The following is a 112,500-nucleotide window of genomic DNA, read 5'->3' on the forward strand; positions in this document are numbered from 1 at the left end:
CGGGCTTCGAGCTGACCCTCGCGGCCGGGCGGCGCCGACAGGTCGCCGGCGCGATCCTGGCCTGCGGCAACCTGCGGGCACCGCGCGGGCCGCGCAGCCGCTACGCGGTCGATCCCTGGGGCGACGCGCCCCTCGACCACATGCGGCCCGACCTGCCGCTGCTCATCGTCGGCACCGGGTTGACCATGGTCGACGCGGTCGCGGCCCTGCGCCAGCGCGGTTTTCCCGGGCCGATCCTCGCGGTGTCCCGCCGCGGCCTGCTGCCCCAGGTCCACGCCGCGACCGCAACGTGGCCCGCGCCGAGCGTGCCGGACGCGGCGCGGCGCTCTCTGCCTGCGCTGCTGCGCGTCGTGCGCGACGAGGCACGCCGGGCCGCCGCGTGCGGGGCCGACTGGCGAAGCGTGATCGATTCCCTGCGGGGCGTCAGCATCGGGCTCTGGCGCGGCCTGCCTCCGGCCGAGCAGCGCCGCTTCCTGCGCCACGTCCGCGCGTTCTGGGACGTGCACCGGCACCGTATGGCGCCGCCGGCGGCCGAGATCATCGAGCGTGAGCGCGCGAGCGGCGGGCTGACGCTGATGCGGGCCCGCGTGATCGCGATCGAGGACCAGGCGGGCCACGCCCGCGTGAGCCTGCGCGAGCGCGGCGTCGAGGCGGAGCGGGTCGTCGACGTGCAGCGGATCATCGACGCCTCGGGCGTCGGGCGCGTCGCCGATACCGACGACCTGCTGCTGCGCCGCCTGATGGGCCGCGGGCTGATCCGCCCGGACGCGCTCGGCCTCGGGCTCGCCGTGGCCGACGACCTCGCGGTGCTCGACCAGCGCGGCGAGGCCGGCCGGCCGCTCTGGACGCTCGGGCCGCTCCTGCGCGGGACGCTGTGGGAATGCACGGCGGTGCCGGATATCCGCGGGCAGGCGGCGGAACTCGCCCGGACGGTGGCGGCGCGGCTGCAGGATGTAGCGACCGGGGCGGCGCGGGAGACGGCCTGAAACCGGACCGATCGAGAAGCCCCGACGCGTCAGGCGCTTGCTCGGACCGTGCCGGGCATCGCCTCAGGTTCCATAAGATACCTTATGCGAATCACGGGTGTAGGCGCAAAGTTAAAATGTCCCACCGGAGCCGAGCGGAACCGCACCGTTCCGCCCGGCGAACCGGAAGCCTCCCCGCTCGCGCCGTTCAGAGCGCCGCGACCAGAGCCTTCGCCTTGGCGGTGACCTGGTCGGGGGTGTCGCCGGGCTTGTAGAGCGACGAGCCGCAGCCGTAGCCGCTGGCGCCAGCCTCGCGCCAGGCCGGCAGGCTCCGTGCGTCGACGCCGCCGACCGGGAGCAGCGGCGTGCCCTTCGGCAGCACCGCGCGGAGCGCCTTCAGCATCGGCGGCCCGCCGGCCTCGGCCGGAAACAGCTTGAGGGCGTCGGCGCCGGCGTCGAGCAGGCCGAAGGCCTCGGCCGGGGTCAGGAAGCCCGGCATCGCCACCATGCCGCGGGCCTTGGCGGCGCGCACCAGGGCGGGATCGGCGTGGGGCGTGACGAGCAGGCGCCCGCCGGCTGCGGCCACCGCCTCGACCTCCGCCTCGCGGCGGAAGGTGCCGGCGCCGACGAGCGCCCGGTCGCCGAGGCGCGCCGCCAGGCGGCGCACGCTCTCGACCGGCTCGGGCGAGTTGAGCGGCACTTCGAGGATCACGATCCCGGCCGCCACCAGCGCCTCGCCGATCGCTTCGACCTCGTCCGGCCGCACGCCGCGCAGGATTGCCACCAGGGGGCAGCGCGCGAGCCAGCCCGTCACGTCCGACGGAATCATGCCCATTGGATCCTCTCCCCGATCAGCGCCAGGCCGCGGGCGGCGGCGTCCGGATCGCCTGCGATCGCCTCGCCGCCCGCGAGGGCGATCGCCCGGCCGTAGAGCGCCATCAGCGGGCCCGAGCCGACGAGCAACACCTGGGCGGGCTCCGCCAGGGCGGCCGCCACGTCGTGCCCGATCAGCAGGCCCGACAGGTAGCTCGCGGACTCCTCCGGCGCGAGCCGGCCGAACAGCCCGAGCGTGCGGGTGCCGAACAGGTGGTGGAGCAAGCCCCCGGCCTCCGCCGCGCGGGCGACGCCCGCCTCGAAGGCCGGGCCGACCTCCGCCCGCCCGGTCATCATCCGGCCGAGGATGGTGTGGTCCTTGAGCGCCGCGAAGGCCTCGCCGGTCATGCTGGTGGTGAAGCCCGCGATCCGGCCGCGGACGACCCGCACCCACTTGGCGTGGCTGCCGGGCAGGCACATCAGCCCGTCCTCGTCGGCATGGGCCAGCGCCCCGAGGATCTGGACCTCCTCGCCGCGCATCACCTCGGGTGTCCCGGCCGCGTCCTCGGCACTCAGGCCCGGCACCAGCCGCACGCTCGCGCCGTCGAAGGGCACCGGCACCACGGCGCCTGCCAGTTCCGAGAGTCCCGCCGGACAGCCGAGGTACGGCGCCTCCTGCCAGCCCTGCCGGCTGCCGACCATCCCGGAGAGCAGCACCCGGGTCTCGCCGGCCGCCAGCCAGTCGCCGACCATCTCGACGAGCGCCGCCGGAAAGCCACCCGCCGGCACCCGCAGGATGCCGTCCGCGCCCTCGCGCCGCGCCAGCACCGCCCCGTCCGGCGCGAGCCGGTAGGCCCGGGCGCTGCTCGTTCCCCAGTCCACTGCGATCATGCCCGACGCTGTGCCCCAGGGGCGGCGGGAGCGCAACCGTCCGGCCGCTTGACGCGTGTTGCGGCCGCTCCTATCCAGGGAAAAAGGTTGCAACTGAAACCAATCGACCGGGCAGGAAAGGGTCGCGCCATGAATGTCCAAGCGCAGAACGTTTCGGCGAAGAACGTTCCGGCACCGTCCGGGCCTCAGCCCGCCGCCAGCGTCTCTGGCCTCGCGCCGGGCTACATGTCGGGCTTCGGCAACGGCTTCGAGACCGAGGCCCTGCCGGGCGCGCTCCCGGTCGGCCGCAACTCGCCCCAGAAATGCCCCTACGGCCTCTACGCCGAGCAGATCTCGGGCTCGCCCTTCACCGCGCCGCGCACCACCAACGAGCGCTCCTGGCTCTACCGCATCCGGCCCACCGTGATGCACTGGGGCGCCTTCCGGAAGGTCGAGGCCGGCCTGTGGCGCACCGCGCCCGCCCCCGAGGTCGAGATGCCCCCCGCCCCCTTGCGCTGGGATCCCGTCCCGATCCCGGACGAGCCGCTCTCCTTCGTCGAGGGCGTGCGCACCATGACGACGGCGGGCGATGCGGGCGCGCAGGCCGGCATGGGCGCGCATCTCTACCTCGCCACCCGCTCGATGAGGGACGAGTACTTCTACAACGCCGACGGCGAGATGCTGGTGGTGCCCCAGGAGGGCGCGCTTCGCTTCCGCACCGAGTTCGGGATCATCGACGTCGCGCCCGGCGAGATCGTGGTGATCCCGCGCGGCGTGAAGATCGCGGTCGAGCTCCTTGGCGGCCCGGCCCGGGGCTACCTGTGCGAGAATTACGGCGGCGCCCTCACGCTGCCCGAGCGCGGGCCGATCGGCGCCAACTGCCTGGCCAATCCGCGCGATTTCCTCACCCCGGTCGCCGCCTACGAGGACCGCGACGCGCCAGGCACCATGCTGGTGAAGTGGGGCGGCGCCTTGTGGGCCGCCGAGATCGCCCACTCGCCCCTCGACGTCGTCGCCTGGCACGGCAACTACGCGCCCTACAAGTACGATCTCCGAAAATTCTCGCCGGTCGGCCCGATCCTGTTCGACCACGCCGACCCGTCGATCTTCACGGTGCTGACCTCGCCCTCCGAGACGCCCGGCACCGCCAACATCGACTTCGTGCTGTTCTCCGACCGCTGGCTGGTGGCGGAGAACACCTTCCGGCCGCCGTGGTACCACCTCAACGTGATGAGCGAGTTCATGGGGCTGGTCTACGGGGTCTACGACGCCAAGACCGGCGGCGGCTTCCGGCCGGGGGGCGCCTCGCTGCACAACACGCTGCTGCCGCACGGGCCGGACGTCGACGCGTTCGAGAAGGCGTCGAACGCCGAGCTCGCGCCGCACAAGCTCGAGGGCACGCTGGCCTTCATGTTCGAGACGCGGTTTCCCCAGAAGGTCAGCCGCTTCGCCGCCGAGACCCCGGCGTTGCAGCAGGATTACGGGTCCTACGGCCGCCGGCTGACGAAGCATTTCGACCCGAACCGGCCGGAGGCGCGGTGATGATCGACCATACCCACGATCCCGCCGCCCGCTCCTGCGTGCCCGGTGCCGACGGGCATCCCGACTTTCCGATCCAGAACCTGCCGCTCGGCGTGTTCTTCACCGACGGCGGTCCGAGGCGGGCCGGTGTCGCGATCGGCGAGCACGTCCTCGACCTCGCGGCGGCGCGGGCCGCGGGCCTCCTGACCGGCGAGGCGGCGCGGGCGGTCGCGGCGACCGAGGGCGGCGACCTTGCCGGGTTGCTGGCGCTCGGCGCCGGCCCGCGCCGGGCCCTGCGCCACGGGCTCTTCGCCCTCCTCTCGACCGACGGGCCGGACCGCGACCGGGTGCCGCCGCTCCTGCACGCCGCGTCGTCCTGCACGCTGCACCTGCCGGCGCGGATCGGCGACTACACCGATTTCTTCGTCGGCATCCACCACGCCACCAATACCGGCCGCCAGTTCCGGCCCGACCAGCCGCTTCTGCCCAACTACAAGCACGTGCCGGTCGGCTATCACGGCCGCGCCTCGTCGATCCGGCCCTCCGGCACCCCGGTGCGCCGGCCGCACGGCCAGGCGAAGCCGCCCCACCTCGACGCCCCGGTCTTCGGGCCGTCGCGCCGGCTCGACTACGAACTGGAACTCGGGGTGTGGATCGGACTCGGCAACGACCTCGGCACACCGGTGCTGGTGGCGGAGGCCGCCGGGCAGGTCGCGGGGTTCTGCCTGCTCAACGACTGGTCCGCCCGGGACATCCAGGGCTGGGAGTACCAGCCCCTCGGGCCGTTCCTGGCAAAGAGCTTCGCCACCACGATCTCGCCCTGGATCGTCACCCCGGAGGCGCTGGCGCCGTTCCGCATCCCGCAGCCGAGCCGGCCTCCGGGCGATCCCGCCCCCCTGCCCTACCTCCTCGATCCGGCCGACCAGGCCGGCGGCGCCCTCGATCTCGAGCTGGAGGTGCTCCTCTCGACCGAGGCGTCCCGCGCGGCCCGCCTCCCGCCGCACCGGGTCGCGCGCTCGAACGCGCGGCACATGTACTGGACGGTGGCGCAGATGATCGCGCACCACACCGGCGGCGGCTGCAACCTGCGGCCGGGCGACCTTCTCGGGACCGGCACGCTCTCGGGCCCGGATCCGGATTCCTGCGGCAGCCTGCTCGAGACCTCGCAGGGCGGCAAGGTGCCGATCCGCCTGGAAACCGGCGAGGAGCGCCGCTTCCTCGAGGACGGCGACGAGGTCACCCTGACCGCCCGCGGCGTGCGCGAGGGCTTCGCGCCGATCGGCTTCGGCGCCTGCCGCGCGATCGTGCTGCCGGCCCTGTGACCTGGTACCCGGTCGCCGACCTCGCGGATTTCGAGGGCAGGCCGGTCCTGGCCCGCGAGGCCGGCGGACAGGCCCTCGCGCTCTACCGCGTCGACGGCGCGGTCCACGCCACGCAGGGGCGCTGCACCCATGCGGGCGCCCTGCTGGCGGAGGGCGAGGTGGTCGAGGGCTACATCGAGTGCCCGGCCCATTACGGCCTGTTCGAGATCCCCACCGGCCGGGCGCAGGGCGGGCCGGTCTGCCGCGACCTCGCGGTCTACCCGGTGCGGGTGGAGGAAGGCCGGGTCTGGGTCGAGGTCGTTCCGCCCGGCGCCTGAGCGAGCCGGCCGCCCGTTATCCGGCAGCCGAATGGCGCTCACGGAATGATGAAGTGCCATTCCTCTCGAACAGACATAGATAAAGCAGCCGATCCGCATGCAATGCGGATGCTTCTCACCCGGAGGCATACATGAAACGGCTGTTTCTCGCCGGTGTCGCGGTGTTTCTGGTCCTGCCCGCTCAGGCGCAGACCGGAGCCAACCCTGCGGAAATCAGGGAGCCCGGTCCGCCGCGGCTCACGACTCCGTTCCAGGGCCAGGAGAACGTCTTCGAGGGCAGCCGGTCGCAGGTCGACAATTCGGGCCCGGGCTCGACCGGAACCCTCGCCCGCAGCGGCCTCGGCGCCGACAACTGGTCCAACGACACCGCCAACACCTCGAACGCCTCCAATCCCGAGCGCGGAATCCCGAATTCCGGAGGCAGCGGCGGAGATAGCGGTCAGTAGGCGTCCGTCTCGTCCCGAGCGCCCGTATCAGCAGCCCGGTCCGTCGACCACGGCGGCTCGGCGAGGTTCGACGAGAGACCGATGCGTCACGGACGAGGCATCGGGATCGATGCCGCGAGCACCGGCCGGTCGCGCGATCGGGCGATGCTCCGGCTACCGGAAGGCCGGCATGCGGTCGATGACGTCCGTCAGGGGACCGGGATCTCGATGGTCCCTCCCGTGCGGGCCGCCCGCGTGATGGCATCGACGACGCGCAGGTTCTGCAACCCGTCGCGGGCGCTCACCAGCGGCTTGGCCTCGCCCCGGATCACTTGAACGAAATGCGCGATCTGCTCCGCCAGCGGATCGGCGCGCGCCACCGCGAGCGTGTCGCAGAGGAAGGGCTCGAACCAGGATCGGTCCTCGGGCCTCGCGTAGCGCTTCAGCCGGAAGGTCGGCACCGCCAGCGAGCCCTCGGTGCCGAGGATCGTGTAGGCGTCCTCGTCCGGGTAGGTCGGATAGGCGGCGTTCTCGCGCGAGGTCTGCTCCCAGCTCCGCGCCGAGGCCGCGGTGTCGGAGAGGAGGAAGGTGCCGAGCGCGCCGTTCGCGAAGCGCAGGGTGATGGCGACCGTGTCCTCGACGGGAAATCCGCGCACGGCGCCGGAGGCGGCCGCCTGCACGGCGACGATCTCGCCCGCCATGGCGCGCAGGTTGCCGACCTCGTGGATCATGTTGATGAGGAGCGGTCCCCCGCCCGGCTCGCGCCGCCAGGCATTCGGGCCCTCGAAATAGCTGCCGGGCTTGAAGAAGGCCGCGCTGCCCATCACCCCGACGATCCGGCCGAGGAGCCCGGACCGGACCGCCTCGACCGCCCGACGCAGGATCGGGCTGTGCTGCCGGTGGTGGCCGACGAGCACCCGGGCCCCGGCCGCCTCGGCCGCCGCGACCAGGCGCTCGCCCTCCTCGAGGTCGTGCGCGAGCGGCTTCTCGATCAGCACCGGGATACCGGCCGCGATGCAGGCGAGCCCCTGCGGGACGTGCAGCCGGTTCGGCGTCGCCAGCACCACGCCGTCCGGACGGTCGGCGGCAAAGCACGCCTCCAGGGTGGCGTAGAGCGGGACGCCCTCCCGCCCGGCGATCGCCGCGGCGTCCGGCCCCGGATCGACGATGGCCGAGAGCCGCGCGCCGGGATTCGCGGCGATCTCCTCGATGTGCCGCCGCCCGATCAGCCCCGCGCCCGCGACCGCGATCCTGACCTCGTCCCAGCCGCCCACTCGGTCCAACTCGTCCTCCCGGTCGCATCGTTGCGGCAGCGATGGGGAGGAGTTGACGCAGGTTCGCCGCCCGGCACAAGGCGTCGGTCCGGCCCGGCGGCCGAAAACCAGCGCGGCGCCCGATCACGTTGCAATCGGGTGCTGCACTGGTTCTCTGATCTTAATGCATTTTCCTCAACGAACCGCGATCCGCTCCGCCGGAGAACGCGCTAGAGCACTTCACGATCGCGTCGCAATCGCGAAGCTCTCCAAGTCTTTAGTTTTGCCGCATTTTCTTCGACGAACCGGTATCCACTTCGTCGGAAAATGCTCTAGCGGTCCCCCGCCAGCCCCTGGCCGCTCGCGGCGCCCGCGAGGGCCAGGATCGCCCGGTTGAGCGGCACGTCGATGCCGTGGCGCTCGGCCGCCGCCACGACGGCGCCGGTGAGGTGGGCGTGTTCGAGGGGCCGGCCGGCGAGGCGGTCGTAGAGCATCGAGCTGCCGCCGTCGCCGGTCATGCGCCGATAGCCCTCGAGGATGCGGGTGACGTCCCCGTCGGTCAGCCGGGCGCCCTCGGCGTTGGCGACCCGGATCACCTCGCCCATCAGGCCGCGGGCGAGCTCCTCGATCGCCGGGTCGTTGAAGACCACGATGCGGCGCAAGGTGAGCGCGGTGATCGGGTTGACTACGGCGTTGCTGAGGAGCTTGCGCCACGCGACCGTGACGAAATCCTGTTCCTGCGTGATCTCGAACGGCGTGCCGGCGAAAAGCTCCGCGAAGGCGGCGCCGTCGGCGCCCGCCGGCACGCTCATCTTGGTCGAGCCGTGATGGGTGATGCGGCCCGGCGCCGTGCGCTCGACCGAGCAGTAGATGATCGCCGGCAGCACCGCCACGCCCTCGGCCAGATGCGGCCGCGCCCGCTCCGCCTGCCCGACGCCGTTCTGCACCACCACGACCCGGGTCCCGGGCCCGACGAGGGTGCGGAACCACGGTTCGGCGCTCGCGGTGTCCTGCGCCTTCGTCGTCACCAGCACCCAGTCTGCGGCGCCCACCTCGTTCGGGTCCGCGACGATGCGCACCGGCACCTCGCGCTCGCCCGACGCGTCGGTGACGACGAGGTGGTCGAACGGCGTTCGCACGCACAGCGTCACGTCGCGTCCCGCCCGCTCCAGCGCCCCCGCCAGGTAGCCGCCGATCCCGCCGCTCCCGATCACCGCGACGCTGCCTGCCTGCCTGGTGCCGTCCGCCATCGTCCCGCTCGCTCTCGAAGATCTCTCGAGGTCCGACCTTAGGCCGGCCCCGGTGCCCCGGGAAGGCGGGACGGATGCAGGGTGGCCGTGCATCCCCCGCGCGCCGCCGCGGGGGCGCGTCCCTTGTCCGCTGCGCTGCGGGATCTAGCTTCCGACACGGAAGCGTCGCTGCGTCGCGCCCGTCGGCCAAGGAGACCCCCATGACGTCGCACGTCCCGGTGGAAGGGCATGCCGCCTCCGGCAGCAAGCCGGCCCCGCCCTGCACCATCGTGATCTTCGGCGCCGGGGGCGACCTGACGAAGCGCCTGCTGATGCCGGCGCTCTACAACCTCGCCGGCAGCCACCTCCTCGACGAGAAGACCACCATCTGGGGCGTCGACCACACCGACGGCTCGGACGACAGCTGGCGCCAGAATCTCTCCGACACGATGGAGTCCTTCACCAGGGACGAGACGGCGGAGTTCCACGCCAAGCACATCGACCCCACGGCCTGGGGCTTCGTGCGCGACCGGCTGCACTACCTCAAGGGCGACTTCCTGGCGCCCGAGACCTACGAGCAGATCGGCGGCAAGATTCCCGGCAACGCGGTGTTCTACCTCGCGGTGGCGGCGCGCTTCTTCGCGCCGATCGTCGAGCATCTGGGCCGGGCCGGACTCCTGAAGCAGGGCGACGACGCATTCCGCCGGGTGGTGATCGAGAAGCCGTTCGGCAGCGACCTCGCCTCGGCGCAGGATCTGAACAAGCGGCTGCTCGCCGTGGCCGACGAATCGCAGCTCTACCGGATCGACCACTTCCTCGGAAAGGAGACGGTGCAGAGCATCATGGCGATCCGCTTCGCCAACGGGATGTTCGAGCCGATCTGGCGCCGCGATTTCGTCGACCACGTCCAGATCACCGCCGCCGAGACCATCGGCGTCGAGGAGCGCGGCGCCTTCTACGAGCCGACCGGGGCCTTGCGCGACATGGTGCCCAACCACCTGTTCCAGCTCCTGTGCATGACCGCCATGGAGCCGCCGGTCTCCTTCGACGCCGAGGCCGTGCGCACCGAGAAGGCGAAGCTCGTCCAGGCGGTGCAGCCGGTCCAGCCCGGCGACGCGGTGCGCGGCCAGTACCGGGCCGGCACCGAGCAGGGCCACGCGGTGCCGGGCTACCGCGACGAGCCGCACGTGGCGGGCGACAGCCGCACCGAGACCTACGCGGCGTTGAAGCTCACCATCGACAACTGGCGCTGGGGCGGGGTGCCGTTCTACCTGCGCACCGGCAAGCGGATGACCGGCCGGCGCACCGAGATCGCGGTGCACTTCAAGCCCGCGCCCTACCGGCTCTTCCGCGATACGCCCGTTGACCAGGTCGCGCCGAACATCCTGCGGATCATGGTCGATCCGGTCCAGGGCATGACGACCGAGTTCAACGCCAAGGTGCCAGGCCCGTCGATGCGGCTCGGCGCCGTGCGCTCGACCTTCCGGGAGGGCGACTTCTTCCCGCAGGAGCCGAATGTCGGCTACGAGACCCTGCTCTACGACTGCCTGTGCGGCGACGCGACCCTGTTCCAGCGCGCCGACAACATCGAGGCGTCCTGGGCCGCAGTCGATCCGCTGGTGAAGGCCTGGGGCGCCGACGGCGAGCCCGAGCCGTACGAAGCCGGCAGCGCCGGCCCGAAGGCGGCGGACGAGCTTCTGGCCCGCGACGGCCGTCGCTGGCTGCCCCTGGATGGCGACCGGTCGGGCGACTAGCTCGTGGCCGACGCGCGCGAGTGGCTGGAGGCCGACGGGCTCGGGGGCTTCGCCTCCGGCCCCGTCGCCGGCCCGCGCACCCGGCGCTACCACGCCCTGCTCCTCACCGCGACGACCCCGCCGACCGGCCGCGTGGTGCTGGTCAACGGGTTCGAGGCCGAGGTCGCGACGACGGGTGGAACCGTGCCGCTCTCGACGCAGGCCTACGCGCCGGACGTGGTCCATCCGGATGGCTGGCTCCACGTCGCGGCGTTCTCGCCCCGGCCCTGGCCGAGCTGGACCTACCGGCTGCCCGACGGCACGGCGCTCCGGCACGAGGTGCTGGTCGAGCCGGATTCCTGCGAGACGCTGCTGCGCTGGCAGCGCCTGGACGGGAACGGCCCGTGCGCCCTCACCGTGCGCCCGCTCCTCTCGGGCCGCGACTACCACGCCCTCCACCACGAGAACCCGGCCTTCGCCTTCGCGGCGACGGTCCGGGGCGGCAACGTCGTTTGGCGGCCCTACCCGGACCTGCCGGCGGTCGCGGCGCTGACCAACGGGACTTACGCCCACGCGCCCGACTGGTACCGGAATTTCCTCTACGCGGCCGAACGCGCGCGCGGCCTCGACGACCTGGAGGACCTGGCGAGCCCGGGCGCCTTCACCTTCGACATCGCCGCCGGCCCCGCCGTGATGATCCTGCGCAGCGGCGACGGCCTCTCCGTCCGGGCCGGCTCCCATGCCGAGCGGCTGACGGCGGCCGAGCGGGCGCGGCGCGAGGCGCTGACGCCGCTGGCGCTCGCGGCCGGCGCCTACCTGGTCGACCGGCCGGGCGGGCGCACCCTCGTGGCGGGCTTCCCGTGGTTCACCGATTGGGGTCGCGACACCTTCATCGCGCTGCGCGGCCTCCTCGTCGCCACCGGCGCGCTCGCGCAGGCGCGCGCGATCCTCGTCGCCTGGGCCGGCGCGGTGAGCGAGGGCATGATGCCGAACCGCTTCCCCGACCGGGGCGAGGCGCCGGACTACAACGCCGTCGATGCCTCGCTCTGGTACGTGATCGCGGTCCACGACGTGCTCGCCGCGCACGAGGCCGCCGGCCTCGCCGTGCCGGAGGCGGAGGCCGCCCGGCTGACGCGAGCCTGCGCGGCGATCCTCGACGGCTACGCCGCCGGCACCCGGTACGGCATCGCGGCCGATGCGGACGGGCTCCTGCGCGCCGGCGTGCCGGGGGTGCAGCTGACCTGGATGGACGCCAAGGTCGGCGACCGGGTGATCACGCCCCGCATCGGCAAGCCGGTCGAGGTCCAGGCGCTGTGGATCAACGCGCTGCGGATCGGCGCGGCGCGCTGGTCGCCGCGCTGGGGCGACCTCGAGCGGCGCGCCTCCGGCAGCTTCGCACGCTTCGTCTCGCCGTCGGGCGCCCTCTACGATGTGATCGATGCCGACCACGTCCCGGGTGCGGTCGATACCAAGTTGCGGCCGAACCAGATCCTGGCGGTGGGCGGCCTGCCCCACCGGCTCCTCAACGGCGACGCCGCGCGCGCGGTGGTCGAGGCGGTGGAGGCGCGGCTCCTCACGCCGCTCGGCCTGCGCTCCCTCGACCCCGCCGACCCGGACTATCGCGGCACCTATGCGGGCGGTCCCGCGGAGCGCGACGGCGCCTACCACCAGGGCACGGTCTGGCCCTGGCTGATCGGTCCCTTCGTCGATGCCTGGCTCGGCCAGCGCGACCGCACGCCCGAGGCCAAGGCCGAGGCGCGGGCCCGCTTCCTGCCGCCGCTCTCGGCCCACCTCGACGAGGCCGGCCTCGGCCACGTCTGCGAGGTCGCCGACGGCGACCCGCCGCACCGCCCCGGCGGCTGCCCGTTCCAGGCCTGGTCCCTCGGCGAACTGATCCGCGTGCGGCGGATGCTCGACCTCGATCCGGTGTGACCTCCATGGAGAGTCCCGCGATGCCCGCCTCCCCCGCCTCCTGCCTCACCGACACCGCGGAGGGCCGCCGCCTCGCCGCCGTCGAGACCGAGGGCTGGCACCGCTGGGGGCCGTACGTGAGCGAGCGGCAATGGGGCACGGTGCGGGAGGATTACAGCGAGGGCGGCACCGCCTGGGACTACCTGCCCCACGATCACGCCCGCTCCCGCGCCTATCGCTGGGGCGAGGACGGCATCGCGGGCTTCAGCGACGACCGCCAGCTCTGGTGCCTGGGTCTCGCCCTGTGGAACGGCCGCGACCCGATCCTGAAGGAGCGGATGTTCGGGCTCACCAACAGCGAGGGCAATCACGGCGAGGACGTCAAGGAGCTGTGGTGGTACCTCGATGCCACCCCGACCCATTCCTACATGCGGATGCTCTACAAGTATCCGCAAGGCCCCTTTCCCTACGCCGACCTCGTGGCCGAGAACGGCCGGCGCAAGGGGCGGAACCTGCCTGAATACGAGCTGGCCGATACCGGCATCTTCGAAGGCGGGCGCTATCACGACGTGACCGTGGACTACGCCAAGGCCGCGCCCGACGACGTGCTGATGCGGGTCACGATCGTCAATCGCGGGCCCGACGCCGCAGACCTCCACGTCCTGCCGCACCTCGTCGCCCGCAACACCTGGTCGTGGGGGCGGGAGGCCTGGGAACCGGCGCAGCCGCGCCCGCTCCTGCGCCTGACCGAGACCGGCGCCGTCGAGGCGACGCGCGGGCGCTCGCCGGCTTTGCGGCTCACGGCCCTGCAGCCGGCCGAGTTCCTGTTCTGCGAGAACGAGACCAATGCCCGGCGGCTCTTCGGCACGCCCGGCCCGGCCCACCCGAAGGACGCGATCAACGACCGCGTCGTCGAGGGCCGGCAGGATGCCGTGAGCCCGCTCGCCGAGGGCACCAAATGCGCCGCCTGGACGCGCGTGACCGTGCCGGCCGGCGGGGTCGTCACCTTGCGCTTCCGCCTTAGCCCCGCAGCGAGCCCGGACGAGCGCGACGTCGCCGCCTTCGACGCCGTGATGGCGCGCCGCGTCGCCGAGGCCGACGAATTCTACGGCGCGCTGCAGCGCGACATCGCCGACCCGGACGCCCGCCTGGTGCAGCGCCAGGCGCTCGCCGGCATGCTGTGGTCGAAGCAGTTCTACCATTTCGACGTCCGGCGCTGGCTTGCCGGCGACCCGGCCCAGCCGGCGCCGCCGGAGGCGCGCCGCCACGGCCGCGACAGCGACTGGACGCACCTCAACAACGCCGACATCGTCTCGATGCCGGACAAGTGGGAGTACCCCTGGTACGCGGCCTGGGACCTCGCCTTCCACTGCGTGACCTTCGCGCTGATCGACCCGGCCTTCGCCAAGGGCCAGCTGATCCTGCTCACCCGCGAATGGTACATGCACCCGAACGGGCAGTTGCCGGCCTACGAATGGGCCTTCGGCGACGTGAACCCGCCGGTCCATGCCTGGGCGGCGCTCCGGGTCTACCGCATGGACCAGGCGATGACGGGCAGGCCCGACCGCGCCTTCCTCGAGCGCGTCTTCCACAAGCTGATGCTGAACTTCACCTGGTGGGTGAACCGCAAGGATGCCGGCGACCGCAACGTGTTCCAGGGCGGCTTCCTCGGGCTCGACAACATCGGCATCTTCGACCGCTCGGCGACGCTTCCCACCGGCGGCACCCTCGACCAGGCCGACGGCACCGCCTGGATGGCGATGTACAGCCTCAACCTGATGCGCATCGCCCTCGAACTCGCGGTCGAGGACCCGGTCTACGAGGACATCGCCACCAAGTTCTTCGAGCACTTCCTGACCATCGCCGAGGCGATGACCCATGTCGGCGGTGACAGTTCCGGCCTGTGGGACGAGGCGGACGAGTTCTACTACGACGTGCTCAGCCTCCCCGACGGTCGCCAAGTGCCGCTGCGGGTGCGATCCCTCGTCGGGCTGATCCCGCTCTGCGCCGTCGAGGTGCTGGACGACGATCTGGCCGAGCGCTTTCCCGCCTTCGCCCGCCGCGCCCGCTGGCTCCTCACCCACCGCCCCGACCTCGCCGCCCAGGTCTCGCGCTGGGAGGAGCCGGGCCGCGGCAACCGGGTGCTGCTCTCGCTGCTGCGTCGCCACCGCATGAAGGCGCTCCTGCGCCGGATGCTCGACGAGACGGAGTTCCTGTCCCCCCACGGCGTCCGCTCGGTCTCGAAGGCGCACGAGGCGGCGCCGTTCCGCTTTCCCTGGGACGGCCAGACCTTCGCGGTCGATTACGAGCCGGCGGAATCGACCACCGCCGTGTTCGGCGGCAACTCGAACTGGCGCGGCCCGATCTGGCTGCCGATCAACTTCTTGCTTGTCGAGGCGCTGACCGAGTTCGGCCGCTTCTACGGTCCGGACTTCACGATCGAGTGCCCGGCGGGCTCGGGGCATTACCTCACCCTGCCGCAGATCGCCGACGAACTGTCCGCACGGCTCACCCGCCTCGTCCTGCGCGGCCCCGACGGCCGCCGCCCGGTGCTGGGCGACAATCCCTTGTTCCAGGACGATCCGCACTTTCGCGATCACATCCCGTTCCACGAGTACTTCCATGGGGACACCGGCGCGGGATTGGGCGCGGCGCATCAGACCGGGTGGACGGGCCTGCTGGCGCTGTTGCTCCAGCCGCGGCGGGTGGTGGCCGGCGGTCATGTGCCGGCGGCGCCGGAGGCTTGAGGCGTCATCGCTGATCGGCTTGACCTGGGGACGGGTTGAGGCCGGTCCAACTCGGACTTCTAATCGGAGGTCATAGGGTAGGCTGTCATCCGAAGCCGCGCACCGATCGCACTCATAGCCGAGAGGGAGGCGCTGGAAAGCTCGGCTATGGTACAGTGGAGGCCGACTCCTGCATCATACCCCACGTCAAAGCAACAATCGGTCGCGTTGTGCCATGCCTCCGCTAAATCTGGCAGAAGAAATTTTATTATTCGAATCAATTATGCAATGCAGGCATCGGCATTATCGTATTGCTCTAGCGCACAGAATGAAAATCCATCCTCTTCATCACGGCGTAGAATGGTATGTTCTCGAAAATGCCTAATGATTTCATGGCTATTCTCCCCATGACCCAATACATCGACATCGATATTCCGAAATCACAATCCGCGGTCCATGAGAGAAGTCCGATATAGGCAAAAATTGTTCGTCAAAAACTCAGACAAAACTGGCAGGTCCGCTAGCTAACACTCAGCAGCCCTCTGCCGCGCGCTCAATGGCGACATCCAGCGTGGTCCAGTTGGACAGAGGGGTAGCGGCGATCGAAGATCGCGCAGGGTGACACGCTTCCGTGCAAAGCTCTGAGCGTCGTGCTGACTGCGCAACGCTTAGCGGTTTACTCGGAAGCGTGTCACCCTCACGCGGGATCTTCGATCCCCAGGCCCCTCTCCCATACTGGAGAGGGGAGAAACGCTACACCTTTATTGGACAGATCAAGCGGAAGCCGTATCACGGAAGGCCATGACGCTGAGTTTCGCCTTCCATGCAGTAACACCTTTCGCGCGATCAAGCCGATCGGGTTCTGACCCTCATGCCTCACCGCTTCTTCCCCGGCCGCCGGAACACCCCGACGATTTCGACATGCGGCGAGTGCCGGAACTGGTCGACCGGCGTCACCGCCTCCAGCCGGTAGCCGCCGCGCACGAGGAGCGCCGCGTCGCGGGCGAAGCTGCCGGCGTCGCAGGACACGCCGACCACCACCGGCACCTTCGATTCGGCGATTCTCGCGCTCTGCGACTCGGCGCCGGCCCGGGGCGGGTCGAACACGATGGCGTCGTGGCGGTCGAGTTCGGGGGCCAGCAGCGGGCGGCGGAAGAGGTCGCGGCGCTCGGTCGTGACGGTGCGCAGGCCCGGCGTCTCGCGGAAGGCGCGGTCGAGGGCCTTGAGCGCCCCGTCCTCACCCTCGACGGCGTGGACGGTGTGGCCCTCGGCGAGCGACAGCGAGAAGGCGCCGGCGCCGGAGAACAGGTCGACCACCCGCTTGGCCTTCGCCACCCCCTCGACGACGAGGCGGGCGAGCGTCGCCTCGCCCTCGGCCGTCGCCTGGAGGAAGCCGCCGGCGGGAGGCACCAGCCGGGAGCGGCCGACGGGAATCTCGGGCGGGCGGCGCACGATCAGCACCTCGCCATGGAGCGAGAGCCGGGCGAGATCGAGTTCGCCCGCGAGCAGCACCAGGGCCTGGCGCGCCCGGTCGGAGGCCGGGCCGTGGCCGCGGATGTCGACGTCGAGGCCGTTCGCCGTCGCGGTCACCTGGACGTCGAGGGGCTTTCCGCCGCCGCCGCCGAGAGGACGGCTGACCGCCCGGGCGACCTCGGGCGCGCGGTGCAGGGCGGGTTCCGTGATCGGGCAATGGTCGATCGCGACCAGCGCGTGGCTGCGCGCCGCCATGAAGCCGGCCTGCGGCCCGCCCTTCGGCGGGTGCCCGCCTTCGCCCGCGCGCACGTGCAGGGTGATGCGGCGGCGGCCCGCGCCGTGGGCATCGAGGAGCGGCGCCACCGGCGCCTCGATCCCGGCTCGCGCCAGGGCGCCGACGACGAGGTCGCGCTTCCACTCGGCATAGGGCGCGGGTGCGAGGTGCTGGATGGCGCAGCCGCCGCAGGTGCCAAAATACGGGCAGAACGGCGCGATCCGGTCCGGCGAGGCGGCGAGCACCGCGTCGAGCCGGGCGCGGGGCGGGCGGGTGCCCTCCTCCGGTACGGCCCGCACGGTCTCGCCCGGAAGGGCGCCCGGTACCACGACGCCGTTCAGGCTCACCCCGTCGCCGCGCAGGCCGAGGCGGGCGATCTCGCAGGTCGTCATCTCCGCACCGTCACTCATCGTCCGGCCTCCCGCACCGCGCCGATCAGGAATTCCCGGTTGCCGTCGCCGCCGTCGATCGGCGACGGGATCAGGCCGCGCACCGTGAAGGCCAGCGACGCGACGAGATCGCGGATGCGCGCGCAGACCGTCTCCAGCACCGCCTCGTCCCGCACCAGCCCGCCGCGGCCGACATGCTCGCGCCCGGCCTCGAATTGCGGCTTGATCAAAGCCACCAAGGCAGCGTCCTGCGCCAGGAGCGGGATGATAGGCGGCAGGACCAGCCGCAGGGAGATGAAGCTCACGTCGATCACCAGGAGGGAGGGCGGCTCGGGGAAGGGAGTCAGGGAGCGGGCGTCGGTCGCCTCGAGCGCCGCTACGCGCGGGTCGGCGGCGAGGCTCGGATGGAGCTGGAAGCGGCCGACGTCGACGGCGTGGACGAGGGCGGCGCCGCGGCGCAGCAGCACGTCGGTGAAGCCGCCGGTGGAGGCGCCGATATCGAGGCAGGTCCGCCCCGCCGGGTCGATCCCGAAGGCGTCGAGGGCGGCGGCGAGCTTGAGGCCGCCGCGGGAGACGTAGGGGTGCGGCGCCTCGGCGACGATGGCAGCGCTCCGGGGGATCAGGTCGGACGGCTTGCGCACGACGACGCCGTCCGCCCGCACCAGGCCGGCCTCGATCGCACCCTGCGCCCGTGCCCGGCTCTCGAAATGGCCCGCCTCCACCAGGAGGCGGTCGGCCCGCAGCCGCTCGCCCGTCGTCATCGCCCTCGATCCTTGGTCGTGTATGACCGTATCCGTCGCTGCTTCCGCCCTTGCCGGGGCGTCCCCGCCGGCGCCGGATGCCCTAGCTATACGGCGACACACGAGGAGAGTGTTCGAGATGAGAAACATCGTGCTCGCGAGCGCCTTCGGCCTCGCCCTCGCCGCCCCCGCGCTGGCGCAGGACAAGCCCGCGGCGGACAAGCCGGCGGCGCCGACGACCTACGACGCGCCGATCGTCAACAACAAGGGGGAGACGATCGGCAAGATCGCGCTCAGGGACGGCGCCAACACGCTGGTGATGCGGGTGACGATCCAGCCCGGCGGCCTGCCGCCCGGCTGGCACGGCATCCACTTCCACGCCGTGGGGAGTTGCGCCGACACCGACAAGTTCCAGGAGTCCAAGGCGCACGTCAATCACGACAACGCCAAGCACGGCCTGCTGAACGCGGAGGGCCCGGACGAGGGCGACCTGCCGAACGTCTACGCCAATGCCGACGGCTCGGTGAATGCCGAGGTGTCGAGCGACACGCCGCTGACCGGCGAGGGCGGCCTGAAGGACAATGACGGCTCGGCCCTGATCATCCACGCCAACGAGGACGATCACGCCACGCAGCCGATCGGCAATGCGGGCGCCCGCATCGCCTGCTCGGTCATCAAGTAGCCCCGACCGGGCCGCGTCCGCCGGACGCGGCCCGGTTCCGGCTTCAGCGCTGCCGCCGGGCGACGCTGACGACGTTGCTCGCCGTGACGTTGCCGGACGATTTGGCCTCCGGACGCGCCGGCAGGATCGCCTCGACGACCGTGACGATCGACGCCGCGTCGAGCCCGGCTTCCGCGTACATCCGATCCGGCGTGTCGTGCTCCTGGTAGCTGTCCGGCAAGGTCAGCGTCCGCACCCGCACCTTGCCGTCGTCCAGCGCCCCGCGCGACGACAACAGGTGCAGCACCATCGCCCCGAAGCCCCCGACCGACCCCTCTTCCAGCGTCACCAGGACCTCGTGGCTGCCCGCCAGGTCCAGGATCAGCGCCTCGTCCAGCGGCTTGGCGAACCGCGCATCCGCCACCGTCACGCCGATGCCCGACGCCTCCAGACGCTCCGCCGCCTTCACGGCTTCCGCCAGGCGCGTGCCGAGGCTCAGAAGCGCCACCCGCGCGCCCTCCGGACGCCGGATCACCCGGCCCTTGCCGATCGCCAGCGCCTCGCCCCGCTCCGGCAGCTCGACGCCCACGCCCTCGCCCCGCGGATAGCGGAACGCGATCGGGCCGGTGTCGTGCGCGTGCGCGGTTGCCACCATGTGCACCAGCTCGGCCTCGTCGGCCGCCGCCATCACCGTCATGTTCGGCAGGCAGCACAGATACGCCAGGTCGAACGCGCCCGCATGCGTCGCGCCGTCCGCACCCACCAGGCCGGCCCGGTCGAGGGCGAAGCGAACGGGCAGGTTCTGCAGCGCCACGTCGTGCACCAGCTGGTCGTAGCCGCGCTGCAGGAACGTCGAGTAGATCGCGCAGAACGGCTTGAACCCCTCCGTCGCCAGGCCCGCCGCGAAGGTCACCGCGTGCTGCTCGGCGATGCCGACGTCGAAGGTCCGCTCCGGATGCGCCTTCGAGAACAGGTCGACGCCCGTCCCCGACGGCATCGCGGCGGTGATCGCCACCACCTTGTCGTCGGCGTCCGCCGCCTTGATCAGGCTCTCGCCGAACACGCGGGTATAGGCCGGGGCGTTGGGCTTGGCCTTGGTCTGCTTGCCCGACACCACGTCGAACTTCACCACCGCGTGGCCGCGGTCGGCGGCGGCCTCGGCCGGCGCGTAGCCCTTGCCCTTCTGGGTCACGACGTGGACCAGCACCGGGCCGTCGGGCGCGTCGCGCACGTTCTTGAGGACGGGGAGCAGGTGGTCGAGGTTGTGGCCGTCGATCGGGCCGACGTAGTGGAAGCCGAGTTCCTCGAACATCGTGCCGCCGCCGGCCAGGATGCCGCGCGCGTACTCTTCCGCCCGCGCGGCGGTGTCGTAGATCGCCTTCGGCAGGAGGCGGCCGAACTGCTTGGCGGTGTCGCGCAAGCTCCGGTAGGTGTCGCCCGAGACGAGCCGCGCGAGGTAGGACGACATGGCGCCGACCGGGGGCGCGATCGACATGTCGTTGTCGTTGAGGATGACGACGAGGCGCGACTTCAACGCGCCGGCATTGTTCATCGCCTCGTAGGCCATGCCGGCCGAGATCGAGCCGTCGCCGATGACGGCCACGACGTTGCGGCGCGGCGGCGTCTCGCCGCGGGCCTTCGCGGCGGCGTCCGCGAGGTCGCGGCCGATGGCCATGCCGAGGCCCGCGGAGATGGAGGTGGAGGAATGCGCCGCGCCGAAGGGGTCGTAGGGGCTCTCGGAGCGCTTGGTGAAGCCCGAGAGGCCGCCGCCCTGGCGCAGCGTCCGGATGCGGTCGCGCCGTCCGGTGAGGATCTTGTGGGGGTAGGCCTGGTGGCCGACGTCCCAGATGATGCGGTCGTCGGGGGTGTTGAAGACGTAGTGGAGGGCGACGGTGAGCTCGATGACGCCGAGGCCCGCGCCGAGATGGCCGCCGGTGACCGAGACGGCGTCGATGGTCTCGGCGCGCAGCTCCGCGGCGAGCTGCGTCAGGTCGCTCTCGGGCAGCTGGCGCAGGTCCGCGGGGACGCGGACGCGGTCGAGGAGGGGAAGGTTGAGCGGTGACACCGGAGCCATCCTCACGTCCGGAAGGAGAAGACCCGCCGCCGGCGCGCGGGGCGGGATGAATGGGAGCGATCAGGCGACATCGAGCGGCGCCGTCCCGGCGGCGCGTCCGTCCGCCCCGAGGGTGATGCGCTGGATGCGCGCCTCGGCGCGCTGCAGCAGCGTCTCGCAGTGGCGCTTGAGGGCCTCGCCGCGCTCGTAGATCGCGACGGACTCGTCGAGCGGCACGTTGCCCTGTTCCAGGCGCTGGACGATGCCCTCGAGTTCCTCGAGGGCTTTCTCGAACGGCAGGTCCGCGGTTCCGGTCGGGCCGGCGGGTACGGAGACGGCCGCGCGGCTGGCATCGGACCGGGCTGCGGACATGCGCTACTCTACTCCCATGATGAGCGTTGGGTTATGGCGATGAGGATCGCGCGAAACAACCCTTCGGCGGTGCCACGGGGTGGAGACCGGGCCGCTCATGCCTGTTTGCGCGCCAGGGCTGCGTTTCGGCCACAGTGGAATCACTCGACGGTGAGGCTGAAGGGTTCGCCCTCGAAAGCGTCCTCGCCGCGACCGATCGCCGCGATCGCCGCCACCATCCGCCCGTCCCGCCCGAGCATCGCGTCCGCGACCGCGACGAGGCGGCGATTCGGGGTCGCCGAGGGCGAGGCCCGGCGCAGGTCGCGGGCGATCTCGGCCTCGTCCCGGTCGGGCCGCAGGGCGCAGGTCGCGATGAAGGCGGCGGCCGTCGAGCGGCTGATGCCGGCGTAGCAGTGGATCACCAGGGGCTGGGCCCGGTCCCAGGCGCGCACGAAATCGAGGAGCCGGCGCACATGGGCCTCGTCCGGCAGGACGTGGCCGTCGAGGGCGTCGGTGATGTCGCTGATGCCGACGAACAGGTGGTCGGCTTCGGCGATGGTGGGCGGTCGCGTCACCGGCGTGCCGACATTGATGAGGGTCACGACCTGGCGCGCGCCGGTCGCCGCGACGGTCTCGGGCAGGCGGGACAGGGCGCACACGTGCAGGGTCGGCATGGCGGCGGATGATCCTTGTCTACGAGGCCGTGGCCGGCTGCATCGCCGCGGCGAGGGCGTGGAAGCGGGCGAGGAAGGCCCCTTGCGCCTCGGCGGTCGGCCAGGGCTCCAGCAGGGCGTCGAGGGAGGCGTCGACCCGGTCGGGCTTGCCGAACACCCGCACGGCCTCGATCTGCGAGAAGCCGGCGAGCCGCGTCGCCTCGAGATAGGCGCTCAGCCGGTCGGCCCGCTTGATCAGGTGCTGCATCGCGGCCGTCGGCGCCGGCGAGAGGCCGAAGCGCAGGCGGATCGCCGCCAGCAGCCGGTTCTCCACCGCCTTGTAGGAATGGCCGATCGCCGCCTTGAACGGCGAGATGATGTCGCCGATCACGTATTCGGGTGCGTCGTGCAGGAGCAGCTCCAGCCGCCCGGCGGCGGGGATGCCGGGCTCGTAGGCGCCGCCGATCGCCTCGACGAGCAGCGCGTGCTGCGCCACCGAGAAGACGTGCGGGCCGGCGGTCTGCCCGTTCCAGCGCGCCACGCGGGCGAGGCCGTGGGCGATGTCGGCGATCTCGACGTCGAGGGGCGACGGGTCGAGGAGGTCGAGGCGCCGCCCCGACAGCATCCGCTGCCACGCCCGGGGCTGGCCGCTCACGCCGTTCCCCCGAGGCCACCTGGCCCCGGCAGGGCAGCGCAGGGGGCATGGCGGCAGCAGCCGACGAGGTGGTCGTTGATCATGCCGACCGCCTGCATGAAGGCGTAGACGATGGTCGGGCCGCAGAAGCCGAAGCCCTCCGCCCTGAGCGCCTTCGAGACCGCCCGCGAGACCGCGCTCTCGGTCGGGATGTCGGCGCGGGTCTCCGGGCGCGGCTGGAGCGGGCGCCCGTCGACGAAGTCCCACAGGAAGGCCGAGAAGCCGGGGCCGCGCTCCTGGATCGCCAGGTAGGATCGCGCGCTGCGGATCGTCGCCTCGATCTTGGCGCGGTTGCGGATGATGCCGGTATCCTGCATCAGCGCCTCGACCTCCGCCGGACCGAACCGCGCGATCGCCTCGGGCGCGAAGCCCGCGAAGGCACTCCGGAAACCGTCGCGCCGGCGCAGGATGGTGATCCAGGACAGGCCGGCCTGGAACCCGTCGAGGATCAGCTTCTCGTAGAGGGCGCGGTCGTCGTGCTCCGGCACGCCCCACTCGGTGTCGTGGTAGGCGACGTAGAGCGGGTCGGTGCCCGGCCACCAGCAGCGCTGGCAGCCGTCGGGATGCGGGATCAATCCGGTCGACATCCGGTGTCGTGTAGCGGGGGCTGACCGGAACGCAACCTACTCGACGAACTCGGCGGCCGCGAAACCCTGCAGGTAGAGGAGCCCCGTGAGGTCGCCGTGGTCGATGCGCGCATGCGCGGCGGCGGCGACCGCGGGCTTGGCGCGGAACGCCACGCCGAGACCCGCCTCCTCCAGCATCGCCAGGTCGTTGGCGCCGTCGCCGACCGCGAGCGTCTCGGCCGGGTCGAGGGCGAAGCGGGTGCGCAGCTCGATCAGCGCGGCGCGCTTGGCGTCGCGCCCGACGATCGGCTCCGCGACAGTGCCGGCGAGCGTTCCGCCCTCGGTCTCGAGCCGGTTCGAGCGGTGCTCGTCGAACCCGATCCTCGCCGCCACCGGCCCGGTGAACAGGGTGAAGCCGCCCGAGACCAGGGCCGTGTAGGCGCCGTGCGCCTTGAGCGTGCGGACCAGGGTGCGCCCGCCCGGCGTCAGGGTGATGCGCCCGGCGATCACCTCGTCGATGGCGCCGAGCGGCAGCCCTTTCAGCAGGGCGACGCGCTCGCGCAACGCCGGCTCGAAGGCGATCTCGCCCCGCATCGCCCGCTCGGTGATCGCCGCGACGTGGTCCTTGAGGCCGACCTGGTCGGCGAGCTCGTCGATGCATTCCTGGCCGATCATGGTGGAATCCATGTCGGCGAGGAACAGGCGCTTGCGCCGGTGGGGGCCTGCGACCTGGACCGCCACGTCGATCGGCTCGCCGCCGAGCGCCGCGCGCAGGCGCCCGGCGAGGCCTGGAGCCGCCTCGGGCGCGCCCTCGACCAGGATCTCGGCGGCGACCTCGCCGTGCAGGATGCGCGGCTGGTGCTCGGTCGCCAGCACCCGCCGGGCTTCGGCCAGCACCGCGTCGGTGATGGCGGGGCGCTCCGGGTTTGCTATCAGGGTGGCGACCAGGGTCATCGGGGATCTCGGGCTCGTCTTCTCGCGGCGCGTCCCGCCCGCGCGCGAGGAAGGGGCAGGCATGGACGGGCGGGTTCGGGCGATCCTCATCGCAGGGCCGACCGCCTCGGGCAAGTCGGCGCTCGCGCTGGCGCTCGCCCGCCGGCACGGCGGCACGGTGATCAACGCCGATTCGATGCAGGTCTACCGCGATCTGCGCCTCCTGACCGCCCGGCCCGCGCCCGACGAGGAGGCGCGGGCGCCCCACCGCCTCTACGGCACGGTCGACGGCGCGGTGAACTTCTCCGTCGGCCACTATCTGGCGGAGGCTGGCGCGGCCCTGCGCGAGGCCTGGGCGGCGGGCAGCCTGCCGATCGTGGTCGGGGGCACCGGGCTCTACTTCACCGGGTTGACCGAGGGCCTGTCGGAGATCCCGCCGGTCTCGGAAGCGGTGCGGGCGGAGGTGCGGGCGGAGGCCGAGGGGCGCGCGACGCCGGACCTGCACGCCGCCCTCGCCGGTCGCGATCCGGAGGGCGCCGCCCGCCTCGACCCGAACGACCGCCTGCGGGTGCTGCGGGCGCTCGAGGTGCTGGCCGCAACCGGCCGGCCGATCGCCGCCTTCCACGCCGCGCGCCGGCCGGGCCCGCTCACCGGCTTGCCCTGCACAAGGCTCTTCCTCACCCCGGACCGCGAGACCTTGCGGGCACGGATTGACGCCCGCTTCCTCGCCATGATGGCGGCCGGCGCCCTCGACGAAGTCCGGGCGCTCGCCGCCCGCGGCCTCGACCCGATGCTGCCGGTGATGCGCGCCCACGGCGTGCCGGGGCTGATCGCCCACCTGCGCGGGGCACTCTCCGGCGACGAGGCCGTGGCGCGGGGCCAGGCGGATACGCGGCGCTACGCCAAGCGGCAGGTGACGTGGTTCCGCCACCAGGCCGGACCGGACTGGACGTGGGTGACGCCGGAGGCGGCGATGGCGGGGGTGGCGGCGGGACTATGGGACCGGCCGCGCTGACGCAAGGCCTGGAGGGCCTGCCGGTCCGGGCATCCGGTCGCCGCACATCGGTGCCCGGGGTACTATCGGACTTTCTTGAACGCTCTCAGTGATTTATCGGACGATCCTGAGAACGCGACAGAGCTGGCCGCGCCGTGAGGCACGACGACCGGAGAGGATGAGCAGATCCGGGCAAGTGGCTGCGGATATGAACTGTTTCCCGCTCAGGCTCGCCTGCGCCGCCCCTCCAGCAGCCACATCGCCAGGACGGCCGCCGCCAGGGCCGCCAGCGCCGCGAGGCCGAGGCCGAGGGGGTAGACCGAGACGCCGCGCACCGCCGCGCTGTCGCTCGGGCGGAAGCCGATCCAGTCCGAGCCGGCGAGCCGCCCCGAGCGGGCGATCTGCAGGCGCGGGATGGCGATCCCGCCCCCGGCCTCGGCGAGGCGGCGCACCGAGCCGCCGGTGGCCTCGGCGAGCCCGCGCAGGCGCTCGGTGTCGCTGAACACGTCGACGAGTTCGCGCGGATTCGCGGGCCCGACGCTCACGAAGGCGACGAGGGCGCCCGCCCGCAGGGTGTGCAGCCCGAGTTCGTCGGCCTCGAAGGCGGCGGCGAACAGGCCCGGCTTGTCGGGATTGAGCGTCAGGGTGCGGGCCTTGCCGCTCGGCGCCGTCACGGTGACGGGCTCGGCGGTGTCGCCCATGGTCTGGCGCTCGACCCGGACCTCGCGGCCGTGGCCGGTGGCGGTCGCCCGCAGGGCCTCCTCCTCGAGGGCCGGCTCCTTCATCAGCCAGTGGCCGAGGCGGCGCAGCAGGTCGAGATGCGGCCCGCCGCCCTCGTAGCCCCGGGCCCAGAGCCAGGCATGGTCGGAGAGGAGCAGCGCCACCCGGCCCTTGTCCTCGCGGGAGAGCGCGAGCAGCGGCAGCGAATCGGCGCCGGCCATGATCGGGGTGACGCCGGGGCGGACCTCGGCGCCGATCAGGCGCAGCCAGTCGCCCCAGGCCGGGGGCGAGGCGTCGGAGCCCGGCAGGTCGCGGGTGACCGGGTGGCGCTGGCCGCTGCCCGTCAGCGCCGCCTTGTAGGGCCGCTCGACCACGCGGCCATTGGGCTCGCCCGGCAGGATCGCGGCGAGTCGCGTGCGGGCGAGGCTGGCGGCGGAGGCGAATTCCGGCCCGGCGGCGATCAGGAGCGCCCCGCCCTCGCGCACGTAGCGGACGATGTTGTCGAAGTAGCTCGACGGCAGCACGCTCTGGTTGGCGTAGCGGTCGAAGATGATGAGATCGAAATCCTTGATCTTCTGCTGGAACAGCTCGCGGGTCGGGAAGGCGATCAGCGAGAGCTCCGAGATCGGGGTGCCGTCCTGCTTCTCCGGCGGGCGCAGGATGGTGAAGTGGACGAGGTCGACGTTGGCGTCGGACTTCAGCAGGTTGCGCCAGGTCCGCTCGCCGGCATGGGGCTCGCCGGAGACGAGCAGCACGCGCAGCTTCTCGCGGATGCCCTCGATCGGCAGCACCGCGCGGTTGTTGGCGGTGGTGAGCTCGCCCGGCAGCGCCTCGGCCTCGATCTCGACCACGTTGGGGCCCCCGTGCTCGACCCGCAGGGTCAGGTTGAAGGGCTGGCCGGTGCGCACGGACTGGCGCACCACCTCCTCGCCGTCGCGGCGCACCGTCACCACCGCCGCGCCGGTGCCGCCGCGCTCCATCACCTCGGCCCGGATGGTCTGGTCGCGCCCGACGATGCCGAAGCGCGGCGCCTCGATCAGGCGGATCTGCCGGTCGCGCTCGTCGGGCCGGCCGGTGACCAGAACGTGGAGCGGCGCCTTGAAGCTTGCGGATGCGAGGTTCGCCGGGATGTCGTGGACGACGCCGTCGGTGAGCATCACGACGCCGGCGAGCCGGTCCGGCGGCACGTCGGCGAGCGCGCTCGACAGGGCGGTGAACAGCCGCGTGCCCTCGTCGCCGCCGGCCTCCGGCACGTCGACGAAGCGCGGCTCGATCTCGGCGAGCGTGCCGAGGCGCCGCTGCAGCTCGGCGCGGACCCGGTCGGTCATCGCCGGCCGGTCGCCGAGCCCCTGCGAGCCCGACCGGTCGACCACGACCGCGACCACGTCCCTGACCGGCTCGCGCTCCTCCTGGACCAGCGAGGGATTGGCGAGCGCCAGCAGCACCAGGGCGAGGACGAGGACGCGCAGCAGCGCCACCGACCCGCGGGCGAGGACCGCGACCACGGCGAGGAGCGCGGCGAGCCCGGCCAGGGCCCAGAGGACCGGGACGGGGATGAGGGGGGCGAGGCTGAGGCTCAGCATGAGAATGTCTCTGGGCTGCGGTTTCGCCCGTGGGGCGGCCGCAGGTCGTGAGGGTCGTGCGCAGCGGTCGGCGCTTGCGGGGCCCCCTCATTTGTCGGGGAAGCCGCATCAGCGATCCGGTGCAGCACGGCGTCGAGATCGGACAGTACGTCCTCGTTCTTGAATCGCAGCAGGCAGAAGCCCAGGCGTTCGATCTCCTCGGTTCGCTTGGCGTCGTAGTCACGGTGCCACTCGTGCTGGCGACCGTCGAGTTCGACGATCAGTTTGCGCTCAAGGCAGAGAAAGTCGACCGTATAGAGCAGGAGGGGCACCTGTCGCTTGAACTTGAGCCCATGAAGCCGGCGCCCACGGAGCGCCGTCCAGAGACGATCCTCGGCGGAGGTCGCCTGCTGACGTAAAATCCTGGCAAACTGCCTGGGTTCTCGTGCCATGCTCTGTGCTGTCCCACGAAGACTATGAGAGCGCGGGATCCCCTCTCCCGTGTGGGAGAGGGGTTAGGGGTGAGGGTGCTACGGTTCTAAGGCCGGCTCGTCCGTCGCGCTGCCAGCACCACGCTCAGCGATTTACACTGAGGCGTGTCACCCTCACCCCTACCCCTCTCCCACACGGGAGAGGGGATCCCGCGCGAATCTCGTTTAGTTCTGCATCCAACAAGCTGCTCTTTACTGCCCCAATCTCTCCAATAACGCCGGCACGTGGACCTGGTCGGCCTTGTAGTTGCCGGTGAGCGCGTACATCACCAGGTTGACGCCGCCGCGGAACGCCATCTCGCGCTGGCGCGGATCGCCGCCGACGAGGGGATAGAGCGCCTCGCCCCGGCGGCCGATGGCCCAGGCCGAGGCGAGGTCGTTGCCCGTGATGACGATCGGCGAGACGCCGTCGCCGGCCCGGGCCGGCCGGCGCTCCGCCCCGTCGCCCGCCGGCGGCAGCGCCTCGACCCAGGTCTGGCCGGTGGCGTAGCGGCCCGGGAAGCCGTCGACGAGGTAGAACGCCTTGGTGAGCACGTGGTCGCGGGGGACCGGCTCGAGTTCCGGTACCTCGAGCGTCGCGAGCATGCGCTGAAGGTAGGCGGCTTCGGGCGTCGGCGGGCCGCCGGGGCGGGCGGTCATCGCGTCGCGGGTGTCGAAGATCACCGTGCCGCCGTTCTTCATGAAGGCGTCGATGCGCCGGATCGCGTCCGGGCTCGGCAGCGGCCGGTTCGGGACGATCGGCCAGTAGATCAGGGGATAGAAGGCGAGTTCGTCCCGGGCCGGGTCGATGCCGGCGGGCTCGCCCGGTTCGAGCGCGGTGCGGCTCGCCAGCATCTGGGTCAGGCCGGCGAGGCCCGCCCGGCTGGTTTCGTCGACGGTCGCGTCGCCCGTCACCACGTAGGCGATGCGGGTGACGAGCGCCGATTCGATGCCGTTCGGCCGGTTGGCCGCCGGCTCCACCGCCCGCGCGGCGTCGGGTGCGGCACCCAGCACCAGGATCCCGAGGACGAGCGCCGCGGCGGCCGGCCGGCGGCGCAGGCGCGTCGCCATCCGCCCGAGGAAGCCGCCGAGCCACAGGCTCGCCAGTGTGTCGAGGGCGAGGCACAGCAGCGCCGCGAGGAAGAACGGTCCGCGCAGGTCGCGGGTGCGGGCTTCCTCCAGGCCGCCGAAGCGGGCGCCGGACAGGGCCGCGAGGTCGAGGGGCTTCAGGCGGTCCTCCACGGTGAGGGCGTTGACCGCGAGGCCGCCATCGACCGGGCCGTAATAGCCCGGCGGGTGCTCCGGCGTCGCCCGCTCGGTCCAGGTCGCGGGCACCGCCCGTGCGGTGGCCGGAGGGGATTTCAGGGCGCCGAACCCGTCGAGGGTCAGGCGCGGGGCGAGCACCGGCGGGGGTGTGCCCGCACCGGTGCCTGTCGTCGGCGGGGTGGTGCCGGCGAGCGCCACGACCCGGCGCAGCATGGTCACGAACAGGCCCGACAGCGGCAGGTTCGACCAGGTGGTGTCGGCGGTGACGTGGACCAGGACCACCATGCCCTCCCCGCGCTTCGCGGCGGTGACGATCGGGGTGCCGTCCTGCAGGGCGGCCCAGGTGCGCCGGGCGAGCTCGCCGTCCGGCTCGGCGAGGATCTGGCGCCGCACGCCGATATCGGCCGGCGGCGTCAGGCCCGCGAAGGGGCTCTCGGGCGCGAACGGCGCCAGCGTGCGCGGGCTGTCCCAGGACAGGGTGCCGCCGAGGTTGCGCCCGCCCCGGCGCAGGCGCACCGGCACGAGGTCGTCGCTGCCGGCGGCGAGGCGCGGGCCGGCGAAGCGCAGGAGCAGCCCTCCCTTCTCGACGAAGGCCGAGACCCGCTCCTGGATCGCGGGGTCGAGGGCGCCGACATCGGCGAGGACCAGCACCGAGACCTGCGAATCGAGCATCTGGCCGATCGACTCGGCGACGCCGCGCCCGGCCCGTGGCTCCTGCACGTCGGCGAAGGGGGTGAGCGCGCGGGAGAGGTAGTAGGTCGGCGAGAGCAGGGGCTGGGCCTGGTCGGCCGTGCCGCCGAAGACGAGGCCGACCCGGCGGCGGCGGCCGCGCTCGTCGGCGAGCACCACGGCGCCGGCCGAATGCTCGCCCGCGACCTCGAACCGGGCGATGGTGTTGCGCAGCTCCATCGGCAGGTCGAAGCGCACCGCGGTCGCGGTCGCGTCGCCCGCGAAGGCGAAGTTCGTCTCGGCGAGCGGCAGGCCCTTGGCGTCGAGGGCCCGGACCGTGCCGGCATCGCGGCCGTTGGCGGCGGCCCGCACCACGCTGACGCCGAGCTGTCCGCCCGAGGCGTCGGGGCCGGCGAGCGCCAGGGCCGGCGGGCGCTCGGCCTTGAGCACGGTGACGTCGGCACGGCCGCGCGCGGCCGCGGCGGCGAGGCCCGCCGGGAAGGCGTCGCCCTCCGGCCCGGCGACGCCGTCGCTGACCCAGACCGCGGCGCTTCCGGGATTCCGCTCAAGGAAGGCCGCGAGCGCCGGCAGCTGCGCCGACCGGTCGGCGAGGTGCGGCAGCGGCTCGATGGCGCGCAGGCGCTCCAGGGCCGGGCCCGGACCGGTGGCCTCGAGGCCCGCCGGGGTCGAGGCGGTCGCCATGAGCGCCACCGGCCGTCCGGCCCTGGCCGCCGCCTCGACCTCGGCGGTGGCGACGCGGACCCGGTCGCGCCAGTCCTGCGCGGCGGTGAATCCGTTGTCGAGGACGAGGACGAGGGGGGTGCGCCCGTCGCCCGCCGCCTGCGGGGTCGGGTTCCAGACCGGCCCCGACACCGCCAGGATCAGGCAGGCGGCGGCGAGCAGGCGGAGCGCGAGCAGCCAGGGCGGGGTGCGGGCCGGCGTCTCGCGCTCCGGCAGGAGGTCGGCGAGGATGCGCAGGGGCGGGAAGTCGATCCGGCGCGGCCGCGGCGGCGTCACCCGCAGGAGGTACCACAGCGCCGGCAGGGCGATCAGCGCCGCGAGGGCGGCGGGGGCGGCGAAGCTGAGGGGCAGTCCGAACATCGAAGGCGTCCTCAGCCCGCGCTGCGGGCGGCGGCGACCAGGGTGACGAGGCGCAACGCCGCCTCGCTCGCCGGACGGTCGGTGCGGTGCAGCGTCAGCGTCCAGCCCTGCGCGCGGGCGATCTCCGCCAACGCGTCGCGATGGGCGCGGATCCGGCGCCGATAGGCCTCGCCCCAGGCCGCCGCGTCGCCGACGCGGAGCGACAGGCCGGCCTCGAGGTCGTGCAGCTCGGCCTGGCCGGAGAACGGAAAGCTCTCTTCGACCGGATCGACCACCATGACGAGGTGGCCGCGGCTGCCCGCCGCTGCGATCGCGGCGACCGAGGCCCGCACCTGCTCAGGGGGAGAGAGGAAGTCGCCGATCAGCACCACCTCGTCGAAGCGCCCGACGGGCGCGCGGGGCGGCAGGTCCTCGTCGAGGCCCGACGCGTCGGCGACCAGCGTCTCGGCCATCCGCTCGACGATGGTGCGGGTGGCCTGGGGCCGCGACAGGCCCAGCAACCCGACCCGCTCGCCGGCCTCCACGAAGGTGTCGCCGAGCGCGAGCGCCAGCACCAGGGCGCGCTCGATCTTCGGCGCCTGGGCGAGGTCGGAGCCGAAGCCCATCGAGGCGGAACGGTCGATCCAGAGCCAGACCGTGTGGGCCGCCTCCCACTCGCGCTCGCGGACGTAGAGCCGGTCGTCCCGACCCGAGCGGCGCCAGTCGATCCGGCTCGCCGCCTCGCCGGCGACGAAGGGGCGGAACTGCCAGAAGCTCTCGCCCGGCCCGGCCCGGCGGCGGCCATGCAGGCCGTGCGCCAGGGTGGCGGCGACCCGGCGGGCCTCCAGGATCAGGCGCGGCATCCGCTCGGCGAGCGAGAGCGCGGTCTCGGTCTCCCGCCGGCCGGGGGCGCGGAGGCCTGCGTCGAGGACGCGGGTCGAGGCCACCGGGTCAGAGCCGCCCGACGAGGCGGCCGATCAGGCCGGGGACCGTCTCGCCGTCGGCGCGCGCCGCGAAGGTGAGCGCCATGCGGTGCTTGAGCACCGGCTCGGCGAGCGCCGCGACGTCGTCGACCGAGGGTGCGACCCGGCCCTCGATCAGCGCGCGGGCGCGGACCGCCAGCATCAGGGCCTGGCTGGCGCGGGGGCCCGGCCCCCAGAGCAGCTTGTCGGCGATCGCCGCATCGCCCCCGACCGGGCGCGCCGCCCGCACGAGGTCGAGGATCGCGTCGACCACCGCCTCGCCGACGGGCAGGCGCCGCACCAGGCGCTGGGCCGAGAGCAGGGCTTCGGTGTCCATCACCGCCTGCGGCCGGTGCTCCTCGGCGCCGGTGGTCTCGAGCAGGATGCGGCGCTCGGCGGCGCGGTCGGGATAGCCGACGTCGATCTCGAGCAGGAACCGGTCGAGCTGGGCCTCCGGCAGCGGGTAGGTGCCCTCCTGCTCGATCGGGTTCTGGGTCGCCAGCACGTGGAACGGCCGCGGCAGGTCGTGGCGCGCGCCGGCGACCGAGATGAACTGCTCCTGCATCGCCTGCAGCAGCGCCGACTGGGTGCGGGGGCTGGCGCGGTTGATCTCGTCGGCCATCAGCAGCTGGGTGAAGATCGGCCCGCGCACGAAGCGGAACGAGCGGTGCCGGTCCTGGTCCTCGTCGAGGATCTCGCTGCCGAGGATGTCGGAGGGCATCAGGTCGGGGGTGAACTGCACCCGGCGCGCATCGAGCCCGAGCACCGTGCCGAGCGTCTCGACGAGCTTGGTCTTTGCGAGACCAGGCAGGCCGACGAGCAGCCCGTGGCCGCCCGCCAGCACCGTGACCAGCGCGAGGTCGACCACCTGCTCCTGCCCGAAGATGACCCCGTGGATCGCCTCGCGGGCGCGCCCAACGCTCGCGAGGCAGGCCTCCGCGGCGGCGACGATGCCGTCATCCATCGGGGTCGCGGCCGGCGCGCTGGCTTCCATCATGCGGTGTCCTCGTCCTCGTCCGGGGCGCCAGGTCCGGGGTTCCACGAGCGCCGTCCGGGAACCGCGAGTGTGGATCCCTTCCGCACCGCAAGGCAAGGTCGGCGCGACGACGCAGGGCGGCGGGGCCGAGGCGGCGGGACCGAGGCGGATTGCGCGCGGCGTACGCCTCATCCTCCGCGCTCCGCAGACATGGAGGCGTTCATGAAGGGAAGCGCACGGGTTCTCCCCTCTGCCCGCCCGCGGGGAGAGGAGGAAACCGTGCCTCCTCGTCGCGCAGGATTGATCGACGGATGGACGCGCCTCACGGCTCCCGGCAGGTGAAGCTCTCGGCCTTGTCCGCCTCGCCGCCCTGGTAGCGCGCCTCCTGCGGGAACGGGCAGAGCGGCCGCGTGCGGCCCGGGAAGGCGGTGCCGCGGGCGATGAGCCGGTCGGGCGCCTCGCCGCGCTCGACCCAGCCCTCGATCGCGGCGAGCGGGTCGAAGTCGTCGAGGGCGGGACCGCCGCCGCAATGGGTCATGCCGGGCACCAGGAACAGGCGCGCCCGCTCCGAGAGGGCCGCCGCGCCGCCGTTGTGGCGGGCGAGGTCCCGCCAGTGCTCGACGAGGTCGCGGGCGGAGAAGACCGGATCGGCGACGCCCTGGTACACGAGCAGCCGACCGCCGCGGGCGGCGAAGGTCGACAGGAAGGTGCCGGTCGGGTCGTTGATCGCGGCGGTCTCGGCGGTGCGCGGGGTGTCGCGGTCGAAATCGAAGCGCAGCGCGTCGAAGCCCGGATCCGGCGGGGTGAGGAAGTAGTTCGCGATCGCCGCCGGCCCGAGCGTCGCGTTGCGGGCGTTCGGCGTCGCGGTCCTCGAGGTGCCGAGCTTCCAGGCCCGCCAGCCCGGCGCGGCGAGGCCCGGATCCCAGGGCCAGGAGGCGTAGATCGGGGTTCCTTGCGAATCCCGGGCGCCGCCGAAGGCCCGCCGCAGCGCCTCGACCTGACGGTCGGCGAGGCAGGTCGCGGTCTTGTCGCCCGGGCAGGCGAGGCTCGCGGGATCGAACCGGCAGGAGGAGACCGCCTCGACCGCGCCGTCGGCGAGCCCGTCGGCGGCGTCGCAGGTCTTGAGCACCGCATCGGCGACGAGGCCGAGGTCCGCCTCGCTGAAGGCCTCGGCGAGGATCGGCTTGCCTTCCGGATCGTTCGGCGCGGCGTCGAGGAAGGCCCTGGTGTCCCAGATCTGGCCGAGCGCCGCCCGGGTGAGCCGGAAGGCCGGGGCGCCGGCGACGATGCCGTCGAAGGCGGTGGGGTAGCGCGTCGCCGCCATCAGGGCGGAGCGGCCGCCGTTGGAGCAGCCCATGAAGTAGGCCTTCGCCGGGGCGCGGCCGTAGCGGGCCGCGATGAGCGCCCTCGCCTCCCGCGCGACGGTGCCGATCGCCCCGTAGGCGAAGTCGATCCGGGCCTGCTGGTCGAGGCCGAAGGCGGCGTCGGCATTGTCGCGGCCGCGATGGCCGGAATCCGTCGAGGCGACGGCGTAGCCCCGCAGCAGGGCCGGCGGCGCCGTCGCCCCCGAGACCGGGATCGCGCCGAGCGCCTCGCCGACCACGCCGTCGAGCCCGCCCCCGCCCTGGAACAGGAAGCGGCCGTTCCACGCCTCCGGCAGGCGCAGCTGGAAGCCGGTGCCGTAAGCCACGCCCCCCGCTCCGACCCGCGGGTCGATCGTGCCCTCGACGAGGCAGTGGGCCGGCAGCGCCGCCCTCGCGCGGGCGGCCCCGGTGAGCGCGGCGCGGCCCGGATTGTCGGCCGGCAGGGTGCCGGCGGGCACCGCCTCGGCCCGGGCGATGCGCAGGTCCGGCCGGGCGAGCCGGGTGAGGTCGCCGCAGGCGAGCGCGTCGGCGAGGGCGGGGTGGGCGAGCGCCGTCAAGAGGAGGCCGGCGAGAGTCAGGGCGGCCGGCAGGACGCGCCCTGCCCTTCCCGTCTCGATCCTTCGGGTCGTGCCGCGCATCATGATGGCCCCTCCCCCAGGGTTTCCCCGCCACTCGGCACCGACCGGCGCGGCCCGTCAAGCGACGGGAGGGGATTCGACCTGCGGAACGCTGCGGCAGTGCGTCCTCTCCCCTGTCGCCGCGTCTCGCCCAGACGCATGATCGCCCGAAGCCCGCAGACAAGGGAGGATTCCGATGACCGACCGCGACGCCCCGCCCGCCACCCGCCGCGCCCTGCTCCTCGCCGGCGCCGGCCTCGCCCTCGCGGGGCCGGCCCTCGCCGAGGAGGCGCGCACTCCCCTCGCCGACGTGCCGATGGTGTCGCCGCGGACCGAGTTCGTCTACGAGGCGGTGGTCGAGATCGCCCCGCTGGTGTCGCTGGGCGATTCGCCGCTCGGCGAGCGCCGCATCGTGCCGATCACCGGCGGGCGCTTCCAGGGTCCGCGGCTCGGCGGCACGGTCCTGCCCGGCGGCGCCGACCGGCAGCTCGTGCGCAAGGACGGCGTCCGGCGCCTCGACGCCCTCTACGAGATGAGGACCGACGACGGGGTAATCCTGACCGTGCGCAACCAGGTGCTGATCGATCCCGGACGCGACGGCGCGCCGGATTACCGCTTCTCGACGATCGACGTCACGGCGCCCGAGGGTCCGCACGCCTGGCTCAACCGGCTGGTCCTCGTCGGCACCCTCGCGAGCCTGCGGCCGTCCCGCGACGCGGTGCTGGTGCGGGCGTTCCGGCTGGCATGACGTGTGGTACGATCAACCCGGACAATCGGGAGCGCCCGCCATGCGCGCCGCCGAGACACGCGACCCTCCGATGAGCCTCGACGGCTTCCTGGCCTTCCTGGAGGGCAGGCCGAGGTGGGAGCGTTGGGAACTGGATGACGGGGTGCCGCTGACGGGCCCGCAGCCGACGCGGCGGCACGACTGGATTCAGGTCAATATCCTGGAAGCGTTGCGGCAGCACCGCCGCCGTCATACCAGTCCCTGGCGCCCCTCCGGCCCGAGCCAGGTTCCGGTGCCGGGCGCAGCGCGAACCGTGGCGCCTGACATCCTCGTGGCGATCGACGACGGCCACCACGACCTCTGCATCACGCCCGCACCGCTCGTGGTGTTCGAGGTTCTCTCGCCCAGCGACAGGCCCCGGCGCCAGGCGTCCAAGCTGGCGGCCTACGCCGCCGTCCCGTCGATCCAGAGCGTCGTGCTGGTGCGCCAGGACCGGCAATCGGTGACGGTGCATCGCCGGAACGCCGAAGGTGGCCTCTCCGCCTTCGTCTGCACCGAGACGGTCGGTCTGCCGGAGATCGGCATCACGCTGGCGTTCGGGACGATCTACGACGACATGCCACTTCTATAGAGTGGAATGCCGGTCACGGTTCGACGAGGACCGCGAGCCGTCGCGCCGATCGTACCAGCCGCGGGCCGATGGTCGCGCGTCGGGCATGCGAGGTGGCACCGCCTCACCCCAGCTCGGCCACCAGAAACTCCCGCACCGCCCCCGCCTCGATCCCGGGCGCGATAAAGCTCTTCCCGATCCCGCGGGCCAGGATGAAGGTGAGCGCGCCGTCGCGGACCTTCTTGTCCTGGCGCATGGCGTCGAGGAGCTGGTCGGCGGTCCCGCAGCCGCCCGGCACCTGGGCGAGCGTCGTCGGCAGGCCGGCGAGCGCCAGGTGGTTGGCGACGCGGCCGGCATCCTGGCCCGGGCACAGGCCGAGCCGGGCCGAGAACCGGAAGGCGAGGCAGAGGCCGATCGCCACCGCCTCGCCGTGGACGAGGCGGGCGGACTGGTAGCCGGTCAGGCGCTCGAGGGCGTGCGCGAAGGTGTGGCCGAGGTTGAGCAGCGCCCGCTCGCCGTCCTCGCGCTCGTCGCGCACCACGACGCCGGCCTTGGCGCGGCAGCAGGCCGCCACGGCGGATTCGCGGGCCGGCCCGCCGGCGTAGATCTCGGCGAGGTTGGCCTCGCACCAGGCGAAGAAGTCGGGGTCGTCGATCAGCCCGTACTTCGCCACCTCGGCGTAGCCGGCGCGCATCTCGCGCAGGGACAGCGTGTCGAGGGAGGCGGTGTCGGCGATGACCAGGCTCGGCTGGTGGAAGGCACCGACGAGGTTCTTGCCGTGGGGAGAGTTGATGCCGGTCTTGCCGCCGACCGAGGAATCCACCTGGGCGAGCAGCGTGGTCGGTGCCTGGACGAATCGCACGCCGCGGCGGAGCGAGGCGGCGGCGAAGCCCGCCAGGTCCCCGACGACGCCGCCGCCGAGCGCGAGCACGAGGTCGCCGCGCTCGATCCGGTGGGCGATCAGCCCGTCGCAGACCTGGGCGAAGCCCGCGTAGCTCTTCGAGGCCTCCCCCGGCGCCACCGCGATCAGCCCGGTGCGCAGGCCCGCCCGCGCCAGCGAGGCAAGGACGGCCTCGCCGTACTCCGCCGCCACGGTCTCGTCGCTCACCACGCCGACGGCCCGGGCCTCGAGCGCCGCGACCCGGGGGCCGATCTCGGCGAGCAATCCCCGTCCGACCAGGATGTCGTAGGCCCGGCCGCCGTCGAGGGGCACGTGAACGGTCTGGGTCTGCACGGGTCTCACATCCGATCGTGGGGCGCTGCTCGATGGGGGTCGGCTACTGCGCGGCGAAGCCCTGGCTGGCGAGTTCCGGCGCACCGGATTCCGGCCCCTCGCCCGGCACCTCGCCGGACAGGCTTCCCGGCAGGTCGCCCGCCGGAGAGCCCGCCATGTAGGCGTCGAGGGCTTCCAGCACGTCCTGCACCACCCGGTCGTGGGAGACGTCGCGCGACAGCACCATCACGTCGGCCCCGCCGTAGACGGGGTAGCGCACGTCCATCAGCCGGCGCATCGTCCCCTCGGGATCCTCGTTCTGGAGCAGCGGCCGGCCGGGGCGCTTGCGCACCCGGCGCATTAGCACGTCAAGATCGGCCTTGAGCCAGACCGAGACGCCGGCCTCGGCGATGCGGGCCTGGGTCTCGGGCCGCATGAAGGCGCCGCCGCCGGTGGCGAGCACCATCGGGCCCTCGCGCAGGAGGCGGGTGATCACCCGCTCCTCGCCGTCGCGAAAGCTCGGCTCGCCGTAGATGGCGAAGATGTCCGGGATGGTCAGGCCGGCCGCCGCCTCGATCTCGTGGTCGGCATCCTTGAAGATCAGGCCGAGGCGTCCCGCCAGGCGCTTGCCGACGGTGCTCTTGCCCGCGCCCATGAGCCCGACCAGCACGATCGAGCGCAGGCCGAGGCCCCGGCGCACGCGCGCCTCGATCGACTGTTCATGAGGGGGACGCTGGTTCATGCGGCGTTCTTTAGCCTGTTTTTCGCGCAGGGCGAAACGGCGGATGCGGGGAAATCCCGCACCGTTCGCCGACAGGTTTCGTCACCGCCCGCCTCGGCGCCCGCGCAACAGCCTCCCGCATTCCGCGGGCGCCGCCGCGGCCGGCCTTGCCTCGCGGGGCAACCCGTGGTCGAACCGACGGCCAAGGTGGCCGGCGCGAGGGCGTCCGCGCCGCTCGTTGTCACGCGTAGTCCCGGGGCCCCTCCGACGTGCCGACCCTCTTCCGCTTCCTGGCCGTGGTGGCGATCCTGGGCGGGCTCGCCTTCGCGGCGATGTTCGCCCTCGCCACCTTCGTCGAGCCGACCCCGCGCGAGATCTCCGTCACCATCCCGAACGCGAAGCTGCAGCCGAAATGAGCGCTCCGGGTCCGCAGGGCCTGATGCACGCCTATCTCGACATGCTGGCGGCCGAGCGGGGGGCCGCCGCCAACACGCTGGCGGCCTACCGGCGCGACCTCGACGACTACCTCGCCTACCTCCAGGGCCAGCGCCTCGCGCCCGGCGAGGTCGAGGCGGCGGGGATCCGCACCTACCTCGCCGAGCTCGAGGCGCGGGGCCTCAAGAGCACCTCGGCGGCCCGCCGGCTCTCCTGCGTGCGCGGCTTCCACCGCTTCCTCTACGCGGAAGGGCTCGTCGAGAGCGATCCCACCGCCCCGGTCTCCGGGCCGAAGCGCGGGCGCGGCCTGCCCAAGGTGCTCTCCGTGGCGGAGGTCGACCGGCTGCTCACGGTCGCCAAGGAGGCGGCCGTCACGGCGCCGAACCCCGCCGAGGCGGCGCGGGCGGGGCGGATGCACTGCCTGATCGAGCTCCTCTACGCCACGGGCCTGCGCGTCTCCGAGCTCGTCGCCCTGCCGCGCGCCGCCGGCGCCACCAAGGAGCGGTTCCTGGTGGTGCGCGGCAAGGGCGGGCGCGAGCGGCTGGTGCCGCTGACCGAGGTCGCCCGCAGCGCCATGGCGGCCCACCTCGCGACGCTCGCCGCGCCCGGCCCCTGGCTGTTTCCCGCCGACAGCGAGACCGGCCACCTCACCCGCCAGGCCTTCGCCCGCGACCTCAAGGCGGTGGCCGCCGCGGCCGGCATCCGCACCGACCGGATCAGCCCGCACGTCCTGCGCCACGCCTTCGCCAGCCACCTGCTGCAGAACGGCGCCGACCTCAGGGTGGTGCAGGAGCTGCTCGGCCACGCCGACATCTCGACGACGCAGATCTACACCCACGTCCTCGACGAGCGGTTGAAGCAGATGGTGCGCGACCTCCACCCCCTGGCGAACGCCTGACGCCTGCGTCCTCGAGTGACGCAGGGGCGATGACGACCTATCTGCCCCTCGACAAGCGGCGCGAGGCCGCGCGGGGGAACGCAGCACGTGCCGGTCTCGACCCTGTCCATCGTCGCGCAGGCCCTGGCGGGGCTCCTCATCGCCGCGACCCTGCTGCCGTTCTGGCGCAGCCGCGCCGGGCTGGTGCGCACCTTCGACTTCCCGCGCTTCCAGATCGCGAGCGCGATCCCGCCGGTCCTGGTGCTCCTGGTGGCGGCCGGGCACGATCCGCTCTCCCTCGCCCTCGGGGCCGGGCTGCTGGCCGCCCTCGGGCTGCAGCTGCGGCGCATCCTTCCCTTCACCCGCCTGGCGCGGCCGACGGCCGCCGCGGCGCCGGCGGGTGCGGATCCGGCGCGGTGCGTCTCGATCCTGATCGTCAACGTGCTGCAGTCGAACCGGGCCTACGACCGGCTGCTGCGGGTGGTGGAGGGATGCGACCCCGACCTGATCCTGGCGCTGGAGACCGACGCCGGCTGGCGCGACGCCCTCCAGCCCCTGCGGGCGCGCTACCCCCACGGGGTCGACCAGGCGCAGGACAACACCTACGGGCTGATCCTCTACTCGCGCCTTCCCCTCGACGACCTCCGGGTCCGCTTCCTCGTCGAGGACGACGTGCCCTCGGTGCGCGCCGGCGTCACGCTGCCCTGCGGCGAGCGCTTCACCTTCCACGGCGTGCATCCGCGCCCGCCGCATCCGGGCCAGAGCAGCGCGACGCGGGACGGCGAGCTGGTGCTCGTCGCCCGCGAGGTCGCGCGGGAGGGCGGACCGGCGGTGGTGGCGGGCGACCTCAACGACGTCGCCTGGTCGCGCACCACGCGCCTGTTCCAGGCGATCGGCGGGCTCCTCGACCCGCGGATCGGGCGCGGCGCCTACCCGACCTTCCACGCGAACTGGCCGATCCTGCGCTGGCCCCTCGACCACGTGTTCTTCTCCGAGCATTTCCTGCTCGCCCGGCTCGAGCGGCTCGGCCATGTCGGCTCCGACCACTTCCCGATCCTGATCACCCTGTGCCGCCACGACTCGGCCGAGGAGGTGCAGGAGCCGCCCGCGGCCGATGCCGAGGACCGGCGCGAGGGCGCCGAGGCGGTGGCGGAGGCGCGGGAGGAAGCCGCGTCGTGAAAAGTCAAACAGTATGACTATTCAGCCGGGCGCCGCCGTGATGTAAGGGGCCGGCCGGCGCCGCTTTGGCGCCTCCCCGTCGGCGGACCGTCTCGATCCATGCGCGCGCCTTTCTCCCCCTTCCGGGCCGCCGATCCCGCACCGCCCGGCACCGGCCTGGTGGTGATTCCGACCGGGCGAGCGCGCTCGAACCACGCCGAGGTGGCGCGCAGCCTCGGCACCGCGATCATCGCCGGCCGCTTCGCCGCCGGCGCCAAGCTGCCGGGCGACGGCGACCTGCTGGCGACGTACCGGGTGTCGCGGCCGGTCCTGCGCGAGAGCGTCAAGACGCTGGTGGCCAAGGGGCTCCTGACCACCAAGGCCCGGGTCGGTACCGTGGTGCGCGAGCGCGCGGCCTGGAACATGTTCGACGCCGACGTGCTCGCCTGGCACCTCGAGGCCGGCATCGACCGGCGCTTCCTGCGCGACCTCGCCGAGATCCGCCTCGCCGTCGAGCCCGCGGCGGCGGCCCTCGCCGCCGAGCGCCGGACCCCCGACGACCTCGCCGCCCTAGAGGCGGGGCTGGCGCGGATGCGGGCCGCGCCGTCCGATTCCGAGGGGTTCTCCGAGGGCGACCTCGCGCTCCACGTCGCGGTGGCCGTCGCCTCCGGCAACCCCTTCATGCGCTCGATCGGCGGGGTGATCGAGGTCGCCCTGCGGGCCTCGTTCCAATTGAGCGCCCCGGTCGAGCCGGCGGAGCGCGAGACGACCCTCGCCGCCCACGCCCGGATCGTCGCGGCGATCGCGGCTCGCGACCCGGCAGCCGCCGCCGCCGCCATCACCGAGGTCATCCATAACGGCCTGCGCCGGCACGGCGCCGCGGCCTGACACCCCAAGGAGGACACCGCCATGACCATCGACATCAAGACGGCTTCCCGCCCCTATCGCGGCGTCTTCCCCGTCGCCCCGACGATTTTTCACGAGAACGGCACCCTCGACCTCGACGGCCAGCGCCGGGCGATCGACTTCATGATCGAGGCGGGCTCGCACGGCCTGTGCATCCTCGCCAACTTCTCCGAGCAGTTCGTCCTCACCGATGCCGAGCGCGACGAGGTGATGACGGCCGTGCTGGAGCACGTCGCGGGCCGGGTACCGGTGATCGTCACCACCACCCACTTCGCCACCCACATCTGCGCCGAGCGCTCGCGCCGCGCGCAGGAACTCGGCGCCGCCATGGTGATGATCATGCCGCCCTATCACGGGGCGACGATCCGGGTGACCGAGGCCGGCATCGAGCGGTTCTTCCAGGCCGTCTCCGACGCGATCTCGATCCCGATCATGATCCAGGACGCGCCGGTCTCCGGCACCACGCTCTCGGCCGCCTTCCTGGCGCGGCTCGCCCGCGGGGTCGCGAACGTCTCCTACTTCAAGATCGAGACGGCCCAGGCCGCGGCCAAGCTCCGCACGCTGCTCGAACTCGGCGGCGACGCGATCGAGGGCCCGTGGGACGGCGAGGAGGCGATCACGCTGCTCGCCGACCTCGATGCCGGCGCCACCGGCGCGATGACCGGCGGCGGCTACCCGGACGGCATCCGCCGGATCCTCGACCCCTACCTCGCCGGGCGCCGCGACGAGGCGGTGCAGGCCTACGGCCGCTGGCTGCCGCTGATCAACTACGAGAACCGCCAGACCGGGCTGGCGGCCGCCAAGATCCTGATGAAGGAGGGCGGCGTCATCCGCTCGGATGCCGTGCGCGCCCCCCTGGAACTGCCGCACCCGGCGACCCGGGCCGGTCTGATCGAGATCGCGCGCAGCCTCGATGCGGCGGTGCTGCGCTGGGGGCGGTGACGGCCGTGACGGATGCGAGGAGCGGGTGTCAGCCCGCTCTCTCTTTCGCCTGCATGGAGTGGCGCAGCACGGCATTGATGCGTATCTGGTAGCCGCGACCTTCCTGGCGGAAGAAGCTCAGCACGTCGCGATCGAGCTTGATCGAGATCGCCTCCTTGCCGGGCGCCGGATCGTCGAGGCCGTCCCAGAACGCATCGTCGAGACCAGGGTGATCCGGATCCGCGGCTGCCATCTCCTCGATCTCCCTCTCGCTCCAGGCCGCGAGGCGGGTATGATCCGTTTCCGATGCGATCGGCCGGAACGCTCCGTCGGCATCGCGCCGCAGCAGCGTGCCGTCCGCCAAGCGGGTGAAGACGATGGGATCAGCGTTCGCCATAGCGTGCGCGCTCCTTTCGATTGGCGGGCCAAGCCGTGATCAGCCACGTCGTTGGTCCACGCATGGTGTACACGACAGTAAAATTCTGCCTAATGCTGCTCCTATCGTGACACGACGCACTTCGCCAAAATCGAAGCGTAGATCGGCAGCATCGAGGCGCCTGCCAGCCGCGAAAACCTCTGCCATATCCAGCAGGTCGAAGCCGCGCTCCTGCTGCAACCAAGCACGCTTACCGGGGCAGCATCCGAACAGGCGTTCCATGGGAGACGAGTATATTGTAATATATACTTTTGCAATGGGAAGTGGACGGACGCGCGTGTGGTCAGTTCGTGCGTCCGCTAGTTGGGCGGCGTTGCGGGGCGAGGAGGCGAAGGTGGACGGTATCGATTGCGGCGTCACCGTCCGCGCCTCACGCGACCGCGGTCCTGGGTATTTTCATAGCCGCGCCCTCACCTCCTCCACCACCCGCTCCGGCGTGAAGCCGAAATGGCGGGCGAGGTCGGCCTCCGCCCCCGAGGCGCCGAAGCCGCTCATGCCGACGAAGCCGCCCTCCTCGCCGAGGTAGCGGTCCCAGCCGAGGCGCACCGCCGCCTCGATCCCGACCCGGACGGTGCCGGGCCCCAGCGTCTCGCGGCGATAGGCGGCGTCCTGGCGCTCGAACAGCTCCCAGGACGGCATCGAGACGACCGCCGTCGGAATGCCCTCGGCCTCCAGCCGGCGGCGGGCCTCGACGGCGAGCGCCACTTCCGAGCCGGTGGCGAGGAGCGTGACCCGGCGGGGGCCGGACGCCTCCTCCAGCACGTAGGCGCCCCGGGCCGAGCGGTTCTCGCCCGCGCCGTCGCGGCGCAGGGCCGGCAGGGCCTGGCGGGCGAAGATCAGCGAGGACGGTCCGGTGCGGGTCTCGAGCGCGATCTCCCAGCATTCCGCCGCCTCGACGGCGTCGGCCGGGCGCAGGACCAGCATGTTGGGAATGGCCCGTAGGGAGGCCAGGTACTCGACCGGCTGGTGGGTCGGCCCGTTGCGGCCGATGCCGATCGAATCGTGGCTGAACACGAACGGCACCGGCAGGCCCATCATGGCGGCGAGGCGCAAGACCGGGCGCAGGTAATCCGAGAAGACCAGGTAGGTGACGCCGACCGGCACGACGCCGCCATGGGCGGCCATGCCGTTCATCATCGCCCCCATGGCGTGCTCGCGGATGCCGTAATGGACGTAGCGCCCGCCCTGGTCCTCGGCCGTGAAGGATCTGAGGCTGCGCTTGTGCTGGGTCGCACCCTCGAGGTCCGGCGCGCCGGAGAGGAGTTCGGGGATGGCCTCCGCGAGGCGGTCGACCAGCGCACCCGAGAGCGCGATGCCGGACTGCGCCCCGCCCGAGCGGGCGGCCTCGTCGCGAAAAGCGCGCAGCGGCGCCTCCCAGCCCTCCGGCAGCTTGCCCTCGCGCAGGCGATCCAGCAGGCGCCGGCGCTCGGGTGGAAGCGCGGCGACGCGGCGGGTCCAGGACTCGAATTCCGGGGCGTTCCGCTCGCCGGCCCGGCGCCAGGCGGCGCGGATCTCGTCCGGGATCTCGAAGGCGGGATGGGGCCAGTTCAGGGCCTTGCGGGCGGCTTCGCTCAAGCTCGCCGGGATGCGGGCCGAATGCGCCGCCCGGGTGCCCTCGACGCCGGGCAGGCCGCGGCCGATCACCGTGGTGCAGCGGATCATCGAGGGGCGCGGATCGACCTTGGCGAGAAGGAGCGCCGCCGAGACCGCCTCGATGTCGTGGCCGTCGACCTCCTGCACGTGCCAGTGGCTGAGCCGGAAGCGCGCCGCCATGTCGTCGCTCAGCGCGAGGTCGATCGCGCCGTCGTCGGTCATCTGGTTGTCGTCCCAGAGGAAGGTCAGCTTTCCGAGGCGCAGGTGGCCGGCGAGCGAGATCACCTCCTGGCCGACCCCCTCCTGCAGGCAGCCGTCGCCGACGAGCGCGTAGGTGCGGTGGTCGATGATGTCGGGCCCGAGCCAGCGATTCAGGTAGGCCTCCGCCAGCGCCATGCCGGCGGCGTTGGCGATGCCCTGGCCGAGCGGCCCGGTGGTGGTCTCGATGCCGTGGGCGGGCGCGTATTCCGGGTGGCCCTCGCAGGGAGAGCCGAGCTCGCGGAAGCGCTTGATGTCGTCGAGCCCGATCCCCTCGTAGCCCGAGAGGTGGAGAAGCGAGTAGAGCAGCATCGAGCCGTGGCCGTTCGACTCGACGAAGCGGTCGCGGTCGAACCACAGCGGCTCGCGGGCCAGGAACTTGAGGTGGCGGGTGAAGAGCGCCGTCACCGTGTCGGCGGCGCCGAGCGGCGTGCCGGGATGCCCCTCGCCCACCCGCTCGATCGCGTCGATGGACAGGAAGCGGATCGCATCCGCGAGCGCGCGCGGCTCGGTGCCGGTCATCTGGGTTCCCTCCCGGGGATCGTCGGGTGCTCTTGAGGCACGATCACCCAACCGCCCCCCGGGGCGGAACTCAAACGAGTTTTATCCCCGCGGAGATGAGCGGGATTCATCTCCCGCTCGTCTCCGCGTCAGGCGGCGATCAGCCCGCCCATCCGGGCGACCCGGCCGAGATGGTGGTCGGCGTCGCCGAACAGCTGGTCGATCATCGTGACCCGCTTGAAGTAGTGGCCGACGCTGTACTCCATGGTGACGCCGACGCCGCCGTGGAGCTGAACCGCGCCCTGGCCGACGATGCGGCCGGAGCGGCCGATCTGCACCTTGGCCCCGGCGATGGCGCGGGCGCGCTCGTCCGCGTCGTCCTCGCTCGCCATCATGGTGGCGAGGAAGGCCATCGAGCGCGCCTGCTCCAGGGCGACGAACATGTCGGCGGCGCGGTGCTGCAGCACCTGGAACGAGCCGATCGTCACCCCGAACTGCTTGCGGGTCTTCAGGTACTCGACCGTCAGCCGGTGCATCCGGTCCATCGCGCCGACCGCCTCGGCGCAGAGCGCCGCGATCGCCTCGTCGGTGACCCGCTCGATCACCGGCAGCGCGTTCGCGGGGTCGCCGATCACCGCGTCGGCCCCGACCCGGACCGAGGACAGGGACACCTCGGCCGCCCGCATCCCGTCCTGGGTCGGGTAGCCGCGGCGCGAGACGCCCTCGGCATTGGCCTCGACCAGGAACAGGCCGATGCCGTCGCGGTCGCGGCGCGAGCCACTGGTCCGGGCCGAGACGATCAGCCGGTCGGCGCTGTCGCCGTGCAGGACGAGGGACTTCTCCCCCTCCAGCACCCAGGCGTCGCCGTCGCGGCGCGCGGTGACGCCGACATCGTGGAGGTCGTAGCGGGCCTGGCGCTCGGTATGCGCGAGGGCGTAGCGGGTCTCGCCGGCGATGAGGCCCGGCAGCCACCCGGCGCGCTGCTCGGGGCTCGCGGCGTGGCGCAGCACGCCGCCGGCGAGCACGACCGTGGCGAGGTAGGGCTCGAGCGCCAGCGCGCCGCCGAACGCCTCCATGACGATCATGGTCTCGACCGGCCCGCCGCCGATGCCGCCATCCTCTTCCGAGAACGGCACCGCGAGCAGGCCCTGCTCGGCGTAAGATGCCCACATCGCCTTGGCGAAGCCCTCGGGCTCCTGGCCGTGGCGCTTGCGGGCCTCGAAGTCGTAGCGGTCGGCCAGCAGCCGCTCGACGCTGTCCTTGAGGAGGCGCTGCTCCTCGCTCAGATCGAAATCCATCGGGTCGTTTCCGTTCTCGCCAGCGCCTCGGCGCGGCTGCGTTTCTTCATCCCGTCCGCGACCTCATCGTGAGGTGCGAGCGACAGCGAGCCTCGAAGGAGGGCTCCAGGGATCGCGGCTCCTCCCGGAGCCCTCCTTCGAGGTCGGTCCATCGACGATGGACCGACACCTCAGGAGGAGGTCGAGGGTCGGAGGGGCCGGTCGTCCCGCCGCCATCCTCAGAGCCCCAGGATCGCCTTCGCGATGATGTTCTTCTGGATCTCGTTCGAGCCGCCGTAGATCGAGATCTTGCGCCAGTTGAAGTAGGTCGGCGCGGCGGGACCGGCCCAGTCGGGGCCGACCGGCGGCTCGTTGCTCAAGTGCTCGTCGCCCTCGTCCTCCGGCACGTAGGGCAGCGCGTAGGGGCCGACGACCTCGAGCAGGAGCTCGGTCGTGGCCTGCTGGATCTCCGAGCCCTTGATCTTGAGGATCGAGGAGGCCGGGTCCGGCTTGCCCTTCTCGCGGGTGCGCTCGGCGGCCACGACCCGCAGCTGCGTCATCTCGAGCGCCTTCAGCTCGATCTCGAGCGCCGCCAGCTTCTCGCGGAAGCGCGGGTTCTCCAGGATCGGCGTGTCGCCGACGCGCTCGATCGCCGCCAGTTCCTTCAGGCGCCGGATGCGCTGCTTCGAGACGCCGACGCGGGCGATGTTGGTGCGCTCATTGCCGAGCAGGAACTTGGCGTAGTCCCAGCCCTTGTTCTCCTGGCCGACCAGGTTCTCGACCGGCACCTTGACGTCGTCGAAGAAGACCTCGTTGACCTCGTGCCCGCCATCGATGGTCTGGATCGGCCGCACGGTGATGCCCGGCGTCCTCATGTCGATGAGGAGGAAGCTGATGCCCTCCTGCTTCTTCACGGTCGCGTCGGTGCGCACCAGGCAGAAGATCCAGTCGGCGTACTGGCCGAGCGTTGTCCAGGTCTTCTGGCCGTTGACGACGTAGTGGTCGCCCTCGCGCACCGCCTTGGTCTTGAGCGAGGCGAGGTCGGAGCCGGAGCCGGGCTCGGAGAAGCCCTGGCACCACCAATCGTCGATGTTGGCGATGCGGGGCAGGAAGTGCTTCTTCTGCGCCTCGTTGCCGAACTGGGCGATCACCGGGCCGACCATGTAGACGCCGAATTGCAGCGGCGACGGGGCCGGGAAGCTCTGGAGCTCGTCGAGGAAGATGTACTGGCGCACCGGATCCCAGCCGGTGCCGCCCCACTCGACGGGCCAGTTCGGCACCGCCCAGCCCTTCTTGTTGAGGATCTTCTGCCAGGTGACGATGTCGTCCTTCGACGGGTGACGGCCGTCGATCAGCTTCTGGCGGATCTCCTGCGGCAGGTTTTCCTGGAAGAAGGTGCGGACTTCCTGGCGGAAGGCGCGCTCCTCGGGGGTGAAGCGAAGGTCCATGGGGTGCCTCCTGAACGATTGATTATCTTGAATCTATTCGCTCGACGTCCAAACCCTCCCCTGCAAAGGGCAGGGCTGTCCGGGGAAAAGAGTCGCGCGCCTCCCCTCTCCCGTGTGGGAGAGGGGTCGGGGGTGAGGGTGGCTCGGCTTCCGCAACGACCCTGAACCATCGAGCTGCCAGCACCACGTTCAGCGACTTATGCGGAAACGTGTCACCCTCACCCCTACCCCTCTCCCACCCGGGAGAGGGCATCCCGCGCTTGATTCTAAAAAGGATTTTCCCCGGACAGCCCTGAGCAGAGGGGGGAGGGTTGATCTGCGCTACAGGTCCTTGAAGCCCTTGCCCTCGGCCGCCAGCCTTTCCAGCAGCGCCGACGGCTTGAACTCGTCGCCGTACTCGGCCTGGTAGGCGCGCAGGCGCTCCAGCACCTTGGGCAGCCCGATCGTGTCGGCCCAGAACATCGGGCCGCCGCGATAGACCGGCCAGCCGTAGCCGTTGATCCACACGATATCGATGTCGGAGGCCCGGATCGCCTTGCCCTCCTCGAGGATCTTCGCGCCCTCGTTGACCATCGGGTAGAGGGTGCGCTCCAGGATCTCCTGGTCGGTCGCGTCCCGGCGCGTCACGCCCTGGCGCTCGGCGACGCGCGCGATGATCTCCTCGGTCACCTTCGAGGGCGTCGCCTTGCGCTTGGCGTCGTAGTCGTAGAAGCCGGCGCCGGTCTTCTGGCCGCGGCGGTCCTGCTCGCAGAGGAGGTCGCGCACGCTCTCCGACTTGTTGGTCTCAGCGCTCCAGCCGATGTCGAGGCCGGCGAGGTCGCTCATCGTGAACGGGCCCATCGGCAGGCCGAACTCGTAGACCACCCGGTCGACGTCCCAGGGGGTGACGCCCTCGAGGATCAGGCGGTTCGCCTCGCGCTGGCGCTGCGCCAGCATCCGGTTGCCGACGAAGCCGTGGCACACCCCGACCAGCACCGGGATCTTGCCGACCTTGCGGCCGATCTGCATCGCGGTGGCGATGACGTCCTTGGCGGTCTTCTCGCCGCGCACGACCTCCAGCAGGCGCATGACGTTGGCCGGCGAGAAGAAGTGCATGCCGATCACGTCGGCCGGGCGGCTGGTCATCGCCGCAATGGCATCGACGTCGAGGTAGGAGGTGTTGGAGGCCAGGATCGCGCCGGGCTTGGCGATCGTGTCGAGCTTCGAGAAGATCTCCTTCTTGATCCCCATATCCTCGAACACGGCCTCGATGATGAGGTCGCACTCGGCGAGCTTCTCCAGCTCCAGGGTGTCGGACAGGAGGCCCATCCGGGTCTCGACGTCCTCGGGGCGCAGCCGGCCCTTCTTCGCGGTGTTCTCGTAGTTGGTGCGGATGGTCTTGAGGCCGCGGTCGAGCGCTTCGCGCTTCGTCTCGACGATCGTCACCGGGATGCCGGCGTTGAGGAAGTTCATCGAGATGCCGCCGCCCATCGTGCCGGCGCCGATGACGCCGACCCGGGCGATCGGGCGGGCGGGCGTGTCGTCGGGCACGTCCGGGATCTTGGCGGCCTGGCGCTCGGCGAAGAACACGTAGCGCTGCGCCGCCGACTGGGTGCCGGAGACGAGTTTCTGGAACTCCGTGCGTTCGAAGGCCAGCCCCTCGTCGAAGGGCAGGCGGCAGGCCGCCTCGACGCAGGCGATGCAGGCCTCCGGCGCCTCGAAGCCGCGGGTCTTGCGGGCGTTCTCCTCGCGGAACGCCGAGAACAGGCCCGGATTCTCGCGGCCTTCGGCGATCTTGTCGTCGCGGTCGCGGATCTTCAGGAGCGGACGACCTTCCGCCACGACGCGCTCGGCGAAGGCGATTGCGTGGGCGCGAAGCCCGTCCTCCGGCGCCAGCTCGTCGATCAGCCCCATCGCGGCCGCCGCCTTGGCGCCGATCGGGGAGCCGCCGACGATGACCTCGAGGGCCTTTCGCGGCCCAACCACCCGCGGCAGGCGCTGGGTGCCGCCCGCACCCGGCAGGATGCCGAGCTTGACCTCCGGCAGGCCGACCTTGGCGGACGGCACCGCCACCCGGTAGTGGCAGGCGAGCGCGGTCTCGAGGCCGCCGCCGAGGGCGTTGCCGTGGATCGCCGCGACGACGGGCTTTCCGGCCGCCTCGATGCGGTTGAGCAGGTCGGGCAGGCCGATGCCGCTCTGCGGCTTGCCGAACTCGGTGATGTCGGCCCCGGCCGAGAACATCCGGCCGCCGCCGATCAGCACGATCGCCCGGACGGCCGGGTCGGCCTCCGCGGCCTCGAGGGCCGCCAGGATGCCCTGGCGGAGCGCGGTGCCCAGCGCGTTCACCGGGCCGGATTGCAGCGTCAGCACCGCGACCGCGCCCTCGCGGGCGGTCGAGACCGGGGTTTGAGCGGGCGTATCTTGCGCCATATCCGAAAAAATCCCTCTGCCGGCGTCCTCCGGGCGCCTCTTGCCGGGCGCCGTCACGAGCCGGAATATGTGGCAGGTTCAGTAGATCTCGAACAGGCCCGCGGCCCCCATGCCGCCGCCGACGCACATCGTGACCACGCCGTACTTGGCGCCGCGGCGGCGGCCTTCCAGGAGGATGTGCCCGGTCATCCGCGCGCCCGACATGCCGTAGGGGTGGCCGATCGAGATCGCGCCGCCATCGACGTTCAGGCGCTCGTCCGGGATGCCGAGCGTGTCGCGGCAGTAGAGGACCTGGCTGGCGAAGGCCTCGTTCAGCTCCCACAGGTCGATGTCCTCGACCCTGAGGCCATGCTGCTTGAGCAGCTTCGGCACCGCGAAGACCGGGCCGATGCCCATCTCGTCCGGGTTGCAGCCGGCCACCGCCATGCCGCGATAGGCGCCGAGCGGCTGCAAGCCCCGGCGCTCGGCTTCGCGCGCCTCCATCAGCACCACGGCCGCCGCGCCGTCGGAGAGCTGGCTCGCGTTGCCGGCGGTGATGAACCGGCCTTCCTTGATCCGCTGGCCGTCCTTGAAGACGGGCTTCAGGCCCTGCAGGTCCTCGAGCTTGGTCTGGGGCCGGTTGCCCTCGTCCTGGGCGAGCGTGATCTCCTTGTGCGAGACCGCGCCGGTCGCCTTGTCGACGACGGCCATGCGGGCCGCCATCGGCACGATCTCGTCGGCGAAGCGGTTCTCGGCCTGCGCCTTGGCGGTGCGCTGCTGCGACTGCAGGGCGTAGGCGTCCTGCGCCTCGCGGCTGATCTTGTAGCGCTCCGCGACGTTCTCGGCGGTCTCGATCATCGTCATGTAGATCGCCGGCACGTGCTCGACGAGCCACGGGTCCTGGCCCCGGAAGCGGTTGGCCTTGTCGTTCTGGACGAGCGAGATCGATTCGAGGCCGCCGCCCACCGCGACGTCGAGACCGTCGGTGACGATCTCCTTCGCGGCCGTCGCGATCGCCATCAGGCCCGAGGCGCATTGCCGGTCGAGGCTCATGCCGGCGACCGTCTCGGGCAGGCCGGCCCGCAGCGCCGCCTGGCGGGCGATGTTGCCGCCGGTCGAGCCCTGCTGGAGGGCCGCGCCCATCACCACGTCACCGATCTCGGCCGGGTCGATGCCGGCGCGCGAAACGGCGTGCGCGATGGCGTGGCCGCCGAGCGCCTGGGCCTGCGTGTCGTTGAACGCGCCCCGGTAGGCCTTGCCGATGGGGGTGCGCGCGGTGGCGACGATGACGGCTTCCCGCATCTTTCGGTTTCCTCCGACGACCCCGTCCGCCGCTCTCGGGCGGGGCGGGGTTCTGCCTCATTATCGTGGATTGGGTATGGAGCCGCAAGGCCTCCGAAACCCGAGGTCGAGCGAGGGACAACACCCCCGGTCCGACCACCCCACGGCCGCGTTTTCGAAAACACGGCTTGCTTAATCGCCATACAGGGCTAAGGTCGCCTCAAAAGCAAGGCCTGTTTTGGCAAGGGCCTGCGGGAGGACGCCCCATGCAGTCGCCGCTCTTCGACCTCTCCGGCCGCGTCGCCATCGTCACCGGCTCGTCGCGCGGCATCGGCCGGGCCATCGCCGAGCGCCTGGCCGAGCACGGGGCGAAGGTCGTCATCTCCTCGCGCAAGGCGGAGGCCTGCGCGCCCGTGGCCGAGGCGATCAACGCGCGCCACGGCGAGGAGCGGGCCCACGTGATCCCGGCCAGCATCTCGTCGAAGACCGATCTGGAGCGGCTCGCGAAGGGCACCGAGGACCGCTTCGGGCGCATCGACACGGTCGTCTGCAACGCCGCCTCGAACCCGTATTACGGGCCGATGAGCGGCATCTCGGACGACCAGTTCCGCAAGATCCTCGACAACAACGTCGTCGCCAGCCACTGGCTGATCGGCTTCTGCGCGCCCGGCATGATCGCCCGCAAGGACGGGTCGATCATCCTGGTCTCGTCGGTGGGCGGCCTGAAGGGCTCCGGGGTCATCGGCGCCTACAACGTCTCGAAGGCGGCGGACTTCCAGCTCGCCCGCAACCTCGCGGTCGAGCTCGGGCCCCACAACGTGCGGGTCAACTGCATCGCGCCGGGCCTGATCCAGACCGACTTCGCCCGCGCGCTGTGGGAGGACCCGAAGTCCCGCGCCGCCTACACGGCGCGCACGCCGCTCGCCCGCATCGGCCAGCCGGACGAGATCGCCGGCGCGGCGGTGTTCCTGGCGAGCCCGGCCGGCGCCTTCATGACCGGCCAGAGCATCGTGATCGACGGCGGCCAGACCATCACGTGAGCCCGACCGTCGTCCCGTCGACCGCAGAGAGCCCATCATCACGAGCCCGCCGATGACCGAGCCGACGACCGTGCCGACGACCGTGCCGTCCTGGCCCGCCCTCTCCCTCGCCGAGGCGACCGCGCGCCTGACCGCGCCGGGGGCGCCCTTCGCCATCGCGGAAATCCCGATCCGCGGCGTGCCGAATCGGATCTGGGTCAACGCGCCGCTCACCCTGCGCGACATCTTCGTGGCCGGACGGGCGCACGGGGACAAGACCTTCCTGGTCTACGAGGACGACCGGGCGAGCTTCGAGGCGTTCGGTCGCGCCACGCTGGCGCTGGCCGCGGACCTGGTGCGCGGCGGCGTCCGCCCGGGGGACCGGGTGGTGATCGCGATGCGCAACCTGCCGGAATGGCCGGTGGCGTTCTTCGCCGCGATCCTCGCCGGCGCGATCGCGACGCCGCTGAACGCCTGGTGGACCGGCCCGGAGCTCGACCACGGCTTCACCGATTCCGGTGCCCGCGTCGCCATCGTCGACGAGGAGCGCTGGGCCCGCATCGCCGACCGGCGCGCGGGCTATCCGGCCCTCGAGCGGGTGCTGATCGCCCGCGCGCCGGCGGCCCCCGGCACCGAGAGCCTGACCGACCTCATCGGCCCGGTCCCGGCCTGGGGCGGGTTGCCGGAGGGGAGGCTGCCGGACGTGGCGATCGGCCCGGAGGATGCCGCCACCCTGTTCTACACCTCGGGCACCACCGGCCGCTCGAAGGGGGCGGTCAGCACGCAGCGCGCGGGGGCGAGCGGGGTAATGGCGCATCCCTTCTCGGCGGCGCGCGCCTTCCTGCGCCGGGGCGAGCCGGTGCCGGCGCCGGATCCGACGGCGCCCCAGAAGGCGGCGCTGCTGTCGATCCCGCTGTTCCACGTCACCGGCTGCTTCGCGACCCTGGTGACCAACCTCCATCGCGGCGGGCGCCTGGTGATGATGCGGCGCTGGGACCTCGCCCGCGCCATGGCGCTGATCGAGCGCGAGCGCTGCACCAGCGCCGGCGGCGTGCCGACGATCGCGTTCCAGCTCCTGGACGGGATGGCGGCCGGCACCCACGACCTCTCCTCCCTGGAGACGATCAGCTACGGCGGCGCCCCGGCCCCGGCCGAGCTGGTGCGGCGCCTGAGGACCGCCTTCCCCGCGGCGCAGCCCGCCACCGGCTGGGGCATGACCGAGACCACCGCCACCTTCACCCACCACCAGGGCGAGGACTACGTCCACCGCCCCGACAGCTGCGGGCCGCCGCTGCCGATCTGCGAGGCGAAGGTGATGGATCCCGAGGAGACGCCCCTTCCCCCGGGCGAGGTCGGCGAGCTGTGGGTCAAGGGACCGATCGTGATCGCCGGCTACTGGAACCGGCCCGATGCCGACGCGACGGTGTTTCGCGGCGGCTGGCTGCGCACCGGCGACCTGGCGCGGATCGACGAGGAGGGCTTCATCACCATCGTCGACCGGGCCAAGGACATGCTGATCCGCGGCGGCGAGAACATCTATTGCGGCGAGGTCGAGAGCGTCCTCTACGAGCACCCGGCGGTGGTCGACGCCGCCGTCGTCGGCATCCCGCACCCGACGCTCGGCGAGGAGCCCGGCGCCGTGGTGGCGATCGCCCGCGGGGCGGAAGCCGGCGAGGAAGCGTTGCGCGCCTTCGTGGCCGGGCGCCTCGCGGCCTTCAAGGTGCCGGTGCGCATCCTGCTCCACGACGAGATCCTGCCGCGCAACCCGAACGGCAAGATCCTGAAGAGCGAGCTGAAGAAGCTGTTCTGAGGGGCGCCGGGGATCCCCCAGGGCGTTCCGGGGCCGCGGGAGCGGAGCCCGGATGCACGGGTGGTGCAGGATACGGCGGAGCAGTCAACAGCGTTTCCCTCGAGGAATGCCGTTCGGAATCTCAGTTTGCTTCGACCGATCCGACGCAGCGACGATCCCGCGTCAACCGACGTAGACCCCCGCCCCCTCGAAGGTCACCCCCGCGAAGTCGCCCCGGCGCCAGCGCAGGCGCACCGCGACCGTGCGCAGGTCGTCGGCGGCGATGACGAGGGCGAACGCCTCCGGCAGCGCGATGCGGGCGGGCACGCGCAGGCGCGCCCCGGCGGTCGAGACGTCGGTGACCTCGCAGGCGACGAGGCGGTCGGGGCCGAGGACGAGCCGGCCCTGCTGGAACACGCGGCGGCGCCGGCCCGCGCGCGGGATCGGGTCGGCGCTCCGGCCGTCCCCGTCCCCGGCGCCATCGCTCTCCCGCCGATCGGTCATGGAATCCCCGCACCGGGCCCTGGCGCCCGTCCGGCGACGCTTACGCCATTTCCGGGCGGGGCGGAAACCCGGCCTGCGGCCCGGACGGCCCCGTTAACCACTCGTCAAGCCTGTTCCTTCATCTCTCGTTAGCCATCAACGTCGCGACCGATCCCCGGCCATGTCCGCAAACCCGGCCCAACCCGGCTTCGAGGCCAAATCCGGCCTCAAGGCCAAATCCAAGCGCCCCTCCCTGCCGCCGGAGAGCCCGATCGCCGGCCTGATCGCCCGCCGGCGGGCCCGGGAGGCGGCGGCCGAGCGGGGCGTGTTCGGGGCGGCCATCCTGCTGGCGCTCATCGCCACGGGGTTTGCCGGCTACACCCTGTCCCGGCCGGTCCGGCCCTACGACGTGCAGGCGGTGCTGCCGGCCACGACCGGGCCCTTCGCCTGGAAGCGGAGCGTGGCGGAGACGCGCCCGCCCGAGACCGATCTCGATCCTCTGATCACCGGCTCGCTGCCGGACGCCCCGCCGGCGCCCGGAGCGATCCGGGCCGAGGCCCTGCCGGAGCGGATGGCCCCGCCGCCCTCGGGCTACGCCCTGCGCCGCGTCTCCGCCGGTCAGGCCGTGATCGAGGGGCGCGACGGCCTGCACCAGGTCGGGATCGGCTCCACCCTGCCGGGCGCCGGCCGGGTGCTGTCGATCCGCTCCACCGGCGCCGGCTGGATCGTGATCACCACCGAGACCATCATCGGACCGACCGCGCTGTGAGCCGGGCACGGCAAGCTCCGAGCAAGCGTGGCTGCCTAGAGCGGGGGCCAGAGCGGGGCCTCGCGCGGCGCCGTCCCGCCGCCCCGGGCCGACGGGCCGGAGACCTGAACCCGTGACCAGCACCCTGACGAGCTACCTGCTCGTATCCCGCAACCTCGCGACCTCGATGCAGCGCAAGGGCGCCGAGCCGACCGTCGCCCGCGAGACCGCCTACTACCAGGCCAATATCGGCAAGGTGAAGTCGGTCGACGACTTCATGGCCGACCAGCGCCTCTACAGCTACGCGGTCAAGGCCTTCGGCCTCGAGGACATGGGCTACGCCAAGGCGTTCATGCGCAAGGTCCTGACCGAGGGCACGAGCGACCCGGCCGCCTTCGCCAACCGGCTCGCCGACGACCGCTACGTCGCCTTCGCCAAGGCCTTCGACTTCACGCAGGGCGCCTCCGCGACCGGCACCGACGCGGTCCTGACCGACACGGGCCAGGTCCCGGCGGTCGGCGCGCGGCTCTCGCTGGCAGGCGCGCTCGACGAGACCTACGACTTCTCCGGCACCGGCGAGGCGCGCTTCACGCTCTCCTCGCAGGTCGACGCGGGCACGACGAAGACGGCGACCATCGTCCTCAACCGGGCGAGCCTGACCGGCAAGGTCGCGGACCTGAGCCAGGTCACCCAGACCGAGATCGGCCAGGCGATCAGCGCCCAGATCGGCGCCTCGGGCGCCGACGGGCTGAGGGGCCTGGTGCAGGTCGGCATCGGCGTCAACGGCACCCTGTTCTTCGAGACCACCGGCATCACCGATTACGGCTTCGACGGCGCGCCGGGCGGCGAGGGCGTGAATGCCGACACGGTCACCCTCGCGGGCGGCAAGGTCCGCACGGTGAGCGTCAGCAACGCCGCCCTGTCCGCGCCCGGCCAGACGGCCGTCGACATCGGCAACGGCACGGACGTCCCTCCTGACGCCAACGTCCAGGGCGTGGTCGACGCCTACCTGCGCCAGAGCCTGGAATCGGATGCCGGCGCCGAGGATACCGGGGTGCGCCTCGCCCTCTACTTCGCCCGCAAGGCGCCGACGCTCGGCAGCGGCTACGACATCCTGAGCGACGCCGCCCTGACCCAGGTCGTCAACACGGTGATCGGCCTGCCGGCGACGAGCAGCGCCACGACCAGCGAGGCGCTCGCCGCCCGCGCGACCCTGATCTCGTCCAAGGTCGACTTCGCGAGCTTCCGGGACCCGGCCAAGGTCGAGGCCTTCGCCCGGCGCTTCGCGGCGATCTGGGACGCGCAGAACAACACCGCCACGGATCCGATCCTGGCGCTGTTCAGCAACGGCCAGGCGTGAGGCGACGATGCAGAACAGCCTCTACGTCAACCTCTCGGCCCAGGTCGCCCTCGACAAGCGCCTGACGACCACCGCCAACAACGTCGCCAACATGGCGACCGCGGGCTTCCGCGCCGAGGAGACCAAGTTCTCCGCCCTGCTCGCCCAGGCGACCAAGGGCGCGGTGGCCTTCGTGGGTTCGGGCGACACGTACCTGTCGCGGGCCTCCGGCCAGGTCTCCCGGACGGATTCGCCCCTCGACGTCGCCGTGCAGGGCGATGCCTGGCTGGCGATCCGGGGTACCTCGGGCCCGGCCTATACCCGCGACGGGCGCCTGACCATGGACGCCACCGGCCAGCTGCGCACCCTGACCGGGCAGCCGGTGCTCGATCCGGGCGGCGCGCCGCTCCTCCTCGATCCGCAACAGGGACCGCCGACCATCGGGCGCGACGGCAGCATCTACCAGGGCACCAACCAGGTCGGCGCGCTCGGCGTCTACACGATCGACAAGGCGGCGACGCTCACCCGCGCGCCGGGCAACGCCGTCACGCCGAGCCTGCCGGCCAAGCCCGTTCAGGACTTCACCGGGATCGGCATCGTCCAGGGCTACGTCGAGGGCTCGAACGTCAACCCGATCATGGAGATGACGAAGCTCATCTCGATCCAGCGCGCCTTCGAGAGCGCCGCCACGGCGACCGCGGAAGCCGAATCCTCGCTCCAGAGCGCCGTGAAGTCGCTCTCGCCGCAGGGCAGCTGAGATGAACGCCGACCCGATCGCGCGCCTCGCCGAGGCGATGGCCGCCGCGCGGCAGGACGGGGCCCTGGTGCGGGTCGGCGGGCCGGTCCGCGAGGTGACGGCGAGCGCCTGCCGCATCGGCGGCGTCGCGCCCTTCGTGCGCCTGGGCGACCGGATGGCGTTCTCAGCCAACGGCCGCGAGCAGGTCGGCGAGATCGTGCGGGTCGATGCCGAGGGCGCGACCCTCAAGGCCTACGAGAGCCGGGTCGAGGCCGGGATCGGCACCATCGCCCGCCGGCTCGGCCCGGCGGAGCTGCGGCCCGATCCGAGCTGGAAGGGCCGGGTCGTCGACGCCCTCGGGCGCCCGGTGGACGGGGCCGGACCCCTGGCGGTCGGCGCGCGCGCCACCCCGCTCGACGCCGATCCGCCGGCGGCCCTCGGCCGCGCCCGGGTGCGCGCGTCCCTGCGCACCGGCGTGCGGGCGCTCGACCTGTTCACCCCGCTCTGCGCCGGCCAGCGCATCGGCATTTTCGCGGGCTCCGGCGTCGGCAAGTCGACGCTGCTCGCCATGCTGGCCGGCGCGGAAGGCTTCGACAGCGTCGTGGTCGCCCTGGTGGGCGAGCGCGGGCGCGAGGTGCGCGAGTTCCTGGAGGGCGCGCTGGCACCGAGCCGCGCGCGCGCCGTGGTGGTGGTCTCGACCGGCGACGAGAGCCCGATGATGCGCCGCCAGGCGCCCCGGGCGGCGCTTGCGATCGCCGAGGCCTTCCGCGATCGCGGCGAATCGGTGCTGCTCATCGTCGATTCGGTGACCCGCTACGCCCACGCCGCCCGGGACGTCGCGCTGGCGGCGGGCGAGCCGGCGGTGGCCCGCGGCTACCCGCCGAGCGTCTTCTCCGACCTGCCGCGCCTGCTCGAGCGGGCAGGCCCGGGCCTGGAAGGGACCGGCACCATCACGGGCGTGTTCTCGGTCCTCGTCGACGGCGACGACCACAACGACCCCGTCGCCGACAGCATCCGGGGCACCCTCGACGGCCACGTCGTCCTCGACCGCGCCATCGCCGAGCAGGGGCGCTACCCGGCGGTCGACCTCCTCGGCTCGATCTCGCGGCTCGCCACCGAGGTCTGGACCCCCGAGCAGCGCGACCTGATCCGCAAGCTCCGGGCGATGATGGCCCGGTACGAGGAGACCCGGGACCTGCGCCTGATGGGCGGCTACCGGGCCGGGACCGAGCCTGAGCTCGACCAGGCCATCGGCCTGGTGCCGCGGATCTACGACGCCCTGCACCAGGATCCGGGCCAGCCGCCGAGCCGGGACGCGTTCCTCGAGCTCGCCCAGAGCCTGCGGGGCTGAACGCCATGGTCCTCCGGCGCTCCCACCCGCCCATGGTGCCCTCCAAGCTCCGCGCAAGCCTGCGCGGGTCTATTCCCGCCCGAGGCTCGGCCGCGCAGGTCCCGGCCTGCCTGCGCCCCACCACACGCATCCTGACGAACGAGGTCCCGCAATGAGTCTCATCGGCGTGCTCCGCACCGGCGTCTCGGGCATGAACGCCCAGTCGAACCGCATCTCGACCGTCGCGGAGAACATCCAGAACTCCGGCACGACGGGCTACAAGCGCAGCTCGACGGAGTTCTCCTCGCTGCTGATCGCCGACACCGCGGGCAGCAACTACAATTCGGGCTCGGTCGAGACGACGGTGCGCCGGGCGGTGTCCGAGGGCGGCACCATCAGCGCCACGACCTCGAAGTCCGACCTCGCCATCGACGGCAACGGCTTCTTCGTGGTCAAGGACCCGGCGGGCGCGCCCCTCCTGACCCGCGCCGGCAACTTCAAGATCGACGCCACGTCCAATACCTTCACCAACGCGGCCGGCATGACCCTGATGGGCTACAGCCTGCTCGACGGCGCCGAGCCGACCACGACGCTCAACAGCGTCGCCGACATGGTGCCGATCAGCCTCGCCTCGGTGAGCAGCCGGGCGACCCCGACCACCGAAGCCTCCGTGTCGGGCAACCTGCCTGCCGATGCGACCGCGGCGGCGTCCGGCCAGTACTCGAAGAAGTACTCGCTCGTGACCTACAACCAGCTCGGCAAGGCGCAGACCCTCGACATCTACCTGGCGAAGAACGCCGACAGCTCGTGGACGGCGTCCCTCTACGACGCCGCCGCCAACCCGACCCCGGCGGGCAGCACCCCGGCCCTGCCGAGCGGCTCTCCGCTCGCGGCGGTCACGGTCGGCTTCAACGCCCAGGGCAATGTCACCGGCACCCAGGTCGCAGGCCCTCCGGTCACCTACACGGGCCCGAAGTCGTTCGACCTGACCATCCCGGGTGCCAGCGGCGGTTCGGTCACGGTCAATCTCGCCAGCCTGACGCAGCTCGCGGGGGATTACAGCGTGGAGGGCCAAGCCAACGGCAAGGCGCCGGCGGCCGTGACCGGCACGTCCTTCGACGCCGACGGCACCGTCTACGCCACCTTCGACGACGGCTCGCGCCTGGCGGCCTTCCGGGTGCCGATCGCCACCGTGCCGAGCGCGGACAACCTCGAGCCGCGCTCCGGCAACGTCTACCGGCCGACGGTCGAGTCCGGCGACATCCAGGTCGGCTTCGCCAACCAGGGCGGGCGCGGCACGATCAAGTCGGGCGCCCTCGAGCAATCGAACGTCGACGTCAGCACCGAGCTCACGGCGATGATCGAGTCGCAGTCGGTCTACACCGCCAACTCGAAGGTGTTCACCACCGGCAACGAGATGCTCGACACCCTGATGAGCCTGAAGCGGTAACGGTCGACCGGCCACCAGGAGCTGACAGATGGGCCTCTCGCTCGCGCTCAACACGGCACGCTCGGCGCTCCTGGCGACGTCGAGCCAGATCGCGACCTCCGCGCGCAACACCGCGGGGGCGAACGATCCCGGCTACTCGCGCAAGGTCGTCAGCCTGGTCGGCGGCGGGACCGGGACCACGGTGGTCGTGTCCCGCGCGAGCGACGCGGCCCTGTTCATCCGCAAGCTCTCCGCGACCTCCGCGTCGGCGGAAGGACAGGCGCTCCTCGACGGGCTCACCAGCCTGTCGCGGACGGTCGGCGACACCAGCGAGGCGGGCTCGCCCGCCGCGCGCCTCGGCGCCCTCAACGCGTCGCTCCAGGCCGCCGCCAACAACCCGGGCGACACCGGCCTCGCCCGGGCCGCGGTCGAGAGCGCCCGGGACCTCGCCACCAGTCTCAACGCCGCGGCCGGCGCCGTGCAGGACGTGCGCGAGCAGGCCGACCGGGGCATGGCGGACTCGGTCGCGACGATCAACGATCTCCTCGGCCGGTTCGACCGCGCCAACCGGGCGGTGATGCGGGGCACCGCCGCGGGCCAGGACGTCAGCGACGCCCTCGACGACCGCGACCGGATCCTGTCGCAGCTCTCCGCCGAGATCGGCATCACCGTCAGCGACCGCCCCGGCGGCGACATGGCGGTCGCGACCGACAGCGGCGTACTGCTCTACGACCGGGGCGCCCGGGCCGTGAGCCTCACCCCGACGATCGCCTTCGCGGCGGGAACCCGGGGCGCCGCCGTGACGGTCGACGGCGTACCGGTGACCGGCAGCGCGTCGCCGATGCGGCTGTCGAGCGGCCGGCTCGCCGGCCTCGCCACCCTGCGGGACGAGACCTCGGTCGCCTACGAGAACCAGCTCGACGCGATCGCCGGCGCCCTCGTCGACACCTTCCGGGAGACCGATACCCGCCTCCCCTCCGACCCGCTCTACGTCGGGGCGAAGGCCGGCCTGTTCACGGCGGGTGCGAGCGGCGCCCTGCCGGGCTCGACGACCGGTCTCGCCGGCCGGATCGCGCTCAACGCGGCCGTCGACCCGACCCGCGGCGGCGACCTGGGGCTCCTGCGCGACGGCGGCATGAACGGCGCTGCTTACCGGGCGAATCCGGGAACGGACGCGGCCTATGCCGGCCGCCTGCGCGAGCTGACCGGCAGGCTCGGGACCGCCCGCAGCTTCGCGCCGGGCCCGCCGCTGGACGAGACCGCGACGCTCACGGGCTTCGCCGCCGATTCCGCCGGCTGGCTCGAGGCGACCCGCAAGGCCGCCTCCGGCGACGCCGACTACCAGAAGACGCTGCTCGGCCGGGCCACCGACGCCCTGTCGAACGCCGTCGGCGTGAACGGCGACGACGAGATCGCCCTGACCCTCCAGCTCGAACGCTCCTACACCGCCTCGGCCAAGATCCTGACCATGGTGGACGACCTGCTGACGACCCTCCTGAACGCGATCCGCTGAGGCGTCGCGGCGGCGACCCCGGAAGACAGAGCCCTGCCAGCCATGATGACCACGAGCTACATCTCCAGCCTCAGCCTGTGGAACGCGCCCCGCAGCGGGGCGGCGAAGCTCCAGTCCGAGATCGCCGACGCGACCCGGGAGATCGCCGAGGGGCGCTACGCCGATGTCGGGCTGGCGCTCGGCGGCCAGGTGAGCCGCAGCCTCTCCTTGCGCCAGAGCGCGGCGGAGATCGCCGTCCTCAAGGACGGCAACGGCGTCACGGCGCTCCGCCTCGGCGCGAGCCAGGGCACCCTGCAGCAGATGCAGAAATCCGCCGACGCGACCTTCGCAAGCCTGACCGGGCTGACGGCGGACAAGCGCGTCGCCGCCATGGCGGCCTCGGCCGACGACACCCTCGCGTCGCTCACCGCCCTCCTCAACACCAAGGCCACCGGGCAGGCCCTGTTCGCCGGCACCAATACCGGCACCGGCCCGATCCGGGACGACGCCGCGGCGAACGCCAAGGCGAATGCCGCGGCGGCCTTCAAGCTCGCCTTCGGCTTCCCGCCCGGCGATGCGCGGTCCGCCACCCTGACGGCGTCCCAGATCCAGAACTTCCTGGAGGGCACGGTCGCGGCCCAGTTCGCCGACCCGAACTGGGGCACCACCTGGTCGCAGGCCTCGGGAACCGCCGTCACCAGCCGGATCTCGCTCAGCGAGACCGTGACCACCTCGGTCACCGCCGATGCCGCGCCGTTCCGTCAGCTCGCCCAGGCCGCCGTCGTGGCGGGGCTCGGCCTCACCGGCCTGTCGGCGGAGGCGCAGGACGTCGTCTCCGGCCGGGTGATGGGCCTTCTCAGCAAAGGCAGCGCCGGGCTCGTCTCGCTGCAGGCCGATCTCGGCCGCAGCCAGTCGCGCCTCGCCGACGCCAACACCCGGCTCGACGCGCAGGCCGACCTCATCACCAAGGAGATCGCCCGCCTCGAGGCGGTCGATCCGGCCGAGGCCAAGACCCGGCTCAACGCCGCGACGACGCAGCTCCAGATGTCCTACTCGCTGACCGCGCAGCTCCAGGAGCTGTCGCTCCTGAAATACGTCGCGTAACGGGCCTCGCGCAGCACGCGATCCGTCCCGGCACGGCAAGACTCAGCAAGACACCAGACCGACGAGGCATCGGCCCGATGTACCGCTTTTCCTATTCCGAGATCCTGGAGGACGCCCCGGAGGTCGGCCGCGAGCGCGAGCGCGCCGCCTTCGACCGGGCGCTCACCCTCCTGCGCGACGTCGAGGCCCGCGGCCTCGCCGGCCCGGAGCGGACGGCCGCCATCGGCTTCCTGCAGAGCCTCTGGAACGTGCTGATCGCCGACCTCCTGGCGCCCGAGAACGCCCTGCCCGCCTCCTTGCGCGACGACCTGATGTCGATCGGCGCCTGGACCATGCAGGAGGCGGGCGCGGTCCTGCGCTCGCCCGAGCGCAGCCTCGCCGCGCTGATCGAGGTGAACGCCTCGATCCGCGACGGGCTGCGGTGAGCGCCGCCATGCGCCTGTCGCTGCGTGCCGGCGAGCGGATCTACATCAACGGCGCCGTCCTGCGGGTCGACCGCAAGGTGGCGATCGAGCTCATGAACGACGCGACCTTCCTGCTCGAGAGCCACGTGCTCCAGGCCGAGGAGGCGACGACGCCGTTGCGCCAGCTCTACTTCGCGGCCCAGACCATGCTGATCGACCCCGGCCGGGCCGAGGTGGCCCGGGGACTCTACGATGGCATCCGGGCCGGCCTGCTGGCGACGACTGGCGAGGCGGTGCTGCGCGACGGGCTCGAGGCCGCCCATTCCTTCGTCGAGGCCGGCCGCCTGTACGAGGCCCTGAAGCTGATCCGAGGGCTCTACCCCCTCGAGGCCGCCCTGATGGCGCAGGGCGAGGTACCCCTCGCGCCGGTCCCGGCGCTCGGCACCCTCGCGCGGCGCGCCCGCGGGCCCGAGCGCTCCCGGGAGCGGGCGCCGGCGCGGCCCCAGGTTCCCGTCCCTGCCTCCGTGCCCGGCCGCCGCGCCGCCTCCCCCTCCCTGCCCGCCCTCGATCCGGAGGCCTGAATGACCGTCGACAGCACCGCCAGCGCCACCGCGGGCGGCACCTCCACCACGGCCGCCGCCGCCAAGGCCGGCAGCTCGGTCGCCGCCTCGATGAACTCGGACACCTTCCTGACGCTGCTGATGGCGCAGCTCAAGAACCAGGATCCGACCAAGCCGATGGACTCGACCCAGTATGTCGGCGAGCTCGCGACCTTCTCGCAGGTCGAGCAGGCGACGAAGACCAACCAGAAGCTCGACTCGCTGCTCTCCTCGAGCTTCCTCGACCAGGCCGACACGGTCATCGGCCGCACCCTCACCTCCGCCGACGGCACGATGACCGGCACCGTCCAGTCGGTGCGGGTGACGAGCGACGGGGCGCTGGCGCGGCTGACCAACGGCCAGGACGTGCTGCTGACCTCCGGCGTCACCATCCAGTAAGGTGCTCGCGCCCAGCACCTGGCGCTTCGGAGATTCCTCATGAACGAGGTCGACGCCCTCGAACTCGTCCGCGCGGCGATCTGGACCGTGATCGTCGCGGCGGGCCCTGCGGTCGGCGCCGCGATGCTCGTCGGCATCGCGGTGGCGCTCCTGCAGGCGCTCACCCAGATCCAGGAGGTCACCCTGACCTTCGTGCCGAAGATCGTGGTGATCCTGCTGGTGCTCCTCGTCACCGGCACCTTCGTCGGCGGGCAGATCCACGCCTTCGCGGAAGCCGCCTACGGGCGGATCGCGACGGGGTTCTGAGGGAGCCCAACCCCCGCGCAAGCTAGCCGTGGCACACCCCCTCGCGACAATCCTGCGCGGAGGGTGGTGAGGTCATGGCGGTGGGCGTGGCGCCGGCGGTCGAGCGCAAGTCGCGGCGGGATTTCGGCTTCGCGGCCGGCATCGTGGCGATCCTGGCGGTGCTGTTCCTGCCGGTGCCGGCTTTGCTCATCGATGTCGGGCTCGCCTTCTCGATCGCCCTGTCGGTGCTGATCCTGATGGTGGCGCTCTGGATCCAGAAGCCGCTCGAATTCTCGGCCTTCCCGACCGTGCTGCTGATCGCCACCCTCCTTCGGCTGGCGCTCGGCATCGCTACGACCCGGCTGATCCTGGCCAACGGCCAGAAGGGCGTGGACGCCGCCGGCCACGTCATCCAGGGCTTCTCGCAATTCGTGATGAGCGGCGACTTCGTGATCGGGATCGTGGTGTTCCTGATCCTGATCACGGTCAACTTCCTCGTCATCACCAAGGGCGCGACCCGCATCGCGGAAGTGGGCGCCCGCTTCACCCTCGACGCGATCCCCGGCAAGCAGATGGCGATCGACGCCGATCTCAATGCCGGGCTGATCGACGACAAGGAGGCGCAGCGCCGGCGCCGGGAGCTGGAGGAGGAGAGCGCCTTCTTCGGCTCGATGGACGGCGCCTCGAAGTTCGTGCGCGGCGAGGCGGTGGCCTCGCTCATCATCATCGCGGTCAACGTCTTCGGCGGCATCATCATCGGCACGACGCGGCACGGCCTGCCGCTCGGCACCGCCGCCGACATCTTTACCAAGCTCTCGGTCGGCGACGGCCTGGTCTCGCAGATCCCGGCGCTCATCGTCTCGCTCGCCGCCGGCCTCCTCGTCTCGAAGGGCGGCACGCGGGGCACCGCCGAGCAGGCGGTGATCGGCCAGCTCGGCGCCTATCCCCGCGCGCTGCTCGTCGCGGCGGCCATGATGGGGGTGTTCGCCCTCGTGCCGGGCCTGCCCTTCCTGCCCTTCACGGCCTTGAGCGGCCTCCTGTTCTTCATCGCCCGCACCATCCCCCGCCGGCTCCAGGCCCAGGCCGAGGCGGCGACCGCCAGGGCCAAGGCCGAGGAGGCGGTGAAGCAGGCCGAGGCCAAGGAGAAGGATTCGGTCAAGGACTCGCTCAAGACCCCGGAGATCGAGCTCTGCCTCGGCCGCCAGGCCGCCTCGCAGATCCAGGCTAGCCAAGCCGAGCTCGGCCACCGGGTCGCCAAGATGCGGCGCAAGTTCGCGCGCCAGTACGGCTTCGTGGTGCCGGACATCAAGGTCACGGACAACCTCGCGCTGCCGCCCAAGAGCTACCAGATCATGATCCACGGCACCGTGGCGGCCGCCCAGGAGATCCGCCCCGGCGAGATGCTGGTGGTGGTCGGCGACGGGCCGAAGCCCGACGTGCCGAGCGACGAGGTGCGCGAGCCGGCCTTCGGCCTCAGGGCGCTGTGGGTGATGGATTCCTACGCGGCGGAGGTGCGCCGCGGCGGGTTCGAGCCGATCGACGGCGCCTCGGTGCTGCTCACCCACCTCTCCGAGGTGATCCGCAACAACCTGCCGCAATTCCTGTCCTACAAGGACATGCGCGGCCTGCTCGACCGGCTCGACCCCGAATACAAGCGCCTGCTCGACGAGATCTGCCCGTCGCAGATCTCGTATTCGGGCCTGCAGGCGGTCCTGAAGCTGCTGCTCGCCGAGCGGGTCTCGATCCGCAACCTGCACCTGATCCTGGAGGCGGTGGCCGAGATCACCCCCCACGCGCGCCGGGCCGAGCAGATCGCCGAGCACGTGCGGATGCGCATGGCGCAGCAGATCTGCGGCGACCTCGCCGAGAACGGCGTGCTCAACGTGCTCCGGCTCGGCGCCAGCTGGGACCTGTCGTTCCACCAGAGCCTGAAGCGCGACGCCAAGGGCGAGGTGGTGGAGTTCGACATCGACCCGCGGCTCGTCGAGCAGTTCGGCACCGAGGCCTCGGAGGCGATCCGCACGCGGATGCGGGAGGTGCACGGCTTCGCCCTCGTCACCGCGCCGGACGCCCGGCCCTACGTGCGGATGATCATCGAGCGGATCTTCCCCACCCTGCCGGTGCTCTCGCACCTCGAGATCGCGCGGGGCGTCGAGATCAAGTCGCTGGGCACGGTCTCGTGACGGGGATCGGGCCGGACAGCTTCCTCGCGGTCTTCCTGATCTTCTGCCGGGTCGGCGGCTGCCTCCTCGTGGTGCCGGGCTTCTCCAGCCCGCGGGTGCCGCAGCAGGTCCGCCTCCTCATCGCCGGCGCGGTCTCGCTCGCCATCGCGCCGCTGATCGTGCCGCAATTCGAGCCGCGGCTCGCCGGCCAGGCCCCGACCCAGACGCTCGCCTGGATCGCCAGCGAGACCCTGACCGGGCTGATGATCGGCTTTCTCGGCCGGATCTTCATCCTGGTCCTCGAGACCGTGATGAACGCGACCTCGACCATGGTGGGCTTCGGCAGCATGCCGGGCTCGCCGATCGAGGGCAGCGACCCGGTGCCGGCGGTCGAGGCGCTGATCCTGCTCACCGCGACCGCGATCCTGTTCGCCGCCGACCTGCACTGGGAGCTGTTTCGCGGCCTCGTCGAATCCTACGCCCGCATCCCGCCCGGCGAGGGCGTCGGCTCCCAGGTGATCCTGACCCGGATCGTCGACCAGGTCGCCGCAGCCTTCATGCTGGGATTGCGCATCACCGCGCCGTTCATCATCTACGCGATCCTGGTCAACCTGGCGGCGGGCTTCGTCAACAAGCTCACGCCGACGATTCCGGTCTACTTCGTCGCCACGCCGTTCGTGATGTTCGGCGGCCTCCTGATGCTCTACTATCTCGCGGGCGAGTTCATGACGCAGTTCCTCCTCGGCTACGCGGCCTGGCTGCAGCGCGGCTGATGGCGCAGGGCACCGGCGACCGCCTCAAGCGCGCCCAGCGCCTCGTCGCCGTGCAGGAGCAGATGCGGCGCGCGGCCGAGGTCGAGCTCGCCGGCATCCGCGAGCGCGCGGCCGGGATCGAGGCCGACCGGGCGCGGCTGCTCGCGGCGCTCGCCTCCTCCGATCACGGCCCGATGCTGCTGGAGGTGACCTCAAGGCGCCTGCGCAGCCTCGCGGCGCAGGCCACCGCGCTGGAGGCCGAGGCCGCGGCGCAGGCCGAGGCGGTGCGCGAGCGCGGCCTCGCGAAGAAGCGGGCCGAGGCCCTGTCCGAGCGCCGGGCCGACGACCACCGCCGCGAGGCGGACAAGCGCGACGACCTCGAGCGCCTCGACGGGCTCGCCGCCCGCATCGGGCGTCGCGACGCAAGCCTCCCGTAAGCCAGGGCGGGTAAGGCTTCGTTCACCACGAGAATCCGGACGTCAAGCCGATGAGCATCTCCCCGCCCTCCGACATCGTGCTCGACGTCGCCCGGGCCGCCGATCCGGCGCGCTACCAGGAGGCCGCGGCCAAGCTGTCGCAGCCCGGCAGCGCCGGCGCCACCGCCTTCGCGGATGCGGCCCGCGACGTCGGCCTCTCGACCCACATGCCGCTCGATGCCCGCGGCACCCTCACCGGCCTGCAGAACCAGACCAGCCTGTCGGGCGCCGGCAGCGATCCCTACAAGAAGTTCGAGGGGCTGGTGCTCCAGCAATTCGTCGAGGCGATGATGCCGGAGAAGTCCGAGACCGTGTACGGCAAGGGCAATGCCGGCGGGATCTGGAAGTCGATGCTGTCCGAGCAGATCGGCACCCAGATCGCCAAGGCCGGCGGCATCGGCATCGCCAGGATGCTGACGACCGCCCACCCGGCCGCTCCCGCTCCCGCGCCGGCGGAGGCCGCGAACCCCGCGGCCAAGGTCTGACCGCCATGCTGCTCGCCTGCGTCAAGCGGCTGGAGGCCGTGGTCGAGGAGGAGACCGAGGCCCTGGAGGCCCGCCTTCCCGTCGACCTCGCCGACCTCAACCGCCGCAAGAGCCAGGGGCTCCTGGAGCTCACCCGCCTCACCCGCGGCCTCGACACCGCGACGCTCGACGCCACGGTGGCGATCCACCTCGCGCGCCTGCGCGACAAGCTCGCCCGCAACCAGGAAGTCGTCGCCCTGCACCTGCGGGCGCTGGAGGAGATCGACGACACCCTGGCCCGGGCGGCGCTCGCCGCCGAGTCGGACGGCACCTACACCGCGCGGGCGAGCCTGCGGTCATGAAGATCCTGATCACCGGCCTGTGGATCTGCGCCGTCACCATCGCGTCCTGCTACGGCGCGGTGACCTTCGGCGGCGGCATCTTCTCGAAGAAGACCGAGCCGTACCTGGAGGGACTCCAGTACCAGAAGCTCGCGCCAATCAACATCCCGATGATCGCCGACGGCCGCGTCCAGGGCTACGTCATCGCCGTCCTCGTCTTCACGGCGGATGCCAAGCTGATGCACACCCTGCCGGTGCCGCCGAATGCCTTCGTGGTCGACGAGGCCTTCCGCCAGATCTACGCCGACCCGGCCCTCGATTTCCGCCGCCTGGCGAAATACGACATCACCAAGCGGCTGGCCGAGGTGCGCGCCAAGGTCAACGAGCGCTTAGGGGGCGACGTGGTCAAGGACGTGCTGGTGGACGAGATCAACTTCGTCGCCAAGCGCGAGGTGCGGTCGTAGGGCGTCCCGCATATCGAGCGTCGGAACGGCGAGCGGACGGGGATCGCCCCCGCCCGTCGCGTCGTCGCGTTCAGCGGGTCCGGTTGGCCGGGCTCGTCGCCGCGGCGTTGCCGCCGCTGTGGCTCGGCAGGTCGTCGGTGCGGGCGGCCGAACCCGGCGCCACGGGCGCCACGGTGCCGGTGGTGGCCGGCATGTCGCGACCGGGCATGCCCTTCTCGGCGTTGCTCTTCACGCTGCCGGGATTGTTCATGTTGTTCTCGGCCGAGCCGGGAACGCCGGCCTGCGCCAGGGCGGCCCCCGTGAGGGCGACGGTGGCGGCGAGGGCGAGCAGGGTCGAACGCATGGGCTTTTCCTCCGAGGTGGTGTGGGGCGGCAACGCGCGGTAGCGCGGCCAAGCTCCCGAGTTCCGAATTCCCGAATCTCGGCCTCCCGGTTTTCCCCAGGGCGGCCGGCTTGTCGTCGTCGATGCGAGTTCCTATTTTGTTCTCGTCGAGGACGACGAGGAACGGAGACGCGCGATGCAGCCCTCACCCGATCGCGACGAGGACACGGCCGAGACCGCGCGCATCGAGCAGGCGGCCTGGACCGCCGCGATGATCGAGGCCGAGCGCGAGCGCGCCCTCGACGCCTGGCTCGCCCGCGAGGCCGGCCTCTAGAACCGGGCAGCCCGCATGGCTGCCCGTTCGCGCGACAGACGCCGCCCGGATTTTCCGCAGACTTGACCCTTGCGTCCCGGCACGAGCCAAGTATCGTGGCCCGCATATCGTTCGTAGACGAACGAAAAGACCTTCCGGCGGCTCCTGGTCGCGCCGGAACCGGACGGAGGTTCTCGCCATGTCGCCCCCGGACAAGATGTCGACCCGCGACGAGATGGTGCTGCCTCTGTCCCGCCGCACGGTCCTCGGCGGCCTCGCCGCCGCCCCGCTGAGCCTCGCGGCGTCCCGGGGGGCGCTGGCGCAGGGATCCGGGCCGATCCGGATCGGCGAGCTGAATTCCTACGGCCGCATGGCCGCCTTCGCGGTGCCCTACCGCAATGCCATGCAGCTTGCCCAGGACGCCGTCAACAAGGCCGGCGGCATCAAGGCGCTCGGCGGCCGCCCGATCGAGATCGTGTTCCGCGACGACGGCTCGACGCCCGGCGACGCGACCCGGGTCGCCGAGGAGCTTTTGACCCGCGAGAACGTCGCCTTCCTGTGCGGCACCTTCCTGTCCAACGTCGGCCTGGCCGTCGCGGATTTCGCCAACCAGCGCAAGGCCCTGTTCCTCGCCACCGAGCCGCTCACCGACGCCCTCACCATGGGCAGCGGCAACCGCTACACCTTCCGGGTGCGGCCCAACACCTACATGCAGACCCGGATGCTGGTGGAGGCGGTCAAGGACCGCGGCATCAAGCGCTGGGCGATCGTGGCGCCGAACTACGAGTACGGCCAGTCGGCGGCGGCCAACTTCAAGAAGCTGATGAGCGCCGCGGTGCCGGGCTTCGAGGTGGTCGGCGAGCAGTTCCCGGCGCTCGGCAAGGTCGATGCCGGCGCCACCGTCGGCGCCCTGTCGCAGATGAAGGCCGACGGGCTGTTCAACGTGCTGTTCGGCGCCGACCTCACCGCCTTCGTGCGCGAGGGCAACACCCGCGGTCTGTTCGAGAAGCGCACCGTCGCGAGCCTGCTCACCGGCGAGCCGGAATACATGATCCCGCTCGGCGACGAGACGCCCGAGGGCTGGGTCACCACCGGCTATCCGTGGGAGACGATCGAGGGCAACGGCCACAAGGAGTTCGTGGCCGCCTACCGGGCCCGGTTCAACGACACGCCGCGCCTCGGCTCGCTCCTCGGCTACGTCGTCGTCGGCATGATCCGCGACATGCTGGAGAAGGCCGGCTCGACGGAGACCGAGGCGATGATCGCGGCGCTCGAGGGCCTGACCTCCCAGACCATCGCCGGCCCGGTGACGATGCGGGCGCTCGACCACCAGTCGACGCTCGGCGCCTGGATCGGCGAGACGGCGCTGAACGGGCGTCAGGGCACGATGAAGAAGATCCGCTACGCCGACGGGGCGAACTACATGTTCCCCGAGGCCGAGGTGAAGGCGGCCCGCAAGGCCTGACCCCCGAGACGCGCGCCGGAGCGGCAAGCCCCATGGACCCGTCCTTCCTCGTCCTCCAGGCGCTCTCCGGGTTCGCCAGCGCCTCCTCGCTGTTCATCATCGCCTCCGGGCTGACGATCGTGTTCGGCGTCACCCGGATCGTGAACTTCGCCCACGGCTCGTTCTACATGCTGGGGGCGTACATCGCGGTCACGCTGGTGCCGCGGCTCCTCGATCTCTCCTACTCGCCCGCCGCGTTCTTCCTTGGGGTCCTGCTCTCCGCCCTCCTCGTCGGGCTGATCGGCGTCGCGGTCGAGGTGGTGCTGCTCCGCCGCATCTACCGGGTGCCCGAACTCTTTCAGTTGCTCGCCACCTTCGGCGTCGTGCTGATCGTCGAGGACCTAGTGCTCAAGGTCTGGGGCCCGGTCGACATCGCGGGTCCCCGCGCGCCGTCGCTGCGCCACGGCGTCGAGATCCTGGGCCAGCGCTTTCCCGCCTACGAACTGGTGCTGATCGCGGTCGGTCCCCTGGTGCTCGGCCTCCTCTGGCTCCTCATGCACCGCACCCGCTTCGGCGTGCTGATCCGGGCCGCGACCCAGGACCGCGAGATGGTCGGCGCCCTCGGCGTCAACCAGGCCCGGCTCTTCACCCTGACGCTGTTCCTCGGCGCGAGCCTCGCGGGCCTGGGCGGCGCGCTCCAGATCCCGCGCATCCCCGCCAACGCCCACATGGACCTCTCGGTCATCACCGACGCCTTCGTGGTCACGGTGATCGGCGGCATGGGCTCGGTGCCGGGCGCCTTCGTGGCCGCGCTGCTCATCGGCCAGCTCCAGGCCTTCGGCATCCTGATCTTCCCGAAGGTGACGCTGGTCCTGGTCTTCGCCCTGATGGCGGTGGTGCTGGTGGTCAAGCCCTGGGGCCTGTTCGGCCGGCCCGAGGTCGCGTCCGGCCGGGTGATGCCGCCGGAGGGCATCCCGTCCCTGCGCCGCTTCCGCCGGGCGGAAGGCGCGCTCGCCGGCCTCGCGGTCGTCGCCCTGCTGGCAGTGCCGCTCGTCGGCGACGCCTACAAGGTCAAGGTCGCGACCGAGATCCTGGTCTTCGCGCTCGCCGCCTTCTCGCTGCAATTCCTCGTCGGCGTCGGCGGGCTCGTCTCGTTCGGTCACGCGGCGTATTTCGGCCTCGGCGCCTACGCGGCCGGGCTCCTCGTGACCGGCCCGTTCAAGGCGCCGATGGAGCTGGCGCTCGTCGTAGCGCCCCTCGCGGCGGGCCTCGGCGCGGCCCTGTTCGGCTTCTTCATCGTGCGGCTGTCGGGCATCTACCTCGCGATGCTGACGCTGGCCTTCGGGCAGATCGTCTACGCGGTCTGCTTCCAGTGGGTCGAGGTGACGGGGGGCGACAACGGCGTCGTCGGGGTCTGGCCGTCGGCCTGGGCGTCGGGCCGCACCACCTACTTCTACCTCGTCGCCCTCCTGTCGCTCACCGCGATCGTCCTGTTGCGCCGGGTGATCTACGCGCCCTTCGGCTACGGCTTGCGGGCGGCGCGCGATTCTGCCACCCGCGCCGAGGCGATCGGCCTCGACGTGCGCACCCATCGCTGGCTCGGCTTCACCCTGGCCGGCGCCGCGGCCGGGCTCGCCGGCGGGCTCTACGCCTTCATGAAGGGCTCGATCGACCCGACGCTCACCGGCATCCCGCTCTCGATCGACTTCCTGGTGATGGTGCTGGTCGGCGGCATCCAGACCGTGATGGGCCCGCTCGTCGGCGCCGCCTTCTTCCACGCGCTGAAGGACGCGGTGATGCCGCTGACCGAGTTCTGGCGCCTGCTCCTGGGGCTGGCCATCATCGCGACCGTGCTCGCCTTCCCGCGCGGGCTCGCGGGCGCCGCCGAGGCCCTGCGGGGCCGCCGGGCGGCCGCGCCGAAACCGGTGGAGGCCTCGGCATGACGCTCCTCGTCGTCGCCGGCCTGACCAAGCGCTTCGGCGGCGTCGCCGCGGCGAAGGACGTGTCGTTCACGCTTGAAGCCGGCGAGATGCTGGCGATCATCGGGCCGAACGGGGCCGGGAAGTCCACCACCTTCAACATGGTGGGCGGCCAGCTTCGCCCGGATGCCGGCACCATCGCCCTCGACGGCCGCTCGATCGCCGGCCTGCCGGCGCGGGCGATCTGGAAGGCGGGCGTCGGGCGCACCTTCCAGGTCGCCCAGACCTTCGTGTCGATGACGGTGGCCGAGAACGTCCAGATGGCGCTCCTCTCGCATCACGGCCGCACCCGCAGCCTGTTCCGGGATGCCCGCGCCCTCTACCGCGACGAGGCGCTCGCCCTGCTCGCCGGGGTGGGCATGCGGGCCGACGGCGACCGTCCGGTCTCGGAGCTCGCCTACGGCGACGTGAAGCGGGTGGAACTCGCGGTGGCGCTCGCCTCGCGCCCGAAGCTCCTGCTGATGGACGAGCCCACCGCCGGCATGGCGCCGCGGGAGCGCTCGGGGCTGATGGCGCTCACCGCCGAGGTGGCGCGCACGAACCGCATCGGGGTCCTCTACACCGAGCACGACATGGAGGCGGTCTTCGCCCATGCCGACCGGGTGCTGGTGCTGGTGCGCGGCGAGATCATCGCCGCCGGCACGCCGGAGGAGATCCGCGCCAACCCGCGGGTCAAGCAGGTCTATCTCGGCGAGGCCGGCACCGAGGCGGCGATGCGCGCGCGCCGGAAGGCGGTGGCGTGATGCCGAGATCCCGCGAGACCCCCCTCCTCGACGTGTCGGGCCTCACCGCCGCCTACGGCCGCGCCCAGGTGCTGTTCGGCGTCACCCTGCGGCTTCGGCCCGGCGAGGTCGTGGCGCTGATGGGCCGCAACGGCGCCGGCAAGTCGACGACGCTGAAGGCCGTCATGGGCGTGCTGCCGCCGACCGGCGGCACGGTCTGGTTCGAGGGCCAGGCGGTCACCGGCTGGGAGCCGTTCCGCGTCGCCCGCCGCGGCCTCGGCTACGTGCCGGAGGACCGGCGCATCTTCACCGACCTGACCGTGATGGAGAACCTGGAGGTCGGCCGCAAGGTGCCGGCCGACGGGCGCGCGGCCTGGACGCCGGACAAGCTGTTCTCGATCTTCCCCAACCTCGCCGAGATGCGCACCCGCCGCGCCGCCGCGATGTCGGGCGGCGAGCAGCAGATGCTCACCATCGCCCGCACGCTGATGGGCAACCCCCACGCGGTGCTCCTCGACGAGCCCTCGGAGGGCCTCGCCCCCGTCATCGTCGAGCAGATGGCCGACGCGGTCCTGCGGATGAAGCGCGAGGGCATCGCGGTCCTGCTCTCCGAACAGAACCTCAGCTTCGCCGGCGCGGTCTCGGACCGGGCCTACGTGATCGAGAAGGGCGCGATCCACTTCGAGGGCACGATGGCGGCGCTGGAGGCGGACGAGGCGGTGCGGGAGGCGTACCTGACGGTGTGAGGTGCGAGACCGGGTATGGCGCGGGATCCCCTCTCCCGAGTGGGAGAGGGGTAGGGGTGAGGGTGACACGCTTCCGCAATGACCCTGAACCGTCGAGCTACCAGCACGACGTGCAGAGCTTTACACGGACGCATGTCACCCTCACCCCCGGCCCCTCTCCCACACGGGAGAGGGGAGACGTGCGAACCTCCCCAGCATGGGGAGACAGATGACGGACACGGCCGGCCCCCCGCCGGCCCCCCAACGAGACCGTTCGTAGGCGAATGATCGAGGTGTGACGTGAGACGCGTGGCAGGCATCGATGTCGGCGGCACCTTCACCGACCTTCTCCTGACGGAGGCGGATCGATCGGGCGTGCGGGTGCGCCTCGCCAAGGTGCCGACGACGATCCGCAACCAGGCCGAGGGCGTGATCGCGGCGATCCGGGCCGCCGAGGTGACCCCGGCCGACCTCGACCTCGTCATCCACGGCACCACCGCCACCACGAACGCGGTGCTGGAGCGCAAGACCGCGAAGGTCGGGCTGATCACCACCGAAGGGTTCCGCGACGTCCTCGAGCTCGGGCGCCGCACCCGGCCCAAGCCCTACGGGCTGTTTGGCACCTTCGAGCCGCTGATCCCGCGCGAGTGGCGCCGCGAGGTGCCCGAGCGCGTCATGGCCGACGGCGCGGTCCGCACCCCCCTCGACGAGACGGCGGTCGCCGAGGCCGTGCGCGACCTGCTGGCCGAGGGCTGCGAGGCCCTGGTGATCCACTTCCTGCACGCCTACGCCAACCCGGAGCACGAGCTGCGCGCCGGGGCCATCGCCCGCGCGATCTGGCCGAACCCCTACGTCACCCTCGGCCACGCGCTCCTGTCGGAGTTCCGCGAGTACGAGCGCGGCACCACCGCGTCGGTCAACGCCGCGGTGCAGCCGATCCTCGACCGCTACGTCCGCCGTCTCCAGGACGAGCTGCGGGCGAAGGGATTTGCCCGCGACCTCCTGGTGATGAACGGCAACGGCGGCACCGTGCCGGCGGGCCTCGTGGTCGAGGCGGCGGCGAAGACCGTGATGTCGGGCCCGGCCTCGGGCGTGATGGCCGCCGCCGCGACCCTCGCCCAGTCGGGGCTGACGAACGCCATCACCTACGACATGGGCGGCACCTCGACCGACGTGGCGCTGATCGCCGGCGGCGTGCCGGAGGTCTCTGCGGAACTCACCATCGATTACGGGCTGCCGATCCACCTGCCGATGGTCGACGTCCACACGGTCGGGGCCGGCGGCGGCTCGATCGCCTCCGTCGACCGCGCCGGGATGCTCCGGGTCGGGCCCGAGAGCGCCGGCTCCGAGCCGGGCCCGATCGGCTACGGCCGCGGCGGCACCCGGCCGACCATCACCGACGCGAACCTCGTCCTCGGGCGGCTCGATCCGGGCCGGCTCACCGCCGTGCGGGCGGGCGTGTCCCTCGACGCGATCCGCGAGGCCTTCGCCCGCGACCTCGCCGGCCCGCTCGGCATGAGCGTCGAGGAGGCCGCCGAGGCGGTGATCCGGCTCGGCAACGTCCACATGACAGGGGCGATCCGCATGGTGTCCCTGTCGCGCGGCTACGACCCGCGCGACTTCGTGCTCTTCGCCTTCGGGGGCGCCGGCCCGCTCCACGCCGTGGCGCTCGCCCGCGAGCTCGGCATCCCGGAGGTGCTGGTGCCGGCGCGCCCCGGGCTCACCAACGCCCTCGGCTGCCTCGTCGCCGACCTGCGCCAGGACCGCGTGCGTACCCTCAACCGGCCGCTCGACGGGCTCGACATGGCGGATCTGCGCACCGTGCTCGAGGAGCAGGCGGCGGACGCGCTGGCGATGGTGGCCGAGGAGCAGGCGGAGATCGAGGAGACCACGGTCACCTACGGGGCCGACATGCAGTTCCGCGGCCAGACCCACCTGATCCGCGTCGCCCTGCCCTCCCCGGAGATCGACCGCGCGACGCTGCAGGAATTGTTCGAGGCGGCCTATTTCCGCCGCTTCCAGGTCCGGCTGCCGGAGATCCGGGCGGTGCTCGTCAACCTCGTCACCTCGGTGATCGGCCGGCGCAAGCCCTTCCCGCTCGCCGCGCTCATCGATGCGCGCGGGCGCACCGACCTCGCCGGCGCCCGCCTCGGCACGAGGCCGGTCTACGCGGGAGGCGCCTGGCACGAGGCGGCGATCTACGCCCGCGAGGCCCTGCCGCTCGGGGCCGAGATCCCCGGCCCCGCGGTGATCCAGCAGCTGGATGCCACCACGGTGATCGAGCCCGGCGCCGCGGCCCGGGTCGACGCCATCGGCAACTTGAGGATTCGCGTATGAGCCAGCTCGACGCCCTCACCCTCGCGGTGATCCAGGCCGGGTTGCAGCAGGTCTGCAACGAGATGGACATCGCCTTCTCGCGCTCGGCCTTCTCGCCGGTGATCGCCGAGGCCGACGACCGCTCGGACGGCATCTACGACCGCGACACCGGCGCGCTGATCTCGCAGGGCGAGTTCGGCCTGCCGGTCTTCGTCGGCACGATGCAGTACTCGACGGGCGAGCTGATCCGGCTGATCCGCGAGGGTCGGGTCGGGGCACCGGAGCCCGGCGACATCTACATCGTCAACGACCCCTATCTCGGCGGCACGCACCTGATGGACGTGCGCTTCGTCAAGCCCGTCTTCGTCGAGGGCGCGCTGTTCTGCTGGCTGCAGAATACCGGCCACTGGCCCGATATCGGCGGCATGGTGCCGGGCGGCTTCTCGGCCCACGCGACGGAAGTCGAGCAGGAGGGATTGCGCCTGCCGCCGGTCAAGCTGTTCAAGCGCGGCACGATGGATCCGGAGATCGTCGCGATCATCTCCTCGAACATCCGCGTCGCCGACCAGCGCATCGGCGACATCAAGGCGCAGGCCGCCGCCCTGATGGTCGGCGAGAGCCGGCTCGCCGACCTCCTGGCGAAGGTCGGCCGCGAGACCCTGGACGCCGCGATCCGGGAAATCCGCGCCCGCTCGGCCGAGCGGATGCGGGCCGAGATCCGCCAGATCCCGGACGGCACCTACACCTCGGAGGCCTTCGTCGATTCCGACGGAGTCGTGAACGAGCCCCTGCGCATCGCCCTGACGATGACCAAGGCCGGCGACGGGCTGACCTTCGACTTCTCGGACTCCTCGCCGCCCTGCCGCGGCCCGATGAACTCGGTCGTGGCGACGACCTATTCCTCGGTCTACCTCGCCGTGAAGCACGTCTTCCCGGACGTGCCGATCAATGCCGGCACCTTCGAGCCGCTGACGATCCACAGGCCCGAGGGCACCTTCCTCGACGCGCGCTATCCGCGGCCGGTCTCGGGCTGCGCGGCCGAGGTGAGCCAGCGCATCGCCGAGGCCGTGTTCCTCGCCCTCGTCCAGGCGATCCCCGAGAAGGTGACGGCGGCGCCCGCCGGCACCTCGGGCAACTTCGCGCTCGGCGGCTTCGACCCGGGCAAGAACACGCCTTACGTGATGTACCAGATCACCGGGGGCGGCTACGGCGGCAATGCCGGGCATGACGGGCTGTCGAACGGCTGCTCGACCATCGGCATCTCGAAGACCGCGCCGGTCGAGGTGATGGAGCAGTATTATCCCGTCCTCTTCCGCCGCTTCGCCCTGCGCGAGGGATCGGGCGGCGCCGGCGCCCATCGCGGCGGATTCGGCGTCCACTACGAGGTCGAGCTGCTGCGCGGCGAGGCCCGGGCGTCGTTCGTGATGGATCACGGCCGGTTCGGCCCGCCGGGCGTGCTGGGCGGGGGCGACGGGGCCCCGAACGTGGTGCGCATCCACCGCGACGGGGAGACGGTCACGCCGCTGCACCTGTCGAAGGACCAGAACATCGCGATCCGGGCCGGCGACCGGGTCGAGGTGATGACGCCGGGCGGCGGCGGCTACGGCGCGCCGGGCGAGCGCGACCCCGCCCTCGTCGCCCGCGACCTGCGCCGGGGCTACTACCGGGCGGACGAGGCCGACACCTTGTGGGGCAAGGAAACCTTGCGGGGCGACGAATCCCTCGGGGGGACCCAGCCATGAGCGCCGAGAGCCTGAGCACGGAAGCGCGCTCCAAGAAGTTCGGCGCGCAGGAGGCCGACGGCATCGTGCGCTGCGATGCCTGCCCGGTCCTGTGCCGGATCCGGCCCGGCCGCTCCGGCGCCTGCTCGCGCTACGCCAACGCGGACGGCCACCTGGTGCGCACCGACCCCGTCGTGCTGCTGCACGACGCGGCGGAAGCGGGCGCGAGGCTGGTGCCGTTCGGCGCCGCGGAGTGGGACGGGCGGGTGCTCGATCCCTCGCGCACCTTCGTCACCGGCATCGGCGCCGGCACGACCTACCCGGACTACAAGCCCGCCCCCTTCATCGTGGCGAGCGAGCACGAGGGGGTCGAGACGGTCACCGTCGTGACCGAGGGCATCTTCAGCTATTGCGGCGTGAAGGTGAAGATCGACACCGACCGCCATCTCGGCCCCGAGCGGGCGGCGATCCGGGTCAACGGCGAGGAGGTCGGCCACGTCACCACGGCCGAGTACGGCTCGCAGATGCTCTCGGTCGGCGGCGTGCGCCACCTGACCGGCGGATCGAAGAAGGAGGGCAACGTCACCTGCGAGATGCTGCTCCGCCTCTGCTCGGGCGACCCCGTCACGATGACGATCGACGACGGCCACGAGGTCGTGGTCCAGGCCGGCCGCGCGCCGATCGTCGACGGCATCCCCGAGCGGCGGATGCGCGTCGGCTGCGGTTCGGCGACGGTCGGCATCTTCGCCCGCCAGTGGCTCGGGCACGCCGACGAGGTGATCGTCGTCGACGACCACATCACCGGCGTGCTGACCGAGCACCAGGCCGGCAAGGTGCTGGGCATGCGCCCGGCCGGCATCCGGGTGAAGGGCCGGCGCTCGACCCCGGGGCGCTACTTCCAGGTCGCCAATCCCGGGATCGGCTGGGGCGGCACCGACATCGCCGACCCGCTCGGCATCATCCAGGCGATCGACCCCGCCACCGCCTGGCCGGGCCTGCGCCTCCTCATGACCTCGACCACCGGCGAGCACGCGCTCTGGCTCGTCCTCGACGACGACCTCAGGCCCGTGCCGGCCGAGATGCCGGCGCCCGTCCGGCAGGTGGTCGAACGCATCGGCGAGAATTGCGAGCCCTCGCTCTGCACCGTGCTGTTCATGGCCGGCGCCGGCGGCTCCCTGCGGGCCGGCGTCACCGAGAACCCGGTGCTGCTCACCCGCTCGGTCGCCTCCGGCGAGACGACGGTGACGATGGGCGGCGCACCGGTCACCGTCTGGCCCGGCGGCGGCATCACGGTGATGGCCGACGTGACGCGGCTGCCGAAGAACGCCTTCGGGTCGGTGCCGACCCCGGCGATCGTGGCGCCGATCGAGTTCACCCTGCCGCGCGACCTCTATGCCCGCCTGGGGGGACATGCCGGCGACGTCGTCGCGATGACGGACGTCCTGCGCGAGGTCGGACCGGCCGCGCGAATCGATGCCTGGAATCCGGACCATCCCTGGCCGGCGGGGGAGGTTGCATGAACGCACCGCACGCGAAGCCTGCGCCCCTGCCCGACCCCGACCCGGAGGCCGACGCCGAGGCGTTCCGCACCTACCGGGTCGAGGATCAGATCGGCTACCTGATCCGGCGGGCGCACCAGCGCGCCTCCGCGATCTTCGAGGGGGTGATGCGGGATTTCTCCGTCACGCCGGTGCAGTTCGCCGTCATGTGCAAGCTCCACGACCTCGGGGCAACCTCGCAGAACCAGGTCGGGCGCCTCGTCGGGGTCGATCCGGCGACGATGTTCGGCGTCGCCCGCCGGCTCGCCGCCCGCGGCTTCGTGAGGACGACCGCGGACGCGGCCGATGCCCGGCTCGTGCTGCTGGCGCTGACCGACGAGGGGTTCCGGGTGATCGAGGCGATGAAGGGCCGTGGGCCCGAGGTGACCGCCCGCACGCTCGCGCCCCTCTCGCCAGCGGAGGCCGACGAGCTGGTCCGCCTCATCGCCCGGCTCGGCTGAGCCCCGTGGACCGCCCGGCGCATCAGGTCCTGGCTGACGGCCGGCTGCACCTGCAGCACGGTCCGATCGACCTCGTGCTGCGCGCCTACGGCGCCGGAAGCGCCGTGGCGGAGGCGCACGCGGCCGCCATCGACCGCTTCGCCACGATCCTGGGCGAGCTCGTCGGCGAGCTTCCGGAGTTGCGACGGCCGGTGAGCGAACGCCCCCGGGTCGACGGTGCCATCGCCCGCCGGATGGTCGCGGCGTGCCGGCCGCACAAGGAGTTCCTCACCCCGATGGCCGCGGTGGCGGGCGCGGTGGCGGACGAGATCCTGGCGGCGATGCGCGAGGCCGCTCCCCTCGACAAGGCCTTCGTCAACGACGGCGGCGACATCGCCGTGCATCTGACCGAGGGCGAGACCCTGGCGGTCGGGGTGGCGGCGGATTTCTCCCGCGGCCCGGTGCCGGCGCTGAACGGCCGGGTGACCCTGCGCCACGGCGACGGGATCGGCGGCGTCGCCACGTCCGGGCGGCAGGGTCGCTCGTTCTCCCTCGGGCTCGCCGATTCCGTGACGGTGCTCGCCCGCGACGCCGCCGCGGCCGACGCCGCCGCGACGCTGATCGCCAACGCGGTCGACCTGCCCGGTCATCCGGGCGTGGGGCGCGCGCCCGCGACCGACCTCGACCCCGATTCCGACCTGGGATCCCGCCTCGTCACCGTCGCGGTGCCGGCGCTCTCCGCCGAGGAGATCGCCGCCGCCCTCGAGGCCGGGCGGAGGCGGGCGGCGGGATTGCGCGCGGCCGGCCTGATCCGCGCCGCCGCCCTGATGCTCCAGGGCCGGTCCGTCATCCTCGAAGAGCCAGGCATCCTCGAAGCGAGCATCCTCGAAGCGAGCATTCACGAACACGGAAGGGAGATCCGCCCATGATCGAGGTCCGCAAGATCGTCGTCACCGTCGAGGAGGTCCGCCACGACGGCGGTCCCGCGCTCGGCGCCCCCGTCCTCAAGGGCTCGGTCGCCTGCGTGCTGAAGAACCCCTTCGCCGGGCGCTACGAGGCCGAGATCACCCCGATGATGGACGCGCTGAAGCCGCTCGGCGTCGAGTGCGCCCGCAAGCTCCTCGACGCGCTCGGCGGCGATCCCGGCCGGATCGAGGCCTACGGCAAGGGCTCGCTGGTGGGAGCCTCCGGCGAACTGGAGCACGGCGCGCTGTGGCACGTGCCCGGCGGCTACGCGATGCGCGAACTCCTCGGCCAGGCGCTCGCCATCGTGCCGTCGATGACCAAGGTCGGACCGATGGGCGCTACCCTCGACGTGCCGATCCACCACAAGGACGCGGCCTATGTCCGCTCGCATTTCGACGGGATCACCGTGGCGGTGGCGGATGCTCCCCGCGCCGACGAGATCCTGTTCGCTCTGGCGATGACCACCGGCGGCCGGCCGCATGCCCGGGTCGGGGGGCTCGCCAAGGACGCGATCGCCAAGTGGGACGGGCAGCGGTGAGCTCGAAGGCTTCGCGCGGTGTCGTCGAGAGCCTGCGTGATGCGGCAGGCCGAACTCATGTCCGCCATCGTCGTCCCGGGGCCGCGAAAGCGGAACCCGGGATCCATGAGCACTGATACCGCAGCACCTTGGAACGGATCCGTTCCAAGGTGCTGGCTAAGCCCGAATGGGCGTCGGCGCTGATGCGCCGGACGCCTTGACATCGACGTGTCGATGCCAAGGCGCGAGGGTATGAAAGCCTGTTTGATCTGCTCGGCGTCTTTATCCTGCCCTCAGCTTCATCCTGAGGTTGAACCTGAGATGGAATAGGCACAGACACTGCCATTCCCGGCAATCAGACAGGCTCTCGAAGTGAGAGTGAGGATGGGATAGGGCCTCCGGCCCGATCCCGCTTCAGATCGTGGAAGCCCGCGATGTGCCCGGCGATGGCGCTTGCCGCCACCGTGGCGGGGCTGGCGAGCCAGACCTGTCCGGGTCCCGAGCGGCCCGGGAAGTTGCGGTTGATGGCCGAGATCGTGACCTGGTCGCGGGTCTCGGAGGCGCCCGGGCCGCAATTGGCGCAGGCGCCGCAGGCGGGCTGCATGATCTCGGCGCCGACCGCCGCGAAGGCGTCGAGGTAGCCTCTCGCCTCGCAGTAGCGGCGCACGTCGAGGGTACCGAACTGCAGGATCAGCCGCACGCCCGGCGCGACCGCGAGGCCGCGCGCCGCCGCCCAGGACAGCACCTCGTGGTAGCGGTCGAAATCCTCCCGCTTGCCCGCCGTGCACGAGCCGCCATACGCGATGTCGATCGGCACCGGCTCCTCGAGGGCGTCGAGCGGGATGCCGTTGCCGGGATCGCCCGGGCGCGCCAGCATCGGCGACAGGGCGCCGACATCGACCGTGATCTCGGCCGCGTACGCGGCGCCCGGGTCGCTGCACATCCAATCCTCCAGATCCCAGCCCTCCAGGTCCGGCGCCGCGCCGCGGCGCTCGGCGAGGAAGCGCAGGGTCTCGGCATCCGGGGCGACGAGGCCGGTGAAGCCGCCGAGCTCGGCCGTCATGTTGGTGAGCGTCGCGCGCTCGTCGGTGGAGAGCGCCGCGACCGCCTCGCCCGTGAACTCGAACACCCGGCCGACCCCGAGCCCGGCGCGGATCTCAGGGTACGCCAGGAGATGCAGCACCACGTCCTTGGCGCCGACGCCCTCGGGCAGCGCGCCCGCGAGCTCGACCCGGATGCTCTCGGGCATCGCGAACCGCACCGCCCCGGTGACGAAGGCGTTGGCGATGTCGGTCGTGCCGACCCCGAAGGCGACGCAGCCGAGGGCGCCCGCATGGGGGGTGTGCGAATCGGTGCCGACGACGAGCTGGCCCGGGAGCGCGTAACGCTCGGCCACCAGGGCGTGCGAGATGCCCTCCGAGCCCGGCCCGTCCGGGAGGTAGCCGTGATGGGCGAGGCCGTGCTCGGCCACGAAGGCGCGGTGGGCCCGCGACGCCGCGGCGACGTGGGGCATCAGGTCCCGGTGGGCGCGGCTGAGATGGGTGTAGGAGTAGTGGTCCTCGAAGGCGAGGATCGAGGCGGGCTCGTGCAGGGCGAGGTCGGCCCCGAACGCCTCGGCCAGCAGGTGGCGGGCCATGCCGGTATAGATGTCGTGGATGAAGCGCCGGTCCGCGCGCACGAAGCCGCTCATCCCCGCCTCCCCCACCGGCGGGCAGGACGGCGTTTCCAGCGCGTGGCGCCGCACGATCTTCTCGAAGTAGGTCCGCGGCTGGCCGTCGTCGGGGAGCGCCGCGGGCCGGGCGCCCGCGAGCCGCGCCCGGCCGTAGGCGAGGAGCCCGCCGGCGCGCAGGATTGCGGCGGCGAGGGGGTCGCGCCCGGCGACGAGCTCGTCCACCGTCACCGGCTCGCCGGCCCGGATCCGCGCGACGAGGCCCAGGTCGGTCGAGGTGAACAGGCCGAGATTGTCGGCGTTCTGGCGGTAGATGCGCTCGAAGCTCTCGGCGATCACGAGGCGGATGCCGGCGAGCCGCTCGGCGAGCGGCGCGTGCTCGCGCGAGGAGCCCTTGCCGTAGCGCGCGCCTCCGACCAGCACCGAGAATGTGCCGGCCGCGAGCGCCCCCGGCCCGATCGGGGTCTCGGTCCCGGCCCGGAAGCCGAGATGGGCGTGGTCGGCGAGCCTCGCGTCGAAATGGACCAGCGAGGGCACCGGGGTGATCTCGTCGGTCGAGATCTCGGCCCGCAGGGGACGGGCGTCGGCGAGGGCGAGGTCCTCGCCGGCGAGCTGGCGGCGGACAAGGGCCGGATCCGCCGCCAGGAACAGCACGCGCCCGGGCAGCGCGACGACGTCGGGTCTGGTCAATGCGAGATCTTCTCGAGTTCGAGCCCGGTGGTGCGCGGCCCCATCAGGCCGATCGTCAGCATCACCACGCTCATCGCGCCGGCGATGAACACGAACACCCCGGTGACCCCGAAATGCTCGAGCATGAAGGCGATCAGGAAGGCGGTCCAGATCGCCGAGAACCGGCTCCAGGAATACACGAAGCCGACCGCCCGGGTGCGGATGCCGGTCGGGAACAGCTCCTGCTGGTAGGTGTGGTAGCTGTACGAGATGATGTTGCCGGCGAGCGTCAGCATGACCCCGAGGGTGACGATCGCGACCGCGCTCGACGCCTGACTGAAGAGGAGCCCGCAGACGATGTTGAGGCCCGCCATCGCCACGATGACGTGCTTGCGCTCGAACCGGTCAGCGATGAGGAGGCCGATGAGCGGCCCGACCGGGGCGGCGAGCGCGATCAGCGTGGTGTAGCCGAGGCTCGTCGTCACGGTGATGCCCTGCTTGATCAGCAGCGTCGGCACCCAGTTGGCGAAGCCGTAGTAGCCGATCGTCTGGAAGATGTTGAACAGGATCATCATCGCGGCGCGCCGGCCGTAGGGAGGGGCCCACATCTCGGCGAACCGGGTGTGGTGCACCACCGTCTCGGCCGGGCCCGGCGGCGGCAGGGGGCGGCCCATGTCGCGCTCGACGGCGCGCTCGAGCCCGGTCATCACCCGGTCGGCCTCGTCGAGCCGGCCCTTCATGGCGAGCCAGCGCGGGCTCTCCGGCAGTTCGCGGCGGATCCACCAGACGAAGACCGCGCCGACGCAGCCGATCAGCACCACCCAGCGCCAGCCGTCGAGGCCGAGCGGCGCGTGCGGCACCAGCAGGTAGGCGAGGAAGGCGACGATCGGCACCGCCGAGAAGCCGAAGGCCTGGCAGAGCGCGTTGGCGCGCCCGCGCAGGTGCTTGGGCACCAGCTCCGACACGTAGGTGCCGATGGTGACGATCTCGACGCCGATGCCGAGCCCGGCGACGAAGCGCCAGAGGTTGACACCGAACGCCGTGTCCTGGAACGCCATCACGGCGTTGGCGGCGCAGTACCACAGGAGCGACCAGGTGAAGATGGCGCGCCGCCCGAAGCGGTCCGACAGGAAGCCGCAGGCGATGGTGCCGAGGAACAGCCCCGAGAACAGGGCGGCGACGAAGCTCGCGACGCCGGTGGTGCCGAACAGGCCGTGGGTCGTTGGCGTCAGGATGCCGGACTTCACCAGGCCCGGCGCGACGACGCCGGTGAACAGGAGGTCGTAGAGCTCGAAGAAGAAGCCGAGGCCGAGCAGCATCACCAGCCGCCACACGGTGCGGGTGGCGGGCAGCCGGTCGAGGCGGGCCGAGATCGTGCCCGCGCCCGCGACCACGGGGGCCTCGGCGGCCGCGATCGGCACGGCCTGCGCGACGGTGAGGGTCATGGGTGTCCTCCTGGCGGTTTCCTCGGGGGACCCGCCGGCGTCTGGCGCGCCGTGCGGGGACGTGAAGTCAGGTCATGCGGCGCCCGCGAGGATGCCGGTCTCGGCGAGGCGCCGGATCTCGTCCTCGGCAAGGCCGGCCTCGCGCAGCACCTCGGCTCCGTGCTCGCCGACGCGCGGCGGCTGGCGGCGCAGGCCGGGCCGGCCGCTCGCCAGCGCGACCGGCAGGGCCGGCAGCCCGGCGCTCGCGGCCCGGGGCTCGCGCGCGCCCTCGGCGCCGGCGAGATCGACCGGCAGCAGCCCGCCCGAGGCGAGGAGATGGGGGTCGGCGAAGAGGTCGCTCGGCTTCGCGATCGGCGCGAAGGGCACGCCCAGGGCCTCGAGCCGCGCCATCAGCTCGGCCTTGGGTAGACCGGCGAAGACCTGGGCCACGCGGGGCAGGATGCGCGGCCGCGCCTCGGCAAGCTGGCCCATCGTGGCGAGGCCGGGATCGTCGCGCAGGTCGTCGAGGCCGAAGGCGCCGCAGAAGGCCCGCCACTGCCCCTCGCCGACGACGCCGACGAAGACCTGCTCGTCGGGCTCGGCGGCGGCGAACACGTCGTAGACCGGCCAGGGCTTGCGCATCGCGGGGTCGCCGAACGGCTCCGGGTCCTCGCCCTCGATCGCCGCGCGGGCCATGTGCTGGGCCATCAGCACCATGTTGGTCTCGAACAGGCCGGACTGGACGAGGCCGCCGCGGCCCGTGGCCTCGCGCTCGCGCAGGGCCGCGAGGATCGCGATGGCGCCGAACATCCCCCCCATGATGTCGTTGACCGACGAGCCGGCCCGCAGGGGCCGCCCCGGGGGACCGGTCATGTAGGCCAGCCCGCCCATCATCTGCACCACCTCGTCGAGGGCGGTGCGGTGCTCGTAGGGGCCGGGCAGGAAGCCCTTGCACGAGCAGTAGACGAGGCGGGGGTTGAGGCGCGAAAGCGCGGCGTAGCCGAAGCCGAGCGCCTCCATCGCGCCGGGCCGGAAGTTCTCCAGCACCACGTCGGCCCCGGCGACGAGCCGGCGCGCCGCAGCCGCGCCCTCCGGCCGCTTCAGGTCGAGGCAGAGCGAGCGCTTGTTGCGGTTGAAGGTCGGGAAGAAGCCGAGCGCCGCGCCGGTGAGCCGGCGGGTGTTGTCGCCCCGCGGCCCCGGCTCGACCTTGATCACGTCGGCGCCGAGGTCGGCCAGGATCATGCCGCAGCTCGGCCCCATCACCATGTGGCTGAACTCGACCACCCGGATGCCGGCGAGCGGTCCTGCGGGCTTGGCGTCCGGCACCGGCCCGGCGGCGGGACGGAAGGTCGGCGGCAGGCCGGCGGCGGCGACGCGGCCCTGCAGCGGCTCGGAGGGCAGGCCGGCGCGCAGGACCTCCCGGGCGGCGATCAGGCGGGGAAGGTCGATGCCGGTCCGCACGCCCTCCGCCTCGAGCAGGTGGACGAGGTCTTCCGTCGCGACGTTGCCGACCGAGCCCGGCGCGAACGGGCAGCCGCCGAGCCCGCCGAGCGCCCCGTCGAAGCCGCGCACGCCTTCCTCCAGCCCCGCCATCGCGTTGGCGAGCGCGGTGCCGAGCGTGTCGTGGAGGTGGAGGTTGCCGAGCCGGTCGGGCCCGATCTCGGCCCGCACCGCCCGCACCAGGCGGCGGAGGTGCGAGGGCGTGGCGTAGCCGAGCGTATCGGCGAGCGCCACCACGTCGGCGCCGGCCTCCGCGAGGGCGCGGGCGAGCGCCACCACGTCGCGCTCCGGCACGGCGCCCTGGAGCGAGCAGCCGAAGGCGGTCGAGATGCCGGCCTCGATCACCGGCCGGCCGGCGCCGAGATCGCGCGCCCATTCGACGACGCGGCGGACCTCGGCGACCTGCTCGTCCCGGGCGCGCCGCACGTTGGCGCGGCTATGCGCCTCGCTGGCCGAGACCGGGATGACGATCGCCTGCGCGCCCGCCGCCGCGGCGTTCATCGCACCCCGCAGGTTGGGCGCCAGCGCCACCGCGCGCAGGCCCGGGTGGCGCGCCCGGACCGCCCGGGTCACCTCGGCGGCGTCGGCCATCTGCGGCATCGCGGAAGGCGGCACGAAGCTTGCGACCTCCATCTCGGCGAGGCCGGCCGCCGCCATGGCGGCGATCCAGGCGAGCTTGTCCGCGCTCGCCATCACGGCCTTCGCGTTCTGCAGGCCGTCGCGCGGGCCGACCTCGCGGATCACCACGCCGGGCGCAGCCGGGACCTCGGCCATGGCGCTCTCTCCCTGCTCTCGTTGCGATTGGTCTTCGCGCGAGAGTGCGCCCCCGCATTCGGGCCCGGAAGCGCTGATTGGGGAAGGGAGCGTTCGCAGGCCGCGAAGGCCGGGGCCTCAACCCGCCGCGTCGTCGCGCTCCAGAAGAACGCCGAGCAGGCGTCGGGCGGCGGCGGGGAGTTCCGGGCCCGGCCGGCTGACGAGGCGGATCGTGCGGTGGGCCCAGGGCTCGTCGAGGGGGATCCCGACGAGGCCGAGATGATCGGCGTAGACCCGCATCACCCCGTCCGGCATCACCGTGATCCCGTGCCCGCCCGCGACCAGGCGCACCGCGGCGTCCGGGCTCGCGGTGGTGAAGCGGTAGCGCAGGGCGCGCCCGAGGCGCTCGGCCGCCTCGTCGAGGAGCGCCGCGAGGGCGCCGCCGGCGACGAGGCCGACCAGCGGCTCCTCGATCAGGGCCGCGAAGGGCAGGCGCTCCGGCAGGCGGTCGCGCCAGGCGGCGGGCGCGACGGCGAGCAGGCGGTCCTCGCGCCAGTCCCGCACCTCGATCTCCGGCGGCACGACCTTGGCGGTGGTGATGAAGCCGAGATCGGCCCGGCCTTCGCCGACGTTGCGCAGGGCGGCGGCGCTGGTGACCTCGTTGAGGTCGACCGCGATGCCGGGATAGCGCGCCCGCAGCACCCCGAGGCGCTCGGGCAGCGGATGGCCGACGATGACCGAGGCGGTGGCGTCGAGGCGCACCCGCCCGATCTCGCCCGCCGCCATCGCCCGCAGGTCGTCGCCGAGCCGCTGCTCCATCGCGAGGAGCGCGCGGGCATGGGCCGCCAGCACCTCGCCGGCGGCGGTCGGGCGCACGCCCCGGGCCGAGCGCGCGAGGAGCTGCACGCCGTGGGCGGCCTCGAGGTCCTGGATCCTCCGCGCCGCCGCCGAGACCGCGATCCCGCAGCGGGCCGCCGCACCGGTCAGGCTGCCGAGTTCGAGCGCGGCGAGGAAGATGCGCAGCGTCGTCCAGTCCGGCGCCACGGCGCGGTCAGTCCGCGGGAATCGCGGGCGGCGCCAGCGTCTGCTCGGAGCCGGCCGGCGGCTGCACCCTGGCGACGTTCAGGGTCATGCAGACGAGGTCGTAGTAGCCGTTGACCGCGATGAGATCCATCGCACCCTGCTCGCCGAAGCGGTCCACCACGCCCTTGTAGACGCGGTCCGACACCTGCCTGTCGCGGTGGAGCTGGGTCGAGAAGTCGTAGATCAGCGCCTCGTCCGCGCTCATGCCGGCCGGGCGGCGGCCGGCCTTCAGGTCGGCCGCGATCTCCGGCTTGAGGCCGGCCTTGATGGCGAGCGGGTAATGCGCGAACCACTCGTAGCCGGAACTCCAGTGCTGGCCCGTGATGAGGATCGCGAACTCGTTCAGGTCGCGCGGCAGGCTGGAATTGAAGCGCAGGTACTCGCCGACCTTCTGCAGGCGGTCGCCGAGCTCGGGCGAGCGCAGCCAGGCGTTGAACGGCCCGTCGAGGGACTTGCGCGGCCCGGACAGGATCGCGTCGGCGGCGCTCTTCTGGGCGGGCGACATCGTCTCGGGCCGGAGCGGCGGGAAGCGGTCCACGCCTTGCGCCGCGGCGGCGCCGAGGCTGAGTGCGAGACTGGCGATGGTGAGGCCTGCGCGGCGCATGGGCATCCCTCCTCGGTCCGGCCGTTCGCCGCCGGCTCCGCGAAATCCTGGGGCCCGGTTCGTCCCTTGTCCACCGGCTTTCGTCCGTCCCCCGTTCCATCGAAGACGCGCGCCGTCCCGTGACGGCCGCGGAGCCGACGCTCGCCCAACTGCCGGTCGATGGAGCGCGACAGGGCTGGCGCGGTCGCGTAGCAACGGGCGCCGGGTGGCCTCAGGCCCGGCGGAGCGCCGCACGATGCCACCACTCGTGATGATCCCCCTCCCATGACCCTCCTCCTCGACACGACCCTGCCGCGCAGCCTCGACGCGCTCCTCGCCCGGCCCTGGCCTGCGGGCGCGACGGTCGAGGCCTGGCTGTTCGAGGACGCGGAGAGCCGCCGCGCGGCCGAGCGCGCGCTCGCCGCCCGGGGCGTCGCGGCGCGGCTGCGCAGCGCCTACAAGCCGCTGCTCCACGCCTTCCTGGAGGAGATCGACCTGTCCGGCGTCGCCGCGATCGCGGTCGCCTATCCGGTGCACCCGGCCGCGGCGCCGCAGCGCTTCCTCACCGAGGCCTATCCGCTGGCCGCGCTCGTCGGCGCGGTCCCGCTCCGCTTCACCGCCCAGGAGCCGCGGGAGACCGACCTGCCGGCCTACGAGGTCCGGCTGACGCTGGCGAAGGGCGGGACCCGGGAGTTCGGCGTCCCGGCGCCGAACCGGCGCCACGCCGACGCCTTCGGCCGGGCGCTCCTGTCGCCGACCGGCTGGCTCGGCGACGGCGGGACGGGCGGGCGCCTCGAGACCGACTACGAGGCCGCCTTCGCGCAGGCCATGGCGGCGGTGACGGCCCACCCGTGGGGCGAGGCCGAGCCGTTCTTCGAGGAGCTGTCCGTCCGGATCGGGATCCCGGCCCGCGACCGGGCGCTGGCTTGCGGCGAGGAGGCCGTCAGCCTCGCCGAGGCCCTGCACGAGGATCTCTACTTCTCGCTCCTCGAGCATTTTCAAGCCCGCACCGGCCGCCCGCCGGGCGACCGGCACCTGCGCCCGGGCCAGATCGTGCCCGAGATCACGATCCGCGACGGTGCCGTGACCGTCACGGTCGAGACCCGCCCGCTCTGCGGCCCCGCCGACCCGCTGCCGGCGGCCGGCGCCGGGATCCTGGCCGCCGAGGACCTGCCGGCCCTCCTCGCCGCCCTCGGCGGCACCGCGCTCACGGCGACGGCGCGGTCGGGCCGCCCGGTGCTCGGCCGGTATGTCGGAGGAGACGCGCCGCGCGAACGGGCGGTGACGATCGGCTCGGGCCAGCATCCCAACGAGGTGACGGGCCCCGCCGGGGCGCTCGCCGCGGCCCGGGTGCTGGCCGCCCGCGACGGCGCGCACTTCACCGTCTCGCCGCTCGAGAACCCGGACGGCGCGGCGCTCCAGCGCCGCCTCGCGGCCGGGAACCCGCGCCACATGCACCATGCGGCGCGCTACACCGCGCTCGGCGACGACCTGGAATACCGGATTACCCCGCCCTTCCACGAGACCGCGATCCGGCACGAGGCGGAGCGGTGCAGCGGAGCCCTGCTCCACGTCAACCTGCACGGCTACCCGGCCCACGAATGGACCCGCCCGCTCTCCGGCTACCTGCCCTCGGGCTTCGAGACCTGGTCGCTGCCCCGGGGCTTCTTCCTGATCCTGCGCCACTGGCGCGGCTGGGCTCCGAGCGCGGAGGCGCTGGCCCTCGCCGTCACGGCGCGGCTCGCCGAGGATGCAGGCCTGATGGCGCTGACCCGGGCCCAGCTCGCTCTTAGCGCCCGGCACGCCCCCCTGCCGGAGCTGCGGACGATCAACGGGATCCCGTGCCTGATCGCCGAGGATGCGCGCCACCGCGTGCCCCTCACGCTGATCACCGAGTACCCGGACGAGACCATCGCGGGCGAGGCGCTGGCGGCCGGGATCCGGGTCCAGGCGCGCACGGTGCTGGCCGCCTACGACGCCTTCCAGGCGCTGGCGCTGCCGGAGGCGTGAGACCGGGGGGCGGACGCCGTGCGGGCACGGGGGGCGGGCTCTCTCCGCTCCCCGCGGGCGGTGGTCGCATCCACGCCTCGCCCCCCCGAGAGCGTCCGCCCTCTCGGATCGCGCGCGCCTCTCGTCCCCCTTGTGGCAGGACTGTCCGGGCAAGGAGGAGGCGCGGGTTTCCCCTCTCCCCGCGGGCGGGGAGAGGCTTGAGCACCCCTTGTCGGGTGCTCAAGGAGCCCGCAGGGCGAGGGTGAGGGGGTGGCTCCGGAGAAGCCTCATCCGGCACCACCCCCTCACCCTCGCTCCGGCTCCGCCTGCGCTCCTTTCGCCCCCGGCAAGAGGGGCGAAAGCCTCTCCCCGCCCGCGGGGAGAGGAGAGAACCCGCGCCATCCCCTTCCGCCGGACCGCGTCACCGCGCCCGGCCGGTCCTACGCCGACGGCCCGCCGACCTTGTCCTGCGTCTTCGTCTCGAAGTCGCTCGCGTCGTGGCGCTCGTGGAGCTGGTCGGCCGGCTCGCCGGTCAGGCGGTTGACCTTGCGCCCGCGCTGCACCGCCGGCCGGGCGAGGAGCTGGTCGGCCCAGCGCAGGACGTTCCGGTAATCCTGGACCGCCAGGAACTCGGCCGCGTCGTAGAGCCAGCCCTTCACCAGGCCGCCGTACCAGGGCCAGATCGCCATGTCGGCGATCGTGTAGGCGTCGCCAGCCACGAACTCGGTCTCGGCCAGCCGCCGGTCGAGCACGTCGAGCTGGCGCTTGGCCTCCATGGCGTAGCGGTTGATCGGGTACTCGAACTTCGTCGGCGCGTAGGCGTAGAAATGCCCGAAGCCGCCGCCGACGAACGGCGCCGAGCCCATCTGCCAGAACAGCCAGGACAGCGTCTCGGCCCGCGCGGCCGGCTCGGTCGGCAGGAAGGCGCCGAACTTCTCGGCGAGGTAGGTCAGGATCGCGCCCGATTCGAAGACCCGCACCGGCGCCGCGCCGCTGCGGTCGACGAGGGCCGGGATCTTCGAGTTCGGGTTGGCCTCGACGAACCCCGAGCCGAACTGGTCGCCGTCGCCGATGCGGATGAGCCAGGCGTCGTACTCGGCGCCGGCATGGCCGAGCGCCAGCAGCTCCTCGAGCAGGATCGTGACCTTCTGCCCGTTCGGCGTGCCGAGGGAGTAGAGCTGGAGCGGGTGCCGGCCGACGGGCAGCGGCTTCTCGTGCGTCGCCCCCGCGACCGGACGGTTGATGCTGGCGAAGCGGCCGCCGCTCGCCTTGTCCCAGCTCCAGACCTTGGGCGGGACGTAATCGGCTGAATCGGTCATGGGTCGCTCTCCGGGATCGTGTCGATGCGGCGGGTCGATGGACGCGGGACGCCGCCGTCCCGCATGTGGAGCGGTCCGACGCGGTGGGGTAGGTCGATCCGGGCCACGATCGCGTGGGCGCGGCGGGGCCATGCGGATCCCGCATGAGGGACGCCGCCGGTGCCGTCGCCCGGCCTCCCGCGAACCGGGCCCGCCCGTCAGGGCGCGGCCGATGCGTGGGGCGGGAGATGGAGGAGCACGGCCTCGACCTCCGGCGAGGGATGACGCGGATAGCGGGCCATCACGAGCGGGTCGTGGCCCGGAACGATCCGCTCGGGGTCGCCGGCGAGCCGCGCGAGGCTGCGCCAGCTCTCCATCATGGCGGCGATGTCGACGACGATCGGGAACGGATTCCGCTGGTCGAGGTTCGCGTAGAAATGCGCCGCGTCGGAGGCGAGGACGACCGGGCCGCGGGCGGTCTCGACCCGCACGCATTGCAGCCCGCGCGTGTGTCCCGGCACGGGATGGACCGTGACGCCCGGGGCGATCTCGCCCGCGCCGTCCGCGAAGGCGACCCGCCCCTCGTAGACGCGCCGCACCATGGCGCAGACATCCTCGACCGAGAAGGCGCCGCGCAGGCGCGCGTGGCACATGCAGCGCCCCGTCGCGTAGGCCATCTCGGCATCCTGGAGGTGGAAGGTCGCGTTCGGGAACGCCGCAAGGTTGCCCGCGTGGTCGTAGTGGAGATGGGTGACGACCACGTCGCGGATGTCGGCCGGTTCGACGCCGAGGCTGCGCAATCCCTCCACGGGGTGGCGCAGCATGGTCCGGCCGTATTCCCGGCAGGCGGGCCAGTCGAAGCCGGTATCGACGACGATCGTCCGGGCCTCGTCGCGGATCACCCAGACGAAGTAGTCGATCGGCATCGGCGCGTCGTGCGGGTCCCCGCCGGGCCCGGGCGGGTAGAGGAGGTTCGCCGAGGCCGGCCGGTCGTGGGTGGCGTAGCGCAGGGCGATCACCTCGTAGGCCGGCATCGCAAGCCCCCTCATTCGCCGGCCGGGCCGGGCCGGACCGCGAGGAACAGGTCGATCGCGGTGTGGTCCGCCCCCTCCCCGAGATCCGCCAGGGCGTCCTGCCACAGGGCGGCGACCGCCCGCGACAGGGGCGCCGGCACGCCCTCGTGGCGCGCGAGGTCGTCCGCCGTGCGCAGGTCCTTGGCCATCAGCGCCATGGAGAAGCCCGACGCGTAGGTCTTCGCGATCACGTAGGGCTTGAGCTTGACCTCGGTCGAGTTGTTGCGGCCCGTCGAGACGTTCAGGATGTCCGTCATCAGCCCGGGATCGAGGCCGAAGCTGGCGCCGATGCGCAGCGCCTCGCAGGCCGCGGTGAGGCCGGCGGCGGACACGTAGTTGTTCAGGGCCTTCATGGCGTGGCCGGAGCCGATCGGACCGGTCTCGAAGATCGCGCTACCCAGGCACTCGAGGAGCGGCCTCACCGCCGCGGCGGCGTCCGCGTCGCCGCCCACCATGATGGCGAGCGTGCCGTCGACGGCGCGCTTCACCCCGCCCGAGACCGGAGCGTCGATGAGCCGGATGCCCGCGCGCGCGAGGTCGTGGGCGAGGTCGCGCGTGCCGACCGGCGCCGACGAGCTCATGTCGATCGCGATCGCGCCCGGGGCGAGGCCGCCCGCGACGCCGTCCGGCCCGGCGAGGACGGCGCGCACCGCCTCCCCGTTGGGCAGCATCGTCACGACGACGCCCGCCCCTTCCGCCGCCTGCCGCGCCGAGGCCGCGACCGCGCCGCCCGCCGCCGCGAAGGCGTCCGCGGCGGCCGGCGAGGGATCGAACCCGGCGACATTCCAGCCCGCGGCGACGAGCCGGCTCGCCATCGGCAGCCCCATCTTGCCGAGGCCCAGGAAGGCGATGCGGGCGGAGGAGAGGTCGATGCTCATCGTGTTCGGTCCGATCCTGTCCGTCCTTCGTCCCCGGGGCGAATTGCCGGCGCCTCCCGCCGTCACGCCTTGTCGGGCACCGCCCCCTCGGCCTTCAGCACCTCGTGGGCGGCCTTGAACGCGTCGAGGCCGGCCGGGATGCCGCAATAGACGGTGGCGTGCAGGAGGATCTCCTTGATCTCGTCGACGCTGACGCCGTTGGCGAGCGCGCCCTTGACGTGCAGCTTGAGCTCGGCCGGCTTCGACAGGGCCGTCAGCATCACGAGGTTGAGCATCGAGCGCGTCCTGCGGTCGAGCCCGTCCCGGGTCCAGGCGTAGCCCCAGCACCATTCGGTCGTGATGCGCTGGAACGCCATCATGAAGTCGTCGGCCTTGGCGAGGCTGCCGTCGACGTACTCGGCGCCGAGCACCGCGCGGCGGACCTCCAGCCCCTTCTCGAACTGCTCGCTCTCGGCCATCGTCGCCTCCCGGATCGACCCGTTTTGGCGAGGCTATCAGGCAACGGGACCGATATCGACCGCGGCGCGCGGCGAAAATCGCCTCACGCGCCCGTCCCCTCCTCGCGCAGGAACCGCGCGAAGCGCGGGTCGCCCAGATACGCGACGTTGACCCGCATCATCGGCGGGCCGGCCGGCCCCTCGGGCAGGAACAGGCCGCCCGGCGCGATCAGGATGCTGCGCGACGCGGCCCGGCGCGACAGGGCGTCGAGGTCGCAGGTCTCCGGCAGGCCGCACCAGAGATAGTAGCCGCCCCGCGGCTCGCCGAAGACCGGCAGGCCGAGATCCTGGAGCACCGCCCGGCCCTGGAGCGCTGCCGCCTCGATCCGGCCGCCGAGGCGGCGCAGGTGGCGGCGGTAGCGCCCGCTCTCGATCAGGCCGTGGACGATCCCCTCGACGAAGCCCGAGCTGTTGACGCTCGTCACCATCTTGAGGTCGCGCAGGGCCTCCCGCACGTCGGGCCGCGCCGCGACGTAGCCGCAGCGCAGGCTGGCGGACAGGGTCTTGGCGAAGGTGCCGACGTAGATCACCCGCTCGAGCTGGTCGAGGGCGGCGAGCCGGGCCTGCCCCGCCGGCAGCACGTCGGCGAAGGGGTCGCTCTCGACGATCCGGAGGTCGAGGGCGGCGGCGCGCTGGAGCAGCCGGTGGGCGACCGGCAGGGTGAGCGAGCAGCCGGTCGGGTTGTGGGCGAGCGAGTGGGTGAAGAACAGCCGCGCCCCGCTCCCCCGCGCCATCGCCTCGAGATGGGCGACGTCCGGCCCGTCCGGGTTGCGCCGCACGCCGACGATTCGCGCCTTGGCGAGCCGCAGCTTGCCGAATAGCGGGTAGTAGCCGGGGCTATCCACCAGGACCGGCTCGCCCGGTGCCACGAACTGGCGGATGATCAGGTCGAGGGCGTGGTTGGCGCCTGCCGTCAGCAGCACCCCGTCCGGTCCGGCATGGATCGATCGCTCGGCGAGGAGCAGCGCCAGGCTCCGGCGCAGGGGCAGGTAGCCGTCCGGGCTGCCGTAGCTCTCGCTCGCCGCGGCGACCGAGGGCCTCGGGTGACGGCCGACCTCCGCGCTCTCCATCCAGGCCGGCGGCGGGCGCCCGTCGCCGACGCGCACGTCGTAGTGCCGGTTCAGCTGCTCGCGCAGCAGCCAGACGCTGTCGACCGCCTCGAGCGCCACGGGGCCGGGCGCCGCCGCCGGAGGCAGGGCCGGCCCTTGTGCCGAGACGTAGAAGCCCGAGCCCGGCCGGCTCGCGACCCGGCCCGAGGCGACGAGGCGCTCGTAGGCGTTGACGACGGTGTTCTTCGACACCGCGAAGGCGGAGGCCGCCGCCCGGATCGAGGGTAGGCGCTCGCCGGGGCGCAGGAGCCCGCGATCGATCCGCTCCGTCAGCCCGGCGACCACCTGCTCGACCCGGGTGCGGGGTTCGGGGGGCACGACCGTATCCATGCGGACGAGGGTACGGTCACTCCGGATAAGGTGCAAAGCGTTCCTTGTGGGCCGGATACGGATGGGTACGGTGGGGACAACGGGCAGGATCTAACGCGCCCGGACGAGGGAGAGAGCCGGTCCGGCCCGCCGCCAGGCGGGGCCGCCTCCTCGTCCGGCGCCGGCGGACCCGCCCGATCGCGACGCTGATCGGCGAGAGACCCATGCAGAGCACGACCCGGGCGAACCGCACCTCGCGCATCGCCGGCTTCCACAAGAAGACCCCGCGCGAGCGCCTCGACCTCGTCGCCGCCCATGCCGACCTCACCGCGTCCGAGGTCGCCCACCTCGCCGAGTTCGGCAACCTCAGCCCCGACCTCGCCGACCGGCTGATCGAGAACGTCGTCGGCACGATGACCATGCCGCTCGGCATCGCCACCAACATGCGGATCGACGGCGAGGACGTGCTGATCCCGATGGCGACCGAGGAATCATCGGTGGTGGCCGCGGTCTGCAACGCGGGCCGCCAGGTCTACGAGGACGGCTTCACCACCTCGGTCTCCGGCAACCTGATGATCGCCCAGGTGCAGGTCGTCGGGGTCAGCGACCCCTACGCGGCGCGCCTGCGCATCCTCGAGCAGCGCGAGGCGCTCCGCGCGCTCTGCGACGCCTGCGACCCGGTGCTGGTGCGCCTCGGCGGGGGCCTGCGCGACGTCGAGGTCCGGGTGCTCGACACGTTGGGCGGCCCGATGGTGGTGACGCATCTCATCGTCGACACCCGCGACGCGATGGGGGCGAACGCCGTCAACACCATGGCGGAGGCGGTGGCCCCGCACGTCGCCGGCTGGAGCGGGGGGCGGGTCTACCTACGCATCCTCTCGAACCTCGCCGACCGGCGGCTCGCCCGCGCTCACGCGGTCTGGCGCACGGACGCGATCGGCGGGCCGGAGGTGCGCGACGGCATCGTCAGCGCCTACCACCTCGCCGAGGCCGACCCCTACCGCGCCGCGACCCACAACAAGGGCATCATGAACGGCATCGACGCCGTGGTGCTCGCCACCGGCAACGACACCCGGGCGATCGAGGCCGGCGCCCACGCCTACGCGGCGCGCTCGGGCCGCTACACCTCCCTCACCCGCTACGAGGTCACGGCGTCCGGGGATCTGAGCGCCTCGATCGAGCTGCCGCTCGCCGTCGGCCTCGTCGGCGGGGCGACGAAGCTCCACCCGACCGCGCAGGCCTGCCTGAAGATCCTCGGCGCGACGACCGCCGAGCGCCTGGCGCGGATCATCGCGGCGGTGGGGCTCGCGCAGAACTTCTCCGCCCTCAAGGCGCTCGCGACCACCGGCATCCAGAAGGGCCACATGGCCCTGCACGCCCAGAACATCGCCATGATGGCCGGCGCCCTCGGCGAGGAGATCGAGGCGGTGGCCCGCGTGCTGGTGGAGCGGCGGCTGGTGCGCCTCGACGTGGCGCAGGAGGTCCTGGGGGAGATCCGCGGGGGGTGAGGGGCGGCCGTTTCCTCCTCATCTCCCATCCGCGACCTCATCCTGGGGTGTGGAGCGATCGACGATCGCGGAGCCTCGAAGGAGGGCTCCGGAGAGCGCTGAGTATTCCGGAGCCCTCCTTCGAGGCTCGTGTCACTCGCACCTCGGGATGAGGTCGCGAGTGGGACGAAGCAGCGCCCGCCAACACTGCAAAGACAAGCCGAACGACCGCCGAGCCAACGGCCGATCACACCGAAACGGGAGGACCATCATGCCGACACTCACCCGAACCGCCCGCCTCGCCACCCGCCTGCTCGCCGGGGCCGCCCTCCTCGTCGCCGCCGGCGCCGCCCGCGCCGAGATCGCCACCGTGAGGCTCGGCGTCCTCACCGACCTCAGCGGCTTCGCCGCCGATTCCACCGGCGAGGGCTCGGTGGTCGCGGCCCGGCTCGCGGTCGAGGACTTTCGCAAGGAGCAGCCGAAGATCAAGGTCGAGGTGATCCAGTCCGACCACCAGAACAAGCCCGATATCGGCTCGGCCACCGCCCGGCGCTGGATCGCCGAGGGGCAGGTCGACGCGATCCTCGACGTGCCGTTCTCCTCGGTGGCGCTCGCCGTGCAGGAGGTGGTGCGCGACTCGAAGGCCGCCTTCATCGCGTCCGGCCCCGGCACCTCGGACCTGACCGGCCCGAAATGCTCGGCCAACACCGTGCACTGGACCTACGACACCTGGGCGCTCGCCCACGGCACCGCCCTCGCGCTGGTGCGCGCCGGCAAGACCAAGTGGTTCTTCCTCACCGCCGACTACGCCTTCGGCCACGCACTCGAGGCGGATGCGGCGAGCGTGGTCAAGCAGGAGGGCGGCCAGGTGGTGGGCAACGTCCGCCACCCGACGGCCGCCGCGGACTTCTCGTCGTTCCTGCTCCAGGCGCAGGCGAGCCGCGCCCAGGTGATCGCGCTGGCGAACGCCGTCGGCGACACGGTCAACTCGGTCAAGCAGGCCGCGGAGTTCGGCATCACCGGCGGCGGCCAGGACCTCGCGGCCCTGCTGATGCAGCTCTCCGACGTGCACGCGATCGGCCTCAAGGACGCGCAGGGCCTCTACCTGACGGAGGGGTTCTACTGGGACACGAACCCCGGCACCCGCGCCTTCGCCGACCGCTTCGCCGCCCAGATGAAGGGCCGCCGGCCGACCGCCAACCAGGCCGGCGTCTACGCGGGGGCGCTCGCCTACCTGCGCGCGGCCGCCGCCGCCGACAGCACCGACGGGCGCACCGTCGTCGCCCGGATGAAGGCGGAGCCGACGAACGACCCGCTCTTCGGCGAGGGGAGCGTGCGCCAGGACGGCCGGCACGTCCACCCGATGTACCTGTTCCAGGTGAAGACCCCGGCCGAGTCGAAGGGCCCGTTCGACTACTACAAGCTCGTGCAGACGATCCCCGCCGCCGAGGCGTTCCGGCCGCTCGCCGAGGGCCGCTGCCCGCTGGTGAAGGCGCCGTGACCCGCCCCTCGCGCGTGCGGATCGTCGAGGTCGGCCCGCGCGACGGGCTGCAGAACGAGCCCGTCACCCTGCCGGTCGCCGCGAGGGCCGGCCTGATCGAGCGCCTGCTCGCCGCGGGCCTGACCTCGATCGAGGTCGGCAGCTTCGTCTCGCCGCGCTGGGTGCCGCAGATGGCCGACACCGCCGCGGTCATGGCGCGGCTGCCGCCGAACCCGGGCGGCCGCTACACCGTGCTGGTCCCGAACCTCCAGGGGTTCGAGGCGGCGCGGGCGGCCGGCGCGGACGAGGTCGCGGTCTTCGCCGCCGCCTCCGAGGCGTTCTCGCGGGCCAACATCAACTGCTCGATCGACGAGAGCCTCGCGCGCTTCGCCCCCGTCGCGGCGGCGGCGCGCGCCGCCGGGATCTCCCTGCGGGGCTACGTCTCCTGCGTCCTCGGCTGCCCCTACGAGGGGGCGGTGGCGCCGCAGGCCGTGGCGGAGGTGGCCCGCCGGCTCGTCGAACTCGGCTGCCGCGAGGTCTCGCTCGGCGACACGATCGGGGCCGGCACGCCGGACCGGGCCCGGGCCTGCGTCGAGGCGGTGGCGCTCCTCGTGCCGCCGGAGCGTCTCGCCCTGCACTTCCACGACACGCAGGGGCTGGCGCTCGACAACATCCGGGCCTGCCTCGACCTCGGGGTGAGCGTGGTCGATGCCGCCATCGCGGGCCTCGGCGGCTGCCCCTACGCCGCGGGCGCGACCGGCAACGTCGCCACGGGAGCCGTGGTGGCCGACCTCGCGCGCCTCGGCATCGCGACCGGGGTCGACCCCGCGCGCCTCGCCGAGGCCGGCCGCTTCGTCACCGACGCGCTCGCCCGCGCCCGCGCCGGGCCGGCATCCGGGTGAGACCCGCTCACTCCACCGCCGACCGATCGGCGGGCGGGTCGACGACCGTGATCGGCAATCCCTCGTAGCGGGCCTTCAGCTGCAGGGCGAGGTAGCGCGAGAAGTGGCGCGATTGCTGCAGGTTGCCGCCGTGGAACCAGAGCCCTGCTTGCGCGGTCGGCGTCCACATGTTGCGCAATTCGCCGTGCCACGGGCCTGGATCCCGGGCCGTGCCCGAGCCGATGCCCCAGCACGGGCCGACCCGCGCGGCCACCCCGGGCGAGATCAGCCGCGCCGCCCAGTCGGTCATCGGGCCGTAGCCGGTGGCCGAGACGACGAGGTCGGCGGGGAGAACCGTGCCGTCGTCGAGCACCACCGCGTCCTCGGTCAGATGGCTCACGCCCCGGCCGCTCTCGAGCCGGATGTCCCCCGAGGCGATGAGGCCGGAGGCGCCGACGTCGATGTAGTAGCCCGACGCCCGGCGCGGATACATCAGCCCGATGCCGGTCTCGTCCTCGCCGAAGGTCAGGAGGAACCCGGCCTTCTCGAGCGCGGCGTAGAACGCGGCATCCTCCTCGCGGATGCGGCGCATCACGGGACGCAGCATCGCGGGCAGCAGCCCGTAGGGGGTCGAGGCCGCGATGAGGTCCGCCCGGTCGGCGTCGATCCCGGCGGCGACCGCCTCCTCCGAGTAGAGCGGGCGGCCGTGGCGCTGGAGGCTCTCGGCCCGCACCACGAGGGTCGCCGAGCGCTGCACCATCGTGACGTCGGCCCCGTGCTCCCACAGGTCGGCGGCGATGTCGTGGGCGGAGTTGTTCGCGCCGACGACGACGCAGGCCTTGCCGGCAAAGCCCGCGCCGCCCGGGTGGCGGCTCGAATGGTGGTGCGTGCCGCGGAAGCGCTCGGCGCCCGGCCAGGCCGGCTCGTTCGGCAGGCCCGACAGGCCGGTGGCGAGGACGAGGTGCGCCGGGCGCAGCGCCAGGATCTCGCCGTCGCGCTCGACCGCGACCGTCCACTCGGCCCGTCCCTCGTCGTAGGTCGCCGACCGGCAGGTGGTCGAACTCCAGAGATCGAGCTCCATGATCGAGGCATAGGCCTCGAGCCAGTCGCCCATCTTGTCCTTGGGCGTGTAGACCGGCCAGTGCTCCGGGAAGAGCAGGTACGGCATGTGGTCGTACCAGACCGGATCGTGCAGGCAGAGCGAGCGGTGGCGTCGCCCGGCCGGGGCAGGGCGTCGACGACGAGCGTCGGCACGCCGAGGCGCTTGAGCCGGGCCGCGAGCCCGAGCCCGCCCTGCCCGCCGCCGACGATCAGGCAGTAGGGCTGGCGGTCGAGGCCGAGGCGCGCGTCGTCGGCGCGCCGGTCGGCCCAGGTGCGCCGGTCGCGGATCGCGCCGTGCGCGGTGCCGGCCTCGCGGGTCGGCCCCCGGCGCTCCTCGAACCCCGTCAGCTCGCGCAGGGTGGTGAACAGCGTGCGGGCGCGCCCGTCGACCAGCCGGACCTGGCCGAGGCCGCGCCCGAGGCGCGTCTCGAAGCGGAACCACGCCTCCACCGTCCCGCCGCTGCGGGTGGCCGGGCGCTCGAGGGTGAAGCCGCGTGCGCGCGTGGCGGACGCGGTCGCCGCCGCCCGGTCGCGGATCGCCGGCCGGCCCTCGACCGTGGCGATGGTCCAGGTGAAGGCGACGAAGTCGCGCCACCAGCATTCGGGGGCGAACAGATCCGCCACCGCGGCGGCGCTGTCGCCCGACAGGCTCCGCGCGAAACGGTCGAGCCAGTCTTGGGCGACCGTGCCCGGATCGGCCTCGTTCGACATCGGCGTCTCCATCCGGCTCAGCGTCTTCTGCCCCCCGCCCCGCCCGAGAACCGGTCGAGGGCGTTGCGGGTGACGCGCTGGGTGAAGGGGTCGTGGCGGGTCAGCCCCATGACCCACTCGCAGGAGCCCGCGGTCAGCACCTCGCCCTTGCCGCGCGGCATGCCGACCAGCATGCCGGACCCGTACTGGAACTGGCGCCGGGCCACCGGGTATTCCTCGGCCGCGAGTTCGGCGAGGCCGTTGAGGTCGCCGTCGCGCACGTAGTAGCGCGTGCCCTCGCCCTCGTGCTCGTACTCGAACAGCACCGCCGGGCTCATCGCCAGGATCTCGATTCCCTCCGGCACCCCGGGCGCCGGCACCGGATAGGGCAGGCCCTGGCGGAAGGTGTAGTCGAGCCCGTCGACCTCGTAGCCGAAGATGCCGGCCTCGGCCCCGAACACGTCGGCGTAGCGCAGGTCGGTGCCCGCGAAGGCCCAGTGCTCCGGTCGGTAGACCGTGAAGCCGCGGGAACCCCGCGGCGCGAACCCGCCCCAGCTGCCGTACATGCCGTGGCAGCCGTTGACGCCGACCGTCGAGGCGCCGGGCCAGGCGACGCCCCCGCTCTCCCACGACGCGGTCAGCAGGTGCCTCCTCGCCGGATCGTCCCGCACCGGGTCCTGGGTCGGCGCCTTGAACTTCCAGCAGACCTGCCGGCCGCCCTCGTCCTCGAGCCGGATCTGCCACAGGAAGTTGCCGCCGAAGCGGGCAAAGCCCCCTCCCCGCTCGACGAAATCCTCGACGGTCTTGCGCATCTCCCACGACCAGTACTCGTCGTGGCCGCAGGTGACGAGGCAGGCATAGTCGTCGAGGATCTCGGGCCGGTAGTGCAGGTCGGTCTGGGTCACGACGTCGAAGGCGTAGCCGACGCTCTCGGCCCAGACGGCGAAGTGGCGGTCGAACTGGGCCCAGCCGGCGGCGGCGTAGTACTGGCCCCAGCCGCCGGAATAGCCCCACTCCTTGGACGGGTAGCGGGTGACGTCGTTCATGTCGGGCAGCGGCGAGACGGTGATGCGGGCCGCCCCCTTGGGCAGCCAGAGCATGCCGCGCGTCCAGGGCCGCTTGAGGCTGAGGATCGGCGAGCCCTCGTTCCGGTTCGGGCCCCAGGTGCCGAAGTAATGGTTGGCGCCGCCCCAGTCGTTGTAGGCGGTCCAGGTGCCGGTGGCGAGCATCAGGAGGATGCGGCCCGACCGCGTCGCCTCCGTCGGCCGCACGACCACGAAATGGTGCTGGACGAAGCGCTCGCCGTCGCGGCGCCGGCAGGTCGACACCACCCGGTAGAGGCCCGAGCGCGCGGCGTCCGGGATCCGCCAGGCATGGACCACCGGCCAGTCGCAGCCGTCCCGGTAGGCGGTCTCGGACGTTGTCGTGAAGGTGCCCGGCAGCTCGAAGGCCTCGTGCACCATCTCGGGCGAGAATCCGTCGCGGTAGATCTGGATCGACCAGGTCTCGGCCGTGGTCGAACCGTAGAACTGAACCGTCTCGCCCGGATCGAACGACATCCGGTCGGTGCAGACGAAGACCTCGGCGAGGTCCGGATCCTCGCGCGGGAACTGGAAGCGGTAATCCGACAGGAAGTGCTCGTCGGCGTAGCCCTTGCGCACCGCCCAGGGCTTGACCGCGTGGGAGCCGTTCTCCGGATGGGCGAAGGGGGGTTTCGTCATGGCCGTGGGCTCCGTTCGGGCGGTACGGGGGCGGGCGCCGCTTCGAGGTTCGCGAGGTGGCGCACCAGCCGGCGACCGCCCTCGATCAGGTCCTGGCGGATCGCCATGCGCAGGGCCGGCGCGTCGCGGCGGCGCAGGGCGTCGAGCACCGCGAGGTGCTGGTGCTCCTCGGCGTAGGTCGGCCGCGCCGCCGGATAGAGCTCCGACAGCATCGGGCCGATGCGGATCCAGAGGCCGTGCAGCACCTCGGTCAGCGTCGTCATGCCGGAGAGCTGGTAGAGCCCGAAGTGGAAGTCGACATTGGCGTCGAGCGCCACCGGCCAGTCGCCGCCCTCCTCGGCGGCGACGAGGCGGGCATGCGCCGCCTCCAGCGCGGCGATTCCGGCCTCGTCGATGCGCGGCAGCGCGCGCTCGGCCGCCATCGGCTCCAGTTCGAGGCGGATGTCGCGGACCTCCAGGTACTCGGCCAGCGACAGCCGGCGGACCCGGATCAGGGCGCGGGGCTTGATCTCGATCGCGCCGTCATGGGCGAGGTGCACCAGCGCCTCGCGGACCGGCGTCTCCGAGGTGCCCATCTGGCGGGCGAGGTCGCGGACCTTGAGGCGGTGATGCGGCGGCAGCTCGCCCCGCATCAGGGCCGTGCGCAGGCGCGCGTAGACGCTGTCGGACAGGACCGTCGCGTCGTCCTCGGCGATCATGGGGTCTCGACGATCATAGGGCCTGCACCGCTCACGCGGCCCGGGACCGGGCGAGCGCCTTGAACGCACCCTCCGTCGCGTCGAGCGCCCGGTCGACGACCTCGGGCGTGTGGGCGAGCGACAGGAACATGTTGTGGCGGTGATGGAGGTAGACGCCGCGATGCAGGGCCTCCAGGCAGAACGCCTCGCCGAGCGCGGCCTCGGGATCGTCGCGAAACAGCATCACGGGCATCGCCGGCGGGCCGGTGACGTCGAGGGCGAAGCCGTGGCGGGCGGCCTGCTCCTCGAGGCCGGCCCGGAAGCGCAGGCCGGCGGCCTCGAGGACCCGGGGGGCGTCGACGCGCCTCAGCTCCTCGAGCGTCGCGACGGCCGCCGCCATCGGGGCGCCAGCGTACCAGAACGAGCCGGTCACGAAGACCCGGGAGGCGGCATCGCGGAACCGCTCGGTGCCGGTGACGGCGGCGAGCGGCTGGCCGTTGGCGATCGCCTTGGAGTAGCCCGCGAGGTCGGGCCGCACGCCGACCCTCTCCCAGCTGCCGCCGAGGTCGAGCCGGAACCCCGCCCGGACGTCGTCGACGACGAGCGCCGCGCCGGCCCGGTCGCAGGCCGCCCGCGCCGCGGCCGCGAAGGTGCGGGACGGCAGTTCCTGCGCCTGGCCGATATCGTGCCGGAAGGCCGAGACGACGATCGCCGCGAGGTCGTCGCCGGCATGGAGCACGGCCTCCTCGAGGCTCGCGACGTCGTTGTAGCGGAAGTGCAGCAGGTGGGCGCGGTCCTCCGCCGTGACGCCGAGGAGCGAGGGCGAGCACCACGGCACCGCGCCGTGATAGGCGCCCTGCGCGACCAGCACCTTCCGGCGCCCGGTCCCGGCCCGCGCCAGCGTCACGCAGGTCGTCATCGCGTCCGAGCCGTTCTTCTGGAACATCGCCCAGTCGGCGTGCGGGATCGTCGCCACCAGGGTCTCGGCCAGCTCGACCGCGTGCGGCGTCGGGCCGTCGAGGCAGTCGCCGCGATCGAGCTGGCGCCGCACCGCCTCCGACACCGCCGGATGGCGGTGGCCGAGGATGATCGGCCCCCAGGCGCACATGAAGTCGATGTAGCGGCGCCCGTCCGCATCCTCCACGAAGGCGCCGTCGCCCCCGACGAAGAATTGCGGGTAGCCCCGCGGCACGGCCGCCGCGCGCTGGTGCCCCCACATCCCGCCCGGGATCACGGCGGCGGCGCGGGCCCGCAGGTCGGCGTCGCTCATCCCCGGCCGCTCAACCACGCTTGCCATCGGACAGGCTCCTTCGCGCTCGCCGTCGGCGCCGTGCGTCCGCCATCGGATATATCAAGCATCCCCCGATGCCCGGAGATGTCAAGCGAGCCGCCCCGAGAAAGCCATCGAAAAATCGACTAACTCGGCGACGACCGATGCCGGCATCGGGCCGTTCGGCGAGAAAGCCGTCCCGCCCGCGCAGCCGACGAGACACCTTCCGCGTCGTTTCGGGCCCGCGCAGCGGAAGCCGAAATCAGGAGCGGCCGACCGGACAGAATAGAGCGGGACACGCCTCGCCCGATTTTGTTAGATCTGAACGTCCGGAGCGTGGGCTCCGCTGCGCAGCCCCGGGCTGACGAAGATCCCGCCGGGTCGAATCTCCGCCTCGACCACGCCCCCGGATCCGTCATCGCCGGATTTGCCCACCTGACGGGCGCCCTCACGTCGAAATTTGTGCTTTGAAATTCGGCCAGGATCCGCTTCAATGATATATCGCTGCAGCCGAGAGGGGGACGGATGCTCGCCATCGGGGCCATCGCAGGAGGGTCGGCCGCGACCGCCGCGACCACGGGCGCGGCGATCAGCATCCGCGGCCTGACCCGCCGCTTCGGATCGGTGGTGGCCGTCGACGACGTCTCGCTCGAGATCGCCGCGGGCGAGTTCGTCGCGCTCCTCGGGCCCTCCGGCTCGGGCAAGTCGACCGTGCTGATGAGCCTCGCGGGCTTCGACCTGCCGGATGCCGGCCGGATCCTCATCGGGGGCGAGGATTGCACGCGGCTGCCGCCGCACCGGCGCAACATCGGCATGGTGTTCCAGCACTACACGCTGTTCCCGCACCTGAGCGTCGCCGACAACGTCGCCTTCCCGCTCAAGATGCGCGGGCTTGCCCGCGCCGAGCGCCTGGCCCGGGCCGAGGCGGCGCTCGCGGTGGTGCGGCTCTCGGGCTTCGGGGCGCGCATGCCGCGCCAGCTCTCGGGCGGGCAGCAGCAGCGCGTCGCGCTCGCCCGCGCCATCGTCTACCGGCCGCGGGTGCTGCTGATGGACGAGCCGCTCTCGGCCCTCGACAAGAACCTGCGCGAGGAGATGCAGATCGAGATCAAGCGGCTGCATTCCGATCTCGGCATCACCATCGTGTTCGTCACCCACGACCAGGGCGAGGCGCTGACGATGGCCGACCGGGTCGCGATCCTGCGGGCCGGGCGCGTGCAGCAGATCGCCCCGGCCCGGACCCTCTACGAGCGGCCCGCCAACCTGTTCGCGGCCGGCTTCATCGGCGACATGAACCGGATCGCGACCGCGTGGGACGGGCGGGCGGCGCACCTCGCCGGCCGCGCGCTGCCCTTGGGCGCCGAGGCCGCGGTCTCGGCCTTGCCGCCCGGCCCGGCGATCCTGGCGGTGCGGCCCGAGCGGGTCGGCATCGCCGCCCCCGACTCGTCCGGCGCCCTGCCGGCCACCGTCACCGACGTGGTCTACGGCGGGGCCGGCACCCTCGTCATCGCGACGCTCGACGACGGCGCGCCGGTCCGGGCGCGGGCCCCGAGCGCCGACCTGCCGCCGCTCGCGCCCGGCGACCGCGTCGGGCTCGTCGTCCCGCCCGGCGCCGCCCTGCTCTATCCGGCGGACGCGCCGTGACGGCCGTCCGGACCGGCTTCCTCGGGGCGGGCTTCCTCGCGGGGGGCCTCTTCCAGGCCCGCGGGCGGCGGATGTCGAAGGCCGCGATCGTCGGCCTGATGCTGCCGTTCTTCTCGCTGCTGTTCCTCGCCTTCCTGTACCCTCTGATGAGCCTGATCGCGATCTCGCTCACCGAGCCGCAGCCGGGCCTCGCCAACTACGCCCGGGTGTTCCAGAACCCGGTCTACGCCACGGTGCTGCTGCGCACCCTGCGCATCGCCCTCCTCGTCAGCGTGCTGTCGCTGATCCTGGCCTTCCCGGTCGCCGCCCTGATGGCGCGCGCGAAGGGGCCGAAGCTCGCGCTGATCACCGCCTGCATCCTGTTGCCGTTCTGGTCCTCGGTGCTGGTGCGCACCGCCGCCTGGGCGGTGCTGCTCCAGCGCAACGGGCTCGTGAACAATGCCCTGACCGGGCTCGGCCTCGCGGACGCGCCGGTGAAGCTCCTCTACACGCAGGGCGCCGTGGTGGTGGCGATGACCCACGTGCTGATGCCGTTCATGGTGCTGCCGATCTACGGGGCGCTGCGCAACATCCCGCCCGACCTGGCGCGGGCGGCGGCGATCTGCGGGGCGGGCCCGGCCCGGGCCTTCCGCGAGGTGACGCTGCCGCTGGCGCTGCCCGGCGTGACCGGCGGCTTCATCCTCGTGTTCCTGTCGGCGCTCGGCTACTTCATCACCCCGTCGCTCCTCGGCTCGCCGCAGGAGATGATGATCGCGACGCTGATCTCGCAGCAGATCCGCGAGAACCTCGACTGGCCCTTCGCGGCGGCCCTCGTCGGCGTCCTGACCGTGTTCGTGACCGGGATCACGCTCGCCTTCGGCCGGCTCTTCCGGTTCGACCGGCTGATGGGGGCGCGGGCGTGAGGCCGCGCATCCCCGCCCTCGACGCGGCGGTCGCCGCGATCCTCGCCTTCGTGCTGGTGCCGATCCTCCTCGTCCTGCCGATGGCCTTCAGCGAGACGACCTACCTCGCCTTCCCGCCGAAGGGCTTCACCACGCACTGGTTCTCCGAGTTCTTCGACGACCGGCGCTGGATGGGCGCGTTCCGGTTCAGCCTGGAGATCGCCGCCGCGACCGCGCTCCTCGCGACGACGATCGGCACCATGGCGGCCTACGCCACCTTGCGCGGCGCCGGCGCGATCGGGACGGTCTTCCGGGCCCTCCTCGTCGGGCCGATCGTCGTGCCGCACATCGCGCTCGCCGTGGCGCTCTACCTGTTCTTCCAGAGAACCGGGCTCGGCGGCACCCGCCTCGGCTACGTGCTCGCGCACGCGGTGATCGCGATGCCGTTCGTGGTGTTCACCGTGACGGCGGCGCTCGCGAGCGTCGACCCGGGCCTCGAGGACGCGGCGATGATCTGCGGCGCCTCGCGCTTCACGGCCTTTCGCCTCGTGACGCTGCCGCTCATCCTGCCGAACGTGGTGTCGGGCGCGCTCTTCGCCTTCATCATCTCGTTCGACGAGCCGGTCGTGGCCTTCTTCCTCGCCGGCATCCGCGACAAGACCCTGCCCCGGATGATGTTCGACGACATCGAGCAGAACCTGACGCCGGTGATCCCGGCGATCGCCGTGCTGCTGACGGCCCTGTCGATCGTCGTCCTGGTCAGCGCCGCGCTCCTGCGCCGGCTGAGCCGGAGAACGACCGCACCCGCCGGCGGGTGAGCGACGCTGAGATCCGCGTCGCGAAGCGATCGAGCGGATTTCGTACGAGCAGAGATCGGGTCCATGGCCCGGCACAGGAGGTCCCTCGTGACGCTGAAACGGATGATCGTCGCCACGCTCGCCGCCGCGGTGATCGGCGCCGCCCTGCCGGCCGCCGCCGACGAGGTGGTGATCGCCACCACCGGCGGCCTGATGCGCAACACCCTCGAGAAGCTGGTCTACCGGCCCTTCGCCAAGGCGACGGGCACCGAGATCGTGCCCTTCGACATCGAGGTGCCGGACCAGTGGGCCCGCGCCGAGGGCATGGTGCGCACCAAGCGCGTCGAGTTCGACATCGTCACGGCGACCGGGCCCGACCTCGTCAGCCGCGCCGACATGCTGATGGACGTTCCCTGCGGCGACCTTCCCCACGTCAAGGAATACGCCCTGCCGGGCGCCTGCCAGCCGAAGGGCGTGGCGCGCACCACCGGCGGCATGGTGCTGACCTACAACAAGACCGCCTTCGGCGGGCGGGCGCCGAAGACCTGGGCCGATTTCTGGAACGTGACGGAGTTTCCCGGGCCCCGCGGCCTGCCGGATACCGGTGATCGCGACTGGTGGGTGCCGGCGGTCGCGCTGCTCGCCGACGGCGTGCCGAAGGACAAGCTGTTTCCCCTCGACCTCGACCGCGCCTACGCCAAGCTCGACCGGATCCGGCCCCATGTCGCCGTGTGGTGGAAGACCGGCAACCAGGTCCAGCAGATCATGCGCGACGGCGAGGTGGTGATGACCATGTCCTATTCGGGCCGGTCGCTCGCCACGATCAAGGACGGCGCGCCCTTCGCCATGGCCTGGGACGGCGCCTTGCGCGACACCGGCTACTTCGCGATCCTCAAGGGCGCGCCGAACCCGAAGGGCGCGCTCAAGTTCATCGACTACTTCTACGAGACCTCGGCGAGCCACCCGGCCTTCATGCGCGCGGTCGGCTACGCCACCTCGTCGTCGAAGGGCCTCGCCGGCCTGCCCGAGGACGAGCAGACGCTCTACGCGACCTATCCGGCCAACTATGCCGGCCTCGTCGATCCGGACTTCAAGTGGATCGGCGACAACCGCGACCGCCTGCGCGCGCGCTGGACGGCATGGCTCACGAAGTAGCGCCGTCGCGGCCCCCGGCGGGGCATCGCGGAGGATCCGTCTTGGCCTGAGCGGGCGCGGGGCACGCGCGTGCCGCCGAAGCTCGCCACCCTGTGGCGGAAGGCCGGGATCGGCCGCCCGAGGCGGGACCGGGGCCACGCAGGTCTCGGCGTGCCGCGGATCACCGCGGCGGTCTCGGGATCCTCGCGCATCGGCTCGGTGTGGAAGCGCCGCGCGCTCGACGGGACATCCCGCCTCGCACCGTCCCGTCGAGGGCGAGCCCGGCGGGCGTGGGCGTGGCGGCCCGCGCGTCCGTCGGCGTGATGGGGAGGCCGTCCCCGGACCGGACGCCGGCATCGTCCGCGCGGCCGTGGTTCAACCCCTGCTCCTCCAGGCCCCCGCTCCTCCAAGCCCCTGCTCGTTCAAGCCCCTGCTCGTTCAAGCCGTGGACGATCCGCAGACCGCATCATGCATTGCTCCCTCGCCCGTGTTGCGGATTCCGGATATCGAACCCGAGCGATAGATCTTGAATTCACAGGATGACGCCGGCAGGCACCGGCATCCGCCAGAAATATATTCGAAGATATAATCGCACAATTCAGGAAAGACCCATGCAGATCGGGATCATCGCGGACGATCTCACCGGCGCGGTGATGGTCGCCGGCGCCATCGAGGCGGCCGGCATCGCCGCCCCGGTGGTGCTGGACGGCTCGGCTCCCGGCGCATCGGGGTCCGGCATCGTGATCTACGCAACGCGCACGCGCCTCGCCCCGGCGGCGGAGGCGGTGGCGGAGGTCGCCCGGCTCGCCGACCGGCTCGACGCGGCGGGCTGCGCGCAGGTCGCCTACAAGGCCTGCGCCACCTTCGATTCCACCGATTCCGGCAATATCGGTCCCGTGGCCGACCTGCTCGCCGCCCGCTACGGGCAAGCCCCGCTGCTGCTGAGCGCCGGGCTGCCGCGCTTGGGCACCACGGTGCACCAGGGCTACCTGTTCTACCGGGGCCGGCTGGTCACGGACTCGATCAAGCGCTTCGATCCGGTGACGCCGATGAGCGATCCCGACCTCGTCCGCAGCCTCGGCCGGCAGACGCGCGCCCGCATCGTGTCGCTGCCGCACCGCTGGCTCGCCGCCGGGGCGGAGGCCGCCGCCGACGCGCTCAATGATCTCGTCGCCGACGGGGCCGAGATGGTGCTGATGGATTGCAGCGACGACGCCGACGCCGCCACGGGCGCGCAGCTTGCCCGCGCCCACCGCGCCACGGTCGGCAGCGACGCCCACATCGTCGCCCTGGCGCTCCTGCGCGGGGTGCGGTCGCAGGGGACGAGCCCGCGCCATGCCGTGGACGGGCCGGGCGCGGTGCTGGTGGGCAGCGTCGGGCCCGTGGCACAGGCGCAGCTCGCCGCCTTCGCGGCCGAGGGCCCGGTCCTGACGATCGACATCGCCGACGACCGCCCCGAGGCGGCACTGGTCGCCGGGGCGCTCGACCGGGCGGACGGGCTGATCGGCGACCGGCCCCTCGCCGTCGCGACGACGAGCGATGCGGACGGGGTGGCGCTGGCCCAGGCGCGCCACGGGGCGATGGGCGCGGCGCGGCGCGCCGAGCGGATTCTCGGCGCGGTCGCCGCCGGGCTCGTCGCCCGCGGGGTGCGCCGCCTCGTCGTGTCGGGCGGCGAGACCTCCGGCGCGGTCGCGGCGGCGCTCGGGATCGCCCGGGTGCGGGCCCTGCCCGAAGGCGCGCTCGGCGCCGGCTTCTGCCTCGCCGAGGCGCCGGTGCCGCTGTCCCT

Annotated in this window: 97 protein-coding genes and 1 pseudogene (2 of these 98 running past the window's edge); 56 read left to right on the forward strand and 42 right to left on the reverse strand. The window is 72.5% G+C overall.

Features of this window, described 5'->3' with window-relative positions; all coding sequences use genetic code 11:
- On the forward strand, window positions 1-986 hold the 3' portion of the coding sequence (locus tag DK419_RS06240; protein WP_245442849.1) for an FAD/NAD(P)-binding protein. The gene continues 415 nt to the left of window position 1, outside the view; the window shows 986 of its 1,401 coding nt (coding positions 416-1,401); the start codon falls outside the window, past its left edge; the stop codon is at window positions 984-986.
- 187 nt (window positions 987-1,173) lie between these two features.
- On the opposite strand, the gene DK419_RS06245 is transcribed toward DK419_RS06240, so the two are convergent.
- Both DK419_RS06245 and DK419_RS06250 read right to left on the reverse strand, forming a co-directional pair.
- Window positions 1,174-1,794 (reverse strand): 2-dehydro-3-deoxy-6-phosphogalactonate aldolase, encoded by a 621-nt coding sequence (locus DK419_RS06245; protein WP_109962153.1) that lies wholly within the window; start codon window positions 1,792-1,794, stop codon window positions 1,174-1,176.
- On the reverse strand, window positions 1,791-2,669 hold the full coding sequence (locus DK419_RS06250) for a 2-dehydro-3-deoxygalactonokinase (protein WP_109958317.1): 879 nt from the start codon (window positions 2,667-2,669) through the stop codon (window positions 1,791-1,793). The genes DK419_RS06245 and DK419_RS06250 overlap by 4 nt, the downstream gene beginning before the upstream one ends.
- Window positions 2,670-2,798: 129 nt before the next feature.
- Here DK419_RS06250 and hmgA point away from each other — a divergent pair, with 129 nt between their 5' ends.
- From hmgA to DK419_RS06270, 4 genes are all read left to right on the forward strand, one after another.
- A complete protein-coding gene (gene hmgA, locus DK419_RS06255; RefSeq protein WP_245442850.1) occupies window positions 2,799-4,190 on the forward strand; it encodes a homogentisate 1,2-dioxygenase in 1,392 nt (463 codons plus the stop codon).
- Entirely contained in the window at window positions 4,190-5,491 is a 1,302-nt protein-coding gene (gene fahA, locus DK419_RS06260; protein WP_109958318.1) for a fumarylacetoacetase, read from the forward strand. The genes hmgA and fahA overlap by 1 nt, the downstream gene beginning before the upstream one ends.
- Window positions 5,488-5,808, forward strand: coding sequence for a Rieske (2Fe-2S) protein (locus DK419_RS06265; protein ID WP_109958319.1), 321 nt, complete (start codon window positions 5,488-5,490; stop codon window positions 5,806-5,808). The genes fahA and DK419_RS06265 overlap by 4 nt, the downstream gene beginning before the upstream one ends.
- A 131-nt stretch (window positions 5,809-5,939) precedes the next feature.
- Window positions 5,940-6,254: a hypothetical protein gene (locus tag DK419_RS06270; RefSeq protein WP_109958320.1), complete on the forward strand. Its 315-nt coding sequence runs from the start codon at window positions 5,940-5,942 to the stop codon at window positions 6,252-6,254.
- Between the two features lie 188 nt (window positions 6,255-6,442).
- On the opposite strand, the gene DK419_RS06275 is transcribed toward DK419_RS06270, so the two are convergent.
- Both DK419_RS06275 and DK419_RS06280 read right to left on the reverse strand, forming a co-directional pair.
- Window positions 6,443-7,507: a Gfo/Idh/MocA family protein gene (locus DK419_RS06275; protein WP_109958321.1), complete on the reverse strand. Its 1,065-nt coding sequence runs from the start codon at window positions 7,505-7,507 to the stop codon at window positions 6,443-6,445.
- Window positions 7,508-7,818: 311 nt separating this feature from the next.
- A complete protein-coding gene (locus DK419_RS06280) occupies window positions 7,819-8,736 on the reverse strand; it encodes a 2-dehydropantoate 2-reductase (RefSeq protein WP_162561160.1) in 918 nt (305 codons plus the stop codon).
- A gap of 200 nt (window positions 8,737-8,936) precedes the next feature.
- Between DK419_RS06280 and zwf the strand changes: the two genes are divergently transcribed.
- Genes zwf through DK419_RS06295 form a run of 3 tightly spaced genes read left to right on the forward strand, consistent with a single transcriptional unit; the run spans window position 8,937 to window position 15,106 of the window.
- The gene (gene zwf, locus DK419_RS06285) at window positions 8,937-10,469 is read left to right on the forward strand and encodes a glucose-6-phosphate dehydrogenase (protein ID WP_109958323.1); all 1,533 of its coding nucleotides are present in this window, start codon (window positions 8,937-8,939) and stop codon (window positions 10,467-10,469) included.
- Window positions 10,470-10,472: 3 nt separating this feature from the next.
- A complete protein-coding gene (locus DK419_RS06290; RefSeq protein ID WP_109958324.1) occupies window positions 10,473-12,380 on the forward strand; it encodes an amylo-alpha-1,6-glucosidase in 1,908 nt (635 codons plus the stop codon).
- Between the two features lie 20 nt (window positions 12,381-12,400).
- Complete coding sequence (locus tag DK419_RS06295; protein WP_109958325.1) at window positions 12,401-15,106, forward strand: MGH1-like glycoside hydrolase domain-containing protein; 2,706 nt, start codon at window positions 12,401-12,403, stop codon at window positions 15,104-15,106.
- Between the two features lie 855 nt (window positions 15,107-15,961).
- Here the strand turns inward: DK419_RS06295 and DK419_RS06300 are convergent.
- Entirely contained in the window at window positions 15,962-17,242 is a 1,281-nt protein-coding gene (locus DK419_RS06300; protein WP_109958326.1) for a class I SAM-dependent RNA methyltransferase, read from the reverse strand.
- Window positions 17,239-17,982: a TlyA family RNA methyltransferase gene (locus tag DK419_RS06305; protein WP_109958327.1), complete on the reverse strand. Its 744-nt coding sequence runs from the start codon at window positions 17,980-17,982 to the stop codon at window positions 17,239-17,241. Before DK419_RS06305 ends, DK419_RS06300 begins: the two co-directional genes overlap by 4 nt.
- A gap of 118 nt (window positions 17,983-18,100) precedes the next feature.
- Here DK419_RS06305 and DK419_RS06310 point away from each other — a divergent pair, with 118 nt between their 5' ends.
- On the forward strand, window positions 18,101-18,643 hold the full coding sequence (locus DK419_RS06310) for a superoxide dismutase family protein (RefSeq protein ID WP_109958328.1): 543 nt from the start codon (window positions 18,101-18,103) through the stop codon (window positions 18,641-18,643).
- A gap of 43 nt (window positions 18,644-18,686) precedes the next feature.
- Here the strand turns inward: DK419_RS06310 and dxs are convergent, their stop codons facing one another.
- The 6 genes from dxs to serB form a co-directional block, all read right to left on the reverse strand.
- Window positions 18,687-20,696, reverse strand: a complete 2,010-nt coding sequence (gene dxs / locus DK419_RS06315) for a 1-deoxy-D-xylulose-5-phosphate synthase (RefSeq protein WP_208642288.1) — start codon at window positions 20,694-20,696, stop codon at window positions 18,687-18,689.
- A gap of 60 nt (window positions 20,697-20,756) precedes the next feature.
- Window positions 20,757-21,047 (reverse strand): exodeoxyribonuclease VII small subunit, encoded by a 291-nt coding sequence (locus tag DK419_RS06320; RefSeq protein ID WP_109958329.1) that lies wholly within the window; start codon window positions 21,045-21,047, stop codon window positions 20,757-20,759.
- 140 nt (window positions 21,048-21,187) lie between these two features.
- Entirely contained in the window at window positions 21,188-21,700 is a 513-nt protein-coding gene (locus DK419_RS06325; protein ID WP_109958330.1) for a tyrosine phosphatase family protein, read from the reverse strand.
- A gap of 19 nt (window positions 21,701-21,719) precedes the next feature.
- Window positions 21,720-22,304, reverse strand: coding sequence for a YfbR-like 5'-deoxynucleotidase (locus DK419_RS06330; protein ID WP_109958331.1), 585 nt, complete (start codon window positions 22,302-22,304; stop codon window positions 21,720-21,722).
- 26 nt (window positions 22,305-22,330) lie between these two features.
- Entirely contained in the window at window positions 22,331-22,960 is a 630-nt protein-coding gene (locus tag DK419_RS06335) for a DNA-3-methyladenine glycosylase I (RefSeq protein ID WP_109958332.1), read from the reverse strand.
- Window positions 22,961-22,996: 36 nt separating this feature from the next.
- Window positions 22,997-24,070: a phosphoserine phosphatase SerB gene (gene serB / locus DK419_RS06340; RefSeq protein ID WP_425352661.1), complete on the reverse strand. Its 1,074-nt coding sequence runs from the start codon at window positions 24,068-24,070 to the stop codon at window positions 22,997-22,999.
- Here serB and miaA point away from each other — a divergent pair.
- The gene (miaA, locus tag DK419_RS06345) at window positions 23,955-24,887 is read left to right on the forward strand and encodes a tRNA (adenosine(37)-N6)-dimethylallyltransferase MiaA (RefSeq protein ID WP_109958334.1); all 933 of its coding nucleotides are present in this window, start codon (window positions 23,955-23,957) and stop codon (window positions 24,885-24,887) included. The genes serB and miaA overlap by 116 nt on opposite strands.
- Before the next feature lie 203 nt (window positions 24,888-25,090).
- Here miaA and DK419_RS06350 read toward each other — a convergent pair whose 3' ends face one another.
- The 6 genes from DK419_RS06350 to DK419_RS06375 form a co-directional block, all read right to left on the reverse strand.
- Window positions 25,091-27,169: a hypothetical protein gene (locus tag DK419_RS06350; RefSeq protein ID WP_109958335.1), complete on the reverse strand. Its 2,079-nt coding sequence runs from the start codon at window positions 27,167-27,169 to the stop codon at window positions 25,091-25,093.
- Complete coding sequence (locus tag DK419_RS06355; RefSeq protein ID WP_109958336.1) at window positions 27,163-27,600, reverse strand: endonuclease domain-containing protein; 438 nt, start codon at window positions 27,598-27,600, stop codon at window positions 27,163-27,165. Before DK419_RS06355 ends, DK419_RS06350 begins: the two co-directional genes overlap by 7 nt.
- A 231-nt stretch (window positions 27,601-27,831) precedes the next feature.
- Window positions 27,832-30,654 (reverse strand): DUF4159 domain-containing protein, encoded by a 2,823-nt coding sequence (locus DK419_RS06360; RefSeq protein ID WP_109958337.1) that lies wholly within the window; start codon window positions 30,652-30,654, stop codon window positions 27,832-27,834.
- Between the two features lie 11 nt (window positions 30,655-30,665).
- A complete protein-coding gene (locus tag DK419_RS06365) occupies window positions 30,666-31,580 on the reverse strand; it encodes a DUF58 domain-containing protein (protein WP_109958338.1) in 915 nt (304 codons plus the stop codon).
- A gap of 4 nt (window positions 31,581-31,584) precedes the next feature.
- A complete protein-coding gene (locus tag DK419_RS06370; RefSeq protein WP_109958339.1) occupies window positions 31,585-32,592 on the reverse strand; it encodes an AAA family ATPase in 1,008 nt (335 codons plus the stop codon).
- A 301-nt stretch (window positions 32,593-32,893) separates the two neighbouring features.
- On the reverse strand, window positions 32,894-34,576 hold the full coding sequence (locus DK419_RS06375) for a tannase/feruloyl esterase family alpha/beta hydrolase (RefSeq protein ID WP_208642289.1): 1,683 nt from the start codon (window positions 34,574-34,576) through the stop codon (window positions 32,894-32,896).
- 172 nt (window positions 34,577-34,748) lie between these two features.
- Between DK419_RS06375 and DK419_RS06380 the strand changes: the two genes are divergently transcribed.
- Entirely contained in the window at window positions 34,749-35,300 is a 552-nt protein-coding gene (locus tag DK419_RS06380) for a DUF3237 domain-containing protein (RefSeq protein ID WP_109958340.1), read from the forward strand.
- Window positions 35,301-35,340: 40 nt separating this feature from the next.
- Window positions 35,341-35,910: a Uma2 family endonuclease gene (locus tag DK419_RS06385; protein ID WP_109958341.1), complete on the forward strand. Its 570-nt coding sequence runs from the start codon at window positions 35,341-35,343 to the stop codon at window positions 35,908-35,910.
- 103 nt (window positions 35,911-36,013) lie between these two features.
- Here DK419_RS06385 and aroB read toward each other — a convergent pair whose 3' ends face one another.
- Together aroB and DK419_RS06395 are read right to left on the reverse strand one after the other, a co-directional pair.
- On the reverse strand, window positions 36,014-37,123 hold the full coding sequence (gene aroB / locus DK419_RS06390; RefSeq protein ID WP_109958342.1) for a 3-dehydroquinate synthase: 1,110 nt from the start codon (window positions 37,121-37,123) through the stop codon (window positions 36,014-36,016).
- Between the two features lie 43 nt (window positions 37,124-37,166).
- Window positions 37,167-37,844, reverse strand: coding sequence for a shikimate kinase (locus DK419_RS06395; RefSeq protein ID WP_109958343.1), 678 nt, complete (start codon window positions 37,842-37,844; stop codon window positions 37,167-37,169).
- 248 nt (window positions 37,845-38,092) lie between these two features.
- On the opposite strand from DK419_RS06395, the gene DK419_RS06400 reads away from it, so the two are divergent.
- From DK419_RS06400 to DK419_RS06420, 5 genes are all read left to right on the forward strand, one after another.
- Window positions 38,093-38,239, forward strand: a complete 147-nt coding sequence (locus DK419_RS06400) for a histidine kinase (protein ID WP_109958344.1) — start codon at window positions 38,093-38,095, stop codon at window positions 38,237-38,239.
- On the forward strand, window positions 38,236-39,156 hold the full coding sequence (locus tag DK419_RS06405; RefSeq protein WP_109958345.1) for a site-specific tyrosine recombinase XerD: 921 nt from the start codon (window positions 38,236-38,238) through the stop codon (window positions 39,154-39,156). Before DK419_RS06400 ends, DK419_RS06405 begins: the two co-directional genes overlap by 4 nt.
- Before the next feature lie 87 nt (window positions 39,157-39,243).
- On the forward strand, window positions 39,244-40,314 hold the full coding sequence (locus tag DK419_RS06410; RefSeq protein ID WP_109958346.1) for an endonuclease/exonuclease/phosphatase family protein: 1,071 nt from the start codon (window positions 39,244-39,246) through the stop codon (window positions 40,312-40,314).
- 99 nt (window positions 40,315-40,413) lie between these two features.
- The gene (locus DK419_RS06415; RefSeq protein WP_109958347.1) at window positions 40,414-41,181 is read left to right on the forward strand and encodes a FadR/GntR family transcriptional regulator; all 768 of its coding nucleotides are present in this window, start codon (window positions 40,414-40,416) and stop codon (window positions 41,179-41,181) included.
- A 21-nt stretch (window positions 41,182-41,202) separates the two neighbouring features.
- Window positions 41,203-42,141 carry a dihydrodipicolinate synthase family protein gene (locus tag DK419_RS06420; RefSeq protein ID WP_208642290.1) on the forward strand — a complete coding sequence of 313 codons (939 nt, stop codon included), beginning with the start codon at window positions 41,203-41,205 and terminating at the stop codon, window positions 42,139-42,141.
- A 28-nt stretch (window positions 42,142-42,169) separates the two neighbouring features.
- Here the strand turns inward: DK419_RS06420 and DK419_RS06425 are convergent, their stop codons facing one another.
- From DK419_RS06425 to DK419_RS06450, 6 genes are all read right to left on the reverse strand, one after another.
- A complete protein-coding gene (locus tag DK419_RS06425; protein WP_109958348.1) occupies window positions 42,170-42,517 on the reverse strand; it encodes a BrnA antitoxin family protein in 348 nt (115 codons plus the stop codon).
- A 435-nt stretch (window positions 42,518-42,952) separates the two neighbouring features.
- Entirely contained in the window at window positions 42,953-44,929 is a 1,977-nt protein-coding gene (gene tkt, locus DK419_RS06430; RefSeq protein WP_109958349.1) for a transketolase, read from the reverse strand.
- A 128-nt stretch (window positions 44,930-45,057) separates the two neighbouring features.
- Window positions 45,058-46,206 carry an acyl-CoA dehydrogenase family protein gene (locus DK419_RS06435; protein ID WP_109958350.1) on the reverse strand — a complete coding sequence of 383 codons (1,149 nt, stop codon included), beginning with the start codon at window positions 46,204-46,206 and terminating at the stop codon, window positions 45,058-45,060.
- Window positions 46,207-46,424: 218 nt separating this feature from the next.
- Window positions 46,425-47,633, reverse strand: a complete 1,209-nt coding sequence (pimC, locus tag DK419_RS06440; protein ID WP_109958351.1) for a pimeloyl-CoA dehydrogenase large subunit — start codon at window positions 47,631-47,633, stop codon at window positions 46,425-46,427.
- A 321-nt stretch (window positions 47,634-47,954) separates the two neighbouring features.
- The gene (locus tag DK419_RS06445) at window positions 47,955-50,042 is read right to left on the reverse strand and encodes a 3-hydroxyacyl-CoA dehydrogenase NAD-binding domain-containing protein (protein WP_109958352.1); all 2,088 of its coding nucleotides are present in this window, start codon (window positions 50,040-50,042) and stop codon (window positions 47,955-47,957) included.
- A 78-nt stretch (window positions 50,043-50,120) separates the two neighbouring features.
- The gene (locus DK419_RS06450) at window positions 50,121-51,323 is read right to left on the reverse strand and encodes an acetyl-CoA C-acyltransferase (RefSeq protein ID WP_109958353.1); all 1,203 of its coding nucleotides are present in this window, start codon (window positions 51,321-51,323) and stop codon (window positions 50,121-50,123) included.
- Between the two features lie 245 nt (window positions 51,324-51,568).
- On the opposite strand from DK419_RS06450, the gene DK419_RS06455 reads away from it, so the two are divergent.
- Together DK419_RS06455 and DK419_RS06460 are read left to right on the forward strand one after the other, a co-directional pair.
- Complete coding sequence (locus tag DK419_RS06455) at window positions 51,569-52,342, forward strand: SDR family oxidoreductase (RefSeq protein WP_109958354.1); 774 nt, start codon at window positions 51,569-51,571, stop codon at window positions 52,340-52,342.
- A 52-nt stretch (window positions 52,343-52,394) separates the two neighbouring features.
- Window positions 52,395-54,131: a class I adenylate-forming enzyme family protein gene (locus DK419_RS06460; protein ID WP_109958355.1), complete on the forward strand. Its 1,737-nt coding sequence runs from the start codon at window positions 52,395-52,397 to the stop codon at window positions 54,129-54,131.
- A 162-nt stretch (window positions 54,132-54,293) separates the two neighbouring features.
- Here the strand turns inward: DK419_RS06460 and DK419_RS06465 are convergent, their stop codons facing one another.
- Window positions 54,294-54,614, reverse strand: a complete 321-nt coding sequence (locus DK419_RS06465; protein ID WP_109958356.1) for a PilZ domain-containing protein — start codon at window positions 54,612-54,614, stop codon at window positions 54,294-54,296.
- A 160-nt stretch (window positions 54,615-54,774) separates the two neighbouring features.
- Between DK419_RS06465 and DK419_RS06470 the strand changes: the two genes are divergently transcribed.
- From DK419_RS06470 to DK419_RS06550, 17 genes are all read left to right on the forward strand, one after another.
- Window positions 54,775-55,362 (forward strand): hypothetical protein, encoded by a 588-nt coding sequence (locus tag DK419_RS06470; RefSeq protein ID WP_109958357.1) that lies wholly within the window; start codon window positions 54,775-54,777, stop codon window positions 55,360-55,362.
- 112 nt (window positions 55,363-55,474) lie between these two features.
- Complete coding sequence (locus DK419_RS06475) at window positions 55,475-56,701, forward strand: DUF1217 domain-containing protein (RefSeq protein ID WP_109958358.1); 1,227 nt, start codon at window positions 55,475-55,477, stop codon at window positions 56,699-56,701.
- A gap of 7 nt (window positions 56,702-56,708) precedes the next feature.
- Complete coding sequence (gene flgF / locus DK419_RS06480; protein ID WP_109958359.1) at window positions 56,709-57,437, forward strand: flagellar basal-body rod protein FlgF; 729 nt, start codon at window positions 56,709-56,711, stop codon at window positions 57,435-57,437.
- 1 nt (window position 57,438) lies between these two features.
- Complete coding sequence (gene fliI / locus DK419_RS06485; protein WP_109958360.1) at window positions 57,439-58,767, forward strand: flagellar protein export ATPase FliI; 1,329 nt, start codon at window positions 57,439-57,441, stop codon at window positions 58,765-58,767.
- A gap of 151 nt (window positions 58,768-58,918) precedes the next feature.
- Window positions 58,919-60,196: a flagellar hook protein FlgE gene (locus tag DK419_RS06490; RefSeq protein ID WP_109958361.1), complete on the forward strand. Its 1,278-nt coding sequence runs from the start codon at window positions 58,919-58,921 to the stop codon at window positions 60,194-60,196.
- 28 nt (window positions 60,197-60,224) lie between these two features.
- The gene (gene flgK, locus DK419_RS06495) at window positions 60,225-61,688 is read left to right on the forward strand and encodes a flagellar hook-associated protein FlgK (RefSeq protein WP_109958362.1); all 1,464 of its coding nucleotides are present in this window, start codon (window positions 60,225-60,227) and stop codon (window positions 61,686-61,688) included.
- A gap of 42 nt (window positions 61,689-61,730) precedes the next feature.
- On the forward strand, window positions 61,731-62,771 hold the full coding sequence (locus tag DK419_RS06500; protein ID WP_208642291.1) for a flagellar hook-associated family protein: 1,041 nt from the start codon (window positions 61,731-61,733) through the stop codon (window positions 62,769-62,771).
- Between the two features lie 77 nt (window positions 62,772-62,848).
- Entirely contained in the window at window positions 62,849-63,196 is a 348-nt protein-coding gene (gene flaF / locus DK419_RS06505) for a flagellar biosynthesis regulator FlaF (RefSeq protein WP_109958363.1), read from the forward strand.
- An 8-nt stretch (window positions 63,197-63,204) separates the two neighbouring features.
- Window positions 63,205-63,756, forward strand: coding sequence for a flagellar biosynthesis repressor FlbT (gene flbT / locus DK419_RS06510; protein WP_109958364.1), 552 nt, complete (start codon window positions 63,205-63,207; stop codon window positions 63,754-63,756).
- Window positions 63,757-64,173, forward strand: a complete 417-nt coding sequence (gene flgD, locus DK419_RS06515; protein WP_109958365.1) for a flagellar hook assembly protein FlgD — start codon at window positions 63,757-63,759, stop codon at window positions 64,171-64,173. It begins immediately after the preceding gene.
- A 39-nt stretch (window positions 64,174-64,212) separates the two neighbouring features.
- The gene (locus DK419_RS06520; protein ID WP_109958366.1) at window positions 64,213-64,479 is read left to right on the forward strand and encodes a flagellar biosynthetic protein FliQ; all 267 of its coding nucleotides are present in this window, start codon (window positions 64,213-64,215) and stop codon (window positions 64,477-64,479) included.
- 74 nt (window positions 64,480-64,553) lie between these two features.
- Window positions 64,554-66,641: a flagellar biosynthesis protein FlhA gene (flhA, locus tag DK419_RS06525; RefSeq protein WP_109958367.1), complete on the forward strand. Its 2,088-nt coding sequence runs from the start codon at window positions 64,554-64,556 to the stop codon at window positions 66,639-66,641.
- Entirely contained in the window at window positions 66,638-67,393 is a 756-nt protein-coding gene (fliR, locus tag DK419_RS06530; RefSeq protein WP_245442853.1) for a flagellar biosynthesis protein FliR, read from the forward strand. Before flhA ends, fliR begins: the two co-directional genes overlap by 4 nt.
- Window positions 67,393-67,809: a hypothetical protein gene (locus DK419_RS06535; protein WP_109958368.1), complete on the forward strand. Its 417-nt coding sequence runs from the start codon at window positions 67,393-67,395 to the stop codon at window positions 67,807-67,809. The genes fliR and DK419_RS06535 overlap by 1 nt, the downstream gene beginning before the upstream one ends.
- Window positions 67,810-67,859: 50 nt before the next feature.
- Complete coding sequence (locus tag DK419_RS06540) at window positions 67,860-68,333, forward strand: rod-binding protein (RefSeq protein ID WP_109958369.1); 474 nt, start codon at window positions 67,860-67,862, stop codon at window positions 68,331-68,333.
- A 5-nt stretch (window positions 68,334-68,338) separates the two neighbouring features.
- Window positions 68,339-68,674, forward strand: a complete 336-nt coding sequence (locus DK419_RS06545; RefSeq protein WP_109958370.1) for a flagellar protein FlgN — start codon at window positions 68,339-68,341, stop codon at window positions 68,672-68,674.
- Window positions 68,671-69,117: a hypothetical protein gene (locus DK419_RS06550; protein WP_109958371.1), complete on the forward strand. Its 447-nt coding sequence runs from the start codon at window positions 68,671-68,673 to the stop codon at window positions 69,115-69,117. The genes DK419_RS06545 and DK419_RS06550 overlap by 4 nt, the downstream gene beginning before the upstream one ends.
- 70 nt (window positions 69,118-69,187) lie before the next feature.
- Here the strand turns inward: DK419_RS06550 and DK419_RS06555 are convergent, their stop codons facing one another.
- Window positions 69,188-69,460, reverse strand: a complete 273-nt coding sequence (locus DK419_RS06555; RefSeq protein WP_109958372.1) for a hypothetical protein — start codon at window positions 69,458-69,460, stop codon at window positions 69,188-69,190.
- Between the two features lie 175 nt (window positions 69,461-69,635).
- Between DK419_RS06555 and DK419_RS28535 the strand changes: the two genes are divergently transcribed.
- The 11 genes from DK419_RS28535 (at window position 69,636) to DK419_RS06605 (ending at window position 82,141) form a co-directional block, all read left to right on the forward strand.
- Window positions 69,636-69,773 carry a hypothetical protein gene (locus DK419_RS28535; RefSeq protein ID WP_162561161.1) on the forward strand — a complete coding sequence of 46 codons (138 nt, stop codon included), beginning with the start codon at window positions 69,636-69,638 and terminating at the stop codon, window positions 69,771-69,773.
- A 178-nt stretch (window positions 69,774-69,951) separates the two neighbouring features.
- Window positions 69,952-71,217 (forward strand): ABC transporter substrate-binding protein, encoded by a 1,266-nt coding sequence (locus DK419_RS06560; protein ID WP_245442854.1) that lies wholly within the window; start codon window positions 69,952-69,954, stop codon window positions 71,215-71,217.
- Window positions 71,218-71,249: 32 nt separating this feature from the next.
- Window positions 71,250-73,139 (forward strand): ABC transporter permease, encoded by a 1,890-nt coding sequence (locus DK419_RS06565; RefSeq protein WP_109958373.1) that lies wholly within the window; start codon window positions 71,250-71,252, stop codon window positions 73,137-73,139.
- Window positions 73,136-73,918 carry an ABC transporter ATP-binding protein gene (locus tag DK419_RS06570; RefSeq protein WP_109958374.1) on the forward strand — a complete coding sequence of 261 codons (783 nt, stop codon included), beginning with the start codon at window positions 73,136-73,138 and terminating at the stop codon, window positions 73,916-73,918. The genes DK419_RS06565 and DK419_RS06570 overlap by 4 nt, the downstream gene beginning before the upstream one ends.
- Window positions 73,918-74,643: an ABC transporter ATP-binding protein gene (locus DK419_RS06575; protein WP_109958375.1), complete on the forward strand. Its 726-nt coding sequence runs from the start codon at window positions 73,918-73,920 to the stop codon at window positions 74,641-74,643. The genes DK419_RS06570 and DK419_RS06575 overlap by 1 nt, the downstream gene beginning before the upstream one ends.
- 279 nt (window positions 74,644-74,922) lie before the next feature.
- A complete protein-coding gene (locus DK419_RS06580; protein ID WP_109958376.1) occupies window positions 74,923-76,959 on the forward strand; it encodes a hydantoinase/oxoprolinase family protein in 2,037 nt (678 codons plus the stop codon).
- Window positions 76,956-78,680: a hydantoinase B/oxoprolinase family protein gene (locus DK419_RS06585; RefSeq protein WP_109958377.1), complete on the forward strand. Its 1,725-nt coding sequence runs from the start codon at window positions 76,956-76,958 to the stop codon at window positions 78,678-78,680. The genes DK419_RS06580 and DK419_RS06585 overlap by 4 nt, the downstream gene beginning before the upstream one ends.
- A complete protein-coding gene (locus DK419_RS06590; protein WP_109958378.1) occupies window positions 78,677-80,179 on the forward strand; it encodes a 6-hydroxynicotinate reductase in 1,503 nt (500 codons plus the stop codon). The genes DK419_RS06585 and DK419_RS06590 overlap by 4 nt, the downstream gene beginning before the upstream one ends.
- Window positions 80,176-80,658, forward strand: coding sequence for a MarR family winged helix-turn-helix transcriptional regulator (locus DK419_RS06595; RefSeq protein ID WP_109958379.1), 483 nt, complete (start codon window positions 80,176-80,178; stop codon window positions 80,656-80,658). The genes DK419_RS06590 and DK419_RS06595 overlap by 4 nt, the downstream gene beginning before the upstream one ends.
- Window positions 80,659-80,663: 5 nt before the next feature.
- Window positions 80,664-81,566, forward strand: coding sequence for a UPF0280 family protein (locus DK419_RS06600; RefSeq protein ID WP_109958380.1), 903 nt, complete (start codon window positions 80,664-80,666; stop codon window positions 81,564-81,566).
- Window positions 81,563-82,141: an amino acid synthesis family protein gene (locus DK419_RS06605; protein WP_109958381.1), complete on the forward strand. Its 579-nt coding sequence runs from the start codon at window positions 81,563-81,565 to the stop codon at window positions 82,139-82,141. The genes DK419_RS06600 and DK419_RS06605 overlap by 4 nt, the downstream gene beginning before the upstream one ends.
- A gap of 334 nt (window positions 82,142-82,475) precedes the next feature.
- Here the strand turns inward: DK419_RS06605 and DK419_RS06610 are convergent, their stop codons facing one another.
- The 5 genes from DK419_RS06610 to DK419_RS06630 form a co-directional block, all read right to left on the reverse strand.
- Window positions 82,476-84,479 carry an aconitase family protein gene (locus DK419_RS06610; RefSeq protein ID WP_208642292.1) on the reverse strand — a complete coding sequence of 668 codons (2,004 nt, stop codon included), beginning with the start codon at window positions 84,477-84,479 and terminating at the stop codon, window positions 82,476-82,478.
- Window positions 84,476-85,903 (reverse strand): MFS transporter, encoded by a 1,428-nt coding sequence (locus DK419_RS06615; protein WP_109958382.1) that lies wholly within the window; start codon window positions 85,901-85,903, stop codon window positions 84,476-84,478. Before DK419_RS06615 ends, DK419_RS06610 begins: the two co-directional genes overlap by 4 nt.
- 72 nt (window positions 85,904-85,975) lie before the next feature.
- Entirely contained in the window at window positions 85,976-88,156 is a 2,181-nt protein-coding gene (locus DK419_RS29365; RefSeq protein WP_109958383.1) for a hydroxymethylglutaryl-CoA lyase, read from the reverse strand.
- A gap of 117 nt (window positions 88,157-88,273) precedes the next feature.
- Window positions 88,274-89,179, reverse strand: coding sequence for a LysR family transcriptional regulator (locus DK419_RS06625; protein WP_109958384.1), 906 nt, complete (start codon window positions 89,177-89,179; stop codon window positions 88,274-88,276).
- Between the two features lie 7 nt (window positions 89,180-89,186).
- Window positions 89,187-89,822 carry a carboxymuconolactone decarboxylase family protein gene (locus DK419_RS06630; protein WP_245442855.1) on the reverse strand — a complete coding sequence of 212 codons (636 nt, stop codon included), beginning with the start codon at window positions 89,820-89,822 and terminating at the stop codon, window positions 89,187-89,189.
- Between the two features lie 264 nt (window positions 89,823-90,086).
- Here DK419_RS06630 and DK419_RS06635 point away from each other — a divergent pair, with 264 nt between their 5' ends.
- A complete protein-coding gene (locus DK419_RS06635) occupies window positions 90,087-91,811 on the forward strand; it encodes a M14 family metallopeptidase (RefSeq protein ID WP_109958385.1) in 1,725 nt (574 codons plus the stop codon).
- Window positions 91,812-92,230: 419 nt separating this feature from the next.
- Here DK419_RS06635 and yghU read toward each other — a convergent pair whose 3' ends face one another.
- The 5 genes from yghU to DK419_RS06660 all read right to left on the reverse strand — a co-directional run bounded on the left by yghU (window position 92,231) and on the right by DK419_RS06660 (window position 96,963).
- Complete coding sequence (yghU, locus tag DK419_RS06640; protein ID WP_109958386.1) at window positions 92,231-93,109, reverse strand: glutathione-dependent disulfide-bond oxidoreductase; 879 nt, start codon at window positions 93,107-93,109, stop codon at window positions 92,231-92,233.
- 197 nt (window positions 93,110-93,306) lie between these two features.
- The gene (locus tag DK419_RS06645) at window positions 93,307-94,122 is read right to left on the reverse strand and encodes an N-acyl homoserine lactonase family protein (protein WP_109958387.1); all 816 of its coding nucleotides are present in this window, start codon (window positions 94,120-94,122) and stop codon (window positions 93,307-93,309) included.
- Window positions 94,123-94,133: 11 nt separating this feature from the next.
- Window positions 94,134-95,039 (reverse strand): NAD(P)-dependent oxidoreductase, encoded by a 906-nt coding sequence (locus DK419_RS06650; protein ID WP_109958388.1) that lies wholly within the window; start codon window positions 95,037-95,039, stop codon window positions 94,134-94,136.
- A 62-nt stretch (window positions 95,040-95,101) separates the two neighbouring features.
- A complete protein-coding gene (locus tag DK419_RS06655) occupies window positions 95,102-95,497 on the reverse strand; it encodes a carboxymuconolactone decarboxylase family protein (RefSeq protein ID WP_109958389.1) in 396 nt (131 codons plus the stop codon).
- An 83-nt stretch (window positions 95,498-95,580) separates the two neighbouring features.
- Window positions 95,581-96,963 (reverse strand): aminotransferase-like domain-containing protein, encoded by a 1,383-nt coding sequence (locus tag DK419_RS06660; protein WP_245442856.1) that lies wholly within the window; start codon window positions 96,961-96,963, stop codon window positions 95,581-95,583.
- A 215-nt stretch (window positions 96,964-97,178) separates the two neighbouring features.
- Here DK419_RS06660 and DK419_RS06665 point away from each other — a divergent pair, with 215 nt between their 5' ends.
- The 3 genes from DK419_RS06665 to DK419_RS06675 all read left to right on the forward strand — a co-directional run bounded on the left by DK419_RS06665 (window position 97,179) and on the right by DK419_RS06675 (window position 100,823).
- Complete coding sequence (locus DK419_RS06665; protein WP_109958391.1) at window positions 97,179-98,462, forward strand: hydroxymethylglutaryl-CoA reductase, degradative; 1,284 nt, start codon at window positions 97,179-97,181, stop codon at window positions 98,460-98,462.
- A gap of 250 nt (window positions 98,463-98,712) precedes the next feature.
- Complete coding sequence (locus tag DK419_RS06670) at window positions 98,713-99,942, forward strand: ABC transporter substrate-binding protein (protein WP_109958392.1); 1,230 nt, start codon at window positions 98,713-98,715, stop codon at window positions 99,940-99,942.
- A complete protein-coding gene (locus tag DK419_RS06675) occupies window positions 99,939-100,823 on the forward strand; it encodes a hydroxymethylglutaryl-CoA lyase (protein WP_109958393.1) in 885 nt (294 codons plus the stop codon). The genes DK419_RS06670 and DK419_RS06675 overlap by 4 nt, the downstream gene beginning before the upstream one ends.
- 7 nt (window positions 100,824-100,830) lie before the next feature.
- On the opposite strand, the pseudogene DK419_RS29965 reads toward DK419_RS06675, so the two are convergent.
- The 4 genes and pseudogenes from DK419_RS29965 to DK419_RS06695 form a co-directional block, all read right to left on the reverse strand.
- Window positions 100,831-102,614: pseudogene (locus DK419_RS29965) on the reverse strand (NAD(P)-binding domain-containing protein).
- 17 nt (window positions 102,615-102,631) lie between these two features.
- Window positions 102,632-104,314 (reverse strand): N,N-dimethylformamidase beta subunit family domain-containing protein, encoded by a 1,683-nt coding sequence (locus tag DK419_RS06685; RefSeq protein ID WP_109958394.1) that lies wholly within the window; start codon window positions 104,312-104,314, stop codon window positions 102,632-102,634.
- Entirely contained in the window at window positions 104,311-105,012 is a 702-nt protein-coding gene (locus tag DK419_RS06690) for a GntR family transcriptional regulator (protein WP_109958395.1), read from the reverse strand. Before DK419_RS06690 ends, DK419_RS06685 begins: the two co-directional genes overlap by 4 nt.
- Window positions 105,013-105,043: 31 nt before the next feature.
- Window positions 105,044-106,288, reverse strand: coding sequence for an aminotransferase class III-fold pyridoxal phosphate-dependent enzyme (locus DK419_RS06695; protein ID WP_109958396.1), 1,245 nt, complete (start codon window positions 106,286-106,288; stop codon window positions 105,044-105,046).
- A gap of 498 nt (window positions 106,289-106,786) precedes the next feature.
- Between DK419_RS06695 and DK419_RS06700 the strand changes: the two genes are divergently transcribed.
- The 5 genes from DK419_RS06700 to DK419_RS06720 form a co-directional block, all read left to right on the forward strand.
- A complete protein-coding gene (locus DK419_RS06700) occupies window positions 106,787-107,902 on the forward strand; it encodes an ABC transporter ATP-binding protein (RefSeq protein WP_109958397.1) in 1,116 nt (371 codons plus the stop codon).
- A gap of 71 nt (window positions 107,903-107,973) precedes the next feature.
- Window positions 107,974-108,804 (forward strand): ABC transporter permease, encoded by an 831-nt coding sequence (locus tag DK419_RS06705; RefSeq protein WP_109962162.1) that lies wholly within the window; start codon window positions 107,974-107,976, stop codon window positions 108,802-108,804.
- Window positions 108,801-109,601 (forward strand): ABC transporter permease, encoded by an 801-nt coding sequence (locus DK419_RS06710; protein WP_245442858.1) that lies wholly within the window; start codon window positions 108,801-108,803, stop codon window positions 109,599-109,601. Before DK419_RS06705 ends, DK419_RS06710 begins: the two co-directional genes overlap by 4 nt.
- A gap of 63 nt (window positions 109,602-109,664) precedes the next feature.
- The gene (locus tag DK419_RS06715; RefSeq protein WP_109958398.1) at window positions 109,665-110,735 is read left to right on the forward strand and encodes an extracellular solute-binding protein; all 1,071 of its coding nucleotides are present in this window, start codon (window positions 109,665-109,667) and stop codon (window positions 110,733-110,735) included.
- A 590-nt stretch (window positions 110,736-111,325) separates the two neighbouring features.
- A protein-coding gene (locus DK419_RS06720) for a four-carbon acid sugar kinase family protein (RefSeq protein ID WP_109958399.1) crosses the window boundary here: on the forward strand, window positions 111,326-112,500 show its 5' portion. 73 nt of this gene lie beyond the right edge of the window; 1,175 of the gene's 1,248 nt are visible here — the first part of the coding sequence; its start codon is at window positions 111,326-111,328; its stop codon lies beyond the right edge, outside the window.

The organism is Methylobacterium terrae (assembly GCF_003173755.1).
Classification (GTDB): domain Bacteria; phylum Pseudomonadota; class Alphaproteobacteria; order Rhizobiales; family Beijerinckiaceae; genus Methylobacterium; species Methylobacterium terrae.

Excerpts from the sequence above, each read along its gene's own strand:
- DK419_RS06555 (WP_109958372.1), bottom strand. The coding sequence starts at position 69,460 with ATGCGTTCGACCCTGCTCGCCCTCGCCGCCACCGTCGCCCTCACGGGG.
- DK419_RS06590 (WP_109958378.1), top strand. The coding sequence starts at position 78,677 with ATGAGCGCCGAGAGCCTGAGCACGGAAGCGCGCTCCAAGAAGTTCGGC.
- DK419_RS06585 (WP_109958377.1), top strand. The coding sequence starts at position 76,956 with ATGAGCCAGCTCGACGCCCTCACCCTCGCGGTGATCCAGGCCGGGTTG.
- flgF (WP_109958359.1), top strand. The coding sequence starts at position 56,709 with ATGCAGAACAGCCTCTACGTCAACCTCTCGGCCCAGGTCGCCCTCGAC.
- DK419_RS06715 (WP_109958398.1), top strand. The coding sequence starts at position 109,665 with ATGGCCCGGCACAGGAGGTCCCTCGTGACGCTGAAACGGATGATCGTC.
- flbT (WP_109958364.1), top strand. The coding sequence starts at position 63,205 with ATGCGCCTGTCGCTGCGTGCCGGCGAGCGGATCTACATCAACGGCGCC.
- DK419_RS06520 (WP_109958366.1), top strand. The coding sequence starts at position 64,213 with ATGAACGAGGTCGACGCCCTCGAACTCGTCCGCGCGGCGATCTGGACC.
- DK419_RS06435 (WP_109958350.1), bottom strand. The coding sequence starts at position 46,206 with ATGGATTTCGATCTGAGCGAGGAGCAGCGCCTCCTCAAGGACAGCGTC.
- DK419_RS06465 (WP_109958356.1), bottom strand. The coding sequence starts at position 54,614 with ATGACCGATCGGCGGGAGAGCGATGGCGCCGGGGACGGGGACGGCCGG.
- DK419_RS06535 (WP_109958368.1), top strand. The coding sequence starts at position 67,393 with ATGGCGCAGGGCACCGGCGACCGCCTCAAGCGCGCCCAGCGCCTCGTC.
- DK419_RS06605 (WP_109958381.1), top strand. The coding sequence starts at position 81,563 with ATGATCGAGGTCCGCAAGATCGTCGTCACCGTCGAGGAGGTCCGCCAC.
- DK419_RS06540 (WP_109958369.1), top strand. The coding sequence starts at position 67,860 with ATGAGCATCTCCCCGCCCTCCGACATCGTGCTCGACGTCGCCCGGGCC.
- DK419_RS06445 (WP_109958352.1), bottom strand. The coding sequence starts at position 50,042 with ATGGCGCAAGATACGCCCGCTCAAACCCCGGTCTCGACCGCCCGCGAG.
- hmgA (WP_245442850.1), top strand. The coding sequence starts at position 2,799 with ATGAATGTCCAAGCGCAGAACGTTTCGGCGAAGAACGTTCCGGCACCG.
- DK419_RS28535 (WP_162561161.1), top strand. The coding sequence starts at position 69,636 with ATGCAGCCCTCACCCGATCGCGACGAGGACACGGCCGAGACCGCGCGC.
- DK419_RS06415 (WP_109958347.1), top strand. The coding sequence starts at position 40,414 with ATGCGCGCGCCTTTCTCCCCCTTCCGGGCCGCCGATCCCGCACCGCCC.
- DK419_RS06490 (WP_109958361.1), top strand. The coding sequence starts at position 58,919 with ATGAGTCTCATCGGCGTGCTCCGCACCGGCGTCTCGGGCATGAACGCC.
- DK419_RS06325 (WP_109958330.1), bottom strand. The coding sequence starts at position 21,700 with ATGCCGACCCTGCACGTGTGCGCCCTGTCCCGCCTGCCCGAGACCGTC.
- DK419_RS06300 (WP_109958326.1), bottom strand. The coding sequence starts at position 17,242 with ATGAGTGACGGTGCGGAGATGACGACCTGCGAGATCGCCCGCCTCGGC.
- DK419_RS06650 (WP_109958388.1), bottom strand. The coding sequence starts at position 95,039 with ATGAGCATCGACCTCTCCTCCGCCCGCATCGCCTTCCTGGGCCTCGGC.
- DK419_RS06385 (WP_109958341.1), top strand. The coding sequence starts at position 35,341 with ATGCGCGCCGCCGAGACACGCGACCCTCCGATGAGCCTCGACGGCTTC.
- DK419_RS29365 (WP_109958383.1), bottom strand. The coding sequence starts at position 88,156 with ATGGCCGAGGTCCCGGCTGCGCCCGGCGTGGTGATCCGCGAGGTCGGC.
- DK419_RS06655 (WP_109958389.1), bottom strand. The coding sequence starts at position 95,497 with ATGGCCGAGAGCGAGCAGTTCGAGAAGGGGCTGGAGGTCCGCCGCGCG.
- tkt (WP_109958349.1), bottom strand. The coding sequence starts at position 44,929 with ATGACCGGCACCGAGCCGCGCGCGCTCGCGGATGCGATCCGCTTCCTG.
- DK419_RS06360 (WP_109958337.1), bottom strand. The coding sequence starts at position 30,654 with ATGTTCGGACTGCCCCTCAGCTTCGCCGCCCCCGCCGCCCTCGCGGCG.
- DK419_RS06380 (WP_109958340.1), top strand. The coding sequence starts at position 34,749 with ATGACCGACCGCGACGCCCCGCCCGCCACCCGCCGCGCCCTGCTCCTC.
- DK419_RS06470 (WP_109958357.1), top strand. The coding sequence starts at position 54,775 with ATGTCCGCAAACCCGGCCCAACCCGGCTTCGAGGCCAAATCCGGCCTC.
- zwf (WP_109958323.1), top strand. The coding sequence starts at position 8,937 with ATGACGTCGCACGTCCCGGTGGAAGGGCATGCCGCCTCCGGCAGCAAG.
- DK419_RS06460 (WP_109958355.1), top strand. The coding sequence starts at position 52,395 with ATGACCGAGCCGACGACCGTGCCGACGACCGTGCCGTCCTGGCCCGCC.
- DK419_RS06595 (WP_109958379.1), top strand. The coding sequence starts at position 80,176 with ATGAACGCACCGCACGCGAAGCCTGCGCCCCTGCCCGACCCCGACCCG.
- DK419_RS06550 (WP_109958371.1), top strand. The coding sequence starts at position 68,671 with ATGAAGATCCTGATCACCGGCCTGTGGATCTGCGCCGTCACCATCGCG.
- DK419_RS06565 (WP_109958373.1), top strand. The coding sequence starts at position 71,250 with ATGGACCCGTCCTTCCTCGTCCTCCAGGCGCTCTCCGGGTTCGCCAGC.
- DK419_RS06245 (WP_109962153.1), bottom strand. The coding sequence starts at position 1,794 with ATGATTCCGTCGGACGTGACGGGCTGGCTCGCGCGCTGCCCCCTGGTG.
- DK419_RS06280 (WP_162561160.1), bottom strand. The coding sequence starts at position 8,736 with ATGGCGGACGGCACCAGGCAGGCAGGCAGCGTCGCGGTGATCGGGAGC.
- DK419_RS06305 (WP_109958327.1), bottom strand. The coding sequence starts at position 17,982 with ATGACGACGGGCGAGCGGCTGCGGGCCGACCGCCTCCTGGTGGAGGCG.
- pimC (WP_109958351.1), bottom strand. The coding sequence starts at position 47,633 with ATGGACCTTCGCTTCACCCCCGAGGAGCGCGCCTTCCGCCAGGAAGTC.
- DK419_RS06295 (WP_109958325.1), top strand. The coding sequence starts at position 12,401 with ATGCCCGCCTCCCCCGCCTCCTGCCTCACCGACACCGCGGAGGGCCGC.
- DK419_RS06395 (WP_109958343.1), bottom strand. The coding sequence starts at position 37,844 with ATGAACCAGCGTCCCCCTCATGAACAGTCGATCGAGGCGCGCGTGCGC.
- DK419_RS06425 (WP_109958348.1), bottom strand. The coding sequence starts at position 42,517 with ATGGCGAACGCTGATCCCATCGTCTTCACCCGCTTGGCGGACGGCACG.
- DK419_RS06635 (WP_109958385.1), top strand. The coding sequence starts at position 90,087 with ATGACCCTCCTCCTCGACACGACCCTGCCGCGCAGCCTCGACGCGCTC.
- DK419_RS06455 (WP_109958354.1), top strand. The coding sequence starts at position 51,569 with ATGCAGTCGCCGCTCTTCGACCTCTCCGGCCGCGTCGCCATCGTCACC.
- dxs (WP_208642288.1), bottom strand. The coding sequence starts at position 20,696 with ATGGCTCCGGTGTCACCGCTCAACCTTCCCCTCCTCGACCGCGTCCGC.
- DK419_RS06695 (WP_109958396.1), bottom strand. The coding sequence starts at position 106,288 with ATGGCAAGCGTGGTTGAGCGGCCGGGGATGAGCGACGCCGACCTGCGG.
- DK419_RS06370 (WP_109958339.1), bottom strand. The coding sequence starts at position 32,592 with ATGATGGAAGCCAGCGCGCCGGCCGCGACCCCGATGGATGACGGCATC.
- DK419_RS06560 (WP_245442854.1), top strand. The coding sequence starts at position 69,952 with ATGTCGCCCCCGGACAAGATGTCGACCCGCGACGAGATGGTGCTGCCT.
- fliI (WP_109958360.1), top strand. The coding sequence starts at position 57,439 with ATGAACGCCGACCCGATCGCGCGCCTCGCCGAGGCGATGGCCGCCGCG.
- DK419_RS06645 (WP_109958387.1), bottom strand. The coding sequence starts at position 94,122 with ATGCCGGCCTACGAGGTGATCGCCCTGCGCTACGCCACCCACGACCGG.
- DK419_RS06310 (WP_109958328.1), top strand. The coding sequence starts at position 18,101 with ATGAGAAACATCGTGCTCGCGAGCGCCTTCGGCCTCGCCCTCGCCGCC.
- fahA (WP_109958318.1), top strand. The coding sequence starts at position 4,190 with ATGATCGACCATACCCACGATCCCGCCGCCCGCTCCTGCGTGCCCGGT.
- flhA (WP_109958367.1), top strand. The coding sequence starts at position 64,554 with ATGGCGGTGGGCGTGGCGCCGGCGGTCGAGCGCAAGTCGCGGCGGGAT.
- DK419_RS06420 (WP_208642290.1), top strand. The coding sequence starts at position 41,203 with ATGACCATCGACATCAAGACGGCTTCCCGCCCCTATCGCGGCGTCTTC.
- DK419_RS06705 (WP_109962162.1), top strand. The coding sequence starts at position 107,974 with ATGTCGAAGGCCGCGATCGTCGGCCTGATGCTGCCGTTCTTCTCGCTG.
- DK419_RS06500 (WP_208642291.1), top strand. The coding sequence starts at position 61,731 with ATGATGACCACGAGCTACATCTCCAGCCTCAGCCTGTGGAACGCGCCC.
- DK419_RS06320 (WP_109958329.1), bottom strand. The coding sequence starts at position 21,047 with ATGTCCGCAGCCCGGTCCGATGCCAGCCGCGCGGCCGTCTCCGTACCC.
- DK419_RS06270 (WP_109958320.1), top strand. The coding sequence starts at position 5,940 with ATGAAACGGCTGTTTCTCGCCGGTGTCGCGGTGTTTCTGGTCCTGCCC.
- DK419_RS06575 (WP_109958375.1), top strand. The coding sequence starts at position 73,918 with ATGCCGAGATCCCGCGAGACCCCCCTCCTCGACGTGTCGGGCCTCACC.
- DK419_RS06335 (WP_109958332.1), bottom strand. The coding sequence starts at position 22,960 with ATGTCGACCGGATTGATCCCGCATCCCGACGGCTGCCAGCGCTGCTGG.
- flaF (WP_109958363.1), top strand. The coding sequence starts at position 62,849 with ATGTACCGCTTTTCCTATTCCGAGATCCTGGAGGACGCCCCGGAGGTC.
- DK419_RS06450 (WP_109958353.1), bottom strand. The coding sequence starts at position 51,323 with ATGCGGGAAGCCGTCATCGTCGCCACCGCGCGCACCCCCATCGGCAAG.
- DK419_RS06570 (WP_109958374.1), top strand. The coding sequence starts at position 73,136 with ATGACGCTCCTCGTCGTCGCCGGCCTGACCAAGCGCTTCGGCGGCGTC.
- flgD (WP_109958365.1), top strand. The coding sequence starts at position 63,757 with ATGACCGTCGACAGCACCGCCAGCGCCACCGCGGGCGGCACCTCCACC.
- DK419_RS06690 (WP_109958395.1), bottom strand. The coding sequence starts at position 105,012 with ATGATCGCCGAGGACGACGCGACGGTCCTGTCCGACAGCGTCTACGCG.
- DK419_RS06615 (WP_109958382.1), bottom strand. The coding sequence starts at position 85,903 with ATGACCCTCACCGTCGCGCAGGCCGTGCCGATCGCGGCCGCCGAGGCC.
- DK419_RS06350 (WP_109958335.1), bottom strand. The coding sequence starts at position 27,169 with ATGCTGAGCCTCAGCCTCGCCCCCCTCATCCCCGTCCCGGTCCTCTGG.
- yghU (WP_109958386.1), bottom strand. The coding sequence starts at position 93,109 with ATGACCGATTCAGCCGATTACGTCCCGCCCAAGGTCTGGAGCTGGGAC.
- DK419_RS06670 (WP_109958392.1), top strand. The coding sequence starts at position 98,713 with ATGCCGACACTCACCCGAACCGCCCGCCTCGCCACCCGCCTGCTCGCC.
- DK419_RS06250 (WP_109958317.1), bottom strand. The coding sequence starts at position 2,669 with ATGATCGCAGTGGACTGGGGAACGAGCAGCGCCCGGGCCTACCGGCTC.
- DK419_RS06630 (WP_245442855.1), bottom strand. The coding sequence starts at position 89,822 with ATGCGCCGCGCAGGCCTCACCATCGCCAGTCTCGCACTCAGCCTCGGC.
- DK419_RS06665 (WP_109958391.1), top strand. The coding sequence starts at position 97,179 with ATGCAGAGCACGACCCGGGCGAACCGCACCTCGCGCATCGCCGGCTTC.
- DK419_RS06330 (WP_109958331.1), bottom strand. The coding sequence starts at position 22,304 with ATGCTGTCGGGGCGGCGCCTCGACCTCCTCGACCCGTCGCCCCTCGAC.
- DK419_RS06700 (WP_109958397.1), top strand. The coding sequence starts at position 106,787 with ATGCTCGCCATCGGGGCCATCGCAGGAGGGTCGGCCGCGACCGCCGCG.
- DK419_RS06355 (WP_109958336.1), bottom strand. The coding sequence starts at position 27,600 with ATGGCACGAGAACCCAGGCAGTTTGCCAGGATTTTACGTCAGCAGGCG.
- DK419_RS06405 (WP_109958345.1), top strand. The coding sequence starts at position 38,236 with ATGAGCGCTCCGGGTCCGCAGGGCCTGATGCACGCCTATCTCGACATG.
- DK419_RS06685 (WP_109958394.1), bottom strand. The coding sequence starts at position 104,314 with ATGACGAAACCCCCCTTCGCCCATCCGGAGAACGGCTCCCACGCGGTC.
- DK419_RS06545 (WP_109958370.1), top strand. The coding sequence starts at position 68,339 with ATGCTGCTCGCCTGCGTCAAGCGGCTGGAGGCCGTGGTCGAGGAGGAG.
- DK419_RS06375 (WP_208642289.1), bottom strand. The coding sequence starts at position 34,576 with ATGATGCGCGGCACGACCCGAAGGATCGAGACGGGAAGGGCAGGGCGC.
- miaA (WP_109958334.1), top strand. The coding sequence starts at position 23,955 with ATGGACGGGCGGGTTCGGGCGATCCTCATCGCAGGGCCGACCGCCTCG.
- flgK (WP_109958362.1), top strand. The coding sequence starts at position 60,225 with ATGGGCCTCTCGCTCGCGCTCAACACGGCACGCTCGGCGCTCCTGGCG.